Here is a 114,401-nt window from a genome sequence, read left to right as displayed (position 1 = left end):
AGGGTGAGGCTGCGGCCGCCGCGGTCCTCGAAGGTGTACATCTCCTTCTGGACGACGAGGTCGGCCGAGTCGCCGACCGACTTCTCGAACACCTCGGTGTGCTCGAAGATCGGGGTGGTGAGCGCGCCGGCGCCGGCGGCCTCGAGCACTTCCTTGGCCGTGGCGCTCACGCTCAGCCAGGCCGCCTGGTCGCGCGGGAGGATGTCTTGGGTGCCTTTGACTGCCTGGAGTCTCATCCTGGCAGAGTGTACACCTGCGCCCCGACACGCAAGAACGGGGGCGGGCGGCCATGCGCCGCCCGCCCCGGACTCCGGCGAGGAGGGAACCGGACCTTACTTAAGGGATCAGGGGAGGTTGAGCGGCAGCCCGTTGCTCCTGATGCCGCCGGCCACCACGAAGACCCAGCCGTTGCCGGCGGTCTCCGGCGCCACGAGCACGATGCGGGTCGGGGTCCACTCGACGACCTGGGCGGACTGACCGCCGCTGCCTTCGGCGTTGGCGCCGAGGATGACGTGGTTGGCGGCGTCGCCGCCCGTGCGCCCGTCGCCGAAGTAGCGCCCCTGGAGGACGATGTTGCCGCCCTTGGTGGCGGGCGTGGACGCCGAGATGAGGGTGACGGGCACGTTCGTCACCACGGAGGGCCTGGGGGTGCAACTGGTCATGACGGCCGCTATGAGGCCTAGGGCTATGAGAGCGAGACGCTTCACTTGATGTCCTCCTACTGGTAACGAGGGTAATGCCGACCCACTTGGGCGTCAATGGATTGTTTCATACGGATAGGATGGCCTGCGTGACCCGCCTCCACCCCGTCTTCGCCCGCCCAGCCCGCCGGTCGGTGGTAGGGAGGGGCCGTGGCTGAGCTCGACGCGCGCGCCGAACTAGTCGAGGAGCTCACGCGCCTCGTGGCCGACAGGCGGTTCGAGGAGCTGCACCAGCGGCTCGTGACGTTCGCGCCGCCCGACCTGGCCGAGGTGTTCGAGGCCCTGCCGAACGAGACCGAGGCCGTCGTGTTCCGCCTCCTGACGAGGGACAGGGCGCTGGACACGTTCGAGTACCTCGGCCTGGCCTCGCAGGAGCGGCTGATCCAGAGCCTAGGCGACCGCGAGGTCGCCCGCATCCTCAACGAGATGTCAGCCGACGACCGCACCGCGCTGCTCGAGGAGCTGCCCGGCGAGGTCACGCGGCGCCTGATGAACCTGTTGAGCCCGTCCGAGCGTGACGTCGCGACTCGCCTCCTCAACTACCCCGAGGAGTCGATCGGCCGCCTCATGTCGCCCGACTACGTGGCCGTCAAGCGCCACTGGACCGTGGCCGAGGCCCTGCGCCACGTCCGCGTCTACGGGCGCGACTCCGAGACGCTCAACGTCGTGTACGTGACCGGTCCGGGCGGCGTCCTGATAGACGACCTGCGGATGCGCGAGCTGCTGCTCGTCGACCCGGACACGCGCATCGAGACGATGGTCGACGGCCAGTTCGTCGCGTTGCGCGCGACGGACGACCAGGAGACGGCCGTCGCGGTCTTCCGCAAGCACGATCGCTCGGCGCTGCCCGTCGTCGACTCCGCCGGCGTCATCGTCGGCATCGTCACCGTCGACGACGTCCTCGACGTGGCCGAGGAAGAGGCCACAGAGGACATCCAGATGCTGGGTGGCGTGGAGGCTCTCGAGGAGCCCTACTTGAGCATCTCGCTCGCCAGGGTGATCCGCAAGCGCGCCTTCTGGCTCGTCCTGCTCTTCCTGGGGCAGACCCTGACCGCGACGGCCATGGGCTTCTTCGAGGCCGAGATCGCCAGCGCCGTCGTGCTGGCCCTGTTCCTCCCCCTCATCATCTCGTCGGGCGGCAACTCCGGCTCGCAGGCGGCGGCGCTCGTGACGCGCGCCATGGCCCTCGGGGAGATCGGGGTGAAGGACTGGTGGGCCATCGCCAAGCGCGAGGTGCTGGCCGGGCTCGCGCTCGGCGGGCTCCTCGGCGGGCTGGGCTTCGCGCGCGTGGCCATCTGGGGCTTGGTCCTACGCGCTTACGGCGACGACTGGTTCCTCATCGGCGTCACCGTCTTCATCGCGCTCATCGGCGTCGTCCTGTGGGGCTCGTTGACCGGCTCGCTCCTCCCGATAGTCCTCAAGCGCTTCGGGGCCGACCCCGCTGCCTCGTCGACCCCGTTCGTCGCGACCATCGTCGACGTCGTTGGCATCCTCATCTTCTTCGGACTCGCCAAGCTCGTGTTGACAGGGACTCTGCTCTAGCCTCGCCAGCCGTCCATGGCCGCTCTGGTCGCACTGGCCTCCCTGGCGGCGCCGGCGTGAGCTTGACCCTGGTTGCTTTCGGATCGAAAGCGCAAGCCGCCTTTCGGCTAGCGTCGCCTGGTAGTGGGCGGGCCCCGCCTTGCAACCTCGGCCCCCGCGCGCCGACGGCGTTCGATTCGACGTTCGGGCCCATCACCATCGTAAAACACGCGACTTGACACACTCGATAGCCGGGCACTAAGCTACGCCTCGGCCTGCGGGTCGGGGCGCTCGCTTCGGGGCGCCGCTCTTTCGAAACGAAAGCACGGTTCCGTTACCCCGAGCCTCGGAAGCTCGGAGTCACTGAGGCGCGAGCGCGCCCGGTCGGGCGGACCGTGTCCGCGGAAGCCGAGAGTAGCCGCGCGGCGCGTAGCGCGCTCGGCCCGAAGCCGGCGCGAGCGGAATACAGGTTCCAAGGCCAGGAGGATGGCATGCCGATGTTGGACACACCCTACGGACGTTTGGACGTCGACCCCACCGGGCTCATGCTCGGCGAGCTGCTTGTCACCGACGAAGGGGCCGAGCTCGAGGTAGTGGCACTCGACCCGCTGCGTTTCGAGCTGGCGCCGGAGGAAGCCGAGGACTGGGGCGAGTGAGCGCGGCAGCTGCCGCCTCGGTGGTCGAGGAGACGGCGGTCGGCGAGGGGGCCTCAGGGGCAGCGGTTCGGATGAACGGAACGCCCGTCGCCACCGGCGTCGCCCTGGTCTACGACCGCCTGCGGGAGGAGGAGCGGCTCCTCTTCGACGCCTTCGAGCGTCTGCGGATCCCCTTCACCCCGGTCTACGCCTCGACGTTGGCGCTCGAGCTGGGCGCCGGTCCGCAACCGGCGGTGGTGCTGGAACGCTGCGTGTCGCAGTGGCGCGGGCTGAGCCTGGCGCACGCCTACGAGGCGGCCGGCAGCGCCGTGATCAACCGCCCGGACGTCATACGCACCTGCGGCGACAAGCTCGCCACCAGCGCCGCCCTGGTGCGCCACGGCGTGCCGACGCCGCGCACGGGCATCGCCGTCGACAGGGACGCCGCGCTGGCCGAGGCGGAGCGGCTCGGCTACCCGGTCGTCATCAAGCCCCTCGTCGGGAGTTGGGGGCGTCTGGTGGCACGCGCCGAGAACCGGGCGGCGGCCGAGGCGCTCCTCGAGTACAAGGAAGTGCTCGGCGGCCCCGAGCACAAGGTGCACTACCTGCAGGAGTACGTTGAGAAGCCGGGCCGCGACATCCGGGCGTTCGTGGTGGGCGACGAGGTCATCTGCGCGATCTACCGGACCTCTGAGCACTGGATAACGAACACGGCGCGCGGCGGCAAGGCCAGCGACTGCCCGCTGACCGACGACCTCGCCGAACTATGCCTGGGCGCGGCGCGCGCCGTCGGCGGCGGGATCCTCGCCATCGACCTCGTCGAGTCGAGCCGCGGCCTGCTCGTGGTGGAGGTCAACCACACCATGGAGTTCCGCAACTCCATCACCACCACCGGCGTCGACATCCCCGGCCGGATCGCCGGGTACGCCGCCCGGCAGCTGGAGCTCCGGGCGTGACGTACGGAGCCCCTTCCGGAGCTTCGCGAGGAGGCCGTTCGCGGCGCCGTGCGGCGCCGTGCGCGAGCGCTTTGCGCGGCCGGGGGCAGCGCGCGTGAACCCCGTTCGCGTCAGCGTCCTCGGGGCGTCGGGGTACGCGGGTGGTGAGTTCCTCAGACTGGCGCTCGGGCACCCCGGGCTCGAGGTCGGCCAGGTCACGAGCAGGGAGCACGCCGGTCACCCCGTGCACATCGTCCACCCGAACCTGCGCGGCGTCACGGACCTGCGCTTCAGCCACCCCGACGCGCTCGACCCCGCTGACGTGCTCGTGGCGGCGTTGCCGCACGGCGGGCTGGCCGAGCGCGTCGACGCCTACCTGCCCATGGCCCGGCGCGTCCTCGTGGACCTCTCGGAGGACTTCCGCCTCGCGACGCAGGAGGCGTACGGCGCCCACCACGCGCGGCCGCACCCGCGCCCCGACCTCCTCGGCACGTTCGTGTACGCCAACCCGGAGCTGCACCGCGAGGAGCTCACTGGCATGGCCGCCGCGCCCGGCGGTGCGGGGGTTCCGGGCAGGCTCGCCGGAGCCGGCTGCATAGCGACCGCCACGATCCTCGCCCTCCACCCACTGGTGGCAGAAGGGCTGCTGGACGTCGAGCGCGACGTCATCGCCGACGCGAAGATCGGCAGCAGCGCGGCCGGCAAGGAGGTGTCGCTGGCGTCCCATCACCCCGAGCGCGCCGGCGCCGTGCGGACCTACGCGCCGACGGGCCACAGGCACCAGGCGGAGATCGCCCAGGAGCTGGCCGGCGGTCCGACCGTCCACCTGAGCGCGACGGCCGTCGAGCGCGTGCGCGGCGTGCTCGTCGCCGCCCACGCCTTCTTGCGCCAAGGGGTCGGGGAGGCCGACGTGCTGGCCGCTTACCGACGCAGCTACGACGCGGAGCCGTTCGTGCGCCTCGTGAGGGCGCGCCGCGGCGTGCACCGCGTGCCCGACCCGAGGATCCTGGACGGGTCGAACTACTGCGACGTCGGCTTCGCGCTCGACGATGGCACCGGGAGGGTCGTGGCCATGGCGGCCCTCGACAACCTCGTGAAGGGCACCGCCGGCCACGCCATGCAGGCCCTCAACCTCGCGCTCGGCTTCCCGGAGACCGCCGGCCTCGGGTTCACGGGGCTCCACCCATGAGCGCGCCCGTGGTGGTCAAGGTCGGCGGGTCGGACGGGATCGACCTTGACGCGGTATGTGACGACCTCGCCCGCATGTGGCGCGAGGGGCGGCGCGTCGTCCTCGTGCACGGCGGCAGCGCGGAGACCAACCGCGTCTCGGCGCAGCTCGGCGTGCCCCCGCGCTTCGTCACCAGTCCCGGCGGGCACCAGAGCCGCTTCACGGACAGGGCGACGCTCGAGGTCTTCGAGATGGTCTACTGCGGCAAGGTCAACAAGGGGATCGTCGAGCGCTTGCAGGCCTGCGGAGTGAACGCCGTCGGGGTCTCCGGGCTGGATGGCCGGCTCCTCGAGGGCCGCCTCAAGAGCACGGTACGGTCCGTCGAGAACGGGCGCGTGCTCGTGCTTCACGGCGACCATACCGGCACGGTCGAGAAGGTCAACGTCGCCCTCCTCGAGCTGCTCCTCGGCAACGGTTACCTGCCCGTGCTAACCCCGCCCGCCGTCAGCTACGAGGGGGTCGCGATGAACGTCGACGGCGACCGGGCCGCCGCCGCCGTGGCCGTCGCGCTCGGAGCCGAGGCCCTCGTGCTCCTCTCCAACGTTCCGGGCCTGCTGAGCGCGTTCCCGGACGAGGCCACTCTCGTGCCTCGGGTCGACGCCGCCGCACCCGAGGCAGCCATGGAGTTGGCGCAGGGGAGGATGAAGAAGAAGGTTATGGGCGCCGTGGCGGCCGTCACTGGCGGCGTCGGCAGGGTCGTCCTCGGCGACGCGCGGGTGGCCGAGCCCGTGAGCCGGGCGCTGCGGGGGTACGGGACGGTGGTGGCATGAGCGAGGAGGCGAGCCGACCGGCCGAGCAACGGATGGCCCGGCACTTAGGGGAGCCCGGTAGCGGACCTACGGACGTGGGGCCGGTTACCGCCGCGCTCCTGGGGCGCGAGGAGCGCGTCGGCTCAACGCTCTACCGACCCGAGGTCGCGTTCGTGCGCGGCGCGGGCGCGTACCTCTACGACGCCGACGGCCGCGAGTACCTCGACTTCATGGCCGGCATCGGGGTCGCGAGCCTCGGGCACGCGCACCCCGGCCTGTCCGACGCCATCAGGCGGCAGGCCGACCGCCTCGTCGTATGCCCGCAGAGCCAGGGCAACGACGTGCGCACGGAGTTCCTCGAGCGCCTCGTCGCGCTGGCGGGCGCGCCGCTCACGCGGGCGTTCCTGTGCAACTCGGGCAGCGAGGCGAACGAGGCCGCCGTCAAGTGGGCGCGCGCCGCCACGGGACGCAAGAAGGTGGTCGCCGCCAAGCGCGGCTTCGCCGGCCGCACGCTCGGAGCGCTCTCCCTCACCTGGGAGTCCGCCTACCGCCAACCGTTCGAGCCGTTGCCGAACGAGGTGGAGTTCGTGGCCTTCGGCGATGTGCCGGCCCTCGAGGCGGCGCTCGACGCGACGACCGCCGCCTTCGTCGTCGAACCCATCCAGGGCGAGGGCGGCGTGCACGTCGCCCCGCCCGGCTACCTGGAGAGGGCGCGCGAGCTCACCGCCGAGCACGGCGCGCTGCTCGTGCTCGACGAGGTGCAGTGCGGGTCCGGGCGCACGGGCGCCTTCCTCACGGCCCACGCGCTGAACGTCGCGCCGGACGTCGTCACCCTGGCCAAGGGCCTCGCGGGCGGCGTGCCCATCGGGGCAACGCTCATGACCGAGGCGGTGGCGAACGCCATGCCGCGGGGGGGCCACGGCACGACGTTCGGGGGCAACCCGCTCGCTTGCGCAGCGGGTCTCGCCGTCCTGGACGCGCTGGAGAGGGAAGACCTCCTCGCGAACGCCGCGACCATGGGGGAGAGGCTGACCGCCGGCCTGCGCGCCGTCGCCAGCCCCCGCGTGAGGGACGTGCGCGGGCGCGGGCTCATGGTCGGCATGGAGTTGCGCGAGCGGGTCGGGCCGGTGGTCAAGGGCCTGCGCGAGCGCGGGCTGCTGACCGTGGCGGCGGGTGCGACCGTCGTCCGCTTCCTGCCGCCGCTCGTGATCGGCGCGGCGGAAGTCGACTGCGCGGTGGAGTTCGTGGCGGCGGAGCTGCGGGCGTGAGCCGGGGCGATGGGGTCGCCGGGACGGAGCTCGGAGCGTGAGCCGGGGCGCCGAGGTCGTCTCGTCGGAGCCCGGGGAGTGAGCTCGCTAACCGACGTCGCTGGGTCGCGCGCGCGGCCCGCTTCCGCCATGAGCGAAGAGCAGGCCGTCGAGCTGGTCAGGCGCTCGGTGGCCACCGCCAGCCTCTCGGGCGGCGAGCGGCCGCTCGCCGAGTACCTCGTCGGGGCGGTGGCGGGCAGCGCCGCGAGCGCGTTCGTCGACGCCGCCGGCAACGCCGTGGCCACCTGGGGCCGCGGGCCGAAGCTCGTCACGTTCCTGGGCCACCTCGACACGGTGGCGGGCGAGGTACCCGTGCGCGTCGAGGGCGGCGTGTTGCACGGCCGGGGCTCCGTCGACGCCAAGGGCAGCCTGTGCGCCGCCCTCGCCGCAGCCACGCGCATGCCGGAGGCAGTGTGGGACCGCCTCGCCTTCACGTTCATCGGCGCGGTGGAGGAGGAGGCTCCGAGCAGCCGCGGCGCACGGCATGCCGTCGCGGCGTACCCGCTACCCGACCTCCTGATCGTGGGCGAACCCAGCGGCTGGGAACGTTACACGCTCGGCTACAAGGGCAGGTTGGGCGTGACGCTAACGGTGCGGCGCGCGAACGCCCACTCCGCCAGGGAGGACGCGAGCGCGGCCGAGCTGACCGCGGACGCCTACGCGCGGCTGCGGGAGTGGGTCGGGCGGGACAACGAGGGCGTAGCCGGCCTGTTCGAGCGCCTGCAGCTGACGTTACTGAGCCTGGCCTCCGGGGAGGACGGCCTCGAGGCGTGGTGCGTGGCGCGCGCCAGCCTCCGGGTGCCGCCCCGCTGGACGTGCGCGCGCCTGCGCGACGCGGTGGCGGAGCTTCTGCCGACCGTGGCGCTGGAGTTCACGGAAGGCCTCGACGCCCACCGCGCCGACGGCCGGACCGAGCTCGCGAGGGCGTTCCGCGTGGCCGTGCGGGCCGAGGGCGGCAGCCCCGTGCCGTCGCTGAAGACGGGCACGTCCGACATGAACGTCGTCGCGCCGCACTGGCCCGTCCCGATGCTCGCGTACGGCCCCGGCGACTCCAACCTCGATCACACGCCCGAGGAGCGCCTCGACCTCGCGGAGTACCTGCGCGCCGTACGGGTGTTCGAGCGGGCACTGGTCGAGCTGGCGGGCGTCGGCTGAGGGGCCCTGCCTACCCGACCTCCAGCGCCACGGCGATGGTGTCGCCTTCCTGAACGCCTTCCGCGCTCCTGACCTTGGCCTTGAGCGGCACGACGTAGCGCCCCTCCTTCGGCCACAAGGCCGTGCGCCACTCCGTCCGGCCGACGCGCACCGTGGCCGGGATCATGCCCCACCCGTACGTGACGTAGGCCGCCATGGCCTTGATGGTCGCGCAGTGCTCCTCGGGAACCGTGACGAAGTGGAAGGGCGCCGGTCCGCGCCAGTACCAGACCTCGCCCATGAACTCGAACGTCACAGCGCGCCTTCGCCGACCAACGGGTCTAGCGGGTCTTCACCCAGCAGCCGTCCTTCACCCAGCAGCGCGTCCATGACCCGCTGGGTCCTGAGGGCGCTCTCGCCCGTGCTCGGGCAGCCGTCCCCGCCAGTCCCGCGGCCGAGCAGGTCGGCCACCACACGCGTGATGAGGGGTTCCTGGACGTGCGTCGGGTGGGGGATGACGTGCTCCGCCTCGGTGCCATCACCACGCCTTACGCGCACGGGCCCCTCGTCGAACACGGGGACGCGGATCTCGCCTCCCGTCAGCGTCACGGTCAGCTCGTCGCGCTGCTCGGAGCCGGCGAAGTCCCACGCCGCTGCGCCGAGCACCCCGCTCGCGAAGCGGAGGGCGCCGACGACCTGGTCGGGCACCCTTGCCCACGGCTGGCGCGTGGCCAGGAACCCGTGGGCATCCGAGATGGGGCCGAGCCAATGGTCGAGCAGGTCGAGGGCGTGGCTGCCGAGGTCGAGGAGCAGCCCTGCCCCCGCCACGTCGCGGTCCCAACGCCAGGCCGACCGAGCCTCCCCGGCCGGGGCCGCCCTGGTCAGAGTCAGGCGCACCAACGTCGGCGTTCCGAGGCCGCCGCCCTGGATCAGGTCCCGGACGCGCTCGAACCGCGGCAACGCCCTGCGGTAGTAAGCGACGTAGAGCGGGACGCCGGCCGCTCGGCAGGCCGCCACCATCGCCTCGCCCTCCGCCGCCGTCCGGGCCATGGGCTTCTCGACGTAAACGGGCTTGCCGGCCGCGGCCGCCAGCATCACGTACTCGGCGTGACTGGACGGCGGCGTCGCCACGTAGACGGCGTCGACGTCGTCCGCCTCCACGACCGCGCGCGCGTCAGTGGTCCAGCGCGGCACGCCGTGCCGCGCGGCGTAGTCGCGGGCCTTCCCGGCATCGCGGCGCATGATCACGGACACCGAGCTACCGGGCACGCGCCGGAAGGCCGGTCCGGACTTGACCTCCGTGACGTCGCCCGCGCCGATGAAGCCCCAGCGCACCCTGTTCGCTCTCTCGTCCGTCACGAGACGGGCACGCTCAGGACGCCTTCGCCACTTGCGAACCGATCCACTCGGGCAGGTAAGGGGAGGTGCAGCCCTTCGGGACGGGGTAGTCGAGGTAGAGCCCTAGGCGCTCGCCAAGGTCGAGGCAGCGCTGCCTGCGTTCTGGATCGTAGATGCCGATCATGGCCGCGCAGTAGTTCATGACCCATTGCAGGTCTGGGTCCGCGGTGCCCAAGTCCCGCTCGATGAGCTGCAAGAGTCGTTCGGCCTCGGCCGTCGAGCTCTTCTGCTGGCGCATGAGCCGGGCCTTGAACGACCAGAAGAGCCGTCGCCGCATCAGCGACGGGCTCTCGAGCCAAGCGTCCATGGTCGGATGCAGCTTCTTGGCCCCCATGAGCGCGTTGGCGAGCAGCCATTCGCCTACCTTGCCCTGCTCGGCCCGGTCCAGCGCCTCGAGGTCGGCCAGCAGGCCCTCCAGGTAGTCGGGCGTCAGCTGCTGGCGGTCCATGACCAGCACGCCCACCAGCTTGGAGTTGGAGCTCGCCTCCCGCCATAGGCTGGTCGCCAGTTCATGGTCGGTGCCGAGGCGTTTGCCGATCTCGCGCAGCTTGCCCATGAGGGTAGCGGGCGAGTCGAGCGCCTGCCTGTCGGCCGGGCCTAGGGTCCTGGTCGTGGTTCGCGTACCGGTCACGGTCAGCATAGTAGTATCCTTCGCCGCATGATTACGCGCGTAGCGCTCGTCACGGGTGGGGCGAGCGGCATCGGGGCGGCCTGCGCCGAGCGGCTGCTGGCCGACGGTCTCAGCGTCGTCATCGCCGACCGCAACGCCGCGGCCGCGGAGGAGCTCGCTGGGCGCCTCGGTTGCGGAGCGGTCGTCGCCGACCTGGCCACCCGCGCCGGCTGCGCGGCGGCCGTCGCCGAGACCGTGGCGCTGGCCGGAGGGCTCGATGTGCTCGTGGTCAACGCCGGCTACCAACACATCGAGGCGTTGAGCGCCTTCCCGGAGGACACGTGGGACGACATGCTCGCCCTCATGCTCACGGGCCCGTTCCTGCTCACCAAGTACGCCTGGGAGGCCCTGAAGCGGTCCGGCAACGGCCGGCTCGTCTACATGGGCAGCGCGCACAGCCTCGCAGCGAGCCCGTTCAAGGGGGCGTACGTCACGGCCAAGCACGGCCTGGTCGGCCTGGCGCGCGTGGCCGCCCTGGAAGGCGGCCAGTACGGCATCACCGCCAACGTCGTCGCCCCCGCGTACGTGCGCACACCGCTCGTCGCGGGCCAGATCGCCGACCAGGCGCGCACGCGCGGGATAGCGCCGGAGGAGGTCGAGGCCAAGGTCTTCCTCGAGAACACCGCCGTAAAGCGCATGCTCGAGCCGTCCGACGTGGCGGCGCTCGTCGGCTACCTCGCGTCTGAGGCGGCCTGGGGCGTCACCGGGAGCGTGCAGAGCATCGACCTGGGGTGGACGGCGCGGTGAGCCTCGGCGCTCGTGGGCGAGCAGCGAACGGCGTTCACGGCCATCACGCCCGAGCGTACGGCGCCGTCTCCACGTGCAGCTCGAAGCCGGCTATGAGCGGCCGCCCCCGCGCGATCGCGGCTTGCACGGAGGGGAGTCGCAGGGAAGCGGCGTGGCTCTCCCTATCCTCCCAGACCTCGGTGACCCAGAGGACATCAGGGTCGGCTACGTCGCGCGCGACGAGGTACTCGACGCATCCGGGTATCGCTCCCGTGCCGCTCGTGAGGACTTCGGCCAGCTCTTCCGCGAGGCCCGCGCGGGCCCTGATCTTGCCTATCAAGCCGAACATGGCCGCAGTCTAGTTGGTTTGGGCGGTGCGGGGCTCGCGCGTGGGGCCGGCGAGCCCAGGAGCGTTCCCGCCCTCCGGGGTCACCCGCGGCGGCGGTGCCGCCTGCTCACGCAGAGCCTGCCGGAGGCGTTGGTCACCAGGCGGTCGGTGTGGCGCGCCGCTCACCCCAAAGCTCGCGTTTCAGGGCCGCGGCGCGGCGGGAAGAGGTACATTCTCGAAGGTCAGGTGGGCGTGCCGAGGCGCGCCGCCCGGTTCGGAGCTGAGCGAGTTGTCGAGCGACGCCACACTGGAAGACGCCACATTGGAAGACGCCGCCCTGGGAACTGCCGGCCTGGAGGCCGGCGCCACGCTCGCAGCTGACGCCGCGCGCAAGGGTGACGTCGGGGCGCGCGCCGCGGCCGCGGCCACGACGGGCACGGTGTTCACCGTAATCGCCGCGATCAGCTTCTCGCACTTCCTAAACGACTTGATGCAGGCGTTGTTGCCCGCCATCTACCCCATGTTGAAGGACGACCACGCGCTCACGTTCGCGCAGGTCGGCCTGCTGACGTTGACGTTCCAGTTCACGGCCTCGCTGCTCCAACCGGTGGTGGGCATAGTCGCCGACAGGCGGCCGCTGCCCTACTCGATGGCAGTCGGCATGGCGTCGACCTTGGCCGGCTTGTTGCTGCTGGCGAAGGCGACCAGCTTCCCGCTCCTCGTCCTCGCGGCGGCGCTCGTCGGGCTCGGCTCCTCCGTGTTCCACCCTGAGGCGTCGAGGGTCGCCAGGATGGCCGCCGGCGGCCGTCCCGGTCTGGCCCAGTCGCTGTTCCAGGTCGGTGGCAACTTCGGCTCGGCGCTCGGCCCGCTCCTCGCCGCCTTCATCGTCCTGCCTTTCGGCCAGGGCAGCATCGCCTGGTTCTCGGTCGTCGCCGTGCTGGCGATGGTCGTGCTCTTCAGGGTCGGGAAGTGGTACGCGAGCCACGTCGGGTTCCTGTACGGCCAAGGCAGGAGAGCCACGGCCGTGGCGAGCCAGAAGCGTATCGTCGCGGCCGTCCTGATCCTCATCGGGCTGACGTTCTCGAAGGCCGTGTACGGCTCCAGCCTCAGCAGCTACTACACGTTCTTCCTTATCGAGCGGTTCGGCGTCTCGATCCGCGACTCGCAGCTCCTCCTGTTCGTCTACATGGTCGCCGTCGTCATCGGGACGATCATCGGCGGCCCGCTCGGCGACCGCTTCGGGCGCAAGCTCGTCTTGTGGGGGAGCGTCCTCGGCGCCCTGCCCTTCACCCTCCTGTTGCCGTGGGTGAACCTGACCTGGACGCTCATCCTGACGGCGCTCATCGGCATCATCATGGCCTCGGCGTTCCCGGCCATCGTCGTCTACGCCCAAGAGCTCCTGCCGCGCGGTGTCGGCATGGTCGCCGGACTGCTGTACGGCCTCTCCTTCGGCGTGGCGGGTGTCGCGGCGGCGTTCCTCGGGGGCCTGGCGGACACCCACGGCATCGCGTTCGTGTATCAGCTCTGCGGTTGGCTGCCCGTAGTCGGGCTGCTCGTGGTCTTCCTGCCGGACGCGAGGACCGTCAGGGAGACCTAGCCAGGCCTACCGCCTCCTGAACAGCACCTCGGCGAGCATGGCGGCGAACGCGAGGCTCGCCAGCCACGCCAGGCCGCCGAAGACGACGAACCAAGCCGTGCCGAGCAAGAACCCGAACCCGATGACCATGCCGAGCATGCCCGCCGTGGCCGCCACGACCTGGCCGAGCGCCAGGCGTGGGCGCCGGAACGGCACACCCCGGAAGCGCGGGACCGCGTGGTAGGCGACGCCGTAGATCATCGACGTCACGAAGCCGAGCAGGTTCAGGTGCGCGTGCGCCGGCCGCCAGTGGTAAGGCAGCAGCCCTGTGCCGACCGCCAGACCGAGCGTGTTGGCCACCACGAACGAGACGAGCGACACGGCCAGGGCGATCTTGCTGGCGGCTATCACCTCACGGCCGCGGGGTGATGACGCCGAGGACGAGGAACCGGCCCGAACCGGCGCGGGCGCCGTGCTCCTCGCCGGCGAGGCAGGCGAGCAGCGTTCCGGCGCGGGCGGTTACGTGCACGTCGCCAGCCCACAACTCGCCCTCCCCCTCGATGGCGACGAGGCTGACACGGGGCTCGCCCCGACCGCGCACCTGCTGGCCGTCCTGCAGCGAGAACAGCACGATGCGCGCCTCGGGCGAGTCGGCCACGACGCGCGCCCCGCGTTGCGGCCCGTACTGCGCGAGCGACGGCAGGTCGAACGCTTCAGGCAAGCTCACGCAGCCCGAGCGCCCAGGTCCGCGAGCTGCCCGAGCACAGACGCCAAGTCCAGGCCGGCGTCGCCGCACGCTTCCTGCAGGCTGAGGCCACCCCCGCAACACGTGTCGAGCCCCAGGTCGTTGAGGAGGCCCGAGGCTTCGGGCAGGGCGTCGAGTACGTCGTTCACGGTCGTCGACGGACCGATGGTCTTGGCGGTGAGTGTGCTCATGACCGAAGTCTCGCCAGCAGCGCGACGTCGGGGCTATGACCTGGGTCTCGGCGGCGCCCCGGCCTTGGCGGGTCGCGTCAGCGCGTCCTTGTGAACGTGACGTTGCCGACCGGAACCACGCCCGCAATCGAGACGGTGCCGACCAGCCGCTCGCCGGCGAAACTGCCGTCGAACGCCAGGACGTTGGAGCCGCTGCGGAGCTCGAGGTGGTCGTCGAGGCCGATCCTGCCCGTGAGGTCGACGAGGCCGCCCGTCTGCAGGCGGAAGATGCCCGTGTCGTACTGCAAGGTGGCCTTGGCGGTCACGTCCTGTAGGCGCTGGCTGAAGGTCAGCGCGAGGTCGACCGGTAGGCGGATGGTGGTGCCGGCCACTTGCACGTCGACCTGGAAGCGCGCCGACCACGTCTGGCCATCGACGTTCCGCAGGAACGGCACGGCCGGGATGCAGGCGGCGAGCGTCATGACGAGCAGAACGCCGGTGAGGATGAGGGTGCGCGAGCGGTTCATGGTGCGGCCGTCCTTTCCGTGCTCGAGATGGCGCCCGGAGCTTCCGGGCCGCCTTCCCGCCTACCTTACCCGGTGGGTGAGTTGGGGTTAGGCGCGCTTGACCCCGCCGAAGGCCGCGAAGCCCGTGTTGACGTGCAACACCTCGACGGCGAGCCCGTAGCGGCGGAGCAGGTCGAGCTGGTACGTGAGCGAGCGCGGGGAGTCCTCGCGGGCGATGTAGGCGAACACGTCGTCGCGGTACTCCGCCCCGCGCAGGCTAGCGAGGTACTCGCCGTAGCGTCGCCACGTCAGCTCCTGCACGGCGGGCAGGTCGGCCTCCACCATGTCGAACACCCAGATGGCCCCGCCGGGAGCGAGGCTGTCTGCGAGCTTGCCGATCACGGCCTCCCAGTCGGCGTCGTCGCGGAGGTGGTGGAGGACGGCGGCAGCGATGATGACGTCGAAGCTCCCGGCCGTCAGGTCGACGCTGCGGACGTCGCCCTGGACGGTCCGCACCGCGCTCGCCGAGCTCGCGCTGAGACGCTCCCTGGCCCTGGCGAGCATGGGCTCGCTCAGGTCGATGAGGGTGACGTCGAGGCCGGGTAGCCCCTGCAGCGTCCGCAACGTGAAGTTACCGGCGCCGCAACCGACGTCCAGCAAGCGCCTGGCGCCGGGCGTCACGCGCGCGGCGGCCTCGGCCACCAGCCCGAGCGCCAACGCCGCGTCGACCGTGGCGGTCTGGCCCGTCTCCAGGTTGGAGAAGCGCTCGACATCCGCGTCGAAGCGCCGGCGGATGTCCTCCACGGACGACTTGCCGGCGAAGGGCTCGGCCTGCGCTGCGCGTTCCCAGACGGGCCGAGTGGCGCCGGCCCCACCGCGCAGGTCGTACCGCAACTCGACCAGCCCGGCGCCGAGCCGCCTCACCTCCGTGAGGCGCATGGCCGGCCCTGCCAGGCGCCGCGGGAAGAGCGGCTTGCCTCGCGCCAGGGTCACGGGAGCGACCTGGACGATGACCTCGTCGAGCAGACCGGCGTCGTGGAACTGGCCGGCGAGGTCGCCGCCACCCACTACCCAGACGTTCTTGGAGCCCGCTGCCGCCCGCAACTGGGCGTGCGCTTGGCGCACGTCGCCTTGCACGAAGCGGATGTCCGCGCCTGCGAGCGTTGGTAGGACGCGCCGCGTGAACACCCAGGCGGGCTGCGTGTATGGCCACGCGGACCCCAGCTCGGCGATCATCTCCGCCGAGTGAGCGAGGAGCCACTCGTAGGTCGCCGAGCCCATCGCCAAGGCCCCCACCCCGGCGATGAACTCGGGATAGCTCGTCTCGCCCGGGCTGCCGAGGCTCGTCAGCCAGTCGAGGGAGCCGTCCTCCGTGGCGATGAAACCGTCGAGGCTGGTGGCCGTGTAGTACTGCGTCTTCATCTGGTCGTCCTCACGAGCGGCCCGCTAGCTGGGGAGCGCACGTGGAACGATAACCGGTCGGTTGGTGGCATGATTCGCCTATGGCTCACCACGTCTTCAAGCCGACCGTCTACCACAACACCTTCGCGGAGCACTCCGTCGCGCTGAGCGTGGCGCCGGGCGACACGGTCGAGACGACCACCGTCGACGCCGCGGGCCGGGACGCGACCGACGAGCAGATCACCCCGAGGGGCAACCCCATGACCGGCCCCTTCGCGGTTGTCGGCGCCGAGCCCGGCGACGCCATCACCGTGCGCGTCTCTAAGCTCGAACCTAACCGCCGCACCGGTTGGGCTAGCACGAGGCTCGCGCCAAACACGCTCGATCCCGAGTTCGTCGCCGAGTTCCGAGACGAGGAAGGTGCGGCGCGGGTGACGTGGCGCATCGACCGCGAGCACGGGCGCGTCGTCCTGGACGGGGGCGTGGCCGGGATCGAGGGCTACAGCCTGCCGTTGGCGCCCATGCTCGGCTGCCTCGGCGTGGCGCCGCAGGGTCATCAGGCGATCTCGACCGCCACGTCCGCCGAGCACGGCGGCAACATGGACTACCGCGGCATCGGTGCCGGCGTGACCATGCGCTTCCCCGTGTTCGCTCCCGGCGGCCTCTTCTTCCTAGGCGACGGACACGCAGTGCAAGGGGCGGGGGAGATGGCCGGCACCGGCGTCGAGACCTCGTTCGACGTGGCCTTCGAGGTCGGTCTCATAAAGTACGACGGCCGAGATCAGGTCAGGTGGCCACGCGGGGAGGACGAGCACGACCTGTTCACCCTCGGCAACGCCCGCCCGCTCGACCAGGCGGCGCAGAACGCCACCACGGAGATGACGCGCTGGCTCATGAACGGGTACGGCCTGTCGTTCGAAGCGGCCTCCGTGATCATCGGTCAGGCCGCGGAGTACAAGGTCGGCAACATGTTCGACCCGGCCTACACCGTGGTCTGCCTCGTGCCCAAGGCCGTGCTGCCGGGCGGGCGCTGAAGGGGACGTCGGCGCATGTCTTTGGAGATAGACCACCTGCTGTTCGCCGGAGACGACCTGGCGGAGCTGGAGAGCGAGCTCTCGGCGAGCTCAGGAGTGCGGGCCACGCGCGGGGGCAGGCACGTCGGCCAGGGGACTCACAACGCCCTCGTAGGGCTGGGCCCCGGCCGCTACCTGGAGCTCATGGCCCGTGACCCTCGCGGCGACGAGGGCGGGAACGGCGCGTACCGTCGCTCCATCGCGTACTTGCGGGGACCGGCGCTGCACACCTGGTGCGTTCGCGTCGACGACATGGCCGGACTCGTCGACCGGGTGCGCGCGCTGGGCCTGGGCTCCGAGCGCATGGAGAGCGGCAGGCTGACGCCGGACGGCGTGCAGCTCAAGTGGACGGTGCTCGCCGTGACGGGGCACGCCTACGGTGGCCTGGTGCCGTTCTTCATCGACTGGCAAGGCTCGCCCCACCCGTCGCGAAGCCTCGGCCGCGAGCTCGGCCTGACGGGCCTCACGGTGGCGCACCCGGACGGCGAAGGGCTGAGGGCGTTGCTCGATGCGCTCGGTGGACCCGTGCCGGATGTCACCGTCGCTAGCGCCCCGCACCCGCGGATCCAGGCCGATCTCTCCGGGCCGACCGGCGCGTTCACGTTGGCGGGTGAGGGTGGGCAGATGCGCTTCGCCTGACCGGGCGCCCCGGCAGGAGCCGCCGTGCCGAACGCACCCGAGCCATATGCCTCTCCTGAAGCACGCTGCTGTTCGCGCTCTCGCGCTGCGCGCCCAGTTGCTGGGCTACGCGCCTAGCGCTAGGTCATCGCCATCCCCAGTTCCGTTTGCCACGTGACCGCTTGAGCAACGGTAAGACCCGTTCCTGCGCACGTCTCGCGAAGGCGAGCACGTGGCCGTCCGGGTCGAGCGAGTACCCGGCGTCATCGCCCCAGCCCCGCCGGGCCACCGGGCTGAGCTCTGTGGCCCCGGCCGCCAGAGCGCGGCGGTGGCACTCGGCCGGATCGGGTACCGACAAGTAGAGCTCGCTCCTGGGTACTCCGTTCGCGCGAGCAGGATCCGGGAGGGCGTCGCCGAGGAGCTGACGGATTCCGGCCTCGGGCATCAACCCGAGGCGAGCCTGATCGCCTAGGCCGAACTCGGTCATGCCCGGCACGTCCAGCCGGGGCGGTCGTCCAAGGACGGCGCGGTAGAACGCGGTGCTGGCCGCTTGGTCCTTGACGTACAGGATGAAGAGCGCGGACACGGTCTTGCCCGCCTCCACGGTGGGCCCGGGGCTAGTAGGCTGTTCGGCCAAGGGTGCGGCGCCCCCGCTCTCGCCGGCGCGCTTCATCTTCGAGCCTCCCGGGTGCAGCCAGTGCTTCGCACATGCCGCGACTCCACCGTGTCTAGGTCCACGAGCCACCTGCGCTCGATCTCCAACAGCGGGTATCTTGGTCGCTCTTCGGGGCTGGCATCTTTTCACTCCCTGATCTGCGGTCTCGGCCCCGGCGGCTCCGGGCGGGGAGGCGAGGTGCGACCTGTGTCGTGACGTGAGTCTAAGTCGGCCTGATCGACCAAGGGCTGTCAGGTCTTCTTGTACAGCGCGTTGAGCGTCACCCGCTGGCCACCCGCCGTCTCGACCCTTACCCGCTCGGTCGGCAGTACCGGCTCGAGGCCATGGCGGAGGAAGTGCCCGTCGAGCCGCTCGAGGTCCGGCAGTGTCATGCGCCTGTCGGACGAGCCGAAGCCGACCCAGACGTCCTGCGTTTCGCGGTCGCGCGTGAGCGGCCTTCCGTCTGGAGCCGAGTCCGGAGCTAAGTTCGCCACCAATGCGAGTCCGCCCCGGTGCAGGCTGCGCGCCAACTCGGATAGGGCCTGGTACCACTCAGCGTCGCTCTGGGCGTCCTGCAGCACCCCAAGAGCGACGACCAGATCGAACTCATCGCTCCCGAACTCGCTCAGGTCGTGCATGTAGCTGCGGGTCACGCGCCAAGTCGCCTCACGTGCGCCTAACACCGCTGCCAGCCGCCTGCGGGTCTCGGCCACCATCGCTCGCGAGGCGTCAACGGCCCGGACGTCCGCGCCCTGCTCGGCCAACCAGACGGTGTTGCGCCCGCCAGCGCAGCCGAGGTCGAGGACCCGAGGCTTCGGCCCGGTGTTCCAGGCCGTCTTGACCGGAGCGTACTCGTCCTCACCAAGGAACAGCTTGACGAGCCGGTGGTCGGGCGGTCGCTCGGCGAAGCGCGCCGCTACCTCGGGCCGCTCCCACATGCTCGTTGGCGCGGTGGGCAGCTGGGCAGCGGCAGTGTCACTGCCCGCAGTGGTTCCCGTATCGGTCTCCGAATCGGCCCGTTCGGCCAACACGGCCAGCGTCAAGGGGTCGGGCACACCGTCGTAGTAGCGATCCAGCACTCGCGAGAACTGGCCGCCCACGGTGTCCACCGCCTCGAACAACGTCATGCTCGAACGCAGCTTGACGTCGTCGATCGGGCCCAGCATCTGCCGCGCGCTCACGCCCGGGTGGCTCAGGATGGCTGCGGCGCACTCGCGCAGTCGGGCACCCAGCAGCGGGTGGTCAAGGTACGCCCGCGCCTCCGCCAAGGAGCGGATGGCGTAGCGCACCGCCATGTCGCTATGACCCAGCCCGACGACCTGGGGGAAGACGAACCACATCCAATGGCTCGTCTTCCGGCCCGCCGTCAACTCCGACAAGGCGGTGGCGTAGGTGTCCTTCTGGGCGGCGACGAAGCGGGTAAGGTCGTGTGGGTCTCGCGCGGCCATTGGAACCAGCGTACCGTCTCGACCGTCGGCGTCGCGGCCTGGACCCGATGACGCAAGCCAGGCGCGAACATGGAAGAAGTACAGTTGGCGGCGGTGGACCATGACCGGTAGGAACCAGATCGAGGCTGCCGTCCGCGTGGTGGCGCGTTGCACTCGCCTACCGGCGCAGCCGGATAAGTACAAGGTGCTCGGGTGACGCTCGGGCGCGCTGCGGGCCCGGAGCGCTCCGCCGTCGGCCCCATCGAGCTCTTCTTCGACCTCGTCTACGTCTTCGCCATCGTCCAGATCTCGCACCTCCTGATCTCCGACCTGTCCTGGCGCGGTTTCGCCCAGACGGCCGTCGTGTTCGCCGCGATCTGGTGGGGCTGGAACTACACGGCCTGGATGATGAACTGGCTCGACCCGGCCCGAGGCGCCGTGCAGTTGCTGAACGCGGTGCTCATGCTGCTGGCGCTCGGCATGGCCGCGGCCATCCCGCTGGCGTTCGACGGAGGCGGCGTCCTGTTCGTCGCCTGTTACGTGGCCATGGGGCTCATCAGACCGCTCTTCATGATGATCGCGTTCCGGGGGCCCCTGGCGCGGAACTACCGGTTCTTGGGCGCCTGGTCGGCGTCGGCGGGCGTCCTGTGGCTCGTCGGGGCCTTCCTGCCGGCCGACCTGCGGCTCGCCGTTTGGCTCCTGGCTGTGATCGTCGACTACTTGGGTCCGCGGGTCGACTTCAGGTTCCCTGGCCTCGGCAGCGCTCCGATGTCCGGTTGGGACACTGACGCCGAGCACCTCGCCGAGCGTAACCGGCTGGTGTTCATCATCGCCCTGGGCGAATCGGTCCTGCTGATGGGCGGCTCGTTGGCGGCGGCCGGCAGCGTCGATACCCGACTCGTCGTCGGCTTCATCGTAGGTTTCGCCGCCCTCGTGTCGCTATGGTTCAACTACTTCGCGTTGGCCGGTCACGACGTGCTCGGTGGGGAAGAGGGGACGGCCGCGCTGCGCTCGGCGTACGCGTACGCCCACGCGCTGATGGTGGGTGGCGCGATCCTGGTGGCCGTCTCGATCGAGCTGCGCCTGACGCACCCGCACCTGAGCACGCCGATGGTCCTGGTCACGATCGCCGGCCCGCTGGTCTACCTGCTCGGGAACGTGCTGTTCCTGAGCTCGCGGTTCGGGCGCGTCGCGCGCACGCGCTATGTGGCCATCGTCGCTCTCGTCCCCATCGGCGCGGCCGCTACGATCTGGCGGCACGAACTGCCCGTGATCGGCTTGAGCCTCGCCGTGCTCGCCGTCGTCGGAGGCCTCGCCATTAGGACGGTGCTGGCGCGGCCGCGGGGTGCGTCGCACCCGTCGTCCACGCTGTAGCGGTCGCGGCCTCTCGCGGCGCAGGCCGGTCGACTTCGGATCGCCCTAATGCAGAATTCGCCCGAGTTGAACCTTGGCCCGGTTCTTCTTTGACGAGGTCTGGTATGCGAGGCGGCGATCGATGCTCGACGCTTTCAGTACCAGGCATTGCACGCTGAAACCCGCTTGTCCGATACTTCGACATGCAGCTAACCGAGATGGTGGTGACGCGCCGAGAGCAAGCGCTCGCGTTGCGGGACACGGCATTTCTGGGAAGGTTCCTGCAGCCGGCTTCGCCCAGTGACGCTGCCCGAGCGCTTGGGATACGAGCCAACCTGGCTCATCACCACGCCAAGCGCCACGTGACGCTCGGCCTGCTCATGGAAGTCAAGCGTGAGCTCGGCAGGGGGTACTACCAACTCGCCGCCCGCACCTTCAAGTACCGCAGCTCCCTGTTACCAACTGGCGATCCGGGCGAACACGCGGCGGTCACGTCGGGGTTGCTTCACGACGCTTTCTTGGCGGAGCACGCAGCTTGCGATCGGCTCAATGATGGACAGGACGCGGAGTGGAACGGTTGCGCCGCTCGGCCGAGGCGGCAGGAGCCCTTCCACTGATCGAGGAGCTGCCCGAAGGGTGGGAGCAGTCGCTCGGCACCGGCGACGACCACGGCATCGCGCTCATCCTGCTCGTCTCAGGCATCGCCCGCGTGATCGCCGCCGCCATCGACCTTCGCACCCCGCAGTACAGTCTTCTCTCACGCCGGTACGCGCACGCGGCCGATGGGGAGCTCACCTCCACCCGAGAAGGAACGAACTCATGACCGAGCATCGCACCGCAGGCCGCCGCGTCGTCGCCAACATCGGCCTCAGCATGGACGGCTACTACCGCCGCGCGGGTAACGAGGGGATCGGCCACCTCGCCGACGCCGAAGTCGGGTACGACCAGATCGTCCGGACCATCGAGACCGCCACGACCGCGGTCCTAGGCCGGGTCAACGCTGAGGAGTTCCTGGTGTGGTGGCCGAGCGTGATCGGCACCGGGAAGGTCGACCCGCGGGATGAGGCGTTCGCCAGATGGCTGGTGGCCGCCGAGAAGGTCGTGCTGTCCTCGACCCTGACCGCATCGCCGTGGCAGGGCGTACAGATTGTCAACGCCCCGGCTATCGACGTGATCAACGCGCTGAGATCGGACGGCGAAGGCGACATCCTGATCGCCTGGAGCGCCAGCGTCATCAAGGCACTCCTCGCCGAGGACGCGATCGACCGCCTCAACCTCGTCGTGGCTCCCGTCCTGGGAGGCAACGGACACCGACTCTTCGACGACGACAATCCGCTCACCGACTGGGAACGCGTCCATCACGCCACCAGCAGTCCCGGCGTCATCGCGCTGACCTACGACCGCCGCCGCTGATCGCGTGGGCCGTTGCGCAAGTCCGTGGACGCGAGCTCCTAGCCGGTGGCAGCAGCGAGGATCTTCTTCAGAGTATGGAAGAACCGCGTGGTGTTCCGCGGCGGGAGCACGTCGTCGGGGAACTTCCCGGAGACGCGACCGCCGATGAGCCGCCAGACCACGTAGGCCTCGCGCTCGTTGACCGCCACCAGCTCCATGTCGTTCTTCGACGACGAGACGGGCAGCTCGAGCCCTTGGTTCAACTGCTCGGCGGTGAACACGACGCAGAAGCGGAGGTCGTCGGCGTCGGTCCTGACGATGTCGACGAAGGGATCTCTGGCCAGGATCGCCTCGAGCTCCTCGGGGGTGCGCAGGAACGTCGGCACCTGGTAGCCCAGGGCCTCGTGAAGCGCCGTCTCTATAGTCTCGGTGAGCGAGGGGCGGTCGGTCTCGGCCGTGTCGAAGAAGACGTTCCCGCTGTTGATGTAGGTGCGGACGTTGGCGAGACCGAGGCCGGCGAACACGCTGCGTAGCCGCTCCATCTTGACCACGCGTCCGCCGACGTTGATCCCGCGTAGGAGCGCTATGTACCTGTTGGTCATGTCTGGACTCACGATATCTCTGGTGGCTGTTTCCATGCACCACGCTCGGAGTCAGGGTGGTAGGCGGCGGGCAAGATACTCATTAGGCTGAGTGATTCTACTCAACGTAACGAGCAAGACGCGGGCGCGTGCCCCGTTCGGGGCAAGCGCTCAGGTGATCTCCCCGTACAACACCGGCAGCCGCACGCAGGAAGGCCACTCCGACCCGTGATGCACCCGTTGCGTCGCCACCACCGGCTCCGGATCGGTGAACGGGTCGACGCCCGTGTTCGTGTTGGGGAAGAAGGTCAGGTAGTCGGCCGAACAGATGTCCACCCGGATCTTGTGGCCGGCCTTGAACACGTGCCCGGCGAAGTGCAGGTAGAGCTCGTACTCCTCGACGCTGCCCGGCGTGAGCAGAGCCGAAGCGACCGCCGGCCACTTCCTGAACTCCGCCCGGATGCCGTTCGTCGAGACCTTGCGCGCCACGCCCTGCTCGTCGACGTCGGACACGGTGACGAAGAAGTCGGTGTCTACCGCGCTCGAGGCCGCGAAGAAGCGCGCCGACAGGTTGCCGGCCACGGCGACGTTCTCCTTCAGCACGCCGGTCTCGTAGACGAGGTAGTCCTGGCGCGACTGTTGCTCGTTGAGCACCGACGGCGTGAACTGCGCGTCGCCCGAGGCCACGTTGTTCGGGTCGTACACGTACGAATCGAACCTGCCGCCCGTAGTGGGCGTCCTCGACAACCGGCCGTCACCGTGCATGGAGTTCGCGCGGCCGCCGCTGTCGAGGTAGAGCTCGACGAGCCTGGCCTCGCGCGGGTTCCAGTCGTCGGATGTGCGCCACTCGTTCGCTCCGTCGCCGCCCAGGTAGTAGGTGGCGCGGGGCTGCTCGTCCTCGCCGTTGGCCACGCCCTTGAGGTAGCGGTCGAACCAGCGGATGGTGCGGGTGTCGAAGTCGTAGTCGATGGCGTTGTCGCCGTACTCCAGGTCCATGCAGTCGCGGAACGCGTTCAGCCCGTGAGGCCACGGGCCGATGATGATGCGGCGGCCGGGCACGTCGTGCTCCGTGAGGAAGCGCCACGTCTCCTGCACGCCGAGGGCGTCGCCGTCGTGCCACCCGGAGAGGATGAGCATCGGGACCTTGATGTCTTGCGCATGCATCCCGTTGTCGCAGTGGCGCCAGAACTCGTCGTACTGGTAATGCCCGGCCCACATGTCCCATGGGCCGGAGCGCTTGCCGATGGCCTGGCTGGGGATGTCCAGCAGCGGCCGCATGCGCACGACCTTCTCCGGGTCGACGGACTTGCCGCCGAACACGTCGAAATCGGTCCTGTTCGACACGGACTGCCCGAGCGTCCAGCACAGCAGCGGCCACGAGCACACGGCGCCGCCACGGCGCACTGTGTCGTAGTAGAACGGCGAGCCCACGTTCACCTCGCTGATGGCCGTCTTGAGGTTCGGGTGGCCCGTGGTGGCGGCCGCGGTCGTGGTGTAGCCGAGGTAGCTGGCGCCCCACATGCCGATGTTGCCGTCGCTCCACTCCTGCGCGGCGATCCAGTCGAACAGGTCGCGGGCGTCCTCGCGCTCGTGATAGAAGGGCACGAGCTCGCCGTCCGAGTCGGAACGACCCCGCACGTCCTGGATGACGAACGCGTAGCCGCGGTTCACCCAGTGAGTACACCGGTGCAGGTCGCGCGCCTTGCCGTAGCACGTGCGCACGACGATCGCCGGGAACCGCTGGCCCGGCCGACCGCCGGCCGGGAGGAAGACCTCGGTGGCCAGGTCGACGCCGTCGCGCGTTCGCACCGCCTGGTTGCCCAAGGGGCGGATGCCGTACTCGGCCTTCGAGAGCATCGGGTCGGTGTACTTCGCGAACGGGGTCACGCTCTCGTGACCCTCGAGTACGAGCATCTCGCTCGAGATGCGGCCCGGCATGATGAAGGCGACGACCTTGCCCGCCACGGTGACGACGTCCATGATGGGCGGCTCGCCGCGCCGCGCCCAGAGCTGGCCCGTCGTCGCCTCACCGTTCACCGTGCCGGCGAACTCGAGGTAGCGGTTGTAGCGGGCGCCGTCATCGAGCGTGACCGTGTCGCCGCTCCACGTCGCCGACTCGAACGTGCCGAGGCCGGCGTGCAACGCGGGTAGGTCGAACAGCGACTCCTGCATGCCCTTCTCGAAGGGGATGCGCTTGAGCTGCATGCGCGTCTGCGGGTCGACGCCGAGCCAGAGTAGCTCGCTGCCACCGAACGCGAACTTGCCCTCGTAGACGCCTGAGCGGTAGTGGTTGAACGTGAGCGTAGGCGGGGCTTCTGCTTCCATGCGTGTGGCCTCCGTACGTGCGGCTGTGGCGCTTCCTGCCGCGGGCTTGCTCGATGCGCCGCTCGTGGCGGCAACGGTCGGCGGGTTCAACGGTCGGACATCCGCGAGTCGATGGCGTCCCTCAGCCCGTCGCCGACCAGGGTCAGGGCGATGATCGTCAGGACGATCGCGAGGCCCGGCAGGGTCGTTATGTGCCAAGCGTCCCTGATGTAGGCGCGCCCGCTCGCGAGCATGGCGCCCCACTCCGGGGTAGGGGGTTGGATGCCGAGGCCGATGAAACCTAGGCCGCTGATGGTCATGATCCCGCCCGGGATGTACATGACGAAGCTGGCTATCACGGGCCCCATGGCGTTGGGCAGCACGTGCGCGACGAGCACGCGCGCGGTGCTCGCACCCTGGGCCCTGACGGCCGCCACGTACTCGAGGTCCTTGACGGAGAGCACCTGCGCCCGCACCAGGCGGGCCATCCCAGGCACGAAGCTCAGGCCGATGGCGAGCATGAGGTTCGTCTGGGTAGGCGCCATGATGGTCACGAACGTGATCATCAGCAGCATGGCCGGGATCGCCAGCAGCACGTCGAGGGCGCGCATGAGCAGGCTGTCGGTGCGGCCGCCGTAGGAGGCCGCGGTGGTACCGATCAGGGTGGCGGCGAGACCGGCCAGCACTACCGCCCCGATGCCGATCGTGAGCGAGATGCGGCCGCCCCACAGGATGCGCGCGAGCAGGTTCCGCCCAAGCTCGTCCGTGCCGAGCGGTCTGCCCTCGGCCGGGATCCGCAGGCGCTGGGAGACGTTCACGCCCACCACGTCGCGCTGGTAGTCGAACCAGAGCGGCGCGCTGAGGCACGCGAGGATGATCGCGGCCAGGAGGAACAGCCCCACCACGGCCGTGCGGTTGCGGCTGAGGCGCCTCCACGCCGTCCGCCACGGGTTCCGGCTCAGGTTCGTCCGCGTCAAGCGGTCGGCTCCCCGTACATGGACTCGAGCCGCGGGTCGATGACCGCGTACGAGAGGTCCGTGAGCAGGTTCGCCACCGCGATCACGACCGCGGCGATTAGCACGCCGCCCATGATCGTGGGTACGTCCTGCTGCCGCACGGCGTCGACCATCATCTTCCCGATGCCGTTGATGCCGAAGAGGATCTCGATGACCACCGCGCCGCCCACGGACTGCCCGACTAGGAGGCCGACGGAAGTGACGACGGGCAGCAGGGCGTTGCGCAGCGCGTGCTTGCGCATCACCACGCCCTGCGGGAGCCCCTTGGCGCGCGCGGTCCGGATGTAGTCCTGCCGCACCACGTCGAGCATGGACGCCCGCGTGAGGCGCGATGTCACCGTCCAACCCGCGACGGCCAGGCAGATGAGCGGCATGATGGCGGCCCGCGCGTTGTCGAGCCCGCTCGATGGGAGCCAACCGAGCTTCACCGAGAAGAGGAGGATGAGCATCAGCCCGAGCCAGAAGCTGGGCATGGCGGCGGTGAGGAGCGTCAACACCCGCATCACGTTGTCGAAGAGCGAGTTCTGCCGCACCGCCAGGGCGACGCCGAGCGGGATCGCCACGACCAGGATCAGCGTGAGCGAGCCGAACGCCAGCACGAGCGTGTTGGGCAGGCGAACGCCGATCATCTCGAGCACGGGCCGCTTGGTGGAGTACGACGTTCCGAAGTCGCCCGTGAGGACGCCGCCCATGTAGCGCGCGTACCTTACGAGCAACGGGTCGTTCAGCCCCAACTGCTCCCGCATCATCGCCAGCTCCTCCGGCTTGGCGCCCAGCCCGAGGATCAGCTGCGCCGGGTCGCTAGGGCTCAAGGAGAGGAGGGCGAAGACGAGCAGGGTGGTCGCGATGAGCACCGGGATGATGTGCGTCAAGCGCTTCAGCGCGTAGCTGGTCATGAGCTTCCCTCTACCGGGCGACCTGGGCGAGAGTCGGGGCGGGCCCCGTTGCGCGAGCCCCGCTCACCGCCTCGGGCGTCGGCGGAGCCGCGCGGCGCGCGACCCTACCGACGCCAGGCGCGTTATGCATGGGCCTTACTCGAACCGAGCGTTCCGGAACGAGTAGAGCGAGCTCGGGTACGTCTCGACTCCGACGAGCCGGGCGTCGAACGCGAACATGGCGAGCGTGCTGAACGTCGGGATGATGGGCATCTCGGCGGCCGCGATCTCTTGCACCTCGCGGGCGGCGTCGATCAGCACGGACTCGTCGACGGTGCCCTTGGCCAGCTCGTACAGCTCGTCGGCGCGCGCGTTCTGGAAGAAGGAGATGTTCTGCGAGCCGAAGCTCCCGCTCCAGTAGTTCTCGAGCGCGCTCATCGGGTCGCCCGTGATGTTGTTCCACGAGCCCGACAGCATCTGGTACTCGCCGCGCGCCATCCCCTCGAGGAAGACGCCGAACTCGAAGTTCTTGATGCTCATCTCGACCCCGATGGCGCTGAGCAGCGCCTGGTACGTCTCGGCCACGGACGTGTTGCCGCCGTACGTCCACATGTCGAACCTGAGCGGGTTGGACGGCCCGTAGCCTTCGGCCTCGAGCAGCTGCCTGGCCTTCTCCAGGTCGAAGGTCGGCAGGTTAGGGGAGGCGTAGTAGGTGGAGAACATGGGGGGAGTCATGCTGTAGATCACGGTCGAGCCGCCCTGGACGACCGCCAGGCCTTCCTTGTCGGTGGCGTACGCCATGGCGAGCCTGACGTTGGTGTTGTCGAACGGCGCCTTCTGGGTGTTCATGGAGATGAAGGCGGTGTTGGTGGTCTTCTGCTGGATGACGTTCAGGCGCGGGTTGCTCTCGGCGCGCGCCAGGTCGTGGTACGTGATGGCGGCGAACTGCGCCTCACCCGTCTCGGCGGCGATGTACCGGTTGGCGTCCTCGGGGATGGTCCTGAACACGATGCGGGGGATGGCGGGCGCGGCGAACGGGTAGTCGGCCCATGCCGTCAGTTCGAGCCTGTCGCCCGGCACGAAGTTGCTGACGACGTACGGACCGGTGCCGATGGGCTTGTTGGCGAAGTCCACGCCCGGCGTCTTGCTGTACGCCTCGTTGAGGACGTGCGCGGCGGCCATCAGCGCGCGGATGGTGGAGCTGTTCGGTGCCACCAGCTTGATGGTGACCTCGGACTCGCCCGTCACCTCGGTCGAGGCGATGTTGTTCATCACCGAGGCGAGCCGCGGTACGTCGCGCAGGCGCTCGATCGAGAACACGACGTCCTGGACGGTGAGAGGCACGCCGTTGTGGAAGACGAAGCCGTCCCCGACGGTCAGCTTGAACGTCGTGGCGTCCACGAACTCCCAGCTCGTCGCCACGGCGGGAGCGAACTCGAAGTTCGCGTCGATGCCTATGATCCGGTCGTAGACGTGGCCCATGGCGGTCGTGGTGTTGGCGAAGTTCGCGACGGCCGGGTCGAGCGTGTTGCCGATGGCGGTGACGGCGACCACCAGCTCCGTAGGCGTGGCGTTCTGCGCGGTCGCGCTCGTGAAGGCGAGCAGGACGGCGAAGAGGGCCGGCAGAGCGAAGGTGGGCCGCCTGCGAGGTGCATGGTGGGGCGTAGGGGCTGTCGTCATGTTCTCGTTGCTCCGTTTCACTTGGGACTCCTCCTGGACCTCGTTCGCTATCTTCGGTCGTAAGCTTCTTGCCGGGCAGGACCGGCTACCGCCGGCACAGGCGTGGGTTCGGGCGCGGCTCGCGGGTCCGCCGCCATCGAGGATGGGGCGGCCGCCCTCGTCTCGAGCGGGTTCCGAACATCAGCCGCACACCTCCCGCAGTACCCTCAGCCAGTTGCCGCCCAGGACCTTGGCGGCGTCCTCATCGCCGTACCCGCGGGCAAGCAGGCCGGCGGTGACGTTGGGGAACTCGCGGTAGTCCTTCAGGCCGTGGATCCACTCCGTCGAGGGCCCGTCACCCGGAGCGAAGCCGATCGTCGGCGCTATCAGGCGCTTGAACTCCAAAGCCATCCACTTCGTCTGCGGCATGGGCCAGTCGGTGCCGATGCCGACGCTGTCGATGCCGACGAGGTCGACGATGTGATCGACGTGGTCGAGCACGTGGTCGAGGGTGGAGTTATGTGGGTCCGGTGCCACGAACCACGGCATGGCGAAGACGCCGATGACGCCGCCCGTCTCCGCGATGGCACGTATCTCGGCGTCGCTCTTGCAGCGGTCGTGCGCGTAAACGGCGGAGGCGCCCGTGTGCGTGGCCACCACGGGTCGCTCCGAGCGGGCGCACGCGTCGAGCGTCGTCTGCCGCCCGCAGTGCGACGTGTCGACGACGACGCCGAGCTCGTCGCACTTGGCCACGAACTTCATCCCGAAGCGGCTGAGGCCGGCGTCGTTCGGCTCCATGCAGCCGGCGCCGATCAGGTTGTGGTTGTTGTACGTGAGCTGCTGGACCCGCAGACCGAAGTCGTAGGCGAGCTCGAGGAGCCCCAGGTCCTTGCCGTACCCTTCCGCCTCCTGGCTGGTGACGATCCCCGCGCGCTGGCCGTTCGCGTGCGCCCGCTCGATCTCTGCGGCCGTGCGCGCCTTGACGAGCCAGGGCTTGTGGTCGAACTCCTCCTGGACGCTGACGATGCTGAGCATGAGCGAGTCCTGCGTCCGGATGGAGAGCTGGCGGCACGCGGCCGTGATGCCGCTCTTGGTCCAGCACTCCTCGTACAGGTCCGCGAGCTTGCCGTTCGTGTACCAGCGGCGGACCAGCTCGCCGGCGTAGCGCACCTGCTCGGCCTCGTCGCCCGGGCGCGCGCCTTGCGCGAGCGCCAGGAGCTCGCCCTCGAGCTCCTCCGGCAGGGAGTAGGTGCCGATCGGGCCCTGGAAGAGCATGTCGATGACGATGCTGTTCTCGTGCAGGGCGCGGGCGTGGTCGAGTTGGGCGTCGGTGAGCGCCGGATGCTTCATGCGGACGGCTCCCTTCCAGAGCCGCTCTGCAGCGCGGCGAACACGTGATCGGCGGCCAGCAGGTCCTGCACCGCCTGGCCGAGCGACTCGAAGACGGTTATCTCGGTCGGGCCCGTCCTGCCGGGCAGGTCCCCGGCCAGGACGCTCCCGACCTCGCCGAGCACGTGGCGCTCCGTGACCGCGCCATCCGCGATGGCGAGCAGGAGGTCGCCCGCCTCCTCGAGGGCTGCCGGCAGCCAGTCCACGAAGACCCTGCCGGCGGCGACCAGGTCGCTCGCCAGCTCGCGCGCCTTGGGGGTGCACGAGCCGACGGCGTTGACGTGGGCGCCAGGTTTCACGTCGGAGGCGAAGAGGATCGGCTCCGTGGCGGCAGTGACGGTGCAGATGATGTCGGCCGCTGCCGTCGCGTCTGCCACGCGTGCGCAGGCCGTCACCGGGAGTCCGGTCTGCTCGCGCGCGTACTGGGCGAAGGCCTCGACGCGCTCGGAGCGGCGGTCCCATACGGTCAGCGCGCTCAGCTCCCTGACGCGCGCCATGGCCTTCAGGTGCTGGCGCGCCTGCACGCCGGTGCCGAGGATGGCGAGTCGGGTCGCGTCGGTCCTAGCCAGCGCGTCGGTCGCCGCGGCCGAAGCGGCGGCGGTCCGTACGGCGGTGACCTCCTCGGCATCGACGATGGCCTTGACTGCGCCAGTCCTCGCGTCGAACAGCAGGATCAGCCCTTGGTGCGACGGCCGCCCCCGCTGGTAGTTCTCGGGGAAGACGCTCAGGACCTTGACGCCCGCGACCCCGGCTTCCGGGTCGTAGGCGGGCATCATCCCTAGGACGTTGCGTTCGTCGAGGCGCAAGACTGGGCGGACCATCTGCCGCGCCTGGCCCGTGCCGAGCGCGATGAGGGCGGTCCGCATGAGGCCGATGCAGGTGCCCATGTCTAGCAGCGCCGCGACCTGCTCGCCGGTGACGAACTGGGGCGTAGCGACGGACTCGGCGCTCGAGCCGTTCCGGCCCACGCTGGGCGAATGCGTGGTTAGCGCTGTCAGTAACTCTTCTGGCATCGCGTCTCCTACCGGGAGGAAGGGTAAGCGCGGATGTGGCTGTCTGTATACTGACCGGAAGGTGTCCCGAAGTGGCGCCGCAGCGCCGGGCCTACCCCTCCGGATGGATAGATCCGGCAGAGCGCGGCAGCTTCGGCGGCCGCACGCCCACGGGGCCCCGCGGTCCGCACCCTTGGGCAAGGGGAGAGGCTAGAGATGTTCAAGCTGGGCGTGGTCGGTCACCGCGACACCCTGCAAGTCGTACGCGGCATCGTGGAGGAGTACTTCGACGACGTCGTCGTCGTGCCCGAGGAGTTCGGCAACGACGACGACATCGCCGACGCGGTCGAGCGCATCGCCAACCTGCAGGCCCGGTGCGACGGGATCCTCTACTCCCGCAGGGATCCGTACCTGTTGGTAGCGGGACGCCTCCACCATGCCGTGCCCGTCCGCTACGTGGACGTGGACAGCTCCGACCTCCTGATCAGCGTCCTGGCCGCCACGGTGCAGTTCGGCTCGGTGCCGGACTGCATCAGCGTCGACTCGTTCGATACCCCGGCCGTCGCGGCCGCGCTGGGCAGCGTCGGCATCGCGGAGGAGCGCATCACGATCCGCTGCGTCAGCGTGGCGGCCGGCCGTGACGGGTTCGTGAACGCGACCTTGCAACAGCACCTCGACAACCATGCCGCCGGCGCCCGGCTCTGTATCACGAACATCACGGACGTGCACCACTCGCTGCTCGGCCTCGGGGTTCCCAGCACCCTGATCAGCCCGGCGGTCGAGTCGTTCGTCCACGAGATACGCAACCTGATGCTGCGCCACCAGGTCCGCGTGCAGGACGCGACGGGACTCGCGATAATGCACATCCACCTGCAGTACAAGGAGAGGTACCGCTATCATGGCACCATGCCCATCCGGGAAGTCGACGACCTCAGCAAGGTGGCCAAGCTGATCGCCGTCTTCGCGGAGGAGGTGGACAGCGCCATGTTCCAGCTGAGCCGGTGGGAGTACCTGATCCTGTGCAGCCGCTCGCTGCTCGAGAACGCCACGGACCGCTTCGCGAACATCGGCATCATGCGCGACATCACCATGGAGACGACGTTCGACGCCGCGATCAGCATCGGCTGCGGGCAGACCGTGAAGCAGGCCGAGGCGAACGCGTTCAACGCTTTGAACGAGGGGCTGACGCTGACGGGCACGCGCGCGTTGGTCGTCGTCGACTCGGGCGAGCTGCTCGGCCCGATCAAGCCGAAGAGCGAGCGGCACCCGGACCAGAGCAGCGTGGAGGTGAACCTGACCAGGATAGCGGGGGAGACCGGTGTCGGCACGCAGGTCCTGAACCGCCTCTACGAGCTCACGGTGTCGCGCAACACCAGCCTGTTCACCTCGGCGGAGCTGGCCGGGCTCCTGGGCGTGAGCACCCGCACCGTGAACCGCGTCGTCGGGCGGCTCTTGCGGCACGGGTACGCTGCGGTCGAGGGCAAGGACCTGACGCAGGGTTTCGGCCGGCCGGCCCGGGTGTTGCGGGTCAGGTTATGAGCGAGCTACGGCGCGCGCCACAACTCGAACCTGCCCGTCGCCAAGGCTTCCTCGGCGACTATCTCGTCCATGGACCCGTGCCAGGCGCTCGAGTACTGCCAGGCCCTCAGGTACCACGGACGGTCCCGTAGCTCGAGGCGCAGCCCGGCCGGTTGCGGGACGCCGTACTGCGGCTGCAGGTAGCGTTGGCTGTCGGAGCCGTCGACGATCCCGGAGACCTCGATGCCGGCGCCACCGTCGATGCTCAGCGTCCCCGAGACGGCGTACTTGCGGGCGTTCACGTACTGGGCGGTGGCTGCTAGCTCCAAGGCGTAGTACTGACCGACGGCGTAGTCGCGTACGACACTAAAGTCGTTCGCCCCGACCAGCTGGGAGCCGGCGATGAGGAAACGGCCGTCGGTGCTCCAGAGCGAGGTTCCACTGCGCGTGTGGGGGAACCGTGCCAACGGACCGCCGGTGGCCGCGTCGACTACGGTCACGGTGTAGAGGTCGTGCTGGGGAGTGAGCGACGCGAGCCCGACCTGGGTCCCGTCGGGGCTGAGGCTTTGCAACCAGGTCTCCTCCGGCGCGCCCAGGGGCAGTTCGGTGGCTCCGCCCGCTATGTCGAACAGCTCGACCTTGTCTGCCGACCCGACCGCCAGCCGCCGTCCGTCCGCGCTGAAGGCGAACTGCGGTCCGCGGCTCCAGCCGAGCGGTCCTTCGCGCTCGAATACGACCTCGTAGGTGGTGGTGTCCCAGACCCTCAACGCGTAGCCGGCGGCCGAGACGCTGGAGGCGGACACCAGGAGCGTGCCGTCGGCGCTGAAGGCGATCGGCCCGGCCTCGTCACCACCCGTCTCCAGCTCGCGCACGAGCGCGCCGGTCGTCGTGTCGAGGACGAGGACGTAGGGGGTCCGGCCGCCGACCGCCAGGGTCTCGCCCGCGGGGCTGAGAGCCAGTCGCTCGAGTACGCATTCATCGCATGCCGCCGGACGCTCCGCGAGGTCGAAGGTCCTGATCAGCCTGCCGTCACGGCCGCTCCAGAGGCCCACGGCGCCGTTAACGATGCCAGCGACGAGCGTTCCGAGGCCGTCGACGCTCAGGGCGACCTGCCAGATCTCCTCGTCCCAGATCGGGTCCAGGGTCGCGATCGGCTCGGCGGTCTCCGGGTGCCACAGGTCGACCGCGTCCGGCCAGCCGGTGGCGAGCAAGGAAGCGTCGCCCGCGAGAGCCGTGGCAGTCGGCACGCTGCGGGTGTCCACGAAGCCCAGGTAGGCGCCGCGTAGGATCCGCGGATCCGTGTCGAAGTCCAGACGGTCGGGGCGTAGGGGCCTCGGGCAGCCGGTGAGCGCAAGGGTCAACATAGCGACGAGGACGCCCGCCAATGAGCGGCGGACACGCCTGTCGGGGGTCGTCCGCCTTGCGCTTGCCGGTCGTGCGACTCGAGGTGCCATGGCTGATCCTAAGGCCGCTATAGGCCGTTTTGGGCGGCCGTTCACGGCATGGTTGACAATGCGAGATGGACTGTCGTGGTTGACGTGTTATCAAATGTTTTTGGGAGCTTTCGCACGAGTCGGCGATGAGCCAAGCGCAGTCGGCTCGCAACGGACGTTCCCGGAACGGAGTGGGCCGGCCGAACGACGACATGCGCGGGACGACTCGGTAGGTGACCTCATAGAGCTGGGACAAGGCCTCACCGGGCACGGCGGGCGGTGCGGAGCCTGTCCCGCGCTCTAGAAGCTCTTGAACGCCAAGCCGTGCTCGGCCAAGGACTCTCGCAGCAAGCGGACGGCCTTAGGGCCGACGCCGTGCAGGCCAAGCAACTCCGACTCCGATCTCCGTGCCACATCGTTAAGAGAGCCGATGCCGGCCGCCAGCAGGGCCCGCGTCGCCGGTCTCCCTATGCTCTTAGGCAAGGCACGCGCACCCGTCCCGGCCGCGCCGCCATGCGCGGCCAGTCGTGCCTTCACGAGCGCCGCGGGCGCCTTGCTCAGCCACGACTTCTCCACGAGCGAGTTCAGCTCCATGCCGTTGACGGCGGCCAGTGGGACCCGCACGCCGATCGCCTTGCCCGAGCGCGTGATCCTCTCGGCGCTGGGGAAGCGCGTCAGGGCCTGCTCGGTGAGCTCGTCCGTCAGCGCGAGTTGCACGAACCCATCGTTGGTCAGCGACACGAACCCCTTGCCTCGCACCTTGAACGCGAGCGCGCCGAAGTGCGTGCCCTCTTCGACCTCCGGCAGTGAGAGGGCGGTCTTGCGGAGTTGCGCTTTGGTCGTCATGTTGCCGAGACCTCCTTGGCGATGACGTTGGTCGCTACGCGGCCGGTAGTGGTGTCATCTTGGGCCTGTGTCCCGGTCGTCCACGCCCGTGCGACCGCCGACGCTGCTGCCCTCGTCGCTGGCGCCGACGGCGATCCAGGAAGCCGACATCAGGATGACCTGCGAGATGAGGTTGAACCAGATCATCAGGCCGATGATGGCCGCGAAGGACGCGAGCAGCGGGTTGCTCCCGGAGGCGACCAGCAGACGGCTCCCCAGCACTTTGAGGACCCCGAGGCCGGTGGCGCCCATCAGCACGCCGCCGAGCAGGCGTCTGGCTGGGATGGGGATGCCCGCCAGCACGCGGAACAGGCTCGCCAGCGCAACGGTGTCGAAGAGGAACATCACGACGAGGCCGAGTCCGCGGGCGGCGAGGTCCGTGGCCGACCAATGGAAGTAGGCGCCGAAGGTCCCGAGCGCCCGGGTGCCCACGAGCGTGAGCCCTGCGGAGACGAGCACAGCCAGGCCGAACGCGAAGGCGTGTCCGACGTCCTGTAGGCGCAGGATCAGGGGGTTGGTCCTTGGCCCGGGCAGTCCGAAGATCGTGCGGATGGCGGCGCGGGTCGCGGCCAGCCAGCCGAGGGCGGTGAGGAGGAGGCCGACGGAGGCGACCGCGCCCGTCCAGCTCAGCACCGGCGCCGCGAGGAGGGCGCTGGCCTTGACGAGCCCGTCGCCGTCGCCGATGTCTATCAGGCCGGGGACCGCGCTGTTGATGAACTCGAAGACAGCGTTGCTGAGCCTCGGCTGCGCCTGGAGCACGAGGCCGCCGATGGAGAAGCCCAGCCACAACGCGGCGAACGCCGCGAAGATCGAGTGGAACGACAGCCCGGCGGCCAGCAGCGGTCCGCGGTTCAGGCTGTAGTTGTGCAGGACGCGCATCGGCCGCAGCCGGTATAACGCCGCGACCGCCCCGCTCGCGCGGGTGGCCAAGCGGCTGCGGCTTGCGGCGCCCGTGAGGGCGGTACCGACGGTGGCGACGCCATCCTTGCCGGCCGCGGTCCCCGGACCGGTCGCCGGCTCTGCAGGTTGGTGGTCTCGAGGCTCCCGAGCCATGGGGCAGGGTACACGGTCGGGCCCGGAGCGACCGGACCCGCGCAGGTCGGCCGGCCCCGGACCGCCGGGTCGGACCGCGCCTAGCGCCTCGCTGCAAAGCCGGTTCCTCGACACGCGCCTCCGGGTCGCGCCCTGGTGGGCCTATCATGGCGCCCATGAACGAGTTCCTCGACGTAGCCATCGCGGCGGCGCAGGCGGCGGGGCGCATCCACCGCTTCTACGCCGCCGACGCCGACAAGCAGGTCGACACCAAGGCGAACTTCGCCGACATCGTCACCAAGGTGGACAAGCTCAGCGAGGCGCGCATCCGCGAGGTCCTGAGCGGGGCCTTCCCCGACCACGCGATCCTCGGCGAGGAGGGGGGAGAGAAGGGCGCCGCCGGAGCCACTCACCGCTGGATAGTCGACCCGCTGGACGGCACCACCAACTACGCGGCGCGCTTCCCGTTCTACTGCGTCTCGGTCGCCCTCGAGATCGAGGGCACGGTAGAGGTCGGGGTCGTGCTCGACAGCGTGCGCGACCGGCTCTACACGGCCGTGCGGGGCCAGGGCGCGCGCGTCGACGGCGGCCCGATCGCCGTCACGGGCACGACGGAGCTCCGACAGGCCGTCGTCTCGACTGGCTTCAACGCCGTCGAGGACGACATCCGCGAGAACCTGGGCGCCTTCGCCCTTGGCCTGAGGGAGGCGCGGGCGGTGAGGCGCGCCGGTGCGGGCGCGCTCGACCTCTGCCTGGTGGCATGCGGCAGCGCCGACGCCTTCTGGGAGCTGACGCTCAACCCGTGGGACGTGGCGGCCGGCACCCTCATCGTGCGGGAGGCGGGCGGCAAGGTCACGGACGAAAACGGCGCGGAGTACGACATCCGCCACCCCGCGCTCGTGGCCAGCAACGGCCACCTGCACGGGCAGCTGCTCGACCTGCTCAAGCGGGGAGGGGTTAGGGAGCGATGAACGAAGTGAACGCGAGCAAGGCGGGCCGCTTCATGCTGGGCGGCGAGGTGGGGGTGAACCGCCTCGGGTTCGGAGCCATGCGCGTCACGGGTCCGGGCGTCTGGGGCCCGCCCGAGGACCCCGAGGAGTGCCTGGCGACTCTGCGCGACGTGCCGGAGCTGGGTATCGACCTGATCGACACCGCGGACTCCTATGGGCCACTCGTCTCAGAGCCCATGATCGCCGAGGCGTTGTATCCGTACCCCGACGGGCTCGTGATCGCCACGAAGGGCGGCCAGGCACGCCCGGGCCCGAACCGGTGGGTGCCGCTGGGGCGACCCGAGTACCTCATCCAGCAGGTCCAGATGAGCCTGAGGCTCCTGCGTGTCGAGCAGATCGCGTTGTGGCAGCTCCACCGCATCGACCCCAAGGTGCCCCGTGACGAGCAGTTCGGCGCCATCAGGCAGATGCTCGACGAGGGCTTGATCCGCCTCGCCGGCCTGAGTGAGGTCGGGATAGAGGAGATCGAAGCCGCGCGCAAAGTCTTCCCGGTGGCCTCCGTGCAGAACCGTTACAGCTTCACGTACCGGCAGCACGAGGCCGTCCTCGACCACTGCGAGGCGCACGGCATCGCCTTCATCCCGTGGCGCCCCATCGAGGGCGGCGGGCCGACGAACGACGACTCCCCACTAGCCGCGGCCGCTCGGCGCCACCACGCGACCCCCGCGCAGGTCGCCATCGCGTGGCTGCTCAAGCGCAGCCCCGTCGTGCTGCCCATCCCCGGCACGTCCAAGCGGGCGCACCTCGTGGAGAACGTGGCTGCGGCGGGCATCGAGCTGAGCCAGGAGGAGTTCGAGGCCATCGGGCGGGCGGGTGGTCGCGGCTAGGCTGGAAGGTAAACAGGCCGGTGAAACGTTGCTCAGACCGTGGCGGTCTGCCACTTGATCTTGCGAAACGTTACTTCCGGTGCGTCTGCGAGCGATGCCCCAGCTTGATTGCCACGATGACTAGCCGTTCATCCTCGATGGACGTGATGACCCGGTAGTCGCCGATGCGGTACCTCCATAGACCTGACTCGTTGCCACGGAGGGGCTTGCCGCGAACACGAGGATCCTCTAGGCGGCACAAATCGTTCAGGTAGTCGCGTACTCGGCGTTGAACGTCGGGGCTGAGCCTCTGGGCGGAGCGTTCGAAGGCCGGTGTCGTGACCAGCCTCCAGCGGATCATTCGTCGAGCTTAAGTTCGGCCCAGAACTCTGCCGCTGGCCTGCTGGGCCGTCCTTGAGCTATCCATTCCTTGACGGCCTCCTCGGCCCAATAGATCTCCTCGAGTTCATCGAGATGCGCACGGATAGCTTCGCGCACGTAGTACGTCTTGGAGCGACCGGTTCTCGCTGCGAGAGCGGTCAGCCGGGCCTCGCTATCGGCGTCCAGGCGGATGGAGAGCGGCATAGGGCTACCTCCTGCGATACAAGTATCGCACACTCGCGGGCGTGACTCGATCTGCTTGGACCTCTGCTTGTCCATGAGCAAAGATGGCGGCATGCGTTTAGTGTCTCCAGCGAGGAGTCGCACCGGCCATTCGAACTAGGCGGTTGCCAAGCGAACGTCGGTTCGCCGCACTGGTGATCTGCTCGGGCGCGGCGTGACGGTGTCCACGCACGGCCTGCGGCTTGCACCGCCGCTATCCTTAACCATGGCATCAGCCGAAACGCTGGTCAGGAGCATCTGCCGGTCGTTCCCCGAGGTCGAGGAGCGCCCCAGCCACGGCCATCCGGCCTGGTTCGTGCGCGGTAAGAAGCAGTTCGCGGCCTTCCACGCGACCCATCACGACGTCCTCCGCCCGCACCTGTGGTGCGCGGCGCCTCGAGGAGCGCAGGAGGCCCTGGTCGCCGCCTATCCAGAGCGGTACTTCCGCCCACCGTACGTAGGCCATCGGGGCTGGCTCGGGCTTTACCTGGATGGTGGGATAGACCAGCACGAACTCCAAGGAGTGTTGACCGAAGCCTACCGGGCCGTATGCCCTCCCGGCCTGCTCGCCCGGTTCGACGAAGACGCGAGAGCATGAACCTCGCAGAGGCCGAACGCCTGATCGTGCGGGGCGTGGTCGGCCGGGCTGGTGGAGTCTGGGCCGACCTCGGGGCCGGCAGCGGGACGTTCACGCGAGCGCTGGCGAGCCTCCTCGGACCGGGCTCTACCGTGCACGCCGTCGACCGCGACGTCCGTGCCCTGTCCGAGCTCGTCGGTGATGAGCCCCGCAGCGCTGGGGCGAACGTGGTGCCGTTGGAGGCCGACTTCCGGGAGCCGCTTCCGGTTGGAGACTTGGACGGCATCGTGATGGCGAACTCCCTGCACTTCGTCGAGCGCGGCTCACAAGGCGAGGTGCTCGCGCGCGTCGCGGGCCACCTCAAGGGCGGCGGGGTGCTGATCCTCGTGGAGTACGACCAGACCCAGGGCTCGGCCTGGGTGCCGTTCCCCGTGCCGCCCGGTCGCTTCGCAGACATCGCCGTGTCTGCCGAGCTCAGTGTGCCGACCGAGATCGGCCGGCGCAGGTCGCGGTACGGCCCGACGGACATCTACGCCGCGGTGGCGTCGAAGGTGGGCCTGCACTAGCCGAAGCATGATTCCAGCGCCGCGGAGCCCCGCACGCACGCCGACAGCGGCGAACTGGCCCGCCACTGACGCCGTGAGCCTAGAAGGCGCCCGATCGACGGCCTCATGAACCCGATACTATGCGGACTAGGCAGACAGCCTACGACCGCGGCGCCCGGGATCCGGGGGCCTCACGTTGGGAAGGAGCAGCAATGGACGGCTTCGGCCTCCTGACCGTCGTTCTGGTGATAGTCGCTCTCGCCATCCTGTTCTCTGGTATCAAGACGGTACCCCAAGGCGAGCAGTGGACCGTGCAGCGCTTCGGCCGTTACGTGCAGACGCTCACCCCGGGGCTCAGGTTCATCGTCCCCCTCATGGACCGCATCGGCAAGCGGCTTAGTGTCATGGAGCAGGTGCTGGACGTGCCGGCCCAGACGGTGATCACGCGCGACAACGCGGCTGTCGTCACGGACGGCGTGGTGTTCTTCCGCATCGACGATGCCGCCAAGGCCGCGTACCAGGTGCAGCAGCTCCAGAACGCCATCATCAACCTGACGACCACGAACCTACGGAGCGTGATCGGGGCCATGGACTTAGACGAGACGCTCTCCAACCGCCAACGCATCAACGAGACCCTCATGGGCGTCGTGGACGAGGCGACCAAGCCGTGGGGCGTGAAGATCATCCGCATCGAGATCCGCGACATCCGCATGTCCACCGAGTTGCAGGATGCGATGAACCTCCAGATGACGGCCGAGCGGCGGCGGCGCGCCACGGTGACGGAAGCCAACGGTCGGCGCGAGGCGGCGGTCCTGGAAGCTGAAGGGGAGAAGCAGGCCCAGATCCTCCGTGCGCAGGGTCTCCGCGAGGCCTCGTTCCTCGAGGCCGAGGCCCGGGAGCGGGCCGCCGAGGCCGAGGCGAAGGCGACGGCCACGGTCTCCGAGGCCATTCGGGACGGTGACGTGCGGGCGGTGCAGTACTTCGTCGCCAAGGAGTACGTGGCGGCGCTGCAGGCGGTCGGCTCCGCGCCCAACAGCAAGGTCGTGCTCCTCCCGGTGGAGGCGACGGGCATCACGGGCGCCGTCGCTGGCGTGACCGAGCTCCTCCAGGGCGTGAAGTCGGGATGAGCTGGCTGTTCGACACGCCGTGGCTCTGGTGGATAGCCGGCGCCGTCCTGGTCGGCCTCGAGCTTGCGGCCCCCGGCGTCTTCCTCCTCTGGATCGGGCTGGGCGCGGCCGCCACCGGCGTGGTCCTGGCGCTGTGGCCTGCGCTGCCGTTGACGTGGCAGCTCCTGCTGTTCGCTGCGCTCATGTTCGCTTCGCTCGCGGCCGGCGTCGCCGTGCAGAGGCGGGCCAACCGCGCGGGGCCGCAGCTCAACCAGGAGCTCCAGGGACTGGTCGGACAGCGCCTACAGAGCCTGGTGACGTTCGAGCACGGACGGGGGAGGGTACGGGTCGGCGACTCCAGCTACGCGGCCGAGGCGCGAGAGCCGGTGGCGGCGGGGGAGGTCGTCGAGGTCGTAGGAGTGGACGGGACGACGCTGCGCGTGAGGCCGGCCGGCCGTTCTTGAGCTCTGGATGTAGCGCCGGGCACAGCGTGGCCTACCTAACCTAATGAGCGCGGCTCGCGCTAAGCCTAGATTCGCGGCTAGAGCCGGTCTGCCGATGTCGAATGGGCGGGCTCTACGTCGGTGCGGCTGAAGTCCGAGCCAACGTATTGTCCTTGGCGCTGCTCCCAGTCACCACCGGTCCCTTGTAGGTGCCCACGCCATCGTTGATAACAATCATGCCTCGACCTGAATCGGGGTAATCGTTTAGAAGGCGGCTCGATTTCAGAGTCGGCCGTGCCGCCAATACCCGGGCGCACGTGCGAGATGTGCGACAGCGTAGACGAGGATGCCGTCTTCGACCGGGCGATAGACGACCGCATAGGGAAAGCCCCTGACGAGAACCCTCCGTACTCCGAGACTCATCGCGACTTCCTCACTTCGTAGATCGGCGCGCTTCAGCAATTACGTTCTCAGCAGAGTAGGTGGCGAGCTCACCGCGATCGAAAGCGTCGACTCTACGCTCGATCTCGGCGCTCCACTCCTTCTCGACAGCCGGATCCATCGGGTGTAGGGATTCCAGGATGGCTTGGACTAGGCTCGCGCGGTCTTCGCTACTTAGAGACCTGGCGTCCGCCTCGACATTCTTTAACGATACTGGCACTCTTGGCCTCCCTTAGCGGTGAGCTCAGTAGACAGGATTCGCACCACTTCCCTCAATAGGTAGAAGCCTAGTGTGCGCTCACGCCGCCACCCATGCTGCAGACAACACTGCATCCTGTGCAAGTCGTCGGGGTCGACGTGATACTTGAATGAGGGGGTGAGCGATGCTAGTAGGTGGGTGTTCTTGCGATGTCTTGCTATGTCGATCGGTCGCTCGCGTTGCACATTCCGCATGGACCTGAACGCGCCAAGCCCTATTCGCTTCGCTCGCGGCTGGCGTCGGCGTGCAGAGGCGAGCCAACCGCGCGGAGCCGCAGCGGTCCATGTAGCGGCCGACCTAGCCGGCGCGGACCGCCAGTTCGCGGCTACAGCGGGTCTGCTGGGGTCGAATAGGCGGGCTCCACGTCGGTGTGGCTGAAGTCCGAGCCGACGAACAGTAGGGGCAAGCTTGTCGCGGCTGCCAACGCGTAAGAGAAGCAGTCGCCGAGGTTGAGCTGGGCGGGGTGCCCGCTGCCTTTACCGTAATCGGCGTACGCGCGACTCGCGATCTTCGACTGCTCCTCGTCGAACGACACGATCTCGACGTTCCAGGCCCGTAGCAGGCGACTTACCAGACGAACTTTCTCCGGTGGCAGGCGGCGCGTGATGACGGCGTTGAGCTCCACCGCGGTGGCCGCGGACATGCGAGGTGCTGCCTGGGCGGCTATGAGCTCTTCCAGGCGCTCAGCGCCAGCCTCGCCTCGGATGATCGCCAAGATCGCCGACGTGTCGAGGATCATCTGGGAAGGCCGGCTTCATCGTAGAGTTCCGACTCCGCGGATCGCAGTTCGCTGCGGGTATCTTCGGAGAGGTCGTCGCGGATCCGGTTCAGCAGGGCAGAAGCGGTTCGGAGCTTCGCCTCCTTGGTCGCAGAGCCGTTCGCATGGTCTGCGTCGAGCGCGGCGAGCCGTTCGATGACGGCGGCCTCCACGGCTTGCGTTTGGGACGTGCCCGTGCGCTCAGCGAGCTCGCGCACCAAGGCTGTGGTCCTGGGGTTCTTGATGTTGAGGCTCATGGTAGAAGTCTACCAAATCTTGGTAGACGGTAAAGAGTGAGACGAGGACAGAGTCTTGTGGAGGCACCTCAAGATGCCCCGGTCTGCTTCTCGGTGACTCGCCGGGAAAGCCGGGCTGGTTGACCCTGCTACGCGGGGCACGTGACCAGCGAGCTACTTGACGGTAGGGGGGTCCGGGCTCTCCGGGCTCACCACCTCGGCCCTCAGTCGGATCCCCAAAGCGATCAGTACCTTCATGACGGTTGCCAGGCTCGGGTTTCCCTTCTCGCTGAGCGCGCGGTAGAGGCTCTCGCGGTTCAGGCCAGCCGCGGCCGCGACCTCGGTCATTCCTTTGGCACGGGCAATGTCTCCGATGACACGCGATAGGCCTCGAATGTCCTCGGGGGACTCTTCGAGCCAGACGTCTAGGTACCCCGCGCGATCCTCCGGCGTCTGCAAGTAATCGATAACGTCGTACGGGAGAAGCCCAAGCTCCTCTATAGCCTTCTTGCTGGGAATCGCCATGCCTACGCCTCCCGAAACAGGCGACTCAACTCCGTCGCCTTTGCGATGTCTCTGGTCTGGGTGCTCTTGTCCCCACCTGCGAGTAGAACCAGGCGGCTCGAACCGTGGAGCGAATAGTAGACGCGGTAGCCGGGGCCAACGTCGATCTTCAACTCGAACAACCCCTTCCCTAAGTACCGATGCGAGCCCGGGTGACCCTCGATGAGCCGGTTGATCCGCCGGAGAATCCTCCACCGACCTTCAACGTCGGCCAGACCCTCTAACCAGGCCCGGTACTCGCGGGTAGACTCAAGGCGCATCCCGCAAACGTAGCCTATAGGCTACATCAGATCTGCGGCGAGCTCGTCAGCTGCCGGGCTTCTTTAGGCTTCTATCCTTGCCCGCACTCCTGCAGACGCGATTGAGACCGGACTGGAGCCGGCGCCGAACGCCCTCTTAGAGAAACCGTGGCGCCGCGCGGTCGCTTGAGGCGGTCAAGGGTCAGTTCACACCAATTCGCCACTCGTCCGGGATTCTTAGCGCTTCGAAGGCATCCAATTCCATGAGGAAGTACTGACGGTCCCCGGGATAGCCTTTGTCCTTAGGCGAAACGCAGTGCACGATGATGTGCTCGTCTGCCAAGCCACGCGCCAGGTCGAACTCGAGGTCGAAGATGTTGAGCCACACCTGTCTCAGATCGCTGTCCTCAAGATCGGATTCCAGCACATCTTGCTCGTCGACTCGAACCGGAAAGGATTCCTTCGGGAGTATCGAAAGCGAAGCTGATGATGACCACTCGTAAGTCGTTGACAGGCCGGAAATAGTCGACGGGTTCCTTGGCCAACTGCCAGAGCGGAGTCTTATGCGAGATGTTACGAGCATTGTTGCTACGGAACAGAGTTGCCGAGAGCGGGTGGCCGTGGCCGTCAGAACCCGCGACCTCACCGTCAAACAATCCCCGGTTCACCGCCTCATGTACGAACTGGCCAAGAGTGTAGATCGCGATAGGCGGTTGATCGCTATCGGCTACGACAGTAAATGCCGAGTCTTCACCATCCTGGACTAGGTAACCAAAGGCTCTAAGAAGGCTCACGAAGCTCTCCACGCTTTCATAGTGCTTATCATCGTATGGATCCCGATCGAAAGGATTCTGGTCATCGTCGTTCGTTGGGTCAGCCATGCTAGACGATAGAACGTTTGCGCATCGAATGCAGATTCCATCCATCGAGTTGCGCCGGCAACAGCGGCAGCTGACGCGGACAGTCGACATCAGCCGACCGGCCTGGATATTCAGTGGTTTCTAGGGAGTCGAGTTCGACTCCCCCGAGGCGGCACATTCGCGTTCGCGCCGAACCAGCGGATGGTGCGGGTGGCGCAATCGTAGTCGATGGCGTAGTTCCCGTACGCCAGGTACTTGCAGTCGCGGAAGGCGTTGGGCGCGTGCGGCCACGATCCCGAACGCTTCCCGACGGCCGGGGGCGTTCCAGCGACGGCTCCCTACATCGAAGTCGCCTACCCATAGATGGACCGGCCGCCACTTTCGTAAGCCGCAAACACGTGCTCGAACACAGCGGCCGACTTCCGAGCGAACAGCGCCCGGTCGTACACGTCTGGTAGGCACTCGTCGAGCGTCTCTACCTTCACGGCAGCCAGGGTCGCCTGCCGCTGCTTCCAGTCGAGCACGGGGAGGTCGCACTTGAGCTTGTAGACGAGGTCCCGGGCGACCTTCTTGACCATCGCCTCCTGCGCCATGGTGAGGGTCGGGTCTGGCTTGATGAGGAGGTCGAACACGGCGAGCTCCTCCTCTGAAAGCTCCTCCCGTACCGCCCGCTGATCCTCTTCGCTCAATGAACCCGCCAGAGCCTTGAGCTCCTCGAAGAACGACTCGATGTTCTTGGAACCCTCGTTGTAGCGGTCGATGACCTCCTGTAGTTTCTCGGCGAACTCGATCCGGCTTGGGCTCTCGCGCACCATCCGTGCGAGGCGCTGCTCGAGCGTGGCCTGTAGGGGTGCTGCCGCGGTGTGCCGCTTGCCCTGTGCGAACAGTTCGGCGAGGGCGTCGAAGTCGACCTCGCTCAGGTCGAACCGTGCCGTTTCTGCTGGGTCGATCACGAACGGCATCGCGTCGACCGATTCCTGGAGCAGCCGTTCGACAGACGCCATGACCCCAGAGATGTCGGGTTTGCCGGTCACCATGCGGATCCGTTGGGCCAGCCTCACGATGACGGACATGAGCGGCTGGGCGTCGGTGGCGGCTGGGTGCGGTTTGACCGCCTTCCACTGGCCGGCGCATAGGTCCGCGCGGGCGAGGAAGCCCCTGCGAACCTCGTCGGAGACGAGGAGCTTTTCGGCGGCTCCTGCCAGCCACGCGACCCAGTCGAACCCGGCTACACCGATGCCCTGCTTGAGGTTCACGCCGTGGGCACTGGCATGATCTTCGACGTCAGCGAGCATCCCTGCTAAGTCCTCTGCCTGCTCCTCCTTGGCCTCCACGGGAAGGTCACCCGGCTCGACGCCCCCGCCAGACCCGGACCCGTACAGTGCCAACGCGTCCTGTAAGTTGCGGAACACGCCGATGTAGTCGATGATCTCGCCAGCCTGCTTACCGGCCATCACGCGGTTGGCGCGTGCGATGGTCTGCATGAGGGTGTGGTTGCGCATCGGCTTGTCGAGGTAGATGGTCGAGGTGGCGGGTGCGTCGAAGCCGGTCAGCCACATGGCGCACAGGAACACGATCCGCAGCGGGTCGCTGGGGTCCTTGAACTTCCCGTCGAGGTCTTCTGCCACCATCCGCCTGCGGTGCGGCTCGATGTCGACGCCCTTGGCCCTCATGTCGGCGATCTCGTTCCGGGAAGGGGAGACCACTACCGCCATGTTGGTGTCGGTCATCTCGAACAGCTTGTCCGTTAGTGCCTGGCGATGTTCACCTGCGGCGGCACTGACGTCGGCACTTAGCGTGTCGATACGGCGCTGCCACTCCGCCTGAACCTTGTCGAACATCTTCACGGCGGTGGCTTTGTCGATGGAGACCACCATCGCCTTGCCATGGTAGCCGCGCGACACGAAGTGGTCGACCAGGTCGGTAGCGATAGTGTCGAGCCGGTCGTCGTCGGTAATCAGGTGGTACTCACGCCCGAACTCCCGGGCCAGGCGCTGCTCTTGGTCTTGGTCGAGTGCGGCCTCCTCGAGGATCCTCTCCATGTCGCGGTTGAAGTCGGGGTTGACGAGCTGCACCTCAGGCGACCGGTTCTCGTAGTAGAGGGGAACGGTGGCCTTGTCCTCGATGGATTGGCGGAAGTTGTAGATCGACACGTAATCGCCGAAGACCTCGCGCGTTCGCTCCTCCCCGGCGATCAGAGACGTCCTTGTCAAACAGTTCCGACAACCAACTCTCAAAACCCATCGTCCCACCTCCGGGGAGCTAACTCCTTACTCGGCTGCAAAATCCTCGGAGATTCACTCGAGGAAGGCGGGGCCGAGGACGTCGTGCTTCTACTGGGCAGTGTCCATGTCGTTGAGCAGGGAGCCAGCGGCAGCCCAGAGCTTGGCGGTGAAGCCTAAGCTGGCCGACGATTCATGCACGACATGTTCTAGTACTCGGTTACTTCACTCCATGTTCTACGACAGTGATAGCCGTCTGGCTGCCGAAACGCGACTTCTCCTTAGTCCCATTCCTACAGGCTCATGGGCGCTCCTTACTGGATTCTCGCAACTGAGTCTTCGAGACTATCGTTGTTGGACTGTACAAGATTGCCGGGCCCTCAGCGTGAAGCCGGCTCCATGAGTGCCACAACGTTGCTATGCGGAACTCGCTTCGTCACTGAAGGTCGGTCAACTGACTGATTAGGCATTGGTTGTAGGCGGCTAGGCCTCGGAGGGACCGTGCGCTGGAGCATTGGCTTTCGATGATGCGGCGTTCTTCTGCGGTGAAGCTTGAGAGGTCGGGGGAGAGGGCAGCCGCAATTGCGGATGGCGACTCCGGCGTAATAGTCGACTCAGCCCCTGCCGCCGATGCAGCGGTCCCTGCGGCAGGTACTCCGCTGCTACTTGCGGCATCTCCAAGAGGAACTGCTTCAGAAGTCCTCGAATCGAGAAGGCTACTGGGAGCAGTCTGGGCGGCCCTTGCACCCACGGGCGGTGATGCGGAGTCACTCGCGGTCCCTGCAATCGGGAGGCCTGCAGGCGGGGACTCAGTGGGCTCACCAAGCGGCGCGACTGTTACACTTGGAGGAGTACTGCTAGCCTGGGGCTCAGCAGGTTGGGACGGCACGGACGGAAGTGCCTCGGTAGCGACCGGAGGACTGGACTCTGTTGCCATTGGCTGCAGACTATTTGGGCTTGATGCGTCTGGTTGACGAACTGCACTGTCACCTGAAGAAGGTTGGAGGGGTACTGACGCTTGTGCCTCACGACTCGGAACGTTCAAGACTTGCCCTGGCACAATGACAGTGCTGGTAAGACCGTTAGCCCGAATGATGTCGTCTACTGCGACACCATTGGCCTGAGCAATCTGCCAAAGCGAGTCTCCGGGAACCACGACTACAGAGTGAGTTTGGGCAGTCGAAGACGACCCGAACGGCGCTGGCTCTGTGGCGAGGGTACTTGAAGACGCCGGTGTGACTTCTGAAGCCGATTGCCCGACGGTGGGCTGAACTCCACTGGTCGATGGGAAGGTAGGCATTGTGGGGACTGTGTTGGTCGGAAACCGAGCCCGCGGCACGGCTGACGGCGTAGTACTTGATCTAGGAGCGGGCTGGTACGTGGTCCCCGAGTTGGATCCACTGCCTGACAGTGCTCGAATCGTAGGGACAGAAATGAGTGCGACAATGAAAAGAATACCGCCGAGGCTTGGTCCTCGCTTCGATGGATGTTTGGACGTTGTGGAGCTCGGCTGGGTTGGCGGGTGATGCGATCCCGGGTATCGAGGTCCCGTCTTAGGTTGTGCTGCATGCGGCTTGCCTGCCCCGGCGTGCGGACCAGAGGTATGGCTTGGTCGCGGTTCCTGAGCCTGAGGTCCCCATTCGCTCAGGTTGTCAAGAAGCCATGCCCGAGCCGCGTTGATTCTGGCCATCTTTCGCTCGGCCGCGGCCCGCAACTGCTCATTGCCAGAGAAGCGGTCGGGATGCCATACGAGTGCCAGCTGCCTAAATGCCCGTTTGATATCGGACACTGTTGCGGTCGGTTCAAGGTCAAGTTCTCGCAGATGCCTAGCAGCAAGATCATTCATTTCAGTCCCAAAGTTATGACTCAGACCTCTATGTGACGTTCAATGGCCAACACTTGCGGGCCGGCGTCGAGCACCTCGCCGAATTCTCCAAGCAGCCTGCCATCAGGTAACCATGAAGAAGGGTGACACTGTAGCGCAATCGTCACTAATGGGTAATCCGTCTGACGGCCGCTTCACGGGAGCGGGGAGGTTCGAACACGAGGGCTTGCGGAGAGCGACCCGAGTAAAAAACCTGATAACTCGTCTTATCAGACTCTGCTAAACTCCCACCATGAGACCGGAGATCGAAGTCGCCCGCAGCACCGACACGCTCGCCCGCGCCGAGTCTTGGGCCGCGCTGCCGCCCGAGGAGCTCAAGCGCAGAGCCGCCAGCGCGGCCGCTAACCGCGACGCCGAGCAGCTCTGGGCCCTGACCGAAGCGTACCTCTTCCTGCACGGTTCGCGTGGCGCCAAGGTCAGCCGGCACACGCTGCGCACGTACCGGCGCGGCGTCCTCGACCTCGTCGAGGCCTGGGCCGGCGAGAACCTCCTGCGCCCGAGCCGGGACGCCGGCGTGGTCTACATGCGGCGCCTCGAGGCCGGGCCGCCGCCGGCCGCTCTGCAGCCCGCCAAGACCAAGCGTGCACCCGACGGCGCCAAGGACGAACCGCTCAGCCCGGCGTCCTTACAGGTGAAGCTCGCCGCGGCTCGCACGCTCTACAAGGCCCTGCGCTGGGCGGGCGCGACGGAAGCGCGCCCGTTCGACGACGTCAGGGTCGCCAAGGACCCGACGCCGGCGTGGGAGAAACGCCGCCCCTATAGCGACGACGAGGTCGAGGCGCTCCTGGAGTTCGCCGACCCGGCCGAGAAGGTCGTCGTGCTCCTCGGCGCCCACGCCGGCCTTCGGATCTCGGAGATGACCGACCTCGGGTGGACCGACCTCGACCTGGAGCGCGGTCAGCTGCGCGTGCGCTCCGGCAAAGGCGGCAAGGCCGCGACCGTCAGCCTCACTAAGCGCCTCAGGGACGCGCTTTCTGACCTCAGGCTCGTCGATATGTCCGGTCACAACGGCAAGAACAGGCAGCGAGACCCGGGCCTGGTGCTGCCTTGGGCGGCTGACCACGCCAGGCGGAGGTTCAAGCGTGTCTGCGCTCTGGCCGGTGTGGAGTACGCGAGCGCGGGCGTGCATGGCCTGCGCCACGGCGCGGGTACCCGCTACTACCGTCAGACCGGCGACCTCGGCAGGGTCGCGGCCCATCTGCGGCACGCGGACATCCAGACCACGCGCATCTACGCCAAGATCAGCGCGCAGTCCATCGGGGAGGACATCGAGGACTGGTGAGGAGGGCCTTCCCCGCTCGCCGCGTGCTCGACGCAGTTCGCGAAGACTTAGGCGGTCTTCCCTGCCGACCCCGTGCTCAACTGAACCGCCGCCTGGTCATCGCCCCCCACTTGCCCCTGCTGCTCTTGATCTTGAACATGGCCAGCACCCGCACGACGGCCAGCCACTGGCGGTAGCCGAGGTTCTCGGTCATCACGGCGATGAACAGCCGGTAGCGGTCGCCGGCGCTCTTGGGCGAGTGTGGCAGCGTCTGGTCGAGTGCGGCGCTGGCGAGGCCGACCAGGGTGCCGTAGCCGACGGAGAGCGCCAGGAAGGCGCCTACGAACGGCCAGTCCAAGGTCCCGAGCACGGCCATGAGGATGATGGTCAGGTAGCCGGAGACCTCGAGGACGGGCGAGAGGCCCTCCACGTACCAGGCGTACGGCAGCGCCATGCTGCCGATCAGACCGTAGCTCCTGCGGAACAGCATGCCGCGGTGCGCCCACAGCGCCTCGAACAGGCCGCGGTGCCACCGGTCGCGCTGCCTGGCAAGCACCTTGGCTTCCTCCGGAACCTGCGTCCAGCACACCGGGTCGAGCATGAACTCGATCCGGTACGGCAGTTTCAGGTCGCGGAAGTGACGGTGAAGCCTGATCGTCAGCTCCAGGTCCTCGCCGACGGTGTCCGTTCGCAGCCCGCCGACGCTCAGCAACGCGCTCCGACGGAAGATCCCGAACGCCCCTGAGACCGAGATCAGGCAGCCGACCTGGCTCATGGCGGCCCGAGCGGTGATGAACGCGCGCAGGTACTCGAGGAGCTGCCACCGAGCGATGAAGTTGCGCGGCGTGCGCGGCCGCACCACCGCCCCGTCGACCACGTCGGCCTCGTTCACGACCCTGATGGTGCCCCCGAGCGCCACGAGCGAGGGTTCGTCCAGGAAACGCGTGCCTGCGCGCTGGAGCGCTTCGGGATCGATGAGGCTGTCCGCGTCCGTGAGCACGACCACGGGATAGCGCGCCTGCTCGAGGGCCGCGTTGAGCGCGTCGGCTCGGCCTCCGTTCACCTTGTCGAGGACGAACAGGTTGGAGCGCGTCCTGCTGCGGTACGCCGTTCGCACGGTCGTATGCGAGGTGAACCGCCGGGGGCTCGGCAGGCACGGGACGAGCTCGAAGGCTTCCGCCATCGCCGCCATGGTGCCGTCCTTGGAGCCGTCGTTGGTCACGATCACCTCGAACTCCGGGTAGTGCATGGCGAGCAGGCTCTGGAGGCTCTCTACGATCGTCGCTTCCTCGTTGTAGGCCGGGATTAGGAAGCTCACGGGCAAGTAGGTCGCGGAGCGCATGAGGACCTTCTCCTCGAGGGTCGAGACGCGCCGCTCCCGCTGCATGCTCGCCCTCGCGGCGAGGACGATGGCGGCCGTGTTGCCGCCGTTGATGACGAGGAAGGTGAGGAGGACGAAGAGCTGTAGTACTTCCGACAGCGACACGGCTCAGTCTCCGCTCGAGGCGTAGGTCGCCGCCGGCTTGGAGGTCTCGAGCGCCGCCGGCGCGCGTCGGGAACGCATGAGGCTGGCGATGTCCATCGCGAACGGGTCGCGGTGTGACGTCGCGCAGCGCTTGAGCAGCGCCTCCCCCGTGGAGCCGCACGCCGTGAGCGCGGTCGCGGCCGCGAGACGCACGTCGAACGCCTTGTCGGCCAACAACTCCCACAAGGCGGGCAGAGCGCGCTCCGGGGTGGCACCCACGAGGGCGTGCGCCGCCTGGACGCGCACGCCTGTACGTTCGTGCCGCGTGGCCTCCACGGCCGCTTCTTCGGCGGCCTCGTCCAGATGCCCTAGACGGGCGAGCGCCTTGAGGGCGGCGGACAGGACCTCGGCCTCGACCGCGCGCCTGGAGCCGCGGTTCGAGCCGAGCCACTGGGACACGACCGCTCCGGCCTCGCTCGTGCGTGTTATCCCGACGGCGTCCAACGTGGCTGCCCTGACGGCCTCGGGCGCCTGACGCCCGAGCAGCGTCGCCGCCAGCCACGCCTGATGGCGGCCGGTCGTCGCCATGGCCGCGGCGAGGAACGCTCGTGAGCCGTACGGTTCACGAGCGGAGGCGGCATGCGCCACGATGGCGGCGACCACGTCGCGGCCGAGCGGCTCGGGAACGCTCTGCGCTCCGAGCACACGACAGGCGCCGAGCAAAGCCGCCTGGGCGACGCGCGGTTCCGGGCTGGTAGCCGCCTTGCGGAAGAGGGGCATGGCGGCGGGCACGGCGGCCCAGGCCAGGCGCTCGAGAGCGGCGGAAGCTCCCGCGGTCGACCCGGTGCCTCCGGCTGCCGCGATGCGTAGGTCGTTCCCGGTCACGCCGGCGGAGTCGAGGGCCGCGCGAAGACGGACCGCCTCGCGCCCCTCGATTTCCTGCATGAGGAGAGAGGCCCCTTCCGAGGCCGCGACCAACTCGCCTTTCGCGACCGCCGGTGGCTCGCCACCGGCCGCTACCGCGCTCCACGTCCTCAACCATGCCTCGGTGCGCTTGGACGTCCGTTCGGCGCCGAGCTGCCTCGCGGCGAACAAGGACAGGTGGGCGATGGTCATGAGGCCGATGGCTGCCCCGACGCCGGTCATGGCCACGACGAGCGAACGCCAGGAGACCGACTGGTCGGCACCCGTAGTGCCGTACCTGAGTAGGAGCGCGCCCATGGTGATGGCGACGGTGGTGGAGGCGGCGAGTATCAGGACGAAGATGACGATCAGCTTCGCCCGGCGCATCAGATGGCTTCGAGGGTCGCTGTTCCGTTCGTTGCCGGCGAGTAGCTTGGGCCGACCGCGTTCCCGTCGCCGAGGCGGTCGGTTCCACTCGCCTGGTCGACGGCCCGTGCCACGCGCGCCACGAGGCTGCGCATGTCGAGCGGCTTGGCGACGATGTCGATCGCACCGGCCGCGAACGCCTGCTCCACTTGCTCGGGTCCAGCGAGGTTGCTGAGCATGATGACGGCAGCCCCGCGCTCGACGAACTCCCTGGCGTGGTGCAGGCCGTTGCCGTCGGGCAGGTAGACGTCCAGGACGACGGCGGCGGGAGCCGGCCCCTCGGCGAGCGCTCCCTGGACAGAATGGAGGTCCTCGAACTCGGTCGGTTGCCAACCGGCCCTCTGGAACGCGCTCCTTGCCAACAGCCGGATGGCGGGGCTGTCGTCGACGATCCAGACCTCTGGACCAGGGATGGTCTCAGGGGCGTGCCGCGCGTGGGCATCGCCGTAGCCGGTCACCGTGCCGTCCGTCGCTAGGAGTATGCGTTTGGCCCCGGCGACGCTGGCCAGCCCGGCGACGTAGGCGTCGTTGCGGGTCGCTACGAGCACGAGCTCCGCCCTCTCGCCACCGTCGCGCAGGCGCCCGAGCACCTGGGCCGGGTGACGTCCGTCGCGCAACCTCGGTAGGTTGGCGTCGACTACCACTAACCTTGGCAGTGTGAGCCGCGCTTGCGCGACTGCCGCCTCGCCGTTGGCTGCCACCACCACGTGCCAGCCCGCGGCGCTTATGGCACCGCATATCCCTTGCTGATCCCGCCCCCTGTGAAGCACTACTAGCGCGGTTGCGCCCCCATCGGCCGCCCGAAGGTCCCGATGCATGCGAAGAAGGATAGCTGTGGCAAAGAACGTCGTGTGGGGCGAAACTCACTTGCCAAGCGCGGGGATGGCGTGTAGGACGGCGTTCATCGGTACGTGCCGATGGTGCCGGCTCTCACGCGGTACGGCTCCTCGTTCTCCCCTACTTGCAGCAGCAGGCTGCCGTCGGCAGCGATGCCGCGGGCCACGCCCGTCAGACTACGGTTGGGCGCGGGACCAGCGACGCCGTCCGCCTGTCCGGCGGAGGCGGAGATCCCGCCGAGGGCGACGGCGTCCTCGACGGTGACGAGCTTGCCGAACAGCCAGTCGCGGGCGGCGAACCGGCGGCGAAGGTCGTCGGGGAGCGACTCCGACGCCTCGGCGATCAGCTCCAGCGCCGTCTCGACGCCTTCGAGCACGAGGTCTTGGACGGCCGCGCGCGTCAACACGCCTGCCAGCGCCACCGAGCCCGGCGGGATGGGGTTGTCGACGTTGATGCCGATCCCGATGAGGAGGTGACCTTTGGCCCGCTCCACAAGGATGCCGCCCAGCTTCTTGCCGCGGTAGTAGAGGTCGTTGGGCCACTTGACTGCGCACGGGGCGCCGGCGCCTGCCAGGGACTCCGCCACGCCGACACCGACCGCCAACGGGAGCAAGGGCGTGGGGCCCACCCCTGGCGGCTCTGGAACGGCGAAGGTCGAGTAGGAGCCGCCCGCGCCGCTACGCCACTCACCTCCCCGCCTGCCTCTGCCGGCCGTTTGGGCTCCGGCGCGGACCACCACCCACGCTACGTCATCGCCCTCCGCGAGGCGGCGTTTGAGGACGTCCTGCGTCGAGTCGACGACATCATGATGCTCGACGCGCCAGTCGATCCGCCGGACCGAACTCATCGGACGGGGAGCGTGCCCGCCAGCTGCCCCGCGCCCGACTCCGGCTCCTTGCGCACGCTGAAGACGCGTGAGACGCCCTGCTCCGTCGTCACGCCCCAGATGGCCTCGGCGATCTCGAAGGTCGCCTTCTGGTGGGTGATGAGGACGAACTGTGTCCCGCGCTGGGCGAGGCGCTCGACGAAGGACCCGTAACGGCGGATGTTCGCCTCGTCGAGTGGGGCGTCGACCTCGTCGAGGACCGCGACCGGGAGGCTCGCCCCGTCCGCCGAGAGCAGCGAGAACAGGAAGGCGAGCGCCCCCATGGTCCGCTCGCCGACGGAGAGCAGGTGCAGCGACTGGGTCTGCTTGCCCGGCGGTTGCAGGCGGATGCGCAGGCCGACGGGCCTTGCTCCGTCCGCCTCGACCTCGATGCCGCCGCGGCCGTCGTCGCCGAACAGCTGGCGCACGTGGCGGCCGAACGACTCCTGGAGCCGCTCCACGGCTCCGCCGAGGCGCACGGTCGTCTCCTTGTCGATCCGCTCAAGGGCCGCTTGGAGCTCGGTCACCGCGAGCGTCGCCTGGACCGCCTCGACCTCCAGGTTCTCCAGGCGCTCCTTCGCCTCGGCCAGGTCGGCTACCGCCCGGTGGTTGACGGCGCCGAGCGCCTCGAGCTCCTCACCGACCTCGCGGAGGCGGGCCCTGGCGGCGCGCTCGCTCGTGTCGAGCGCTACGAGGCCGTCAGGGAAGTCGCGCAGCTCCTCCTGGGCCAGCTCGAGCGCCGTCTCGCGGCGGGCGGACTGGACCTTGGCCTCCTCCAGCTCCTGGGCGCGTGTGGCCTGCGCCTCGGTCGCGCGGGCGAGGGCGGCCTCCGCCGCCGCCAGGCCCTCGCGCGCCGTCTTGAGAGCGCTCTCCTCGGCGTCGAGGTTCGCGGGAACGGCCGCCTCGGCGAGGTCGCGAGCGGCGCGCGCCTCGGTGAGCTCGCGGGCCAGCTCGGCCTCGCGTTCGGCGGTCGTCGCCAGGGCGTCGCGAAGCGCGCGCGCGCGCTGCACGCCGGCGGCGAAGCGCGCCTCTGCGTCGAGGTAAGTGCGCCACCGTTCCTCGACGAGCGCGGCCGCCTGCTTGGCCGAGCTCGCGGCGAGCTTACGCTCCTCCGCGAGCGCCCTGACGGTCTCCAGGTCCGCGGCGGCGGTCGACAGGTCGGCCTCGGCGCTCGCCAGGGCCAGCGCGAGCGCGGCCACCGATCGCCCTTCTTCGTCTCCGACCTCTGTGGCAGCGAGCGCCGCCGCCTCTGAGATCAACCGCTCCTTGCGCGCCTGAAGGTCGGCGGCGAGCCGCTCGTGCCCGGCGTGCTGCTCCCGGGCGGCGGCGAGCGCCTGTGCGGCGGCCCGGTTCTCATCGGCGGCCGCGCGCTGCTCGTCCAGGAGCGACCGCAGGTACGCCTGCGCCGTCGTCAGTCGCGCGGCGCTCGCCTCGCTGGCGGCGGTCGCCGTGGCAGCGGCGGCCTCCGCCTCCTCCAGCTCGGCGGCGGCGCCCAGGACCGTGGCGTGTTGCGAGCGTTTGCCCCCGGACATGGCGCCCGTGGCCTCCACCACGTCGCCCTCCAGCGTGACGAGGCGTGGGCGTTGCGCCTCCTGCCTCGCGATGGCGGTGGCGTCTGCCATCGTCCCGACCACCACGGTCCCCCCGAGGAGGTTCTCGAACAGGACCCGGTACTGCGAGGCCATGCTCACGAGCTCCAAGGCGGGAGCCACCACGCCTCGGCGCGTGGCGAACGAGCCGTAGCCGCGCTCGGGCTGGCGCCGCAGCAGGTCGAGGGGCAGCACGGTCACGAAGCCGCCCGCGCGCCGCACGTGGCCGATGACGGCCTCGCCGGAGTCGGCGTCCGTCACGACGACGTACTCTGCGCGCCTGCCGAGGGCGCCCGCGATCGCCTCCTGATACTCGGGGGCGACCTTGACGAGGTCGGCCACGGCCCCCACCACTCCGGGCAGGCCGGAGCTCAGGGCGTTGCGCGGGCCTTGCGCGAAGCCGCGGCGGGCCTCGAACGCCGCCCGGCTGCGGCCGGCGGCGCGGGTGCGGGAGACGGCCTCCGCGCTCAGGAGCGCATGCTCCTCGTGCGCTCGCGTGAGCGCCGCCCGCTGCGTCTCGACGTGCGCCTCGACGCGCGCCAGCTCGGCCGCGGCCGCGTTTTGGCGTGCGACGGCCGCGGGCAGGTCGGCGAGCTCAGTGTCGGCCGCCAGGCCGGCGAGCTGCTCGTTCACCCTCGCCAGTTGGTCCTCGATGGCCGCGCGCGTCGAGCCAAGCGCCGCGGCCGCCCTCTCGGCCTCGGCGTGCTCGGCGCGCCGCCGTTCGAAGGCCTGCCGCTTCACCCCCTCGAGCTCGACGGCGGAGGCGAACGCGGCCTCCGCTTCGCGTTGTGCCGCGAGGGCGGTCTCGACGCTCCTGCTCGCGGCGTCCGGCGACTCCTCCGGCTCCGTAGGTGGCATGGCCGCCTCGATGCCCGTGAGCTCGGCGCGCGCGCGCTCCGCCTGATCGGTCAGGTCGCCGAGGCGCTCCGTCAGGCGCGCGAGGCGCTCCTCGGCGAGCCTCAGGTTGCCCCGCCGGTACTCGAGCTGGGCCGACGCCTCGCGGTACCGCTCCTCGGCGGCGTCCCGGGAGGTGGCCCCGGACCTGGTCGCCGCCCGCGCCGCCTCGAGCAACTCCCGCCCTTCCAGGATGGCGGCCTCGAGCAGCCCGCGTCGCTCCTCCAGCTCGCGCAGCTCGGAGCGCAAGGTGCTCACGCGAGCGGCGGCGAGCGTATAGCGCAGCGCGAGCTGCTCGGCGCTCAGACCGGCGTGCCTGCCGGCGTCTTTCGCCTCCCTCTCCAGCGCCGCGCCGCGCGCCGCCAGCTCGACGAGTACGTCCTGCAGCCGCGCCAGGTGCTGCGTGGCCGTATCGAGCCGCGCCGAGGTCTGCTCCCTACGGCCGGCCAGCCGGGCCACCCCGGCCGCCTCGGCCACGTACTCCAGGAGCTTGGCCGGGTCGGCCATCAACACCTGGCTGACCTCGCCTTGCCCGATGATCGCCACACCCGAGCGCCCGAGACCGCTCCCAGCCAGCGCGTCCTCCACGTCGAGCAGCCTCGCGTTGCGTCCGTCGAGCTTGAGCCGGGTGGTCCCCTCGCGGTCGAGGCTGCGGTAGACCTTGACGCTCCTAGCGCCGTCCCTCAGCTCGACCTCCACCTCGGCGAGCCCGACCGAGCGCTTGCCGCTGGCACCGTGGAAGATCAGGTCGGTCTTGTCGGTCGCGCGGAACTCGCGCGCGCGGCCGCCGCCGGTCGTCCAGCGCAGCGCGTCGATGACGTTCGACTTGCCCGAACCGTTCGGACCGATGATGGCGGTGACGCCGGGCGCGAACTCGATGCTCACCCGGTTGCCGAAGCTCTTGAAACCTTGCAGCGTCAGGGACGCCAATCGCACGCGCCGGTACCCTCAGCCTTCGTCGTTCTCGTCGGTGGGCTGCTCGCCGCCGGCCTCGTCGTCCGGCATGGCGAGGGCGCGGCTCCTCAGGGCGTCCAGGCGGTCGCGCAACTGCCCTTGGATGTTAGTGATGCGACCCTCCATCGAGGCCTGCAACTCGTCGAGCCGCTGGCGCAACCTGATGATCTCCTCGACGCCGGCGAGGTTGACGCCCAGCTCTTGCGTCAGGCGCCTGATCTCGCGGAGCTGCTCGATGTTGCGCTGCGAGTAGAGGCGCGTCTTGCCGGCGCTGCGGCTCGGCTCTATGAGCCCCTTGCGTTCGTAGAGCCTCAGCGTCTGCGGGTGCATGTCGACCAGCTCGGCGGCCACGCTGATGACGTAGAGCGGCTTGTCCTGGTCCACGGCGTGTGGGTCGTCCTTGCCGTGGCCTCCGCCACCAGAGGCGCTTGCGGCTGCCAGTAGCTCGTGTATGCGTATCCTCACTTGCGCTCGCCTCCTTGCGTCAGCTTACGCAACCAGCGGCCGGCGGCGCGAGCCGCCCCTTCCAGCCAAGCGGTCTCGAGGGTCAGCCTCAGGTCGCCGCTCACGCCTTGGCCGATCAGGCCCTTGCCGCGGACTACGACGGTGTCGCCCGCCCGACTACCCTTCGGGACGGTGACGCTCACGCCGTCGAACTCGGCGTCGGCGCCGCGCGCGGCCTCTATGGGCGTGAGCGTGAGCCGGCCCGTCACGTCCAGGCCGTTCGCGCTCGCGCCTTGCGGCTGAGCCCAGCCCACCTGAACGAGGACGTCACCCGGCGGGTTGCCCGGTTCGCCTGCGCCCGCGAGCCGCAGCTTGCCGCCCAGGCCGGCGCCGGCGGGCACCCTCACGCTCAGCCTCACCCCCGCCCGCCTTACCCTCCGGCCCCCGCAGTCCGGACACACGACCATGGCGCTCTGAGGGGCGCTCGTCGCCTCGAAGGGCCCCGGCGAACGGCCACCGACCTGGCTCGCATCGACCCTCCCGGTGCCCTTGCACGTCTGGCAGACGCTGGGCCCGGGGACGGCGATGGTCGCCTCCGTGCCGTCATGCAAGGCCCCTAGGCTCAGCCCGAGCCGTACCTCGTAAGTGCGTCCGGCCACCATGCCGGCCTGGCGGAGGACGCCGGACATCATCCCGAAGAGCATGTCGAACACCGCGTTGCCCGTCTGGGGTACCCCGCTCTGGCCGCCCCAATCGACATGGATGTCGGCCTCGCGGAACACGTCGCGCCAGTCGACGTTGCTCGTGTCGTGACGGTACGTGGCGGGTTGCTGCGCTCCGTACCTGTCGTAGCGCGCGCGAGCGTCCGGGTCGCGCAGGATGGCGTAGGCCTCCGAGACCTCCTTGAAGCGCTCCTCGGCCTCGCGGTCGCCGGGGTTGCGATCCGGGTGATACCGCAGCGCCTTCTGGCGGTAAGCCGCTTTGAGCGTGTCTGGTGATGCGTCGCGCTGGACGCCGAGGACCTCGTAGGGGTCGCGAAGGGTGCGGCTCACTCCAGGAAGCATACATTGCTTGAGCCTCAAGCACTAAAGTCTGGATGGCGAGCGGGGCGATGCTATCCTGGCGTCGGCCTGATGCGTTCGGGCGCCTGAGCGTCAGGGACCGCTTCGGTCCTTGAGGCCGCGCGTGAGCCGCGCCCTCGGCCAGGAAGGGTGGTGAGGCGTGAAGTTCACCTCTAAGAAGGTCGTGGTGGCCCTGAGCATCCTGCTGCTGGCGCTATGCGCCACGGCGTGCCGTAACGAAGCTCAGAACCGCATCCGCCGCAGCATCCAGGAGTACACCGCCCAGCGGATGTACATAACGGTCTATTCGTACGACGGCAAGGCCGTGTTCACGGGCCTCGTGGACGGTAAGGTCACGCGCTCCGGCAACGCGAGCGAAGGTGGCGTAGGCGATCAGTCCCTCGGCGCATACATCTACTGGTACGACGAGCGCGGACGCTACCACCAGACCGACCTCCCGTACTTGCTCACCTCCTACGATCGCAACGTCTCGAGCCAGCCGTGATCTGGCCGAAGGTACGGTTAAGGCGCTTCGCGCCTGTGCTCACGAGTCCGTTGCTACACTCACTGAAGTGACCACCAGGAGGCCCACATGAGATACAAGACGCTTCGCCTCGCCTTCGTGGCGCTCGCGGTCGCCCTCCTCGCCTCTGCCTGCACGATCTACGTGCGGCCGGGCGGGTTCGTGAGCGACGACATCTCCCTGAGCGGCGTCATCCAGGACTTCAGGCCCACGCGCGGGGCCGGCTCGAGCTACTACCCGGGCGAGAACGTGGAGTTCCGCATCGTCACCACCCAGAGCGGCTACGTGACCCTGACGGCGCTCGACCCAGACGGTCGGATCTACGTCTTCGAACGCAACATCCCCGTCTCGGCCGGGGCGACCTATCTGCCCCTCGCGGGCGCTCGGCACGTTTACACGGTCAACCCGCCGCGTGGCCTGCAGCGCGTGCGCGCCAGCTTCACCTCCACTGCCACCGACGGCAACGTGCGCTACGTGGGGCGCTACGGCGACGGCGAATGGTCGAGCGCCATCTCCCTCGAGATCCGCCCCTCCCCCGTGCGTGACGTAGCGGAGACGGACTTCTACATCCGCTGAGCCTGGCGGCATGGTCCGCCGTGCGCCTGCACAACCCAACCTGCGAACCACGGCCCGCGCCAAGCGGGCCGTGACGCGTGAGCGGGGGATATAGAATGAGAAGGCCGTGGCGGGTTCCCGCTGCGACGTGCGTGAGAGCTCGGCGTCACCGTCGGCGCGCACGCAGCGGCGATGGGCGTTGGCGACGCCCCGCCTTGGAAAGGAAAAACCGTCTTGGCAGGACATAGCAAGTGGGCCCAGATCAAACGCAAGAAGGGCGCCAACGACAAACAGCGTGGCAAGGTCATCAGCAAGCATGTCCGAGCCATCCAGTCTGCCGTGCGGAGCGGCAATAGCGGCGACGCGACCACCAACCTCGCCCTCAAGAACGCGCTGTCCGCCGCCAAGTCGGACAACGTGCCCATAGACAACATCGATCGCGCCATCGAACGCGCGCTCGGTGGCGGCGAGGGTGGGAACTTCGAGCCGGTCTACTACGAGGGCTACGGGCCGGCCGGCGTGGCCATGCTCGTCGAGGCCCTCACCGACAACAAGAACCGCACCGCCGGCGAGGTCAGGCACGTGTTCAGCAAACACGGCGGCAACATGTCCGGCTCGACGGCCTGGCAGTTCGACACGAAGGGGATGATCACCGTCGAGCAGACCGGCGACGCCGTCGAGGAGGCCGCCATCGAGCTCGGCGCCGATGACCTCGAGGCGGACGACGGCACCTCGGTGATCTACACCGCCGCGGCCGACCTCTACGCGGTCGTGGAAGGGCTGCAGTCGCGCGGCCTCCCCGTGGACGTCGTCCAGATCACCAAGCTGCCGCAGACGCAGACGGCGCTCACCCCTCACGAGGCCGAGAAGGTCATGAACTTCCTCGAGAGCCTAGAAGACCTCGACGACGTGCAGAACGTCTACACGACCGCCGACCTCGACAGTATCGGCGAGAGCGTCGACGCCGCCGGCTAAGCCGCAGAAAGGGTGTGCATGAGCTTCCCGCACGTCCGCTGGGACGACCTGCCAGCCATCAACGCGAACCAGATGCAGCAGCTGATCATGTTGGCGACCGGCAAGTTCGGGCTCGACAACCGGGTCCTGGTGGAGCATACGGCGCGCAACCTCGTCGAGCTCGTGGACGCCTACGGCACGGAGGGGCCCGTGCTCGTCGTCGCAGGGCGTGGCAACAACGGTAGCGGCGGCCTGGCGGCCGCCAGACTCCTGGCGGCCCGGGGCAGGCGCGTCTGGGTCGTCCCGACCCACGAGGCCGAGAACTACTCCGGCACGCCGAAGGAGCAGCTCGAGCACCTGCGCCACTTCGAGCGCGTCAAGGTCCGCACCAGCTTGCCGAAGATGAAGTTCGGCTGCATCATAGATGCGGCCATCGGCACGAACCTCGAAGGCCCACCCCGCGGGCGCACGCTCGACGTCATCACGGTCCTCAACCACGCGCAGACGGACTGCATGGTCATCTCGCTCGATACCCCGACCGGGCTCAACGTCGACGACGGCAGCACGCCGGGCGACGTCGTGCACGCGACCATGACCCTTAGCGTCGCTCTCCCCAAGGTGGGCGTGAGGCCGGGTGGGCACGTCGGCAGGCTGTTCGTCGGCGACCTCGCCCTGCCGCCCGGACTGATGGAGGCGCTCAGGCTGCCGCCCGTCGAGCTGCCGGGCTTCATCACCGAGGTAGACGCTTCCTGAGCCGGACCACGACTCGAAGGCCGGTGGCGCGCTTGACGGGGTTGGGCGCCCCGTCACCCTGCGTACCCCTTAGCATCGACTAGCCACGGAACCGACGAAAGGAAACGCCCCCGATAGGGTCGGGGGCGTTCGACTTAGCGTCCGTGACGCTCATCCCTTATTGGTAGGCGCGGACAGGATTGAACTGTCGACCTCTACAGTGTCAGTGTAGCGCTCTCCCACTGAGCTACGCGCCTTCGCTCCAACTTCCCCGCTGTCTCCACTCCTTAGCTGTTCCAACTCCCCGCGGTTCTCGCTCCCGTGCGGTTCCCGCGCCTGCCTGCAGGTCCGGCCTCCCGCTGCCCCTCGTCCGGCGCCCCCTTCGAGGCGAGCGCCGACCGGATGGGAGATGGAGGCGCCGACCGGAATCGAACCGGTGAATCGAGGTTTTGCAGACCTCTGCCTTACCGCTTGGCTACGGCGCCAAGCTCACAGAAGGTACCACGCGCCCGTCGGGGACGTCAACGCGCGTTCGAAGTCGGGGCGGCGGGACCACCGGGGTTATCCTGAACCCCATGTCGCTCCAGGGACCGCAGCGCTTCTCCCACCTGCACCAACACACGGATTACTCTCTCCTGGACGGCGCCGCGCGCATCAAGGACCTCATCTCGTGGGTCAAGGAGGTCTCCCCCGACCGCCCGGCCGTCGCCATGACGGACCACGGCAACATGCACGGCGCCGTGCAGTTCTACAAGACGGCCGTGGGGGCCGGGGTCAAGCCCATCATCGGCTTCGAGGCCTACGTCGCGCCAGGCTCGCGGTTCGAGAAGCGGCGCGGATCGAGCAAACTGGACGGCGGCTACTTCCACCTCACGCTCCTCGCCAAGGACTTCAAGGGGTACCAGAACCTCTGCCGCCTGAGCAGTCGCGCGTTCCTGGAGGGTTTCTACATGAAGCCCCGCATCGACCTCGAGCTGCTGCGCGAGCACTCGGAGGGCGTGATCGCGCTCTCCGGCTGCCTGGGCGCGCAGATCCCCCGCACGATCCTCGACGTCGGCCCCGACGCGGGCGAGCGCGTCCTGCTCGAGCACCTGAGCATCTTCAAGGAGAACTTCTTCGTCGAGCTCCAGGACCACGGGCTCGACGAGCAGCGGCGACTGAACCCGATCCTGAAGGCGTTCGCCGACAAGCACGGTGTCGGCATGGTCGCCACCAACGACGGGCACTACGTACGCAAGACGGACGCGCACGCTCACGACGTCCTCCTCGCCATCGGCACGAAGGCCTTGGTGAGCGAGGAGAACCGGATGCGCTTCCCATGCGACGAGTTCTACGTCAAGAGCCCCGACGAGATGGCCGCCGTGCTGCCGGAGAGCGAGTACCCGGGGGCCATCGGCAACACGAACGTCGTGGCCGACCTCTGCGACGTCCAGCTCCCGGTCGGCTCGAAGCGCGTCTACCAGATGCCGGAGCTGCCGCTGCCGGAGGGCGTGACTCTGGCCGAGCAGCTCCGAGTCGACTCCTACCGCGGCCTCATGCGGCGCTACGCAGGCGTCGACGAGGCCTTCTGGCGGTCTTACGCCGCTGCGGCGGGCGTGCGGGACGTGGCGAGCGCGGACCTCGGTGCCGTCCTGCTCGGCATCGCGCGCGCCGGCGAGGCCAGCGTCCAGCCGCAGGTCGAGGGGGAGAACTTCCCCAGTTACCGCTACGCGCACCTCGAGCGGTTCGTGGCTGCCGGTGGTCTCGACGAGACCGCCCGAACCGTCTTGGAGCGGGTCGAGTACGAGCTCGGCGTCATCGTGGCCATGGGGTTCCCCGACTACTTCCTGATAGTCGCGGACTTCATCAACTGGGCGAAGGACCACGACATCGCGGTTGGTCCAGGGCGCGGCTCGGGCGCCGGCTCCATCGTGGCGTACGCCCTCGGCATCACGAACCTCGACCCGCTCGAGTTCGAGCTCCTCTTCGAGCGCTTCCTCAACCCCGACCGCGTCAGCATGCCGGACTTCGACATCGATTTCTCGGATGTGCGGCGCGGCGAGGTGATCGACTACGTGCGGGAGAAGTACGGCCACGACAAGGTCGCCCTCATCGCCACGTTTGGCACCCTCGCCCCGCGGGCGGCCATCAAGGACGCGGCGCGCGTGATGGAAGTCTCGTTCGCGGAGGCCGACAAGGTCGCCAAGCTCGTTCCCACGAAGTACGGTCGCAGCATCCCCATCGACGAGGCGTTGAAGGAGGTGCCGGAGCTGAAGGAGGCCTACGAGTCCGGCGCCAACGCGTTCGTGGATGTCGCAAGGCAGCTCGAGGGTCTGACCCGCCACGCCTCGGTGCATGCGGCCGGCGTGATCATCGCGCGCCACGACGTGCAGGAGTTGGCCCCCGTCTTCCGCACCGGCGACGGACCCATCGTCTGCCAGTACGACATGGGCTCGATCGAGGAGCTCGGGTTCGTGAAGATGGACTTCCTGGGACTGAGGACCCTGTCGTTCATCGAAGCCGCCGTGCGCATCGTCAAGGAGTCGCGCGGCATCGACCTCGACCCGGCGACCTTCCCACCCGACGACCCGGCCGTCTTCGAGCTCTTGTCCAAGGGCGACTCCGCGGGCGTGTTCCAGTTCGAGGGCTCCGGCATGATCGACACCCTGAAGCGCCTCAAGCCGCGGCGCATCCAGGACCTCATCGCCGTAGGCGCGCTCTTCCGCCCTGGCCCGATGGACAACATCCCCGCCTACATCCGGCGTCACCATGGGCAGGAGCCCATCGACTACACCGACTTCCCCGCCTCCGAGAGACTCCTGGCCCCCATCCTGGCCGAGACTTACGGCATCCCCGTCTACCAGGAGCAGATCATGCAGATCGCCCAGGCGGTGGCGGGCTACACGCTCGGTCAGGCCGACCTGCTGCGGCGGGCGATGGGCAAGAAGAAGCTCGAGGAGATGCTCAAGCAGCGGGCCAGCTTCCAGGCGGGCGCCGCGGCCAACGCCGTGGGTGAGGCCGAGTCGGGGCGGCTCTTCGACCTCCTCGAGCGCTTCGCCAACTACGGCTTCAACAAGTCCCACGCGGCTGCCTACGCCATCCTCTCGTACCAAACGGCCTATCTGAAGGCCCACTACCCTGTGGAGTTCGCGGCCGCCCTGCTCACCGTCGAGCGCGGCGACTCGGACAAGGTGGCGCAGTACGTGGCCGACGCGCGGCACATGGGCGTCGAGGTCTCCGCGCCGGACGTCAACACGTCGCGCGCCGACTTCACGCCTGTCGGTCAGCTCGTGCGTTTCGGCCTGTACGGCATCAAGAACGTCGGCGAGGGGGCCGTGGACCATATCCTGGCCGAACGCGAGCGCGGTGGACGGTTCAAGGACCTGTTCGACTTCTGCAAACGTATCGACACGACCGTGGTCAACCGGAGGGCGATCGAGTACCTGATCAAGTCCGGCGCCATGGACGGCCTCGTGCCGTCGACCGGTGCCGGTGGCGACGCCGCCGTTCGGCACCTCCTGCTCGCCAACCTCGACCTGGCCCTGAAGTGGGGCGTGGCCGAGCGCGAGCAGGCGGCGTCGGGCCAGTTCGGCCTGTTCGGCGCCGACGACATCGCCGCGCCCGTCCTGGCGGAAGCGCCGGCCATCGACGACCTTACCCTCCTGCGCTTCGAGAAGGAGGCCCTCGGCCTGTACCTGAGCGCCCACCCGATGGGTTCGTACCCGGGGCTGGCCGAGGCCGCCTCGGTGCCGGTGGACGGCGTGGAGCGGCACTTCAGGACGTTGAAGAAGGACGGCGTCTTCGGCGGCCGCGTCAAGGTGGTGCTCGCCGGACTACTGCAGAACGTGGTCAAGCGCCCGACCCGTAAGGGCGGCATGATGGCGCGCTTCGAGGTCGCCGACGAGTCGGGCAGCCGCGAGGTGCTGGCGTTCGGTCGCACGTTCGACGCCGTGGCGCCGCTGCTGGCCGAGGATGCGCCCGTCGTGGCGGTCGTGGAGCTGAGCGAAGAGGGCGAGGACGTGCGCGCCGTCGTGGAGCGCCTCATCCGCTGGGACACGCGGGAGGCCTCCCAGGGCGGCGCGCCGGAGATGGTGTTGCTCCAGTTCCCCGTCGCGCAGGTGCCGTGGGACCAGCTCCTCGAGCTCCGGTCGCTCCTCGACGAGTACGCGGGGCGCGTACCGGTGCGGCTCGAGCTGGAGGTCGACGACGACCGCGTGCTTTACGGCCTCGACGGCGCGGCGGTCGCCGGGGAGGCCTTGGACGAGATCAGGCGGTCGTGCCCGTGGCTGCAAGCCAAGCTGACGCTGGACCGGCAGGTGCTCCTGGCCGAGCGCTCTGTCAAGCCGTGGCAGGCGAACCGCTCCGAGGAGCAGGCCGAGGTGCCCTTCTGAGGGAGGGGCCCCGTCCTCGTGCGACCGAGGACTAGACCGCCGCGGCCACCTGGCGCCCGACGTCGATCTGCGTGGCCTTCATCTTGAAGGCCTGCGCGCTCGTCGCGGCGGCGTGGCCCGTCTCGAAGTCGATCACGCCCTCGCCGTAGAGCTCGGCCAGGTGATCGTCGAACGAGCGCATGCCGTCCAACCGCGCCTCGGCGAGCACGTCGTAGAGCTCCGGGGTCCGATCGGGATCGCGCACCAGGTCCTTGACTCGCAGCGTGCCCTTGAGGATCTCCGTCGCCGCGACGCGCCCGCCGCCCTTGCGCGCCAGGAGCCGCTGCGAGACGATGCCGACGAGCGACTCGGCGAACAGGATCCTCGCCGTGTCGCGCTCGTGCGGCGGGAACAGCTCGATCATGCGGTTGATCGTGCGGACGGAGTCCTGGGTGTGCAACGTGCTGAAGACGAGGTGGCCCGTCTGAGCGGCGCTGATGGCCGCCGCCGCGGTCGCGTGGTCCCTGATCTCGCCGATGAGGATGACGTCTGGGTCCTGGCGCATGGCCGCGACGAGCGCCTCGGAGAAGGACGGGGCGTCCATGCCGAGTTCGCGCTGCACGACGACGGAGCGCTTCGAGCGGTGGAGGTACTCGATGGGGTCCTCGACCGTCACGATCATCTTCGGGTGCGTGGCGTTGATCTCGTTGATGATCCTCGCCAGCGTCGTCGACTTGCCTGAGCCCGTCGGGCCCGTGACGAGCACGAGGCCCTTCTCCTGGTCCCTGAAGTGCTCGATGGTCTCGCGCGGCAGGTTGACCACCGCCAGGCCCTTCTCGTCCGAGCTGATGACCCGCAGTACGGCGCTGACGCTGCCGCGCTGCCTGAAGAGGTTGACGCGGAACCGCCCGAGACCGGTGACCGAGTAGGCCAGGTCGACCTGGTGCTTCGCCTCGAACGTGGCCCGTTGCGCCTCGTTGCACAGCGCGTCGACGAGCGCCGCCGTGACCTTGGGGCTCAGTTGCGCCTCGGTGATGGGTACGAGCTTACCGTCGAGGCGCGCCATGGCGGGCAGGCCGACGTGCAGGTGCAGGTCGGAGGCTCCGCGTTCCAGTACTTGTCGCAGCAGGTCGTTGAAGTGCATATGTCTCATACGATACTCACGTGCTCTAACGGGGTTCTTGCGCGGTCGTCGCCACCGACGGTACCCGCTCTCATCCGGCCAACCGTTACACTGCCTGGTCATGAACGGAGCTCCCATCATCCCAACGCGCCGCCTCCAACCGAGGCGGCCATGACGCGCGTAGCCGCGCTGGTAGTCCTGGCGGTCATCATCGTCGGTAGCGGCTTCTGGCTGGCGAGAGAGCGCTCGACCCCGAACGGCTCGGTACCGAGCGACGCCGCCGGCGCATCCGTGAGCGCTTCGCCCACGCCCGCCACGCCGGAGGCGCCCGTCGAGGAGGCCCCCGCCGTCGCCGAGGCCTCCCCCGACTCGCCGGAGGTCGGGGAAGAAGGGCAGGCGTCCGTGCCGGACGGCGCCGAACCTGAGGCCGAAGCCGGTGAGGACCAGGGTGTGGACGGGGACGCCACGGCGGCCGGTCCGCTCGCCCCCGTCGCGCTGCCGGACGGCTACACGCAGGTCGACTACCTGAGCGAGGCTCCTGTCCAGGCCTTCGACGCCCCCCGCCAGGTGCTGGACGCCGGCCTGGAGTACGCGGCCGTGCTGCGCACGAACCGAGGCGACATCACCGTCGACCTCTTCGAGGACGCCGCCCCGCAGACCGTCAACAACTTCGCCTTCCTGGCGCTCAACCACTACTACGACGGCGTGCCGTTCCACCGCGTGCTCGAGGGGTTCATGGCCCAGACCGGCGACCCGACCGGCACCGGCAGGGGTGGGCCTGGCTACGCTTTCGACGACGAGATCGCGCCGGAGCTCTCCTTCGACGCCCGCGGCGTGCTCGCGATGGCCAACGCCGGCAAGGACGCCCAAGGCAACGGCACGAACGGCTCCCAGTTCTTCCTGACGTTCGAGCCCACGCCGTGGCTCGACGGCAACCACACCATCTTCGGCCGCGTCGTAGCCGGCGACCCCGTGCTCGACGAGATCACCAGGATCGATCCGAACACGCCGTCCGCCATCGCGTTCTTCGACGACACGCTCGCGCAGTTGAGAGAACAAGGCGTCGACATCCCCGGAGCGGACGACGAGAAGGTCTCGGACGCGATCGAAGCGCTCCTGGGCGCCCTGCCGCTCGCGGGCCAGACGTTCGCGGTCGCGGGCCAGACCGCCGTCGTCGGAACGGCAGGCGGCAACCAGGCGTTCGGCTTCTGGCCGGCACCTGACGAACTACTCACCGTCGTGATAGCCGCGCGCCAGCGCTGACGCGCCCCCCCCGCTAACGAGCCCGGCTGTTCGTGAGCAACGCTGAACACACCGAGAAGACACCGAAGGGAAGAACGATGTCAGACCCACTCGCAGGTTTCCAACCCGTCGCCCCCCTCTCCACCGAGCGCCAGACGCGATTCCCGGCGGCCCAGCAGGTCCTCGACCAGGCTGGCAAGGAGTACCGCGCCGCCGTCAAGACGAACAAGGGCGACGTCGTCCTCGAGCTCTACGCCGACAAGGCGCCGCGCACGGTCAACAACTTCGTCTTCCTGGCCCTGAACCACTACTACGACGGCGTGGTGTTCCACCGCGTGCTCGAGGACTTCATGGCCCAGACCGGCGACCCGACCGGCACCGGCACGGGCGGCCCCGGCTACACCTTCGCCGACGAGTTCCACCCCGACCTCCGGCACCGCGGCGTGGGCGTCCTGAGCATGGCCAACGCCGGCCCAGGCCCTAGGGGCGAGGGCACGAACGGGTCGCAGTTCTTCATCACGTTCGTCGACACCCCTTGGCTCGACGGCAAGCACAGCGTCTTCGGCAAGGTCGTCAGCGGGGCCGACGTGCTCGACCGCATCCAGCGCATCGACCCGGGCAGGCGCGGCGGCGCGCAGCCGGACGTCATGGAGAAGGTCGAGATCTACGCGCGCTGAGACGTTCCTGCTCCACCGAGTGCATTTCGGGCCGCGGTCACTCACCGCGGCCCGAAGCCGTTACCGTCCGGCGGCCTTGGCGACCCGTCGCCGCTTCCGGCTCAGCCGAGCGGGCTCACCTTCAGGAGCCGCCGCGCGTGGGCGTCCTTCAGGTGCGCGATGAAAGCCTCCGCGCTCACCGCCTGCCGGTCCGGCTCCTGCTTGCTCCGGAACGACACCTCGTCCGCCGCCGCTTCCTTGTCGCCCACCACCACGATGTAAGGCACCTTGTAGAGCTCCGCGTCGCGGATCTTGGCGTTCATGCGCTCGTTGCTGTCGTCGACCCGGCCGCGTAGCCCGGCAGTGGTCAGCCGCTCCTGGAGCCCACGCGCGTACTCGACGTGGCGGTCGGCGATGGGGACGATGCGCACCTGCTCAGGCGCGAGCCATACCGGGAAGTGCCCGGCGAAATGCTCGATCAGGAAGCCGATGAGGCGCTCGTGGGTCGAGAGCGGCGCCCTATGCAGGCACAGGGGGGTCTTGCGCTCGTTGTTCTCGTCGATGTAGGTGAGCTCGAAGCGCGCCGGTTGCGCGAAGTCGACCTGGTTGGTCGCCAGTGTGAACTCCCGACCGATGACGCTCTTGATCTGCACGTCGATCTTCGGCCCGTAGAACGCGGCCTCGTCCTCCTCCTCCACGAACGGCACGCCGGCCTTGACGAGCGCGTCGCGCACCATCGCCTCGGTCTTGACCCATAGCTCGGGCTCGTTCACGTACTTCTTGCCAAGGCCTTCCGGCGCATGCTTGGAGAGGCGCATCTGGTAGTCGTCGATCCCGAAGAGCTCGAAGTAGTGGGTGTAGAGGTCGATGACCTTGAGGAACTCCTCCTCGAACTGCCCTTCCGTGCAGTAGATGTGCGCGTCGTTCATCTGCATGGAGCGCACGCGCATCAGGCCCATGAGGGCGCCGGAGTCCTCGTAGCGGTAGCAGGTCCCGTACTCGGCGAGCCGCAGCGGCAGGTCGCGGTAGCTATGCGGCCTGGCGGCGTAGATCTTGTGGTGGAACGGGCAGTTCATCGGCTTGACGTAGTACTTGTCACCGTCCTCGAAGACCATCGGCGGGTACATGGACTCGGCGTAGTAAGGCAGGTGGCCCGACTTCAGGAAGAGCTGCTCCTTGGTGAGGTGCGGGCTGCGCACGCGCTGGTAGCCGGCCGCCTCCTCGGTCTCCTTGGCGAGGCGCTCGATCTCCTCGACCATGATCGCGCCGCGCGGCAGCCAGAGCGGCAAGCCGGGACCGACGTCCTCGTCGATCACGAAGATGTCGAGTTCGGCGCCCAGCTTGCGGTGGTCGCGCTTCTTCGCCTCCTCGAGCTGCCAGAGGTGGTGGTCCAGCTCCTCCTTGGTCGCGAACGCCACGCCGTAGATGCGTTGCAGCATGGGCCGCGACTCGTCGCCGCGCCAGTAGGCGCCGGCCACGCTCATCAGCTTGAAGTGCGGCGCGATGACGCTGGTCCGGGGCACGTGCGGGCCGCGGCACAGGTCCGTGAAGCCCGCCTGGCCGCCCTGCTCGTAGAAGCTGATCGGCTCGTCGGCCGGCAGGTCGGTGATCAGCTCGACCTTGTACGGGTCGCCCTGCTCCTCGAAGCGCCGCAGTGCGTCGGCGCGCGGCAGCTCGTACTTCGCGAGCGGCAGGTCGGCCTTGACTATCGCCCGCATGCGCTCCTCGATGGCCTCCAGGTCGTCCGGAGTCAGCGAGCGCGGGAGGTCGAAGTCGTAGTAGAAGCCGTTCTCGATGACGGGGCCCACCCCCATCTTCACGGAGGCGGCTGGGAAGCCCTCGGCGACGAACAGCTCGCGGACGGCCTGCGCCATGACGTGGGCGAGCGTATGGCGAGCGAGGAGGACGGCCTCCGGGTCCTTCTTGGTGACGATGGCCACCTTGGCGCCCTCGGGGACCGCGCTCTGGAGGTCGGAGAGCTTGCCGTCGACCTTGATGCCGAGCGCGGCCTTGGCGAGGCCGGGGCCGATGGCGCTCGCCACGTCCGCGCCTGTGGCGCTCGCTGCGTCGGCGCCGACAGGCACGTCTAGGCGTCTACCGTCTGGGAGGAACACGAACATGGTTCACCTGGGTCTCTACGCGGCTGGAGCGGTCCAGCTCCCGCGTGCGAACTCTTGGCTGTGGCGGGTCTAGCTTTGGCTGGTCGAGCGGCCGTCCGAGGAACGGCCTATGGTTGGCATGGGTAGACGTCGCTTCAGCGACGCGTTCGCCTCATGCGCGCTTGCCCGGATCCTTGCCGGAACCGCGGTGCGTCGGCTGATGCTGCGGGCAACATGGTGAGGATGTTAGCACGACCAGCGCGTGCTCTTCGTGGTCTTCCTGGTATCCTCGTCCTCATGCACCTGGTCGCCCTCGTCTCGGATGACGCCACCCTCAAGCACGCGCTCCGCGACTTCCACGACGAGGCGGGCCGGTTCATGCTTCACCCGGTGCCGGACGGCTCGATGAGCGAGCTGGTGCGGGCGCTCCCGCGGCTCGACTTCGCCGGCGCCCTCGTGCTCGACGACGCGAGGCAGGCCGAGGCGAAGGTGCTCGCCAACCGCGCCTCCTTGGACGCGGACGACCTGGGCGTGGCGGACACCCTGACGGTCACGCAAGCCGGCATCATGGCCGACCACACGTTCGGGAGGGCGCTGAGCGCCATGCTCACGGCGCGCCGCTGGCACGCCGCCGGCGCGCACGCCGTCGTGCTCGGGGCCGGCCCCGAAGCGCGCGCCGTCGTGCGCGAGCTCGCGCGCCTCGGGGTCGCCTCGCTGGCCGTGTTGGCCCAGGACCGTGTGGTGGCCGAGCGCACCCGACCGCAGGCGGCCGGGGCCACGTTCTACGCCCGCACCTACCAGGACCCGCTCGGCAACACGCTCCTTGAGCGGGCGGACCTCGTGGTGCGCCTCGACGAGGATGCGCGGGTGCCCGAGGAGTTCGTCGGGCCGCACCTGACGATCATCGACCTCGCCGATCCCCGCGTGTCCCCATTGCGCAGTCGCGCCATCGCCCTCGGAGCCCTCACGTTCAACCGCCGCGACGTGGAGGCCCACCGCTTCGAGTTGGCTCTCAGCCAGATCCTGGGTGGCGGCATCGGGCTCGAGCCGATCCTGACCCTGTTCCACGGCCTTTAAGGTCTGCACGGCCTCCACGAGCCCGCGCGGAGCGCCCTCCGCCCCGCTCATGAACTTCTCGCGTCGGCCTGCGAGACTCTGTGGGATGTCGGCGGTACCCGAAGGCCTGGTGAGGCCGTTCCTCTCGCTCGCTCTCCTCGTTGGCCTCGCGGTCTGCGGCGTCGTCAGGGGTCAGGCCTCCGAGCAGACGGCCTACTACGCGCTCCCGGGCGCCAGCGCCACCGTCAACGGCGACGCCGTGTCGATCGTCTACGGACCCTACCGTGAGACCTACGTGGCCGGCCTCGGCTGGCTGTCGAACCTGACCGCCGACCCGCCCGTGCTGCGCGGCGACGACGTCCTCGTCAACGCGAGCGTCCTGGACGCCTTGGGCGTCTCGGAGCCGCGCCTGGCCGGGATCCGCTACTCCGGCGGCGCCGAGGTGCGCATCGTCCTGGACTTCGTCGGCGTCTCCCCCGCGGCCCTCGCAGGGCTGCGAACGGGCGGGTCGCGCGACGCCGGGGCGTCCCTGGAGCTGCGGTTGCCACGGCTGCTCTTGCCGGCCGGCACGCCGGAGGACGTGGCGGGCCTCGAGCTGGAGCTCGTCCCGGTCGACGAGGGCGTGCGCTTGCGCCTCACCGGCCCCGCCTTCGACTACGCCGCCTTCCCGCTGGAGGACCCGCCGCGCCTGGTGATCGACGTGACGCCGCAACGCGACCTCAGTCAGCTCGTCGAGGTGGAGAGCGAGGTGGCGCCCGGCGTGACGTACAGGCGTTACCGGGTCTTCGCCGACTCGGGCCCGAGCGTCGTGCACCTCGTGAGCGTCGCGCCCGGCAGCGGTGAGTTCCGCGTCGTCGGCGAGAGCCGCGTGGCCATGAGCGTCACCGAGCTAGCCTCTGGCGCCCTGGTCGCCCTCAACGCCGGCTACTTCGATACGAGCGACTACGCCGCCATCGGCCTCCTGAAGATCGACCACGGGCTACTCTCCCTGCCGAGCCGCGGGCGCGCCGGGGTCGCGTTCGGCGTCCAAGGCGGCCCGCTCATCGACCGGCTCGACGCGGACGTCCTCATCACCACGTCGCGCGGCGTGCTGCGCGTCGGCACCGCGAACGGGGACGGGGTGAGCGTCACGACCACCGCGGGCGCGCTCGCCGGCACCCCGAGCCAAGGCGTCCTCGTCATCAAGGGCGGAGTGGTCGAGGAAAACAAGATCGGACCGCGCCTGGTGCCCGAGGACGGCCTCGCCCTCGCCTACCCGGCGACCAACAGGGAGCTCGCCCTGCTCGATACCGGCGACCGCGTGAGCATCGACACGAGCCTGCGGCCGACCGGGTTCCAGGCCGCCGCCTACGCGGTCGAGGCAGGCCCGCTCCTCGTCAGGGACGGCGTGGCCGCTTACGAGCCCAGCTCGGAAGGTTTCGCGAGCGGACAGCGGATCCTGGACGGGCTCACGCAGCAGGCTGCGATCGGGGTGATGCCCGACGGTACGACGCTCCTGGTGGTGGCCGAGACCATGCGCGCGCAGGACCTGGTGCGGCTCTTCCTCGAGCTGGGCGCTGACCGGGCGATGCGCTTCGACAGCGGCAGCAGCACCACGCTCGTCGTCGACGGCAAGGTCGTGAACCGCAAGACGGAGCGCAAGGTCGTGAGCGCCGTCGTGTTCATCCCGGCGCTCGCCGGCCGCTGACCTCGTCCCCTCACCGCCGCCGGCTGGGCGGGGGCCTAGCGTGCGACGCCCCCGGCCCCCGCGCCCGTGTACGCTCGAGACCGGATGCCTGCGACGAGGCCCATGCACCTGATCGTGTCGGCCGGGCGCTCGCGTGCCGCCGCGGTGGCACGCCTGCTCGCGCTCCTCGCCTGCCTGGTCGCCTGCGGCGTAGGGTCGGCGGCGGGCACGGCGGTCGGGTTCACGCTCGGGATCGCCGACGAGGTCGTGATCGGTGCCTGGAACATGCTGCGCGTCGAGACCCGCGACCTGCCGAGGAGCACGCTCGCGCTACTGCTCGACGTCGGCACGCTGCGAGACGGCGAGGTGCCCGTCGAGCTCACCTTCGAGCTGTCGGGCGGCGGCGGGGTGAACGCGTTCGAGACGGAGCTGTTCGTCCCCCCTTTCCGCAGCCTCAGTTGGCGGGTGACCACCGCGGAGCGGGTCGTGGCCAGCGGTAGCCTCGCGGGCCGTGAGACCGACGGGCGTCCGCTCGACCTGGTCCTGGCATCCCGCGGGCCGGCTTCGCGCGCCGCCATCGCCAACGCGGTCGGGGGCGGGGCGCGGGTGGTGGAGGTCTCCCTCTCGGACCTGCCGGTCTCCCCGGCTGCTTTCGATGGCGTCAGGAGCCTCACGGTCGAGGGCTCCGCGCCGGTGGACGCCGTCGTGGCCGCCGCCGTCGCGGGCGCTTCCGTCGTCCTGGCCGGTGGACGCGACGCGTTGGCCGGCCCGCTGGCCGCGCTCGTGCCGCAGACGGGCGTGGCGACGCTCGGCGCCGGCCGCGTCGCCGTCATGGACCTGCCGGTGACCGAAGCCGCGGTCGCGGCCATCGGTGGCGCCGGCAACCTCGGGAGGCCGGGTCAACTGCTGGCCGCGGTGCTGGCGCAACCCCTCGTCGCCACCCCCAGGCAGGCCCCGGTCGGCGCCATCCTGATCGGCTCCGTCGCCTACGCGGTACTGGCGCTCGTAGCCATCAGACTCGGTGGGGCCCCCGGCCTGCTGGCCTCCGTCATCGTGGCGGCCTTCAGCGGTTTCGGCGCCTGGCGGGCCCTGCGCCCACCCCCGCCGCCTTACGTCGGCGCCGTGGCGCTGGCGCAGGTCGGTGGTCCGCTCGCCATCATGCACGAGGCGCTCGAGAGCCTGACGCTGCCGCGCGCGGTGCTCGACTTCCCGGCCGGGGCGGCGCCGGTGCGCCCACAGGCCTACTCCGGCAGCGCCCTGGCGGTGACCGTTCCGTCGCCTGCGTGGCGCTCCGTCACGGTGCGCTTGCCCCCGCGCGCCGTCGGCGCCCCTTTGGCGGTCCTCGGCCGCTCTATACGTAACGACTCGAGCGTGCCACTGACGTCGGTGTACGTCACGGGTCTCGGCGCGCAGCCCGACCTCGCCCCCGGCCAGGTCGCGGACCTCATACCGGGCGAGGTCGGCGCCTACCCCGACCTCTACCTCTCGCTCGTACCGGCGCTCCCCGACGGGACCTTGGTGGCCAGCAGCGGCTGCGTCGGCGACCAGCGGTGCGTCGTGTGGCTCGCGACCGTCGGCACCGGCGCGGCGCCCGAGGCGGGTACGGCCGAGGCGTTGGCCACCGCGCCCCGCGGGAGCGGTAGGGAGCCGGGGTCGCCGTGAGGGCGCTCGGTACGGTAGCGGGCAGGTTGCAACGCGCCGACCTCCTACAGGTCACGGCCCTGACGTTCGCGGTGCTCGTCGTCGCCCTCAACGTCAACTGGCCGGACGGCGGCGCTCGCGTCAACGAGGCCTGGGGTCCGGTGGTCGCGCTACGCAACAGCCTCCTGGCCCTGCTGGCGCTCGCTTACGCCGTCGGCATCTGGGGTCGCGCCGCGCCCGGCAGGCTGGCCGAAGCCAGGGTGACCTTCTTGGCTCTCGTCGCGGTGGCGGTCCTGACGTGGCCTTTCGAGGCGGCGGCGCGCGCGGCCACCTACCCCGCCGTCCCCGGCTACTGGCCCGCGCTCGTGGCCTTCCTCACCTTGGGGGCGTACTTCGGCCTCGGGCTGCTGGTCGGCCGCGCGCTTCGGGGCCGCTACGCGGGTGTGCTCACGTTCATCGCCGTGCCGGTGGTGCTCGCCCTCGTCGTATGGCTGGACGTGAGCGCCGGTGGAGGCCACCTGAACCCGTGGAGCGCCCCGAGCGTCGTCTCGCCCGCCTACCTGGCCTGGTCGCTGCCGTTCGCCCTGGTCGGCGCTTTCATCTTGTGGCGGCCCGGGCGGGGGTCGCCGGGTGGCCCCACCTTGGCGGGGCGGGACGAACCGTGATCTCGCCTAGTCGGCGCCGGCAGGCGAACGCACCCGAGGTCGGCGCTTACACGCTGCATGTCGCCGCGGCCCGGCGCATGGCGCTCGACCGGCGCGTCTGGCGCGCTGCGGTCGGGGCGTTGGGCGGTGCTCTGCTCGGGGCCGTGCTCAGCCGCTTCTTCGAGCTCCCGATGCTCGCGCACCTCGGGTTCACGCTCGTCGCGGCCGCCGTCGGCGCCGCGCTGCCGGTGCCGCCGCTGGCGCGGAAGGCGCTCGACACCATCGCCGATCAGACCGGTCTTGCCTACGAGTCGGGCCTCATCGTGCTCGAACGCGAGGCGGAAGGCGGCGCGCCCGACGAGTTCGGGCTCGCTGACCGTGTCGTGGAGGCGGGTGCGCGCTCGGTGCGCGACTACCGCCGACCGCCGGCGCCTGCGTGGTGGCTGCCCGTCGCCGTGCTCGCCGTGGCCACGCTGGGGCTCACGTACGCCTTCCCGCGTCGCGCGGCTCCTTCGACGACCGCGCGTACGACCGAGGCGGGGCTGCCGGCGGAGCGGGAGGGCGGTGAGGACCAGGCGCTCGAACGCGCCGGCGAGCTCGCGGGCCGACTCGAGGCCGCGAGCCGGGCGGAGGGTGCCGCGGCGCAGGACCAGGTGGGCGGCGGCGCCACGGACGACCGCGACGCGCTGCCTCCCGGCACGGAGGCGGGCAACGAAGCGCTGTCGCGCTTCCTCGAGGCCTTGCGCCAAGGAGAGGCCACCCCGAACTCCGGGGCCGGCTCCGGCGCATCCTCCCCCGTTGGCGGCGGCGAGAGCGCCGAAGGGAACCAGCCGCCTCGGACGAGCGAGCCCAACACTGCGGCCGCCGAAGCCGCTCCGCCTGGCGCTGGCGACGGTGGCGGCGGGACCGGCTCCGACGACGCCTCGGATGACGGCACCCCGGGCGGTACCCAAGCCGCCGGTGCGCGGCCCGAAGAGCAGAACGGGGTGACGGGCGATGCCGGTGCGGCGCGCCCGCCCGATGGGACCGCGCCGCAGGTCGCCGACGGTGAGGCGCCAGAAGGCGATCGCCGGCTCAGCGAGGGCGAAGAGGCCATGGGTGGCGGGGGCGCGCAGCTGCCGCGCGATGACGACAGGGGCGGCGGTGAAGGCGGGGCGTCCGGAGAGGGCGAAGGGGCCGACGAAGCCGGCGCCGTCGGCGTAGGGGGCGTTCCGCTAGATGACAACGCCGAGGGGGCCGAACCCGCGTTCGTGACCGGCGGCGTGGAACTGCTGCCCGGCGTCATCGAGACCGGGCCGACGAACCCCGCCGGTCGGGTCAGACTGCCCGGCACTTCCGAAGTGGAGCTCCCGGTAGGCACGCCCCTCGGCCCGTACGCCGAGGCGGCCGAGGAGGCGGTCGGCGAAGGCGACCTCCCTGCCGGCTATCAGGAGATCATCCGCCGCTACTTCCGATGAGCAGACTGTTAGTCAGGTACGGCAACTCCGCGCTGAGGGCCGCGGCCAACTCCGGGACGGCCTGATCGCGTAGGGCCTGCACCGTTGGGTCCAGGTCGATGGCCACTAGCTCCCCGTCGTTGGCTTCGACGCGGGAACCTTGCAGTGTACGGGTGCGTAGCACTTGCACCACCGCGTCGGTGCGCGGGTCGACGACCTGTGCCTCCAGGGCCACCGCCACGTCCACTCTCCGGCTCCGACCGTCGCGCGACGCCGTGACGTTGCGCTCGAGCACGGGCGCGCCGATCATCACTGCCAGGTCCGCCCCTTGCGTACGCGCGATCCGAGCAGCGCTCGGCGCGGCCCGACTATGGAACAGGTCGTTGTGCGTCTCGAGGAAGCGCATCGTGAACGACGAGACGTAGTTGAGGCCGGGCGCCGTCTCCCGTTCCAGCACGTCCTGGACCCCCTCTGCCGCCCCCCCGAGCACGGACTGCGCCGGGGCGTTGAGCACGGCGACGAGCGCCGCGCCGCCTTGCGTGCGCGCCGGCGCGCACGCTCCGAGGAGCGCGCCGAGCAGTATGACGATCGGCCAGGTCTTGGTGCGCTGTCTCATCATGGCTCTATCGTGCCACCTTCGGGCCACGGGCGCGGTGAGGCGGGCTTCATGGCCGGCTAAGGACGTTTTCCGGGAAGGGCCGACGTCGATCATGCTCCCATGGGTGAGCGACCCGTGTCTCGACCGCCCTCCACCTTAGCCGCGCCGTTCGTGGCCTCCTGCAGGCGAGCCTCCAACTCGGCCAGGGCGGAGGCCGGCACGCTGACCTCCACGTTCATCCCGCGCTCGTCGAAGCCGGGCGCGCCCCTGACCAGCGGGTTGAAAGCCTCCGCCCTCCCGAGCTCGTCGAGGAGCCGCAGCGCCACGTCGGTGCCCGCGAAGGGCACCCACACCCGCACGCTGACTACGTCGACCACCTCTCGCACCCCGGCCAGGTCGAATGCCTTCGCCAGCGTGCCGGAGTACGCCCTCACGAGGCCGCCCGCACCGAGCTTCTTGCCGCCGTAGTAGCGGACGACGACGCCTCCGACGTGATCGAGGCCCCGCTTGAGGACGACCTCCAGCATCGGTCGGCCCGCGGTGCCGCCGGGCTCGCCGTCGTCCGAGAAGCGCTGGATGGGCCCGACGCGGAACGCCCAACAGTGGTGCGTGGCGTCCGGGTGGTCGCCCCGCACGCTTGCCAGCCTGCCGAGGACGGACTCGGGGGAGTCGGCCTCGAACACGAACGCTATGAAGCGCGAGCCCTGGATGCTCTGCTCGAGGCTCGCCTCCCCCGCGACCGTGACGTGCGCCATGCCGGACTGTACCCCGAGGCCGTCCCGACCCCGTCCGGCACGTGCTAGACTCCCGAGGCATGAGCGCGCACGCGTACTTCACGGCCTCGGTCGGCCGCATGCCTGCGCCTCGCGCCTGGCGCAAGGGCGAGGCGGCGGTCGCCGCTCACACGCCGCGATGTCGCGCGTCACTGTTCTGAAGCGTCGAACCGTGCCAACGGCACGCGGACCGTATCTTCACAAGCACCCCGTCCACCTTCGCCGGCTCGTCTGAGAGCCGTTCGATGCGTTGCTCGAAGGAGTAAGCGTTATGGCGCTCGAGTTCTACAACACTCTCACGCGCGAGAAACAGCCGTTCGAACCCGTCGTACCGGGTCACGTCGGCATCTATATGTGCGGTCCCACCGTCTACTCCGACCCGCACCTCGGTCACGCCCGCGGCCCCGTCGTCTTCGACGTGCTGCGCAACTGGCTGGAGCACGAGGGGTTCGTAGTCAGGCTCGTGACGAACGTGACGGACGTCGGTCACCTCGTCGACGACGCCGATGACGGCGAGGACAAGCTCGCGCGGCGAGCGCAGATCGAGCGTCTGGAGCCGATGGAGGTCGCGGAGAAGTACTTCTGGGCCTACTTCGAGGCCATGGCCGCCATGCGCGTCAGACGCCCAAGCATCGTGCCGCGCGCGTCGGGCCACATCATCGAGCAGCAGGAGTTGACCCGGGAGCTCGTCGCGCGGGGGTTCGCCTACGAGAAGGACGGGAGCGTCTATTTCGACGTCTCCGCCTGGGACGAGTACGGCAGCCTCTCCGGTCGCGACCCTGCTCACCAGATCGAAGGCACGCGCACACTCGTGCGTTCCGAGAAGGACGACCCTCGCGACTTCGCCCTCTGGAAGCGCGCCGAGGGCGGCCACATCATGCGCTGGCCCAGCCAGTGGGGCGACGGCTTCCCCGGGTGGCACATCGAGTGCTCCGCGATGAGCACCAAGTACCTGGGCGACGAGTTCGACATCCATGGCGGCGGCCTCGACCTCGTGTTCCCCCACCACGAGGCGGAGCTGGCCCAGGCGCGGGCAGCGGGCAAGCCTTTCGCCCGCGTCTGGTTGCACTGGAACATGATCACGCTCCAGGGCGAGAAGATGGCGAAGTCGAAGGGGCACTTCGTCACCTTGGCGGGCCTGTTCGAGGCGTATGACCCGCTCGTCATCCGCTTCCATCTGCTCCGGTCCCACTACCGGAGCACGTCGGACTTCAGCGAGGAGGGGATCCGGTCGTCCGCTCAAGGGCTGAAGCGCCTGCGCGAGACCTACAAGGCGTTGCTAGCGGGCGCTTCCGAGGCCGAACGCGACGACCGACCCTTCGGCGAGTTCCGCTCCCGTTTCGCCGCCGCCATGAACGACGACCTCAACACCCCGCAGGCCATCGCCGTGCTGTTCGACCTCGCGAAGGCCGCCAACAAGGAGCTGGAGGACGGCGCCGCCGGCGCCTACCGTCTGGGCGCGGCGGCCGTGCTGGAGGAGCTGCTCGCCGGCGTGCTCGGCGTACCCCTGGAGGAACAGGACGCCTCGGCCGCCGGCCGCGTCCTGGACGGCGCCATGGAGCTCCTGTTGGAGGAGCGCCAGCGCTCGCGTGACCGTCGCGATTTCGCGCGAGCCGATACGTTGCGTGATCGGCTCGCCGAGCTGGGCGTCAACATCGAGGACACGGCAGAAGGGAGCAGGTGGCGCCTGGAGTGAGTCCGTGGCCGGTCTGATCTCGTCACGGACCCATCCTTAGCTAGGCGCTGAACCCGAGACCCCGTCCATCGGCCGCGCACCGTGAACCATGCTGGGCTCATGGACGCGCCGGCGCAACCAGTTGACGAGCTCGCAGCCCACTACTTGGCGGCGTTGGCCACGCCCGGCGTCGGTCCGGCGCGCCTCCGAGACCTCGTCGAGGCCTACGGTGGCCTCGCGGGGGTCCTGGGTGGCGAGCCGGTCGTCCTCGAGCGGCCGGATGCGCAACTCACACGGCTCGCCCGTGAGGTCGCCGCCGCGCTGCCCGCTGCCTTGCGCCGCGCGCGTCGCGAGGTCGACGAGGCCAGGGCGGCCGGGCTCCGGGTCGTGTGCTGGGAGGATGCCGCTTACCCGCCGGCCCTGCTGGAGGACGACCGTGCGGCGCCGCCGGTGGTCTTCGTGGCCGGCGACCTACCGCCTCAGGTCATGCGGCCCTTCGCCCAACTGGCGAGTTGCGCGTTGGTAGGCGCGCGCAGGGCGTCGCAGCCGGCGCTTGCGTTTGCCCGCGACCTGGCGCGCGCAGCGGCGCACCACGGGCTCGTCGTCGTCTCCGGCCTGGCGCTCGGGGTGGACTCCGCTGCCCACGAGGGCGCGTTGGAGGCGCCCGCCGGTTCTGGTGCCACGGTGGCGGTGCTCGGTGGCGGTCACGGTCGGCTCCATCCCGCAGCCAATCGCGGCTTGGCGGAACGCATCCTTCGCCACGGCGGCGCAGTCCTGTCCGAGTGGCCTCCGGCGGTCAACCCGCAGCCGCATCACTTCCTGCGGCGCAACCGTCTGATCGCCTGCCTCGCGCGGGTAGTCGGTGTCGTGGAGGCGGGCGCCCGGTCCGGGGCGCTCAACACTGCCAGCCATGCGGCGGAGCTCGGCAGGACCGTGCTCGCAGTCCCCGGCCGCCCTCAGGACGTGCGCAACCGCGGAGCGCTCGAGCTGCTCCGCGATGGCGCCGCCCCACTAATCGACGCGGGCGACCTCCTGCACCATTTCGGCCTTTCCATGATCGAGACGCCGAAGGCCGATCAGCGCGGGCGCGGCGGGGGCAGTGCCGTCGTGCCCGCTCCGGCGGCGCGTGCGGCGGCCGCCCCGACGGGGTCGCCCGACCTGGAGGGCATCGCCGCGGTCGGTCTGGAGTACGCCTTCCGAGGCGGCGAGGCTTCGCTGGACCAGCTCAGCCGCGTGACCGGTCTCCCGGCGTCCGAGCTACTCGCGTCGCTGGCGCTTCTCGAGCTCGACGGGCGCGTCGCGGCTACGGCCGGCGGCCGGTACCGCTGGCGCGGTTGAGGAGAGCCTCGCTCCGGGCCGGGCCTTGGGTCGCCCGCAGCCGGCGCTCCGCCGACGCCGGGCGGGACGGGGTTCTGTGGACACGGGAGCGGCGGATAGCTATCCTGATGCCGCGTATGTCACGAGACGGGGGTCGAAGCCCCATCGTCTCTCAGGTGGTTTGGCCGCTGCGGCCGGAAGGAGTAAGCGTGAAGAAGTACATGGTGTTCCTGGGGATCGTAGCCCTGAGCCTCGGGATGGCTAGTGCCCAGACCCTCAAGGTCTGGACGACCTGGCAGGATCAGACCCTGGACTGGCTTCGTTCGGAAGCTGCCAGCTTCACGGCGGCCTTCGGGGTCGATGTGGAGCTCGTGCGGCTGGACGTCAACGAGCTGAAGCAGCAGGCCCTTCTCGCCGCCCCGCAGGGCGAGGCAGGCGACGTCTTCGCCGGCGTCCCCCACGACCAGATCGGTGAGATGGCCGTCGGCGGCATCCTGCTCGACATGAGCAGCTTCGCCACCGCCGCCTACCTCTCCGACCTCAGCGAGCAGGCCCGCCTCGGTTACACGTTCGCCGGCAAGCTGTTCGGCCTGCCCATGTACGTCGAGGGTCCGGCGCTCATCGTCAACGACGACCTCGTCCCGAGCGTCCCCGCCACCTACGAGGAGACGATGGCGCTCGCCCAGCAGCTCACCACGGCCGACACGTTCGGCTTCATGTTCGACATCCCCAACTTCTACTTCAGCTACGGCTGGCTGCATACGTACGGCGGTTACGTGTTCGGGCGCGACGCCAGCGGCTCGCTCGACGCGAACGACATCGGCCTCGCCAACGAGGGCGCGATCAAGGGTGGCGAGGCGCTCGCCGCGCTGCGTTACGACCTCGGCCTGATCCCGTCCGGTACGAACTACGACGTCGCCAACGGCCTGTTCGTCGACGGCGCGCTCGCCATGATCTACACGGGCCCGTGGGCCATCAGCCAGTACCAGGACGCGGGCCTGAACGTGAGCGTCCACCCCGTGCCGCCGCTCGCCGACGGCACGCCGTTCTCCGGCTTCATGGGCGTGCAGGGCGTGCTCGTGAACTCGTTCACGAACCTCAAGGTCGAGGCCGCCAACTTCGCCAAATGGCTCTCCCGCAAGGACGCCCAGGTGTCGATGGCCAAGCTCTCCGGCCGCATCCCGGCCAGCGTCTCCGCGCTCGACGAGGTCATGGACGATCCGATCATCGCGGGCTTCGGCGCCGCGCTCCTCAACTCCGAGCCGATGCCGAACATCCCCGCCATGGGCTCCGTGTGGGCCCCGATGGGCAACGCCCTCACCGTCCTGACGGAAGACGCCTCCGCGGACGTGGCCGCCGTAATGCAGCAGGCGGTCGACGAGATCCAGGGCCAGTGAGCTACGGAGCCTGCATGTCCGGCGCACGGTCCGGTCGCGAGACCGACCGCGAGCCGGACATGCAGGCCCGCAATCGGTGACGACCTCGGCTAGGAGCCGCTCGACTCCTAGCCGCCTGCTCGGGGTGAGCCTCAAACCATGGATATCTCGCGCTCGGTCAAGGACCATCTGCCTCGCAGCCGCACCACGGTCGGCGGCCTGGCCAAGTCGCTCGGCCTCCTGACGGCGGCGCTGTTCCTCGCGACCCTGATCGGCTTCCTCGGAGCCACGCTCCTCCGGCTCCTGGTCCCGGAGGCCCCCGCCTACGCCGGCATCCCGATCGCGGCGGCGGCCCTGGTGCTCATGCTGCGCTACCTGGCGCGGCGGTTCGACTGGCTGATCCCCTGGTACTACCTGCTCCCCGCGATCGTCTTCCTCCTGACCTTCACCGTCTTCCCCGTCGTCCTGACGGTGTTCCTCGCCTTCACCGACTACGCGGGCATCAGGAACGGCGAGCTGAACATCAGCAGCGAGACGCCTATCCTCGCGGTCGACGGCGTGAACGTGACCGTCGCGGACCCGGCGACCCTGGATTGCGCCGACCTGCGCGACGGCTGTAACGGCGTGCGAGCCGTCGTGTACGCGAGCGGCATGGATACCGTCGCTGCCGAGTCCATCGAAGGCACGCGGTTGGTCATCGCCGGCCCGCTCCCGGCCGGGCGGGATGTCATCGGCGTAGAGCTCGACCTGCCCGATCTCGGCATCGCCTTCAGCTTTCGGGTGACGAGCGTCGACGGCAACGTGCTCACCCTCGAGCGGGCGCCGCCTTCGCCTCCCGACCTTACGGACGTACGCGTCCAGCTGGACCGCGCCGCCATCTCGCGCAGGATCGTCGCGGAGGCGGGCGCCCACCTGACGCTCGACGAGCCCTTGCCCGAGGGCGTCGAGCCTACCGCCATCGCCCGTTACAACGACTTCGGGTTCGTGGGCCTGCGCAACTTCAGCCGCGTCATCGCCTCCGCGCCGCGCGCCCTCATCCCCGTCTTCCTATGGAACGTATCTTTCGGCTTCCTCACCGTGTTCATCAACACCGCCGTCGGCGTGCTCATCGCCGTCCTGCTCAACAACAAGGCCCTGCGGTTCAGGAACCTGTACCGGACGCTCCTGATCGTGCCGTGGGCGCTACCTAGCGTCATCACCATCCAGGTATGGCGCGGCTTCCTCAACCAGAACTTCGGCGCCATCAACCGTGTCCTCGCGCTCCTCGACATCTCCTCGGAGCCGATCAACTGGCTGGCCGGCGACCCGGCCGCGGCTCGCGCCGCCATCCTGGTAGTCAACCTCTGGCTGGGGCTGCCGTTCATCATGACGGCGACGCTCGGCGCGCTCTCGGCGATCCCCGACGAGATCTACGAGGCGGCGCGCATCGACGGCGCGAACGTCTGGCAGGGGTTCTGGAACGTCACCGGTCCGCTGCTGCGCACGGCCCTCATCCCGATCACCCTGAGCAGCTTCGCGTTCAACTTCAACAACTTCAACGTCGTCTTCCTCCTGACGGACGGCGGTCCGCCAGTGAGCTGGGGCACGGCCACCGCGAGGGGCACCGACATCCTCATCAGCTGGGCCTACAACGAGGCGTTCCGTAGTCAGGGCGGCTACGCCTACGGGTTCGGCTCGGCCATCTCGCTGCTGATCTTCGTCATAACCTTGGCCGTCAGCCTGATGAACTTCAAGGTCACGGGCGCGCTCAAGGAAGAGGGGGCGCGGGCATGACGCGTGGCACCCGGCTCCACTACCTGAGCATGGTCGCTCTCGTGGTCGTGGTGGCCGGCGGCATCGCGCTCCTCTTCGCGACCGCCCCCGAGGCGATCACCCGGAACCGCATGCTCGTGGTGCCCGGCGCTTGGCAACGCTTCCTCGCCGCGTTCGTGCTCGCGGTCGCGGGTGTAGCCGGCACCGCATACCTCTACGGCCTGGCGACGCGGCCGCTGCGGGCGCCGAGGTACGCGGTCACGGCCGGCACCCACGTCTTCGTCTGGCTCGTGATCGGCGCCGTGTTCTACCCGGTCGTCTACCTGCTCTCCGTCTCGCTCAACCGCAACGACACGCTGGCGGGCTCCCTGCCGAGCACGGGCAACCTCCTCGTGCGCGCAGGGGTGATGCCGAACCCTGCCGACTTCTCCACGTCGCAGTTCGCGAAGATCGTCTCGCAGACGCACGTGTTCGGCTACCAGTGGCTGCTCGTCGGCATCATGCTGCTGGCCGTAGTCGTGCTCGTCGCGAGCTTCGCCCTGCCGCGCCTCGGCGTCACCAGCGCGCGCGCCGAGCGGCTCAGGGGTTACGCGGGCTGGGCCGTCTTCGTCAGCGCTGCCGTGCTCGTTCTCTCCGTCCAACCGGGGCAGTTCTACGGCGTGCGCGAGAGCGACGGCGCCCGGCTCCCCGCGAGCATCGGCGGCATGGTGCCCCTGTACATCCGCAACACGCTCCTCGTCTCCGGGGTGACGGGCGTCATGGCCGTGCTGCTCTCGACCACGGCCGGCTACGCCTTCTCGCGGCTGCGCTTCCAGGGGCGCTACGGCACGCTGCTCGCCTTCGTCTTCGTGCAGATGTTCCCCACGTTCATGGCGCTGGTCGCCATCTTCTACCTGATGAGCAGGCTCGACCTACTCAACACGTTCACCGGCCTCATCCTCGCCTACTCCGGCGGCGCGATCGCGTTCTCGTCCTGGATCTTCAAGGGCTACCTCGACTCGCTCAGCCCCAGCCTGGAAGAGGCGGCGATGGTGGACGGCGCCACGCGCTGGGGGTCGTTCTGGCGCGTGATACTGCCCATCAGCGTCCCCATGCTCCTGTTCATCTTCTTGCAGCAGTTCATAGGCACCTACAGCGAGTTCATCCTCGCCAACACCATCCTCGTCGGCCAGGACCTGTGGACGGTCGGGGTGGGCCTGCGCAACTTCTCCACGAACCAGTTCGCCACCCAGTGGGGCGCCATGGCAGCGGCCGCCGTGCTGGGCAGCGTCCCCATCCTGGTCATCTTCTACTCGTTCCAGAACGCCCTGACCGGCCAGTTCACGGCCGGGAGCGTGAAAGGCTGAATGGTAGACTCGCACATGGTTAGCGCTAACGAGAGCTTCGGCTACGGGACGCAGGTCTGTCTCGACGGCGCTTCGGCAGACCCGGGCGCGATCGCGAACGTCGAGGGTGCCAGGCGGTTCGTGAGCGAGCTCGTCTCCGCGGTCGAGAACACGTGCCACGACCTGACCGACGCCTCGGTGGTCACGGTGGACGCCGGACCCGACGGCTACAGCCTGGCGCTCGTCGCGGGCGAGACGTCCGCCACCCTGCACGTGTTCCTCGAGCTCAGGGGCGTGGCGCTACAGCTCTTCTCCCCCCATCACGTCCCCGCCGGCAACGTCACGGACCTCTTCCTGGCCGCCTTCGGCATCGGCCGCTACCAGAGCGGCGTGCGCGGCAGGGGGCTGATCTTCCCCTCTGAGCGCGCGCTCCTTGCCCGCATGCTGAGTGGCCAGCGCTCGTACACGAGGCTCAGGCTGCTCCCCGCCGAGCCCGTCACCCTCTAGCGCGTGACCGCCTCCCCGCTCGTCCTCGCTCTCGACCAGGGCACGACGAGCTCGCGCGCCATCCTTTTCGACGTGCAAGGGCGCGTACTGGCGTCGGCCCAGAAGGAGTTCCCGCAGAGCTACCCGCGGCCGGGTTGGGTCGAGCACGACCCGCTCGACCTCTGGTCCAGCCAGGTCGGCGTGGCCGGCGAGGCGTTGGCCCGCGCCGGTGTCCCCGCGGCGCGGCTGGCCGCCGTCGCCATCACCAACCAGCGGGAAACGGCCGTCGTCTACGACCGCTCTACCCTACGGCCGATCGCCAACGCCGTCGTGTGGCAGGACCGGCGCACGGCGGCCGAGGTCGCGAGGCTGCGCGCTGACGGCGTGGAGGAGCTCGTCCGCGCGAAGACGGGACTGCTCCTCGACCCGTACTTCTCCGCCACCAAGGTCGCCTGGCTCCTCGACAACGTTCCGGGCGCGCGCGAGCGCGCCGAGGCCGGTGAGCTGGCGTTCGGCACCGTCGACACCTGGCTGAGCGCGAAGCTGACGGGCGGGCGCGAGCACGTGACCGACGTCAGCAACGCGTCCAGGACCCAGCTCTTCGACATCCACCGCGCCGACTGGGACGACGACCTGCTCGCGCTCTTCCGGGTGCCGCGCGCGCTCATGCCCCGAGTGGTGCCTACGAGTGGGGTCGTCGCCGAGATCACCGAGGGGCCGCTGGCCGGAGCGCCGATCGCTGCCCTCGTCGGCGACCAGCAGGCGGCCACGTTCGGACAGGCGTGTTTCGCGCCGGGGCAGGCGAAGGCCACCTACGGCACGGGCGCCTTCCTCGTCCTCAACACCGGCGCGGAAGCGCAGGCGTCGCGCAGCCGGTTGCTCACGACCGTCGCCTGGTCCGAGGGCGGTCGGCTCGAGTACGCGCTCGAAGGCAGCATCTTCATGGCCGGCGCCGTCGTGCAGTGGCTGCGCGACGGTCTGGGGATCATCCGCGAGGCGAGCGACGTTGGCAAGCTGGCCGCCGGCGTGCCCGACTCCGGTGGGGTCATGTTCGTCCCAGCCATGACCGGCCTCGGAGCGCCGCACTGGGACTCGGGCGCGAGGGGCACCGTCGTAGGCCTAACTAGGGGCACCACCGCCGCCCACCTCGCGCGCGCCGCCCTCGAGGGGATCGCCCTGCAAGTGGCCGACGTGGTCGCTGCCATGCAGGCGGACGCTGGTCCGGTAGGCGAGTTGCGAGTGGACGGGGGCGCCTCCCGGTCGGACGAGCTGATGCAGCTCCAAGCCGACGTCCTCGGGGTGGACGTGCTGCGCGCCGAGCAGAGCGAGACCACCGCCCTCGGCGCCGCTTACCTCGCCGGCCTGGCAGTCGGCGCCTGGCCGGACCGCGACGCGCTCGCCGCGCAGTGGCGCGCCGGGCGCCGGTTCCAGCCCCGGATAGCCCCGCGGCGCCGGGCCGCCCTCAAGGAGCGGTGGGCGGAGGCGGTGGAGCGCTCCAAGGGGTGGGTGGACGGTCGGGGCCTGGAGTAAGCGATACTTGGTTGCGCGCGTGTCCTTGGGAACGCGGCCGCACCGCGCCGGAATGGCGGAACCGGTAGACGCAGCAGACTTAAAATCTGCCGCCCCCACGGGCATGCGGGTTCGAGCCCCGCTTCCGGCACCAAGGGATGGCGTCCAGGACGCAAGTCGAATGGGCGGCTTTCGAGTCGCCCTTCCTCTTGCCCGTCTCTGGCGCACCGACCGCGCAGTGCGTCACGGCTCGCCCAGCGCATAAGAACGGCGTAAGAGCGTGCGCGGTACACCATGGGACGTCGTGCCCTCCGCCGCTCCCCACACCGACGAACCCGAACCCGCTCCGGCCCCCCTCTGCCCTAGTTGCGGCAGCCCGGTGGTTCACATCGATACGTCCGTCGAGGTCAAGTACCTCGTGCAGTACGCGCTGATGGTGCGAGACCTCGAGGTCCTCGCGGAGCAACTCGGCGACGCAGGCTGGGACGATCACACGCCCGCGGCTTGCGACGCCTGCGGTTGGAGCGGCGAGGTCGGGGCCTTGAAGCATCGGAAGCGGTGAACGTCGGCTAGGTAGGTTGGGTATCGGGACTGGCGCGAGGCTGGTTACCCGGTATAATCTATGCGTCCGCTGGCAGGGCGCCTCCCTCGGCGCTTGGCGGGCGATCGACTCGGTAGCGTGGCGATGTAGCTCAGCTGGTGAGAGCGCACGACTCATAATCGTGAGGTCGACGGTTCGATCCCGTCCATCGCTACCACGTTCAAGGGCGCGGCTTCTCAGGGAGGCCGCGCCCTTGCCTTTTGACAGGGGTGCCGCCCGTACGGCGCGACGCCCCTATTGACGCCCCCGCGCTCCCATGCTACTTTGCTGAAAAGGTTTTCAGATAACGTTTTCACACGAAGGGCTCAGATGGCCACCATCCGTGAGGTCTCCCGGCTTGCCGGGGTATCAAACGCCACCGTCTCCAGGGTCTTGAACGGCACCGTCCCGGTGTCCCCCGAGGTCACGGAGCGCGTGCTCGCGGCCGTCGAGCAGCTCGGTTACCGCCCCAACGCCTTCGCCAGAGGCCTAGTCACCAACCGCTCAGGCGGCCTCGGCGTGTGCGTCAACGACGTCGCCAGCCCCTACTTCGGCCTGCTCATCCGCGGCGTGGAGGCGGAGGCCGAGGCCGCGGGCATGCACCTCCTCGTCTCCAGCGGCCACGCCGTGGCCGAGCAGGAGCGCGCCGGCCTCGAGTTCCTCGCCGACCGTCGCTCCGACGCGCTCGTCGCACATATCGAGGCCATGCCGGACGACGCCCTGGCGGAGTACCTCGCGCGCCCTACCCCGCTCATCCTCGTGGGACGCAAGCTGGAAGGCCACGAGGAGCGCTGCGTGTACCTCGACAACGAGGCGGGCGGCGTCCTGGCCACCCGACACCTGTTGGAGCACGGCCACACGCGCATCGGCCACATCACGGGCCCGGAGCGCTTCCCCGACAGCCGCGCGCGGCGCAGGGGCTTCGAGGGCGCCATGCGGGCGGTAGGGCTCGAACCCGACGGGCGGCTCGTCATCGAGGCCGACTTCGAGGAGGCGGGCGGCTTCCGCGCCATGCGCGAGCTCCTGGAACGCGACCCCGGCCTGACCGCGGTCTTCGCGGGCAACGACCAGATGGCCGCGGGCGCCTTCGCCGCGTTGCGCGAGTCGGGGCGCAACATCCCGGACGACGTCTCTGTCGTGGGTTACGACGACGTGCTGCTCGCGCGCTACCTCCACCCGACACTCACGACCATCCGCCAGCCACTCGAGGAGATGGGCCGCGCCGCGGCTCGGGCCGCGCTCGCGCTGTTGGCGAACGAGGGAACGGAGGTGAGGAACCGCTTCGATCCGCAGCTCGTGAGCCGGCAGTCGGTCGCACGGCCGCGCTGACACAGGTTCGAGACGCCGGCACGCCTCCCCGAGAGGTGTCGGCACCCCCGGAAAGGAAGGCGTGATGCAAGCGAAAGCAAGACTGTTCCTCCTGGCGGCAGCGCTGCTGCTCCCCACCGCGTTCGCGCAGACTCAGATCTCCATCGGACTGTTCCCCGACCTCGACTCACACGTCAACGCGGTCATCGAGCAGTTCCAGGCCGAGAACCCCGACATCCAGGTCGAGGTGCGCGTCCTCCAGCACGGCGATCACCACACGGCCCTCGTAACGAACCTGGCCACCGGCTCGGGCGCGGCCGATGTCGTCGCCATCGACGTCGGCTTCATCGCCCGCTTCGTCGCGGACGGCGGTCTCGTCGACCTGAACGCCGCGCCCTACAACGCGTCGCAGTACCAAGACCTCTTCGCCGAGTACGCCTGGTTGCAGTCGAGCACCACGGACGGCAGGCTCATCGCCATGCCGACCGACCTCGGCCCCGGCGTGATGTTCTACCGCCGCGACCGCTTCGAGCAGGTCGGGGCGAACATCGACGACGTCATCGAGGACTGGGACGCCTACGTCGAGTTCGGTCGCCAGGTGACGCGCGACACGGACGGCGACGGCAAGGTCGACGTCTTCCTGATTGCCGACGCCTCGGACGTAGCCCGCGCCATCATGCGCGCCAACATCGCCGCCGGAGACGGTGTCTTCTTCGACGCCGCCGGCAACGCCCTCGTCGAGTCCGACCGCTTCAAGGAAGCCTTCCGGGTCGCCAAGGAGATCCGCGACGCCGGCTTGGATGCCCGCATCGGCTCCTGGACGAACGAGTGGTACGAGGCGTTCAAGCGCGGCACCGTCGCGACGCAGCTCACGGGCGCATGGCTCCTCGGTCACCTGCAGAACTGGATGGCCCCGGACACGGCGGGCCTCTGGGGTGCCTCGAACCTGCCCAACGGCATCTACGGCTCGTGGGGCGGCTCGTTCTACGGCATCCCCGAGCAGTCGCAGAACAAGGAGGCGGCCTGGAAGCTCGTGCAGTTCCTGACCACCCGGCCCGACATCCAGCTCGCCGCGTTCGCGCGCATCGGGGCCTTCCCGGCCGTGACGAGCACGTACGGCGACGCCCTGTTCGACGAGGAGATCCCGTTCCTCGCCGGTCAGAAGGCCAGGCTCCTCTTCGCCGAGGTGGCGCAGAACATCGAAGGCCGCGCCACCAACCCCGGTGACCAGATCGCCGAGGAGATCGTGAACTCCGCCCTCTCGCAGGTGCTCGACGAGGGTAGGAGCATAGACGAGGCACTCGCGGAAGCCCAGCGGCTCATCAGCCGCCGCGCCAGGTAGAGCGCCCGAGACCCGGCGCGAAACGTGTCTGGTCGTCCTGCTTGTGAGGACGACCAGACACGCCGGGTGCCAGGACCGTAGCCATGGCCGTCGACTCCGGAGCCACCACCGGCAAGCCGCCCGTCGCGGTCGGCAAACCAGCGCGCACGTTCCGCTGGCACCGCTGGCAACGCCGCTGGGCGCCGTACCTGTTCGTCAGCCCCTTCTTCGTCCTCTTCGCCGTCTTCGGGCTCTTCCCCACCCTCTTCTCCATCTATCTCTCCTTCCAGTCCTGGAACCCCGTTCAGGGCCTCGGGTCCATGAGCTGGGTCGGGATCGAGAACTACCAGTTCCTCCTCACCGACCCGTGGTTCTGGAAGTCGCTGCGCAACACCGTCTGGATCGCCCTTGCGTCCGGCATCCCCCAGCACGTCATCGCGATCCCGCTCGCGTTCGTCCTCGTTAGCGGCGTGCGCTACGGCCTGCGCCACCCGCTGACGGCCGCCTATTTCCTGCCGTACATCACGTCGACGGTGGCCGTCGCCATCGTCTTCAACACCATCTTCGGCACCCAGTTCGGCCTCCTCAACTGGACCATCGACGGCCTCGCCTCGTGGCCGGTCACGAGCTGGCTCTTCGCGGGCATCAAGGAGTCGCTGCCCATCAACTGGCTCGGGCGCGCGCCCTACATCAAACCGGCCATCAGCATCCTGGTGGCCTGGAAGTACTTCGGCTTCAACGTGGTGCTCTACAGCGCCGGTCTCGCCACGATCCCGCGCGAGTACCACGAGGCTGCCATGATGGACGGCGCCGGCCCCGCGCAGCGCTTCCGGCACATCACGCTGCCGCTGCTGCGGCCCATGATGTTCTTCGCCGTCACGCTCACCATCATCGGCAACCTGCAACTCTTCGACGAGCCGTTCATCCTCACGAACCGCACGGGCGGGCCGAGCGAGTCGGGGCTCACGCTGGCCATGTACCTCTACCGCACGGGCTTCGAGTGGCTCGACATGGGCACGGCGGCCGCCATGGCCTGGGTGCTCTTCCTCGTGATCGGGACGGCCACCATCGCGCACTTCCTGCTCTCGGGCCGCCGTGGCCTGGAACGGAGGGAGTAGGTGATCACGCCACGCCCGGTCGCCAACAAGGCGCTGCCACGCGCCGGACGCCTGCTCACCCTGCTCGTGTTGGCGGCGCTCGCCGTCCTCACCGTCTTCCCCTTCTACTGGATGTTCGTGCTGGCCACCCACACGCGCGAGACGATCTTCGCCGCCCCGCCGCCGCTGCTCTTCGGCGACGCGCTCCAACGCAACTACGAGGGGCTCGTCGCCACCCTCCCCTTCTGGCGCAACATGTGGAACAGCGTCTACGTCGCCGGCATGGCGACGCTCACCACGCTCTTCTTCTGCTCGCTCGCCGGCTTCGCGTTCGCCCTCTACGAGTTCCGCGGGCGCAACCTGCTCTTCGGCTTCCTGGTGGCGTCGCTGACCTTCCCGCAGCTGCTCAACATCATCCCCTACTACCTCATCATCGACTTCATCGGCTGGCTCGACACGCCGCGTGCCCTCTGGTTCCCCGGCATGGCGAGCGCCTTCGGCATCTTCCTCATGCGCCAGTACATCGCGTCGGCCATCAACCGCGACCTGCTCGACGCCGCCAGGATCGACGGCGCCACCGAGTTCCGCATCTACTGGAGCGTCGCCCTCCCCCTCATCAGGCCGGCCCTCGCCACGCTCGCCCTCCTCACGTTCATAGGGCAGTGGAACAACTTCCTCGGGCCGCTCGTCATCCTGCGCAGCCGCACGACGTTCACGCTCCCGCTCGCGCTGCGCTCGCTGCAAGGGCTCATCAACACGGACTGGGGCGTCGTCATCCTCGGCACCGCCCTGGCGGTCGTTCCGCTCCTCGTGCTCTTCTTCTTCGCCTCGCGCCAGGTGATCGAGGGCCTGACGGCCGGGGCGGTGAAAGGGTGACGGGCCGCCCGCCCGCGGGGCACGTGCCTGCCGGACGCGCACCGCTTGGGTACGCCGGCGTGAGCCCGGTCCTTGCTCCGCGGCCCGGCGCGCCCCGCGGCGCGGCTGCGCGGCTGGCCGCGGTCCTCCTCGCGGCGCTAGCCCTCGGCGCGGTCGCTCACTCCCAGGCCACCGTGCGCGTCGGGGGCGGCAAGGGCCTCCGGCTCGCCGAAGACGCGCTCAGCGGCTTCAACTACGGCAACTCCATGCGCGTCGTCGGGTGGGAGGACCGGTTCGCGGCCCTCGGCTTGACCTCCTTGCGCTTCCCGCCCGGCAACGTGGCGGACGAGCAGCCGCTCAACGCCGCGGCCGTCGCGGCGCTCAAGGTGAACTGGGAGCTGCTCGGCCAGCCGGAGCTCACGTTCGTCGCGAACCTCTTCACGGGCAGCCCGGCCGAGACGGCCGCGTCCGCCCGCCTCCTCCTGGAGGCCGGCATCGACGTCACGCTCTGGGAGATCGGCAACGAGCCCGACCTCTACGCGGCCAACCGACTGGACCCGTCGTGGACGCCAGAGCGGTACTGCGCCGCCTTCCGCGAGCACGGCGCCGCCCTGCGAGACGTCGTGCCGGGCGCGCGCCTGGCCGGCCCCGGCGTATCGGGCGCACGGCCGGGCGGCCTGACCTACCTCGCCGAGGTCCTGCGCCTCTGCGGCGACGCCATCGACATCCTCACCTTCCACGTCTACCCGACCGACGGCACGTGGAGCGACGCAACCGCGCTGGCCACCGCCGACCTCGTCACGGGCGAGCTCGAACGCATAGGGGGCTGGCTCGCCGACCCGGAGGCCAACCCGCTCGGCCACGAACGCTCCATCGGGGTCGGCGTCACCGAGTTCGGGCTGTCGTGGCGCACGAACAACTTCCGCCACCTGGAGGACATGCCGGCCGCCCTCTGGCTCGCCGACACGCTCGGCCGCCTGGCGGAGGGCGGCGTGGCGATCAGCCACTACTTCGCCCTGCAGGCGATGGGGGGCCACGGCCTGATCGACTCGAGCGGCTGGGTGCGGCCGACCTACCACGTCTACGCGCTCCTTGCCGGCTTCCGCGGCGAGGTCCTCGAGACGGCGGTCGCGGGCGCTGCCGGACTCACGGCCTACGCCGTCACCGACGGTGGCGCCATGAGCGCACTGCTGGTGAACCGGTCCGAGGACGCCATCAGCGTCGGGCTCGAGCTACCGGCGGGCGCGCCGACCGAGTTCGAGGTACGCGTGCTGAACGACGCCACTTTCGACCTGCTCGACGGGCCGAGCGTCGCCGCCTACACCGTCGGCGCCGAGCTGGAGGCGCCGGCCAAGTCCATCGTCGTGTTACGAAGCGAGCCTTCCCGCGCGCCCAACGAGGAGTGACGCATGATCGACCGCACCGCCTTCCCTGAGGACTTCACCTGGGGCGTCGCCACCTCGTCCTACCAGATCGAGGGCTCGACCGACGCCGACGGCGCCGGGCCGTCCATCTGGAGCACGTTCTGCGCCGAACCCGGGCGGATCGTCGACGGCTCGGACGGCGCGGTGGCCTGCGACCACTACCGCCGCTGGCAGGCCGACCTAGACCTGATCGAGGACTTGGGCGTCGGCGCGTACCGCTTCTCCCTGAGCTGGCCCCGCATCCTGCCGGAGGGCACGGGCCGGGTGGAGCAGCGCGGGCTCGACTTCTACGACCGCCTCGTCGACGGCCTGTTGGAGCGCGGCATCGAGCCTTGGGCCACCCTCTACCACTGGGACCTGCCGCAAGCCCTGCAGGACGCCGGCGGCTGGCCGGAGCGCGCCGTCGCCCACGCCTTCGCCGACTACGCCGACGTCGTCACGGCCAGGCTAGGCGACCGCGTGCGCGCCTGGACCACCCTCAACGAGCCCTGGTGCAGCGCCTTCCTCGGCTACGAGAGCGGCGAGCACGCCCCCGGCCTGCGGAGCCGCCGCCAACACCTGCAGGCGTCGCACAACCTGCTCCTCGCCCACGGGCTCGCGTTGCCCCGCATGCGGCGCAACGCCCCCGGATCGCTGCACGGCATCGTCCTCAACCTCAACCCCGCCTACCCGGCGAGCGCCGCCCCCGCCGACGTGGAGGCAGCGCGCCGCTTCGACGGCTTCTTCAACCGCTGGTACCTCGACCCCGTCCTGCGCGGCGCGTACCCGGCCGACGTCTGGGAGGGGTACGGGCAGCACGTCCCGCGCGTCGAGCCGGGCGACCTGGAGCTCATCGGCGCCCCCATCGACTTCCTCGGCGTGAACTACTACAGCAGGACCGTGGTGACCGACGCGCCCGGTGACCCCTGGCCCGCCACGCGCGACGTCGGGCTGCCGGTCCCGCGCACGGCCATGGGTTGGGAGGTCAGGCCGCAGGCCCTCACCGAGCTGCTGCTGAGGCTGAGGCGCGACTATCGGCTGCCGCCCGTCCACATCACGGAGAACGGCGCGGCTTACGACGACGTCGAGGAGGACGGCGTCGTCTCCGACCCCGAACGCGTCGACTACCTGCGGGCGCATGTGGCGGCCGTGGCGGACGCCGCCGCCGCCGGAGCGCCCGTAGCCGGCTACTTCGCGTGGAGCCTCCTCGACAACTTCGAGTGGGCGCAAGGCTACACGCGCCGCTTCGGCCTGGTGCACGTGGACTTCGCGAACCAGCGGCGCAGCCTCAAGGGGAGCGCTCGTTGGTACCAGCGCTTCCTCGCCGGGGGTTGACCGGGCCGAAGTGTATTGTTCTACCCCGGCGCGAAGCTCACGGCTGTTACAGTGACGTCCATGCTCGAGCCGTCCCTCGACCTCTACGGCACCACCTTCGATACGGTCGACGGCATCCTGCGCGAGCTGCTCGCCAAGAGCAGGGCTCGTTACGCCCTCATCATCGACCACAAGGGCTTCGTGCTCATGCACGCGCGCGCCTTGTGGGCGCCCAAGCCGCCTTCGCTCGACTCGTTCGCGACCCTCGTGGCCTCCAACTACGCGGCGAACCGCGCCATCGCCAACCTCTTCGGCGAGGCCGGGTTCCGGGAGACGGTCCAGCAGGGCGCGGAGGTCGGAACCTACCTCGAGGAGCTCGGCAGCGAGGCCCTCCTCGCGACCGTGTTCGACTCGAGCGCCCAGCTCGGGCGCGTGAAGCTCGCGGCCAAGCACGCCGCGGACGCCATCCGGGTCGCCCTGGAAGGCGCGACGGAGGCGCCGCCGAGCATGCGCTTCGACGCGGAGTTCCAGCAGGATGCCACGGCGCTCCTCGACGGTCTCTTCGGTGCGAGGGACAGATGAGCACGATCAACTTCTCCGCGCGCGAGATCAACTTCAAGATCGTCTACTACGGCCCGGGCCTCTCCGGCAAGACGACGAACCTCAAGCAGATCTACCAACAGGTGCCGGCCGAGGCCAAGGGCGAGATGGTGTCGTTGGCCACGGAGGACGAGCGCACGCTCTTCTTCGACTTCCTGCCCCTTGACCTCGGCAAGGTCAACGGCTTCAAGACGCGCTTCCACCTCTACACGGTGCCGGGCCAGGTCTTCTACAACTCCTCGCGCAAGCTGATCCTGCGCGGTGTCGACGGCGTCGTGTTCGTGGCCGATTCGTCGATGGCCCGCTTGCGAGCGAACGCCGAGAGCCTGCGCAACCTGCGCGAGAACCTCCAGGAGTACAACCTGCGCCTCGCCGACGTGCCCTACGTCATCCAGGCGAACAAGCGCGACGTGCCCGACGCGATAGGCATGGACGCGCTGAAGGCCGTGCTCGACCGCGAGGGCAAGGTGCAGTTCTACGAGGCCGTCGCCGCCAAGTTCGAGGGCGTGTTCGAGCCCCTCAGGGGCGTCGCGACCATGGTCCTCGAGAAGCTGGCCCAGAAGGCCTGAGCGTTAGTCGGAACCACGCCTGGACGGCCGGAACGGCGTCGAGGTGCGTGCTATGTTCGACCCGATGAAGCGCACCCCACTGTTCGAAGCACACGAGGAGCTCGGTGCCCGCATGGTCGAGTTCGCGGGTTACTCGATGCCCTTGCACTACCAGGCCGGCATCAACCAGGAGCATCTGACGGTAAGGCAGGGCGTCGGCCTGTTCGACGTCTCGCACATGGGCGAGGTGCGGGTCGTCGGCCCGGCCGCGACGCGGTTCCTGCAGTACGCCACGCTGAACGACCCGGGGCGCCTCAAACCCGGCCGCGGCCAGTACAGCATGCTCCCGAACGCCACCGGCGGTCTCATCGACGACCTGTTCGTCTACCGCGAGGGCGAGGACGATTTCCTGGTCGTGGCCAACGCTTCCAACACTGCGGCCGTCGTGCGGCACCTGCAGGACCTCGCCGCCGGCTACGAATGCCACGTGATCGACGAGTCCGACACGGTCGCCCTGCTCGCCCTGCAAGGCCCCGGCGCCCCGCTGCTGCTCGGCCAGCTCGTCGACGACGACCTCGGTCAGGTCAAGCGCAACGCCACGCTCGACGTGATCCTCTCCGGCATCCCCGTCCGGCTGAGCCGCACGGGCTACACGGGCGAGGACGGCTTCGAGATCTTCCTCAGGCCGACGGACGCCGTCTCGGTGTGGAACATGCTCCTGGCGGCCAGCGCCAGCCCGTGCGGTCTGGGCGCTCGCGACACCCTGCGCCTCGAGGCGGGCTTCCCCCTCTACGGCCACGAGCTGACCGAACGCTCCAACCCCCTATGCACCCCGTTCGCCTGGGTGGTCAAGGACAAGGAGTTCTTCGGCCGCGAGGCCATGTGGGACCCGGGCTGCGCCACCCGGCTCGTCGGCCTGCGGCTGACTGAGCGCGGTATACCCCGGCAGGGGTACCGGCTCCTGGACGCCTCCGGCGCGCCCGTCGGCGAGGTCACGTCCGGCGCCCTCTCCCCCCTCACCCGCGACGGCATCGGCTTCGCGTGGGTGAGCCGTGAGCTGGCCGAGCCCGGCACCGAGTTGGCCGTCGAGATCAGGGGTCAGGCCGTCGCGGCGAGAGTGGTCCAGCCGCCTTTCCACCTGACATGATGCTTGGCAGTACACGTGCGGCCGCGCGCCGCTTCACCTAGGAGCCCGACATGAAGACACCGACAGAACTGCGTTACGCCGAGTCACACGAGTGGGCCGCCCCGGACGGCGGCTCCGCCACGGTCGGCATCACGGACTTCGCTCAGGACCAGCTCGGGGACGTGGTCTTCGTCGAGCTCCCCGACGTCGGACGCCGCGTGGCGAAGGGCGAGCAGATGGCCGTCATCGAGTCCGTCAAGACGGCGTCCGACATCTACGCCCCCGTCTCGGGCGTGATCGAGGCCGTCAACGACGCGCTGGACGCTCGGCCAGAGCTGATCAACTCCGACCCGTACGGCGACGGTTGGCTGGTGCGCATCGGCCTGGCGGACGCGAGCGAGTTGGCCGGCCTGCTAGACGCCGCGGCCTACACGGCGAGCGCCTCAGAGGAGCATTGAGTTGCGCTACATCCCGCACACGCGGGAGGACGTCGAGCGCGCGCTGGCCAAGGTCGGCGCGCCTTCTATCGACGCCCTCTTCGCGGACCTGCCGCAGGCGCTGCAGGACCCGGACATCCAGGTCCCGACCGGCATGGACGAGGCCGGCCTGCTCGCGCACCTGCGGGCGTTGGCGGCCAAGAACCGGCCTGAGGGCCCCAACTTCCTCGGCGGCGGCGCGCGCAGGCACTTCACGCCCTCAGTCACCGCCCACCTCGCCATGCAGAGCGAGTTCGTCACCGCCTACACGCCTTATCAGCCCGAGGTGGCCCAGGGCATCCTGCAGGCCACCTTCGAGTACCAGACGATCATGTCCGAGCTGACCGGCCTGCCCGTCAGCAACGCGAGCATGTACGACGGCGCCAGCGCCGTGGCCGAGGGCGTGCTCCTCGCCATGCGCCAGACGGGCCGCGACCGCGTGCTCGTCAGCCGTGGCGTGCACCCCGAGACGCGCGCCGTCATCGCTACGTACCTTGCGGCCCTCGACCTGGAGCTGGAGCTCCTCGACCTCGACCCCTACACGACGCCGACGCCCGGCGTGACGGACGACGTAGCCTGCGTCGTCGCCCAGCAGCCCAACTACCTGGGCTACGTCGAGGATATGCCTGCGCTCACCGGCGCCGCCCACGCGTCCGGCGCACTGCTCGTCGCCGCGGTCGACCCCCTGAGCCTGGCGGTCCTGGCCCCTCCGGGCGAGTACGGCGCCGACATCGCGGCCGGTGACGGTCAGACGCTCGGCAACCCCCTCAACTTCGGCGGCCCGGCGTTCGGGTTCATGGTCGTCGGCGAGGAGCTCATCCGGCAGTTCCCCGGTCGGCTCGTCGGCGAGACGGTTGACGTCGACGGCAAGCGGGCCTTCGTGCTCACTCTACAGGCGCGCGAGCAGCACATCCGTCGGTCGAAGGCCAAGTCGAACATCTGCTCGAACCACCAACTGACGGCCATCATGGCCGCCATCAACGTCGCCGCCCTCGGCCCGGCGGGCCTGCGCGACCTGGCCGTCGGCTCCGTCGTCAACGCCCACAAGCTCGCCGACGCGCTGAAGGCTGCCGGCTTCGCGCCGCGCGTCGAGGCGCGCTTCTTCAACGAGTTCGTCCTGCCCGTCGGTCAGCCCCCGGCCAAGCTCCGCTCGGCGCTGGCGCGCTCGGGCGTGCACGCGGGGGTGGAGGCGCCGGCCGAGTACGGCTTCGGCGACGCGATCATCCTCAGCGCGACCGAGAGCACCACGGCGGCGGACATCGACGCCCTGGTTACGGCGCTCGTCGCCTGCGGCGAGGGGCGCGTGCGCGCGCTGGAGGCCGGGAATGCCTGAGCGGTTCCAGGCGCACGCGCAACTCCCCCTCATCTTCGAGCGCTCCAAGGCCGGGCGCCGGGCCTCGCAACCCCCCGCGCCCGAGCAGGCCGACCTCTCCGCGCTCCTGGGCGCCGAGAACCTCCGCCAGGCCCCGCCGCGCCTGCCGGAGGTCAGCGAGCTCGACCTGGTCAGGCACTACACGCAGCTCGCCCACCGGCAGATGAGCATCGACGCCAACATCTATCCGCTGGGTAGCTGCACCATGAAGTACAACCCGAAGGTCAACGAGGAGGCGGCCAAGCTCTTCCAGGACCTCCACCCGTACCAGGCCGAGGAGACGGTGCAGGGCGCGCTGCAGCTCCTCTTCGAACTGCAGGGCGACCTCGCGACCATCACGGGCATGGACGCCGTCAGCCTCCAGCCGGCGGCGGGCGCGCACGGCGAGCTGGCCGGAATCCTGATGATCAGGGCGTACCACCGCGCCCGCGGCGAGGGCGAGCAGCGGCGCATAGTCCTCGTCCCTGACGGCGCTCACGGCACCAACCCCGCCACCGCCGCCATGGCCGGTTACGCCGTCGTCGAGGTGCCGACGGGCCCCGACGGCGAGGTCGACCTCGCCGCCCTGAAGGCGCGCCTGACGCCCGAGGTCGCGGCCGTCATGCTGACGAACCCCAACACGTTGGGGCTCTTCGAGCGGCGCATAGTCCAGATCGCCGAGGCCGCCCACGCCGTCGGCGCCCAGCTCTACTACGACGGCGCCAACCTGAACGCCATCGTCGGCCGGGCGCGGCCCGGCGACATGGGCTTCGACGTCGTGCACCTCAACCTGCACAAGACGTTCACCACGCCCCACGGCGGGGGTGGGCCGGGCACCGGACCGGTGGGCGTCAAGGCGCACCTGCGCGAGTTCCTGCCCGTGCCGGTCGTCGCCAAGGACGGCGAGCGTTACTTCCTGGACGAGGACGCGCCGAACACGATCGGCCGCATGCGCTCGTTCTACGGCAACTTCGGCAACCTCGTGCGCGCCTACACGTACATCCGCTCCCTCGGGCGCGAGGGGCTGCGCGAGGTCAGCGGCTACGCGGTCCTCAACGCCAACTACCTGCGCATGCGCTTCAAGGAGCTCGGTTTCACCGTGCCCTTCGACCGCGTGAACATGCACGAGTTCGTCGCGCAGCCGCCGGCCGGCCTCAGGACGCTCGACATCGCCAAGGCGCAGCTCGACCACGGCATGCACCCGGCTACCGTCTACTTCCCCCTGATCGTCAAGGAGGCGCTCATGGTGGAGCCTACGGAGACGGAGTCGCTCGAGTCGCTCGACGCCTACGTCGACACGCTGGCCGAGATCCTCGAGCGCGCGGCCGCCGAACCGGAGTACTTGCGCGGGGCGCCCTACTCCACGCCGGTGCGGCGCCTCGACGAGGTGCGCGCCGCGCGCCAGCCGGTCTTGCGGTACGACTTCGAGGACTAGACCGAGCCCGCCACGCTAGAGCGGCGCCCCCCGACCGTCGGGATCGGGGGCGCCGTAGTCTTTGAGGGTTTCGCGCGCCGCATGGCGCGCCGAGAGGAGCGGGCGGTCCTGGTTACGCAGAGGTTACGCAGAGCGCCTGCCAAGGAGGGGTCATGCGGAGCAGCCGCTCGAGCCGTCGCCGCTAGGGGCGGCCGCGCCGTCTGTGCGGAAGCTGTGACCGCAGCCGCACTCGCTCGAGGCGTTCGGGTTCTTGACGCTGAAACCGCCCCCGAGCAGGCTCTCGACGTAGTCGACGCTCGAGCCGCGCAGCAAGGGCCAGCTCCGCTCGTCGACGACGAGCCTGACGTCGCCTTGTTGGAAGACCCGGTCGCCGTCCAGGCGCTGCTCGTCGACGCGCATGCCGTACTGGTAACCGCTGCAGCCGCCGGACTTGACGAACACCCGGATGGCGGCGTTCTCGTTGCCTTTGAGCAACTGACCGGCCTTCTCGGCGCCGGCCGGGGTCAGGCTCAGGCTGTCGGTGTCGGGCGTGGGCAGTGACATGGTGCAGAGGATACGCCATCGATGCCCCGGAGGATGACGCCTGTGAACGTTCCGCGACCGCCGAGGCCACCCACCGAGCCTGGACGCCCGCCCGGCTGCCGGGTATACTTCTTCGGCCGGCGCGATGAGTGTCGCTCATGCGGCGCGGTCACCTCGCCGGACGGCATGCGAAGCGCCCAGGGGGGTATAGCTCAGTCGGTAGAGCGGCGGTCTCCAAAACCGTAGGTCGCGAGTTCGAGTCTTGCTGCCCCCGCCAGGTCGCCACGGCACCCCAGCGTACTGGGGTGCCGTCATGCTTCGAGAGCGCGCAACCCCCCGTGGTATCCTCCAGCGTGTGAACCAGCACGCTCATCGCGCCGCTAGGCCGGCCAGGTTCCTGGTAGCGCTCCTCGCCGCGTTGGTCTTGGGCGCGCCCGCGTCGGCGGCGACCAACGAAGTGTGGGTCGTGCCGATCGATGGCGAGATCAGCGCCGCCACCACCGCGTTCGTGCGCAACCGCGTCAACCAGGCCAACGAGGACCAGCCGCTCGCCCTCGTCCTGTACCTCGACACGCCGGGCGGGGCCGTTGCGGCCATGCAGGACATCGTCGGCATCGTCCTGCACGATGCGCGCGTCCCTACCATCGCCGTGGTCCAGAACGCGTTCAGCGCCGGCGCCCTCGTCGCCATGAGCGCCGAGCACCTCGCCATGTTGCCCGGCTCGAGCATCGGCGCCGCCCTCCCCATCCTCTCCACCCCCACCGGTATCCAGACGGTCGACGAGAAGTTCTCCTCCGCCCTGCGCGGCGAGTTCCGCAGCGTCGCCGAGGCGCGCGGTCGCAACCCCGTCGTCGCGGAAGGCATGGTCGATCCCAAGGTCGAGGTCCCCGGCCTCTCGACGGCCACGGAGCTGATCACCCTCACCGCGCGCCAGGCCGTCGAGTACGGCATCGCCGACGCGGAGGCCGCCACGCTCGACGCCGCGCTCGCCACCTTCGGCTTCGCCGGCGCCCGCGTGGTGCGATTGGAGCCCGGCCTGGCCGAGCGGCTCGCCGCCCTCCTCGCGCGGCCGCTCGTCGCGGCCGCCCTCATCGTCCTCGGCGTCGGCGGGCTCCTAATCGAGGCCTTCACGCCCGGCTTCGGCATCCCCGGCGCCATCGGGCTCAGCGCGCTCGCCGTGTTCGCCGCGGCCGCCTACTTCGCCGACCCGCTCGGGCTGTTCGACGTGGCCATCCTGGTGGTCGGCATCGTGCTCCTGGCCGTGGAGGTCTTCCTCCTCCCTGGCTTCGGCGTCCCAGGCGTCCTCGGCCTCGCCGCCATCGTCATCGCCCTCGTCAGGATCTTCGAGGAGGGGACCATCCCCGTGCTCGGCTACACCGTCCTCTTCGGTGGCGTGCTCCTCGGCGTCCTGCTCTGGCTCCTGCCCAACAGCCGGCTCGCCGCCGCGTTCCGCCTGACGACGCGCATAGCGACGCCCGACGGCGGCGGGCTCGAGTTCCGCAGCGAGAGCAGGGACCTGGTTGGTCAGACGGGCGTCGCCATGTCCGACTTGAGGCCGGCGGGCGTGGCCCGCTTCGGCCAGGAGCGCGTCGACGTCGTCAGCGAAGGCGAGTTCGTCAACGCGGGCGCCACCATCAAGGTCCTGCGCGTCGAGGGCAACCGCGTCACGGTGCGCGCCGTCGACGGGCGCTCCATCGCCGCCCGGGGCGACGAGTAGAACCGGAATCACGCTAGCCAGCGCCGCCAACGAGCGCAGCAGCCACAAGGAGAGCACATGGACATCCCGCTACTGATCCTCGCCGGCGCAGTAATCCTCTTCTTCATCATCCTCTTCAACTTCATACCCGTCGGCTTGTGGATCTCCGCCGTCGCGGCGGGAGTCAAGGTCTCGCTCTTCTCGCTGCTCGCCATGCGCCTGCGGCGCGTGCCGCCCAACCAGATCATCCTGCCGCTCATCAAGGCGGACAAGGCGGGCATCGAGGTCAACCAGAACCAGTTGGAGGCCCACTTCCTGGCGGGCGGCAACGTCAACCGCGTCGTCGACGCGCTCATCGCCGCCGACAAGGCGCGCATCGCCCTCCCGTTCGACAGGGCCGCCGCCATCGACCTGGCCGGCCGCGACGTCCTGGACGCCGTGAAGGTCTCCGTCAACCCGCGCGTCATCCAGACGCCCAACGTGAGCGCCGTCGCCAAGGACGGCATCGAGCTCATCGCCACGGCCCGCATCACCGTGCGCGCCAACCTCGAACGCCTCGTCGGCGGCGCCGGCGAGGAGACGATCATCGCGCGCGTCGGCGAGGGCATCGTCTCCTCCATCGGCTCCACGGACAGCCACAAGCACACCCTCGAGAACCCCGACATCATCTCCAAGACGGTCCTCGCGAAGGGCCTCGACTCCGGCACGGCCTTCGAGATCCTCTCCATCGACATCGCCGACGTCAACGTCGGCCGCAACATCGGAGCCCAGCTCCAGACGGACCAGGCCGAGGCCGACAAGCGCGTCGCCCAGGCGAAGGCGGAAGAGCGCCGCGCCATGGCCGTGGCCGCCGAGCAGGAGAACCGCGCGCACGTCGAGGCCATGCGCGCGAAGGTCGTCGAGGCGGAGGCCGAGGTCCCGCAGGCCATCGCCCAGGCGTTCCGCGACGGCAACCTCGGCATCATGGACTACTACTCCTTGCAGAACATCCAGTCGGACACCACCATGCGCGGCAGCATCGGCAGGGCCGCCGAGGAGGGTAGCGACCGAGGGTGAACATCGGCTTCGAGGAGATCATCGGCCTGATCTTCTTCGTCTTCTTCTTCGTCATGCCGCTGTTCACGAAGAAGAAAGGCCAGCAGGGCGGTCAGGCGCCGCGCAAGCCGAACGCTCCCGCGACCGGGGGCGCCGGGCAAGGCGTGCCCGGCACGCGCCCCTCGGCGACTACCGCCCCACAGGCCCGGGGAGCCAAGGCCGACGCCGGCGCGTCCGGACGGCAGCCGCAGTCCTTCCGCGAGATGCTCGAGGAGATCCAGCGGCGGGTGGCGGAGGCCGAGCAGGCGACGCAGAGAGGCCCCGCCGGTCAGGTTCCGGCGGGTCGGCAGGCCACGCCCGCGCGGCCCGTCGCGACGCCTACCACGCTGCCTCCCGCGCACCAGGGCGGTCTGGTCAGCGGGCAGCAGAGCGGTCGGCTCGTCACGGGCGGTCCTGCTGGGGGCCAGCTCGTCTCCGGCAACGCGCCCTCCGGCGGGCTCGGGCGCGAAGGCGCCTCGGCACCCCTGCCCGAGTCCGAGCCGCTCCAAGTGACGAGGCGGCGGGTCGACTCGCGCCGCGCCGTCGACGCCCACGAGCAGGTCGTGCGGCCGAGCGTGCGCACGCCGGGCGGGAGACAGGGCGCGAGGCCGGGAGCAGCTACACTGGGCGCGCCAGGCGCGCGAAGGGAACCGGGTGGAAGGGGTTCCCATGACGAGCGGCACGGTGGCGTGGGGGGACCGGCGTTCCTCGGCGCCGGACGAGACGACCTCTTGCGCGGCATGATCTGGCATGAGGTGCTCTCCGAACCGGCAGCCCTCAAGCGCCTCAGGAGGACGAGATCGCGACTTCGTTGACGCTAAAGCTCCGCAGTCCGGCCGAAGCTCTATCGCTCTACGGCCACAACGACGAGAACCTCAAGCTCATGCGCGCTCGCCTGCGCGCCAAGGTCGTGGCGCGTGGCGACGAGTTGCGCCTCAGCGGCGAGCCTGCCGAGGTAGCTCGCGCCGAGCGGGCTTTCCGCAACCTCCTGCAGACCATCAGGCAAGGGGGTGAGGTGAGCCTCGCCGAGATCACCTTCGGTGAGCTCGACGACCCCGCCGACGCCGGTCAGGCGCTCGGCGGCGGTGACGAGCGGTCGGGCACGGAAGGCTCGGCCGGCGACGGGACCGCCACGCAGGCGCAAGGCGTCGACGCGCGCCTGCCCGGCCGCACCCGCCCGAAGACCGCCGGCCAGCGGCGTTACGTCAACGCCATCGCCCGCAGCCCGATCACGTTCGGCCTCGGCCCGGCCGGCACCGGCAAGACGTACCTCGCCGTCGCGATGGCGGTCGAGGCGCTCCTCGCCAACCGCGTGAAGCGCATCATCCTCACGCGCCCCGCCGTCGAGGCGGGCGAGCGGCTCGGCTTCCTGCCTGGCGACCTGCAGGCCAAGATCGACCCGTACCTGCGGCCGCTCTACGACGCCTTGCACGACATGCTCCCGGCCGACAAGGTCGAGCGGCTGCTCGAGCAGGGCACGATCGAGGTCGCGCCGCTCGCGTTCATGCGCGGCCGCACCCTGAACGACGCGTTCATCATCCTCGACGAGGCCCAGAACACGACCCCGGAGCAGATGAAGATGTTCCTGACCCGCATGGGCTTCAACAGCAAGGTCGTCGTGACGGGCGACACCACCCAGACGGACCTGCCCACGTCCGTCCAGAGCGGCCTGAGCACCGCCAGCGCCATCCTGAGGGACATCGAGGGCATCGAGTTCCAGCACTTCACGAAGGCCGACGTGGTGCGCCACCCCTTGGTGGCCCAGATCGTCCTCGCGTATGAGCAGCACGCCTAGACGCCTGAGGATGGCGGCGGCCGGTCGTTACTGGCTGCTGGCACTACTGGCGGCCATCGCCTTCGGGCTCATCCTCTACAGCGTCTACGGAACGCGCCAACGCACGCCCCTGCGCGTCGGGCAGCCCAGCCCGCAGACCTTCGTCGCGCCCGTAGCGACCCAGGTCGTCGACCTCATCGCCACGCAACGCGAGCGGCAGTCCGCCAGGGCCCAGATCGAGCCCGTCTACACGTCCGACCTGCAGGTCACGACGCTCGTGCTCGCCGCCGTTACGAGCTCCGGTCTACCTGCGCCAGTCATCGACGAGGTGATCAGTCGCTATCAGGCGCCGCGCGGTGTCCGTGCCGCCGACCTGGCCGGCCTGATCGGTGAGGTAACGCGACTGGCGCCGGCCGACAGGCAGCGCGAGACGCGCCTCGTGCTCGAGCGGCGGCTGGCCGCGAACTCCGTGCCCAACGATCGCCTCACGCAGGTGGCGCGGGACGCCGCTGCGGCGGCGGTCGCGCCCGTGATGCAGTCCGTCGAGGCCGGTCAGGTCCTCGTGCGCGCCGGCGAGCCGCTCACGGACGACGAGCTGCGCGTCCTCGACCAGCTCGGGCTCTACAACGCCCGCGACGAGGCGGCGTCGCAGACGACCTGGATCGTCGTAGGCATCGTCCTGCTCACGATCATGCTCGTCGCGCCGCTCGTGACGACCAGGGCCATGCTGCGCTCCACCATGTCGTTCCGCAAGGTCGCGTTCCTCGTCGCCCTGTCGTTGGCCGTCCTGGCCCTACAACGCCTCGTGGTGGGCGCCTCGCCGAACTTCCTGTTCGCCTTCCTCGTGCCGCTCGTGGTCGCCGCGCTCCTCGGCCCGCGCGCCGCCATGCCGTGGGCGGCGTGGATGGCGCTGGCGGTCGGCCTCATCGTGCAGGCCTCCCCCCTGTTCGCCGTCGCCGCGACCCTCGTCGGGAGCGCCGTCGCCGCGCACCTGGCGCGGAGCCTCACCAACCGCCTCAGCCTCCTCTTCGCCGGGACCCTCGGCGGCCTGGCCGCGTCGGTGTCGCTCGTCGGCCTCGTCCTGCTGGGTGGAGGCATGACGCCGGGCGGCATGGCGGCCGGGGCCGGCCTGCTCTTCGCGGGGGGCGTCCTGGCCGGCGTGCTGGCGCTCGGGCTCCTGCCCATCGCCGAGAGCGGGTTCGGCTTCCTGACGGACTTCCGGCTGGTGGAGCTGTCGAGCCCCAACCACCCGCTCCTCCAGCGGCTGATTACGGAGGCGCCCGGCACCTACCAGCACAGCCTCATCATCTCCAACCTGGTCGACCAGGCCGTCAAGAACGTCGGTGGCAACGCGCTGCTCGCCCGCGTCGGCGCTCTGTACCACGACGTCGGCAAGATCAAACGGCCCGGGTTCTTCGTCGAGAACCAGTTCTCCGGCGACAACCCCCACGACCGCGTCAGCCCGCACCTCTCCTATCTCATCATCACGAACCACGTGCGCGAGGGGGTCGAACTGCTCGAGGAGTACCGCATGCCGGAGGAGCTCACTGCCTTCGCGGCCGAGCACCACGGCACCACGGTCCTCAGCTACTTCTACAAGCGCGCCCTCGACGAGGGGCAGGTGGAGGAGCTGAACTTCCGCTACCCGGGTCCGAAGCCGCGCTCCAAGGAGACGGGCATCCTCATGCTCGCCGACGCCGTCGAGTCGGCTTCGCGGACCCTGTCCGACCCGACCCCGACGAGCATCCGCTCGCTCATCGACCGGATCGTCAAGCAGCGCCTTCAGGACGGCCAGTTGGACGAGACGCCCCTCAACTTCCATGACCTGGATGTCGTCGCCGCGACCTTCCAGCGCATGCTGACGGCCATCCTCCACCGTCGTATCAACTACCCGAGCGCAGAAGAGGTACGCGGCCTCAAGCGCTCCAAAGCGGAGGCACCGGCGAAGGAGGGCGGTCAGGGTGGCGCACGTAGAGGTGTTGGACGAGACGGAACGCTTCCCTCGCGTTGAGCGCCTCGAGGCGGTCCTCACCGCCTACCTCGACGCTGAAGGGTGGCGGGAGCGCGAGCTGACGGTCGTCCTCGTGGACGACGAGGCCATGGCGGAGCGCAACGAGCGCGACCGGGGGGTGACGGGCCCCACCGACGTGCTCTCCTACCCGACCTTCGAGCCGGACGGGAAGTGGTTCCCCGGCGTGGCGCATCTGGGCGACGTCTTCATCAGCCTGGACACCGCTCGGCGCCAGGCCCTCGAGCACGGCCACGACCTGGAGACCGAGGTGCTCGTGCTCGCCGGCCACGCGATCACCCACCTCGTCGGCTTCGATCACGTCGACGAGGCGGCCTGGCGTCCGTTCCTGGAGGCGCAGGCCAAGATGGTCGCGTTGGCCGGAGAGGCGGACGGCGCGTGAGCCACGGGCGCGTGGGCGACCGTGGGCTGGCGCGCGCCTTCGGCTTCGCGTACGCGGGCCTCAGCAAGGCCTGGCGCACTCAACGGAACTTCCGGATCGAGGTCGCGATCGGCGCCGCGGCCGGCCTGCTCTGCTGGTGGTCGGGGGCACCGTACACGCCCGTGCTCGTTATGGCCGGCCTGGTCCTTGGCCTCGAGCTCCTCAACAGCGCCATCGAGGCGCTCGTCGACCTCGTCGAGCCGAGCGTCCACCCGACGGCCGCCGCGGCCAAGGACCTCGCCGCCGCCGCCGTGCTCGTGGCGGCCGGCGTGGCGCTGCTGGTCGGCATACTCGTGATCGGGCCGCCGCTCGTGTCCAAGCTGGCCGGCGTGCTGGGAGGCGGGGCGTGACGAGCTTGCACATGGCGGACGCGCCGGCCGGCGTGCCGCAGGACCTCTGGCTGGCGGCGCGGAGGGCGCAGGCGAACGCCTACGTGCCTTACTCGCGCTTCCCCGTCGGGGCGGCCTTGCGCGCGGCGTCCGGCACGATCTACGCGGGGGCGAACGTGGAGAACGCGAGCTTCGGCCTGACGCGCTGTGCGGAGCAGTCGGCCGTCCAGGCGTTGGCCACCGCCGGCGAGCGCACGTTCACCGAGGTGGTGGTCGTCTCGTCCGCTGACGAACCGGCCACACCTTGCGGCGCCTGTAGGCAGGTGCTCTTCGAGTTCGCGCCCGAAGCGCGCGTGTACCTGGTGAACACTGCCGGTGCGGTCAGGGAGACGACCGTGGGCGCGCTCCTCCCGGCCGGCTTCCGCCTCTAACGTCCGGCCCCGCTTCCGGACTCCGGCCTCCGCGATGGGCGCAGGCGGCCCACCACGGCCCTTCGTGGGCAGGTAGCGCCGCTCGCAACAGGCGGTTCTCACGAGCAGCTGGGTATACTCCGCCGTGATGCGACGATCCTCGACCCTCTTCTCGGTGCTGGCGCTCTCCCTGGCGCTTACCTTCGCGGCCGCGCAGGGCACCACGGCCGTGAAGCGCGTGGTGATCCTGCCGTTCGACACGGACGCCGCCGTGTCGCCGTACCAACTGGGGCTGCCGACGGCCCTGCAACACGCCCTCAACCAACTGCCGGGCACGTACGTCCCCCCCGTCGGCGACGCCGCCCTCGTGGCCAACAAGGCCGCCGCCGCGCAGGTCGACGTCGGCGCGACCGTCGGCAGGCTGTTCGACGCCAGCGCCGTCGTGACGGGCAGCGTCACCACGGGTGGCGGCGGCGTGAGGGCGGCGCTCAACGTCGTCGTCGGTGGGGGTGTTCAGGCGCTCCAGGTGCAGGGCAGCGATCCCGCCTCCCTCGCCGCGAACGCGGCCGAGGCGGTCGCCAAGGTCGTCTCGCCAGACGTCTCGAGCGCTGCGCTTGCCAAGGTCAAGGCCGCCGCCGCGCAGACCCCGAGCGTGGCCAGCCTCGGCCCCACGGGCCTGGCGGCGTCGGGTCTGCCCGGCGCGCGCTTGGACGACCTCGCCGTGGCGGCCGAGCTGGACGCCGGCTCGGCATGGGTGGTGGTCGAGTACGCGCGCACCGCAGCCTTGGAAGGCGACCTCGAGACGGCCGTCGCGGCCGCGAAACGCGCGGTCGCGCTCGCGCCTGACGATGCCGAGGTCCAGGCGACCGCCGGCGTAGTGCTCGACGCGGCAGGCGACGAGACTGCCGCCGCCGCGTTCGAGGCGGCTCTCGCCGCCAACCCCGCCCACGCCGTCGCCCTCGTCGGCCGGGCCGCACTGCCGGGTGGCACGGACGCGAGCGCCGCCGACCTGCAGGCGGCCATCGCGGCCTACCCGCGCTTCGTGGACGCCTACGTGCGCCTCGCCGGACTGCAGAGCGACTCCCAGCGTGCCCTCCAGACCCTCAGGCGGGCCGAGAGCTACACCCCCGAGTCCGTCCTCCTGCGCGGCTCCGTCATGCAGCGCCTCGTGAGCGCCGGCGCCGGCGGCGACGCGCTCGCCTACCTCCAGCAGGCGCTCACGGACCCGCTGGCCCGCTCCGCCGGTCTCTACGCCCTGGCGCGGTTGCTGCCTTCCGCTTACGCGGATCAGGCGCTGCGCATCGTCGGCGACGGGCAGGAGGCCTACCCGGACAGCGTCGACCTGCGGGTCGCGCAAGCCGACCTCCTGTTGCAGGCCGGCAGAGCCGAGGAGGCGGAGGCGCTCCTCGGACCCCTGTTCACGCAGTACCCCACGGACACCTCGGTCGGCAACCTGTTGGCCGTCGCACAGGCGCGCCGCGGCGACCTCGCGGGCGCGAAGCGCACTTTCGAGTCCCTGCGCGGCACCGGCGCGGACGTCGACCGGAGCCTCGCCGAGCTGTACCTCGCCGCGGGCCGCGCTTCCGGGGCGCTCGGTCTCATCGAACCGCTCGTCGCGGCCGATCCGGAGGACGCCGAGCTGCAGGCGCTGTACGGGACCGCGCTCGTACGCGTCGGCCGCCTCACGGATGGCCGCCAGGCGCTCGAGAAGGCTCTCGCCGTCGACCCGAACCAGGCCGTCGCGCGCCGCAGCCTCGACCTCCTCGACCAGCAGAGCCAGCTGACGGGCGGCGCGGAAGTGGTGTTCTCCGAGGAGGCCGGCGTGGCGTTCCAGCAGGGTCTCTACGCCCTGGACGTCAGCGATTACGCCGCCGCCGTCGCCGCCTTCTCGCGCTCGACCGAGGCGCAGGCCAACGGGCTCGCGTCCTTCTATCTGGGCTACTCCAAGCAGCTGAACGGCGACACGCGCGGCGCCGTCTCGGACTACGAGGTCGCGTTGCAGACCTACCCGAGCTCGGACACCGTCCTGAACAACCTGGGCTACGCCCAGATCGAGCTCGGCCGCTTCGATCTCGCCCTGGACTACCTCCGCAGGGCGGTCGCCGCCAACCCGCAGAACGCTCAGGCGCACCTGAACCTCGGCATCGTCTACTACGCGATCCAGCGCTTAGACGACTCCATCACCGAGTTCACCGAGGCGGGGCGGCTCGATCCGGGCCTGCAGGCCACCACCGACGGCCTGATCGCCGACGTCCGCAAGCGCATGGGGCAGTAAGCCGGGGGTCGACCCCAGCGAAGCGCGCTCCCCGAAGCGCGCTAGCATGTCACGCATGACGATAAGGACCGCCGTCAAGGCCCTGGCGCCGTACCGCTTCACCCCGCGGCCCGAGCCCATCAAGCTCGACCAGAACGAGAGCCCGGACGACGTACCCGAGGTCGTCAAGGAGCGGGTCGCGCGCGCGCTCGCGAACGTGGCATGGAACCGCTACCCCGACCTGGGGCCGCGGACGCTCGAGGCCCGCTTGGCGGACCGCCACGGCTTGCCCGCCGAGGCGGTGGTGGTCGCCAACGGCTCGAACACGCTCATCCAGGCCATCACCATCGTCTCGGGGATAGGGCGCAGCGTGATAACGGTCGCGCCGACGTTCGCCGTGTACTCCGCGCAGGCGCGCCTGTTGGGGACCGAGCTCGTGGAGGTCCCCCTCCTGCCGGGCTTCGCCCTGCCCGAGCACGACCTGGCGTCTGCAGTCGCGGGTCGCGCGGGCGTGCTCTTCCTCGCCAACCCGGCAGCCCCGACGGGCAACCTCTTCGAGGAGAGCGCGATCGAGCGCCTGGTCGAGGCGGCCGGTCCCGAGCTCCTCGTCGTGGTGGACGAGGCCTACGCCGAGTTCGCCGGCAAGAACCTCGAGGGCTTGGCGGCGCGTCACGAGAACGTCGTCATCCTGCGCACGTTCAGCAAGGCGCTCGGGCTCGCCGGCGCGCGCGTCGGCTACGCGCTGGCGCACCCGGACGTCGCGGAGGAAGTGCGCAAGGCGCTCCTGCCGTTCAGCATCGGCGCCTGGCAGACGACCGTTGCCACGGCTTTGCTGGACGAGCAGGGCCTCGTGGCCGAGCGGGTGCGTCATGTGCTGGCCGAACGCCGCCGCCTCAGTGCCGCCCTCGCGGCGCTCCCGGGCGTGGAGCCGTTCCCGTCCGAGGCGAACTTCATCCTCTTCCGGGTCGCGGACCCGGAGGCCTGGTACCGCCGCCTGCTCGAGGCCGGGGTAGTGATCAGGCGCCAGGACCACCTGCCCGGCGCCGAGGGCTGCCTCAGGGTCTCCGTCGGCACTAGTTCCGAGAACGACGCGTTCTTGGCCGCTTGCGAGGCGGCCGCCGCGACCGCCGTGCCCTTGGAGGGACGAGATGGACCTGACACGCAGCGCTGAGGTCGTTCGCGAGACGCGCGAGACGCGCATCCGCGTGACCGTCGACCTGGACGCATCGCCGACGGACGCCTCGGCGTCGGGAGCCGGCAGCGTCACGACGGGGCACGGTTTCCTCGATCACCTCCTCGAGCAGCTCGTGCGCCACGGGCGCCTCGCGCTCTCGCTCGCCGGCAGCGGCGACCTGCACGTCGACGTACACCACCTGGCCGAGGACTGCGGCATCGTCATCGGCCAGGCGTTCTCGGAGGCGCTCGGGAGCCGTCAAGGCATCGAGCGTTACGGGAGCGCGTTCGTTCCGATGGACGAGACCCTGGCTCACGCCGTCGTCGACCTGTCGGGGCGCCCGCACATCACTTTCGACCCGGGCACGCTGCATGGCGACTCGGGGGGCTTCACGGCGTACCACCTCCGCGAACTCCTGAGGGGCTTCGCCAACCACGCCGGCGCGACGTTGCACGTCCGTCTCATCAGCGCCGACGACACTCACCATGCGTGCGAGGCGGTGATGAAGGCCTTCGCCAGGGCGTTGCGCGACGCCGTGAAGGTCACCCATGCCGACCTGCCCTCGACCAAGGGCGTGCTGTGAGCTTCACCAGCGTCGTCATCGACTACGGCGCGGGCAACTTAAGGAGCATC

The 114,401-nt window shown here is 69.6% G+C and carries 109 protein-coding genes and 5 tRNA genes (2 of these 114 cut by a window edge); 69 read left to right on the top strand and 45 right to left on the bottom strand.

Annotation, left to right across the window (positions count from 1 at the left end):
* A protein-coding gene (hisS, locus tag M9914_09740; GenBank protein MCO5174457.1) for a histidine--tRNA ligase crosses the window boundary here: on the bottom strand, positions 1-236 show its beginning. Its footprint begins 1,042 nt before the window's first position; 236 of the gene's 1,278 nt are visible here — the first part of the coding sequence; it begins with the start codon at positions 234-236; its stop codon lies off the left edge, out of view.
* Positions 237-344: 108 nt separating this feature from the next.
* The gene (locus tag M9914_09735; GenBank protein MCO5174456.1) at positions 345-707 is read right to left on the bottom strand and encodes a hypothetical protein; all 363 of its coding nucleotides are present in this window, start codon (positions 705-707) and stop codon (positions 345-347) included.
* 144 nt (positions 708-851) lie between these two features.
* Between M9914_09735 and mgtE the strand changes: the two genes are divergently transcribed.
* The 7 genes from mgtE to M9914_09700 all read left to right on the top strand — a co-directional run bounded on the left by mgtE (position 852) and on the right by M9914_09700 (position 8,231).
* Positions 852-2,243 carry a magnesium transporter gene (gene mgtE / locus M9914_09730; GenBank protein MCO5174455.1) on the top strand — a complete coding sequence of 464 codons (1,392 nt, stop codon included), beginning with the start codon at positions 852-854 and terminating at the stop codon, positions 2,241-2,243.
* A 476-nt stretch (positions 2,244-2,719) separates the two neighbouring features.
* Positions 2,720-2,878, top strand: coding sequence for a hypothetical protein (locus M9914_09725; GenBank protein MCO5174454.1), 159 nt, complete (start codon positions 2,720-2,722; stop codon positions 2,876-2,878).
* Entirely contained in the window at positions 2,875-3,813 is a 939-nt protein-coding gene (lysX, locus tag M9914_09720; protein MCO5174453.1) for a lysine biosynthesis protein LysX, read from the top strand. Before M9914_09725 ends, lysX begins: the two co-directional genes overlap by 4 nt.
* Positions 3,814-3,907: 94 nt before the next feature.
* The gene (argC, locus tag M9914_09715; GenBank protein ID MCO5174452.1) at positions 3,908-4,981 is read left to right on the top strand and encodes an N-acetyl-gamma-glutamyl-phosphate reductase; all 1,074 of its coding nucleotides are present in this window, start codon (positions 3,908-3,910) and stop codon (positions 4,979-4,981) included.
* Positions 4,978-5,790 carry a [LysW]-aminoadipate kinase gene (locus M9914_09710; protein MCO5174451.1) on the top strand — a complete coding sequence of 271 codons (813 nt, stop codon included), beginning with the start codon at positions 4,978-4,980 and terminating at the stop codon, positions 5,788-5,790. The genes argC and M9914_09710 overlap by 4 nt, the downstream gene beginning before the upstream one ends.
* Positions 5,791-5,864: 74 nt before the next feature.
* Positions 5,865-7,037: an acetylornithine/succinylornithine family transaminase gene (locus M9914_09705; protein ID MCO5174450.1), complete on the top strand. Its 1,173-nt coding sequence runs from the start codon at positions 5,865-5,867 to the stop codon at positions 7,035-7,037.
* 129 nt (positions 7,038-7,166) lie between these two features.
* Complete coding sequence (locus M9914_09700; GenBank protein MCO5174449.1) at positions 7,167-8,231, top strand: [LysW]-lysine hydrolase; 1,065 nt, start codon at positions 7,167-7,169, stop codon at positions 8,229-8,231.
* A gap of 10 nt (positions 8,232-8,241) precedes the next feature.
* Here M9914_09700 and M9914_09695 read toward each other — a convergent pair whose 3' ends face one another.
* Genes M9914_09695 through M9914_09685 form a run of 3 tightly spaced genes read right to left on the bottom strand, consistent with a single transcriptional unit; the run spans position 8,242 to position 10,239 of the window.
* Positions 8,242-8,526 (bottom strand): DUF1905 domain-containing protein, encoded by a 285-nt coding sequence (locus M9914_09695; protein ID MCO5174448.1) that lies wholly within the window; start codon positions 8,524-8,526, stop codon positions 8,242-8,244.
* Entirely contained in the window at positions 8,523-9,569 is a 1,047-nt protein-coding gene (locus tag M9914_09690; GenBank protein MCO5174447.1) for a Gfo/Idh/MocA family oxidoreductase, read from the bottom strand. Before M9914_09690 ends, M9914_09695 begins: the two co-directional genes overlap by 4 nt.
* 13 nt (positions 9,570-9,582) lie before the next feature.
* On the bottom strand, positions 9,583-10,239 hold the full coding sequence (locus tag M9914_09685; protein MCO5174446.1) for a DNA alkylation repair protein: 657 nt from the start codon (positions 10,237-10,239) through the stop codon (positions 9,583-9,585).
* Positions 10,240-10,266: 27 nt separating this feature from the next.
* Between M9914_09685 and M9914_09680 the strand changes: the two genes are divergently transcribed.
* On the top strand, positions 10,267-11,025 hold the full coding sequence (locus tag M9914_09680) for a 3-hydroxybutyrate dehydrogenase (GenBank protein MCO5174445.1): 759 nt from the start codon (positions 10,267-10,269) through the stop codon (positions 11,023-11,025).
* A 43-nt stretch (positions 11,026-11,068) separates the two neighbouring features.
* Here M9914_09680 and M9914_09675 read toward each other — a convergent pair whose 3' ends face one another.
* A complete protein-coding gene (locus tag M9914_09675) occupies positions 11,069-11,353 on the bottom strand; it encodes an antibiotic biosynthesis monooxygenase (GenBank protein MCO5174444.1) in 285 nt (94 codons plus the stop codon).
* 301 nt (positions 11,354-11,654) lie between these two features.
* Here M9914_09675 and M9914_09670 point away from each other — a divergent pair, with 301 nt between their 5' ends.
* Positions 11,655-12,929: an MFS transporter gene (locus tag M9914_09670; GenBank protein ID MCO5174443.1), complete on the top strand. Its 1,275-nt coding sequence runs from the start codon at positions 11,655-11,657 to the stop codon at positions 12,927-12,929.
* A 6-nt stretch (positions 12,930-12,935) separates the two neighbouring features.
* On the opposite strand, the gene M9914_09665 is transcribed toward M9914_09670, so the two are convergent.
* The 5 genes from M9914_09665 to M9914_09645 form a co-directional block, all read right to left on the bottom strand.
* Positions 12,936-13,319 carry a hypothetical protein gene (locus M9914_09665; protein MCO5174442.1) on the bottom strand — a complete coding sequence of 128 codons (384 nt, stop codon included), beginning with the start codon at positions 13,317-13,319 and terminating at the stop codon, positions 12,936-12,938.
* A gap of 1 nt (position 13,320) precedes the next feature.
* Positions 13,321-13,635 carry a hypothetical protein gene (locus M9914_09660; GenBank protein MCO5174441.1) on the bottom strand — a complete coding sequence of 105 codons (315 nt, stop codon included), beginning with the start codon at positions 13,633-13,635 and terminating at the stop codon, positions 13,321-13,323.
* Positions 13,632-13,844: a DUF542 domain-containing protein gene (locus M9914_09655; GenBank protein ID MCO5174440.1), complete on the bottom strand. Its 213-nt coding sequence runs from the start codon at positions 13,842-13,844 to the stop codon at positions 13,632-13,634. The genes M9914_09660 and M9914_09655 overlap by 4 nt, the downstream gene beginning before the upstream one ends.
* Positions 13,845-13,921: 77 nt before the next feature.
* On the bottom strand, positions 13,922-14,350 hold the full coding sequence (locus M9914_09650) for a hypothetical protein (protein MCO5174439.1): 429 nt from the start codon (positions 14,348-14,350) through the stop codon (positions 13,922-13,924).
* Between the two features lie 87 nt (positions 14,351-14,437).
* Entirely contained in the window at positions 14,438-15,751 is a 1,314-nt protein-coding gene (locus tag M9914_09645; protein MCO5174438.1) for a methyltransferase domain-containing protein, read from the bottom strand.
* An 80-nt stretch (positions 15,752-15,831) separates the two neighbouring features.
* Here M9914_09645 and M9914_09640 point away from each other — a divergent pair, with 80 nt between their 5' ends.
* A complete protein-coding gene (locus tag M9914_09640) occupies positions 15,832-16,764 on the top strand; it encodes an acetamidase/formamidase family protein (protein ID MCO5174437.1) in 933 nt (310 codons plus the stop codon).
* 15 nt (positions 16,765-16,779) lie between these two features.
* A complete protein-coding gene (locus M9914_09635; GenBank protein MCO5174436.1) occupies positions 16,780-17,442 on the top strand; it encodes a VOC family protein in 663 nt (220 codons plus the stop codon).
* 124 nt (positions 17,443-17,566) lie between these two features.
* On the opposite strand, the gene M9914_09630 is transcribed toward M9914_09635, so the two are convergent.
* Positions 17,567-18,094, bottom strand: a complete 528-nt coding sequence (locus tag M9914_09630; protein MCO5174435.1) for a hypothetical protein — start codon at positions 18,092-18,094, stop codon at positions 17,567-17,569.
* 233 nt (positions 18,095-18,327) lie between these two features.
* Positions 18,328-19,524: a DUF1810 family protein gene (locus tag M9914_09625; GenBank protein MCO5174434.1), complete on the bottom strand. Its 1,197-nt coding sequence runs from the start codon at positions 19,522-19,524 to the stop codon at positions 18,328-18,330.
* A gap of 192 nt (positions 19,525-19,716) precedes the next feature.
* Between M9914_09625 and M9914_09620 the strand changes: the two genes are divergently transcribed.
* The 3 genes from M9914_09620 (at position 19,717) to M9914_09610 (ending at position 22,269) form a co-directional block, all read left to right on the top strand.
* A complete protein-coding gene (locus M9914_09620) occupies positions 19,717-20,877 on the top strand; it encodes a low temperature requirement protein A (protein MCO5174433.1) in 1,161 nt (386 codons plus the stop codon).
* 547 nt (positions 20,878-21,424) lie between these two features.
* Positions 21,425-21,679: a hypothetical protein gene (locus tag M9914_09615; GenBank protein MCO5174432.1), complete on the top strand. Its 255-nt coding sequence runs from the start codon at positions 21,425-21,427 to the stop codon at positions 21,677-21,679.
* Positions 21,676-22,269: a dihydrofolate reductase family protein gene (locus tag M9914_09610; GenBank protein ID MCO5174431.1), complete on the top strand. Its 594-nt coding sequence runs from the start codon at positions 21,676-21,678 to the stop codon at positions 22,267-22,269. The genes M9914_09615 and M9914_09610 overlap by 4 nt, the downstream gene beginning before the upstream one ends.
* Before the next feature lie 38 nt (positions 22,270-22,307).
* On the opposite strand, the gene M9914_09605 is transcribed toward M9914_09610, so the two are convergent.
* From M9914_09605 to M9914_09575, 7 genes are all read right to left on the bottom strand, one after another.
* On the bottom strand, positions 22,308-22,850 hold the full coding sequence (locus tag M9914_09605) for a DUF1697 domain-containing protein (protein MCO5174430.1): 543 nt from the start codon (positions 22,848-22,850) through the stop codon (positions 22,308-22,310).
* 150 nt (positions 22,851-23,000) lie between these two features.
* The gene (locus M9914_09600; GenBank protein MCO5174429.1) at positions 23,001-25,154 is read right to left on the bottom strand and encodes a CocE/NonD family hydrolase; all 2,154 of its coding nucleotides are present in this window, start codon (positions 25,152-25,154) and stop codon (positions 23,001-23,003) included.
* Positions 25,155-25,240: 86 nt separating this feature from the next.
* Positions 25,241-26,110, bottom strand: a complete 870-nt coding sequence (locus tag M9914_09595; protein MCO5174428.1) for an ABC transporter permease — start codon at positions 26,108-26,110, stop codon at positions 25,241-25,243.
* Positions 26,107-27,045 (bottom strand): ABC transporter permease, encoded by a 939-nt coding sequence (locus M9914_09590; GenBank protein ID MCO5174427.1) that lies wholly within the window; start codon positions 27,043-27,045, stop codon positions 26,107-26,109. The genes M9914_09595 and M9914_09590 overlap by 4 nt, the downstream gene beginning before the upstream one ends.
* Before the next feature lie 135 nt (positions 27,046-27,180).
* Positions 27,181-28,725, bottom strand: a complete 1,545-nt coding sequence (locus tag M9914_09585) for an ABC transporter substrate-binding protein (protein MCO5174426.1) — start codon at positions 28,723-28,725, stop codon at positions 27,181-27,183.
* Between the two features lie 159 nt (positions 28,726-28,884).
* Entirely contained in the window at positions 28,885-30,033 is a 1,149-nt protein-coding gene (locus M9914_09580) for a dipeptidase (protein ID MCO5174425.1), read from the bottom strand.
* A complete protein-coding gene (locus M9914_09575) occupies positions 30,030-31,085 on the bottom strand; it encodes an ornithine cyclodeaminase family protein (GenBank protein MCO5174424.1) in 1,056 nt (351 codons plus the stop codon). The genes M9914_09580 and M9914_09575 overlap by 4 nt, the downstream gene beginning before the upstream one ends.
* 195 nt (positions 31,086-31,280) lie before the next feature.
* On the opposite strand from M9914_09575, the gene M9914_09570 reads away from it, so the two are divergent.
* Positions 31,281-32,603 (top strand): hypothetical protein, encoded by a 1,323-nt coding sequence (locus tag M9914_09570; protein MCO5174423.1) that lies wholly within the window; start codon positions 31,281-31,283, stop codon positions 32,601-32,603.
* A gap of 5 nt (positions 32,604-32,608) precedes the next feature.
* Here M9914_09570 and M9914_09565 read toward each other — a convergent pair whose 3' ends face one another.
* From M9914_09565 to M9914_09555, 3 genes are all read right to left on the bottom strand, one after another.
* The gene (locus M9914_09565) at positions 32,609-33,946 is read right to left on the bottom strand and encodes a hypothetical protein (GenBank protein ID MCO5174422.1); all 1,338 of its coding nucleotides are present in this window, start codon (positions 33,944-33,946) and stop codon (positions 32,609-32,611) included.
* A gap of 369 nt (positions 33,947-34,315) precedes the next feature.
* Complete coding sequence (locus M9914_09560) at positions 34,316-34,861, bottom strand: MmcQ/YjbR family DNA-binding protein (protein ID MCO5174421.1); 546 nt, start codon at positions 34,859-34,861, stop codon at positions 34,316-34,318.
* A 54-nt stretch (positions 34,862-34,915) separates the two neighbouring features.
* Complete coding sequence (locus M9914_09555) at positions 34,916-35,779, bottom strand: YihY/virulence factor BrkB family protein (protein MCO5174420.1); 864 nt, start codon at positions 35,777-35,779, stop codon at positions 34,916-34,918.
* A 329-nt stretch (positions 35,780-36,108) separates the two neighbouring features.
* Between M9914_09555 and M9914_09550 the strand changes: the two genes are divergently transcribed.
* Both M9914_09550 and M9914_09545 read left to right on the top strand, forming a co-directional pair.
* The gene (locus M9914_09550; GenBank protein ID MCO5174419.1) at positions 36,109-36,903 is read left to right on the top strand and encodes an inositol monophosphatase; all 795 of its coding nucleotides are present in this window, start codon (positions 36,109-36,111) and stop codon (positions 36,901-36,903) included.
* On the top strand, positions 36,900-37,769 hold the full coding sequence (locus M9914_09545) for an aldo/keto reductase (GenBank protein ID MCO5174418.1): 870 nt from the start codon (positions 36,900-36,902) through the stop codon (positions 37,767-37,769). Before M9914_09550 ends, M9914_09545 begins: the two co-directional genes overlap by 4 nt.
* A gap of 70 nt (positions 37,770-37,839) precedes the next feature.
* On the opposite strand, the gene M9914_09540 is transcribed toward M9914_09545, so the two are convergent.
* Together M9914_09540 and M9914_09535 are read right to left on the bottom strand one after the other, a co-directional pair.
* Positions 37,840-38,109 carry a type II toxin-antitoxin system RelE/ParE family toxin gene (locus tag M9914_09540; protein ID MCO5174417.1) on the bottom strand — a complete coding sequence of 90 codons (270 nt, stop codon included), beginning with the start codon at positions 38,107-38,109 and terminating at the stop codon, positions 37,840-37,842.
* Entirely contained in the window at positions 38,106-38,333 is a 228-nt protein-coding gene (locus tag M9914_09535; GenBank protein MCO5174416.1) for a ribbon-helix-helix protein, CopG family, read from the bottom strand. Before M9914_09535 ends, M9914_09540 begins: the two co-directional genes overlap by 4 nt.
* Positions 38,334-38,577: 244 nt before the next feature.
* Between M9914_09535 and M9914_09530 the strand changes: the two genes are divergently transcribed.
* From M9914_09530 to M9914_09515, 4 genes are all read left to right on the top strand, one after another.
* Positions 38,578-38,949 carry an MmcQ/YjbR family DNA-binding protein gene (locus M9914_09530; protein ID MCO5174415.1) on the top strand — a complete coding sequence of 124 codons (372 nt, stop codon included), beginning with the start codon at positions 38,578-38,580 and terminating at the stop codon, positions 38,947-38,949.
* Positions 38,946-39,494, top strand: a complete 549-nt coding sequence (locus M9914_09525) for a class I SAM-dependent methyltransferase (GenBank protein ID MCO5174414.1) — start codon at positions 38,946-38,948, stop codon at positions 39,492-39,494. The genes M9914_09530 and M9914_09525 overlap by 4 nt, the downstream gene beginning before the upstream one ends.
* A gap of 191 nt (positions 39,495-39,685) precedes the next feature.
* Entirely contained in the window at positions 39,686-40,600 is a 915-nt protein-coding gene (locus tag M9914_09520; GenBank protein MCO5174413.1) for an SPFH/Band 7/PHB domain protein, read from the top strand.
* Positions 40,597-41,043 carry an NfeD family protein gene (locus M9914_09515; protein ID MCO5174412.1) on the top strand — a complete coding sequence of 149 codons (447 nt, stop codon included), beginning with the start codon at positions 40,597-40,599 and terminating at the stop codon, positions 41,041-41,043. Before M9914_09520 ends, M9914_09515 begins: the two co-directional genes overlap by 4 nt.
* A 1,004-nt stretch (positions 41,044-42,047) precedes the next feature.
* On the opposite strand, the gene M9914_09510 is transcribed toward M9914_09515, so the two are convergent.
* The 6 genes from M9914_09510 to M9914_09485 all read right to left on the bottom strand — a co-directional run bounded on the left by M9914_09510 (position 42,048) and on the right by M9914_09485 (position 46,591).
* Positions 42,048-42,461: a type II toxin-antitoxin system VapC family toxin gene (locus M9914_09510; protein MCO5174411.1), complete on the bottom strand. Its 414-nt coding sequence runs from the start codon at positions 42,459-42,461 to the stop codon at positions 42,048-42,050.
* The gene (locus M9914_09505) at positions 42,458-42,736 is read right to left on the bottom strand and encodes a type II toxin-antitoxin system VapB family antitoxin (GenBank protein ID MCO5174410.1); all 279 of its coding nucleotides are present in this window, start codon (positions 42,734-42,736) and stop codon (positions 42,458-42,460) included. Before M9914_09505 ends, M9914_09510 begins: the two co-directional genes overlap by 4 nt.
* 153 nt (positions 42,737-42,889) lie before the next feature.
* On the bottom strand, positions 42,890-43,240 hold the full coding sequence (locus M9914_09500; GenBank protein ID MCO5174409.1) for a putative addiction module antidote protein: 351 nt from the start codon (positions 43,238-43,240) through the stop codon (positions 42,890-42,892).
* 480 nt (positions 43,241-43,720) lie between these two features.
* Positions 43,721-43,945 (bottom strand): hypothetical protein, encoded by a 225-nt coding sequence (locus tag M9914_09495; protein MCO5174408.1) that lies wholly within the window; start codon positions 43,943-43,945, stop codon positions 43,721-43,723.
* Entirely contained in the window at positions 43,926-44,399 is a 474-nt protein-coding gene (locus M9914_09490; protein ID MCO5174407.1) for a hypothetical protein, read from the bottom strand. The genes M9914_09495 and M9914_09490 overlap by 20 nt, the downstream gene beginning before the upstream one ends.
* A gap of 332 nt (positions 44,400-44,731) precedes the next feature.
* On the bottom strand, positions 44,732-46,591 hold the full coding sequence (locus tag M9914_09485; protein ID MCO5174406.1) for a DUF3387 domain-containing protein: 1,860 nt from the start codon (positions 46,589-46,591) through the stop codon (positions 44,732-44,734).
* Between the two features lie 2,126 nt (positions 46,592-48,717).
* Here M9914_09485 and M9914_09480 point away from each other — a divergent pair.
* Positions 48,718-49,767 carry a tyrosine-type recombinase/integrase gene (locus M9914_09480; protein MCO5174405.1) on the top strand — a complete coding sequence of 350 codons (1,050 nt, stop codon included), beginning with the start codon at positions 48,718-48,720 and terminating at the stop codon, positions 49,765-49,767.
* A gap of 76 nt (positions 49,768-49,843) precedes the next feature.
* Here the strand turns inward: M9914_09480 and M9914_09475 are convergent, their stop codons facing one another.
* The 7 genes from M9914_09475 to M9914_09445 form a co-directional block, all read right to left on the bottom strand.
* Positions 49,844-51,232 carry a glycosyltransferase gene (locus M9914_09475; GenBank protein ID MCO5174404.1) on the bottom strand — a complete coding sequence of 463 codons (1,389 nt, stop codon included), beginning with the start codon at positions 51,230-51,232 and terminating at the stop codon, positions 49,844-49,846.
* Between the two features lie 3 nt (positions 51,233-51,235).
* Positions 51,236-52,501, bottom strand: coding sequence for a HEAT repeat domain-containing protein (locus tag M9914_09470; protein MCO5174403.1), 1,266 nt, complete (start codon positions 52,499-52,501; stop codon positions 51,236-51,238).
* The gene (locus M9914_09465; GenBank protein ID MCO5174402.1) at positions 52,501-53,157 is read right to left on the bottom strand and encodes a response regulator; all 657 of its coding nucleotides are present in this window, start codon (positions 53,155-53,157) and stop codon (positions 52,501-52,503) included. The genes M9914_09470 and M9914_09465 overlap by 1 nt, the downstream gene beginning before the upstream one ends.
* 284 nt (positions 53,158-53,441) lie before the next feature.
* A complete protein-coding gene (locus M9914_09460) occupies positions 53,442-54,224 on the bottom strand; it encodes a biotin--[acetyl-CoA-carboxylase] ligase (protein ID MCO5174401.1) in 783 nt (260 codons plus the stop codon).
* Complete coding sequence (gene smc, locus M9914_09455) at positions 54,221-57,661, bottom strand: chromosome segregation protein SMC (protein MCO5174400.1); 3,441 nt, start codon at positions 57,659-57,661, stop codon at positions 54,221-54,223. Before smc ends, M9914_09460 begins: the two co-directional genes overlap by 4 nt.
* A gap of 12 nt (positions 57,662-57,673) precedes the next feature.
* A complete protein-coding gene (locus M9914_09450) occupies positions 57,674-58,144 on the bottom strand; it encodes a helix-turn-helix transcriptional regulator (protein ID MCO5174399.1) in 471 nt (156 codons plus the stop codon).
* Positions 58,141-59,175 (bottom strand): DnaJ domain-containing protein, encoded by a 1,035-nt coding sequence (locus M9914_09445; protein MCO5174398.1) that lies wholly within the window; start codon positions 59,173-59,175, stop codon positions 58,141-58,143. The genes M9914_09450 and M9914_09445 overlap by 4 nt, the downstream gene beginning before the upstream one ends.
* A gap of 169 nt (positions 59,176-59,344) precedes the next feature.
* On the opposite strand from M9914_09445, the gene M9914_09440 reads away from it, so the two are divergent.
* From M9914_09440 to M9914_09425, 4 genes are all read left to right on the top strand, one after another.
* On the top strand, positions 59,345-59,689 hold the full coding sequence (locus M9914_09440) for a hypothetical protein (GenBank protein MCO5174397.1): 345 nt from the start codon (positions 59,345-59,347) through the stop codon (positions 59,687-59,689).
* A gap of 87 nt (positions 59,690-59,776) precedes the next feature.
* Positions 59,777-60,283, top strand: coding sequence for a DUF4384 domain-containing protein (locus M9914_09435; protein MCO5174396.1), 507 nt, complete (start codon positions 59,777-59,779; stop codon positions 60,281-60,283).
* 213 nt (positions 60,284-60,496) lie between these two features.
* Entirely contained in the window at positions 60,497-61,237 is a 741-nt protein-coding gene (locus M9914_09430; GenBank protein ID MCO5174395.1) for a YebC/PmpR family DNA-binding transcriptional regulator, read from the top strand.
* 18 nt (positions 61,238-61,255) lie between these two features.
* Positions 61,256-61,969: an NAD(P)H-hydrate epimerase gene (locus tag M9914_09425; GenBank protein MCO5174394.1), complete on the top strand. Its 714-nt coding sequence runs from the start codon at positions 61,256-61,258 to the stop codon at positions 61,967-61,969.
* A 161-nt stretch (positions 61,970-62,130) separates the two neighbouring features.
* Here the strand turns inward: M9914_09425 and M9914_09420 are convergent.
* Both M9914_09420 and M9914_09415 read right to left on the bottom strand, forming a co-directional pair.
* A tRNA-Val gene (locus tag M9914_09420) sits at positions 62,131-62,205 on the bottom strand.
* Positions 62,206-62,358: 153 nt separating this feature from the next.
* Positions 62,359-62,433 (bottom strand) — tRNA-Cys (locus M9914_09415).
* A 90-nt stretch (positions 62,434-62,523) separates the two neighbouring features.
* Here M9914_09415 and dnaE point away from each other — a divergent pair.
* Positions 62,524-66,318 carry a DNA polymerase III subunit alpha gene (dnaE, locus tag M9914_09410; GenBank protein ID MCO5174393.1) on the top strand — a complete coding sequence of 1,265 codons (3,795 nt, stop codon included), beginning with the start codon at positions 62,524-62,526 and terminating at the stop codon, positions 66,316-66,318.
* A 31-nt stretch (positions 66,319-66,349) separates the two neighbouring features.
* On the opposite strand, the gene M9914_09405 is transcribed toward dnaE, so the two are convergent.
* The gene (locus M9914_09405) at positions 66,350-67,441 is read right to left on the bottom strand and encodes a PilT/PilU family type 4a pilus ATPase (protein MCO5174392.1); all 1,092 of its coding nucleotides are present in this window, start codon (positions 67,439-67,441) and stop codon (positions 66,350-66,352) included.
* Positions 67,442-67,591: 150 nt separating this feature from the next.
* Between M9914_09405 and M9914_09400 the strand changes: the two genes are divergently transcribed.
* Positions 67,592-68,683, top strand: a complete 1,092-nt coding sequence (locus tag M9914_09400) for a peptidylprolyl isomerase (GenBank protein MCO5174391.1) — start codon at positions 67,592-67,594, stop codon at positions 68,681-68,683.
* 77 nt (positions 68,684-68,760) lie between these two features.
* The gene (locus M9914_09395) at positions 68,761-69,339 is read left to right on the top strand and encodes a peptidylprolyl isomerase (GenBank protein ID MCO5174390.1); all 579 of its coding nucleotides are present in this window, start codon (positions 68,761-68,763) and stop codon (positions 69,337-69,339) included.
* A 101-nt stretch (positions 69,340-69,440) separates the two neighbouring features.
* Here M9914_09395 and thrS read toward each other — a convergent pair whose 3' ends face one another.
* The gene (thrS, locus tag M9914_09390; protein ID MCO5174389.1) at positions 69,441-71,438 is read right to left on the bottom strand and encodes a threonine--tRNA ligase; all 1,998 of its coding nucleotides are present in this window, start codon (positions 71,436-71,438) and stop codon (positions 69,441-69,443) included.
* A gap of 276 nt (positions 71,439-71,714) precedes the next feature.
* Here thrS and M9914_09385 point away from each other — a divergent pair, with 276 nt between their 5' ends.
* The 5 genes from M9914_09385 to M9914_09365 all read left to right on the top strand — a co-directional run bounded on the left by M9914_09385 (position 71,715) and on the right by M9914_09365 (position 77,881).
* Positions 71,715-72,494, top strand: a complete 780-nt coding sequence (locus M9914_09385; protein MCO5174388.1) for a hypothetical protein — start codon at positions 71,715-71,717, stop codon at positions 72,492-72,494.
* Positions 72,495-72,579: 85 nt separating this feature from the next.
* Complete coding sequence (locus M9914_09380; GenBank protein MCO5174387.1) at positions 72,580-74,160, top strand: phosphodiester glycosidase family protein; 1,581 nt, start codon at positions 72,580-72,582, stop codon at positions 74,158-74,160.
* A gap of 84 nt (positions 74,161-74,244) precedes the next feature.
* Positions 74,245-75,801, top strand: coding sequence for a hypothetical protein (locus M9914_09375; GenBank protein ID MCO5174386.1), 1,557 nt, complete (start codon positions 74,245-74,247; stop codon positions 75,799-75,801).
* The gene (locus M9914_09370) at positions 75,798-76,445 is read left to right on the top strand and encodes a hypothetical protein (GenBank protein MCO5174385.1); all 648 of its coding nucleotides are present in this window, start codon (positions 75,798-75,800) and stop codon (positions 76,443-76,445) included. The genes M9914_09375 and M9914_09370 overlap by 4 nt, the downstream gene beginning before the upstream one ends.
* Positions 76,442-77,881, top strand: a complete 1,440-nt coding sequence (locus tag M9914_09365) for a hypothetical protein (protein MCO5174384.1) — start codon at positions 76,442-76,444, stop codon at positions 77,879-77,881. The genes M9914_09370 and M9914_09365 overlap by 4 nt, the downstream gene beginning before the upstream one ends.
* On the opposite strand, the gene M9914_09360 is transcribed toward M9914_09365, so the two are convergent.
* Positions 77,859-78,479 (bottom strand): hypothetical protein, encoded by a 621-nt coding sequence (locus tag M9914_09360; GenBank protein ID MCO5174383.1) that lies wholly within the window; start codon positions 78,477-78,479, stop codon positions 77,859-77,861. The genes M9914_09365 and M9914_09360 overlap by 23 nt on opposite strands.
* 89 nt (positions 78,480-78,568) lie before the next feature.
* On the bottom strand, positions 78,569-79,213 hold the full coding sequence (locus M9914_09355) for a YigZ family protein (GenBank protein MCO5174382.1): 645 nt from the start codon (positions 79,211-79,213) through the stop codon (positions 78,569-78,571).
* A gap of 289 nt (positions 79,214-79,502) precedes the next feature.
* On the opposite strand from M9914_09355, the gene cysS reads away from it, so the two are divergent.
* The 22 genes from cysS to gcvPB all read left to right on the top strand — a co-directional run bounded on the left by cysS (position 79,503) and on the right by gcvPB (position 102,085).
* Positions 79,503-80,927 (top strand): cysteine--tRNA ligase, encoded by a 1,425-nt coding sequence (gene cysS / locus M9914_09350; protein MCO5174381.1) that lies wholly within the window; start codon positions 79,503-79,505, stop codon positions 80,925-80,927.
* A 99-nt stretch (positions 80,928-81,026) separates the two neighbouring features.
* Positions 81,027-82,244 (top strand): DNA-protecting protein DprA, encoded by a 1,218-nt coding sequence (locus M9914_09345; GenBank protein MCO5174380.1) that lies wholly within the window; start codon positions 81,027-81,029, stop codon positions 82,242-82,244.
* A 188-nt stretch (positions 82,245-82,432) separates the two neighbouring features.
* Complete coding sequence (locus M9914_09340) at positions 82,433-83,620, top strand: maltose ABC transporter substrate-binding protein (protein ID MCO5174379.1); 1,188 nt, start codon at positions 82,433-82,435, stop codon at positions 83,618-83,620.
* A 138-nt stretch (positions 83,621-83,758) separates the two neighbouring features.
* The gene (locus tag M9914_09335) at positions 83,759-85,372 is read left to right on the top strand and encodes an ABC transporter permease subunit (protein MCO5174378.1); all 1,614 of its coding nucleotides are present in this window, start codon (positions 83,759-83,761) and stop codon (positions 85,370-85,372) included.
* Positions 85,369-86,697, top strand: a complete 1,329-nt coding sequence (locus tag M9914_09330; GenBank protein ID MCO5174377.1) for a sugar ABC transporter permease — start codon at positions 85,369-85,371, stop codon at positions 86,695-86,697. Before M9914_09335 ends, M9914_09330 begins: the two co-directional genes overlap by 4 nt.
* 15 nt (positions 86,698-86,712) lie before the next feature.
* Complete coding sequence (locus tag M9914_09325; GenBank protein MCO5174376.1) at positions 86,713-87,183, top strand: S-adenosylmethionine decarboxylase; 471 nt, start codon at positions 86,713-86,715, stop codon at positions 87,181-87,183.
* A 3-nt stretch (positions 87,184-87,186) separates the two neighbouring features.
* Entirely contained in the window at positions 87,187-88,692 is a 1,506-nt protein-coding gene (glpK, locus tag M9914_09320) for a glycerol kinase GlpK (GenBank protein ID MCO5174375.1), read from the top strand.
* A gap of 46 nt (positions 88,693-88,738) precedes the next feature.
* A tRNA-Leu gene (locus M9914_09315) sits at positions 88,739-88,825 on the top strand.
* A gap of 225 nt (positions 88,826-89,050) precedes the next feature.
* Entirely contained in the window at positions 89,051-89,233 is a 183-nt protein-coding gene (locus M9914_09310; GenBank protein MCO5174374.1) for a hypothetical protein, read from the top strand.
* Positions 89,234-89,352: 119 nt separating this feature from the next.
* A tRNA-Met gene (locus M9914_09305) sits at positions 89,353-89,429 on the top strand.
* A gap of 152 nt (positions 89,430-89,581) precedes the next feature.
* A complete protein-coding gene (locus M9914_09300; protein MCO5174373.1) occupies positions 89,582-90,580 on the top strand; it encodes a LacI family transcriptional regulator in 999 nt (332 codons plus the stop codon).
* A 64-nt stretch (positions 90,581-90,644) separates the two neighbouring features.
* Positions 90,645-91,901: an extracellular solute-binding protein gene (locus M9914_09295; protein MCO5174372.1), complete on the top strand. Its 1,257-nt coding sequence runs from the start codon at positions 90,645-90,647 to the stop codon at positions 91,899-91,901.
* Positions 91,902-91,984: 83 nt separating this feature from the next.
* Entirely contained in the window at positions 91,985-92,998 is a 1,014-nt protein-coding gene (locus M9914_09290) for a sugar ABC transporter permease (protein MCO5174371.1), read from the top strand.
* The gene (locus M9914_09285; GenBank protein ID MCO5174370.1) at positions 92,999-93,853 is read left to right on the top strand and encodes a carbohydrate ABC transporter permease; all 855 of its coding nucleotides are present in this window, start codon (positions 92,999-93,001) and stop codon (positions 93,851-93,853) included.
* Between the two features lie 59 nt (positions 93,854-93,912).
* The gene (locus M9914_09280; protein ID MCO5174369.1) at positions 93,913-95,238 is read left to right on the top strand and encodes a hypothetical protein; all 1,326 of its coding nucleotides are present in this window, start codon (positions 93,913-93,915) and stop codon (positions 95,236-95,238) included.
* 3 nt (positions 95,239-95,241) lie between these two features.
* Positions 95,242-96,570: a GH1 family beta-glucosidase gene (locus M9914_09275; GenBank protein MCO5174368.1), complete on the top strand. Its 1,329-nt coding sequence runs from the start codon at positions 95,242-95,244 to the stop codon at positions 96,568-96,570.
* A gap of 60 nt (positions 96,571-96,630) precedes the next feature.
* Positions 96,631-97,131 carry a roadblock/LC7 domain-containing protein gene (locus tag M9914_09270; protein MCO5174367.1) on the top strand — a complete coding sequence of 167 codons (501 nt, stop codon included), beginning with the start codon at positions 96,631-96,633 and terminating at the stop codon, positions 97,129-97,131.
* Entirely contained in the window at positions 97,128-97,718 is a 591-nt protein-coding gene (locus M9914_09265) for an ADP-ribosylation factor-like protein (protein ID MCO5174366.1), read from the top strand. The genes M9914_09270 and M9914_09265 overlap by 4 nt, the downstream gene beginning before the upstream one ends.
* Before the next feature lie 64 nt (positions 97,719-97,782).
* Positions 97,783-98,844, top strand: coding sequence for a glycine cleavage system aminomethyltransferase GcvT (gene gcvT, locus M9914_09260; GenBank protein MCO5174365.1), 1,062 nt, complete (start codon positions 97,783-97,785; stop codon positions 98,842-98,844).
* Between the two features lie 50 nt (positions 98,845-98,894).
* A complete protein-coding gene (gene gcvH / locus M9914_09255; protein MCO5174364.1) occupies positions 98,895-99,281 on the top strand; it encodes a glycine cleavage system protein GcvH in 387 nt (128 codons plus the stop codon).
* Between the two features lies 1 nt (position 99,282).
* Positions 99,283-100,632, top strand: a complete 1,350-nt coding sequence (gcvPA, locus tag M9914_09250) for an aminomethyl-transferring glycine dehydrogenase subunit GcvPA (protein ID MCO5174363.1) — start codon at positions 99,283-99,285, stop codon at positions 100,630-100,632.
* The gene (gene gcvPB, locus M9914_09245) at positions 100,625-102,085 is read left to right on the top strand and encodes an aminomethyl-transferring glycine dehydrogenase subunit GcvPB (protein ID MCO5174362.1); all 1,461 of its coding nucleotides are present in this window, start codon (positions 100,625-100,627) and stop codon (positions 102,083-102,085) included. The genes gcvPA and gcvPB overlap by 8 nt, the downstream gene beginning before the upstream one ends.
* 150 nt (positions 102,086-102,235) lie before the next feature.
* Here gcvPB and M9914_09240 read toward each other — a convergent pair whose 3' ends face one another.
* Positions 102,236-102,628: an iron-sulfur cluster assembly accessory protein gene (locus M9914_09240; GenBank protein MCO5174361.1), complete on the bottom strand. Its 393-nt coding sequence runs from the start codon at positions 102,626-102,628 to the stop codon at positions 102,236-102,238.
* Positions 102,629-102,808: 180 nt separating this feature from the next.
* Here M9914_09240 and M9914_09235 point away from each other — a divergent pair.
* The 13 genes from M9914_09235 to hisH form a co-directional block, all read left to right on the top strand.
* Positions 102,809-102,884, top strand: a tRNA-Trp gene (locus M9914_09235).
* 78 nt (positions 102,885-102,962) lie between these two features.
* A complete protein-coding gene (locus tag M9914_09230; protein ID MCO5174360.1) occupies positions 102,963-104,324 on the top strand; it encodes an ATP-dependent Clp protease proteolytic subunit in 1,362 nt (453 codons plus the stop codon).
* Positions 104,325-104,381: 57 nt separating this feature from the next.
* Entirely contained in the window at positions 104,382-105,359 is a 978-nt protein-coding gene (floA, locus tag M9914_09225; GenBank protein MCO5174359.1) for a flotillin-like protein FloA, read from the top strand.
* Positions 105,356-106,192, top strand: coding sequence for a hypothetical protein (locus M9914_09220; protein MCO5174358.1), 837 nt, complete (start codon positions 105,356-105,358; stop codon positions 106,190-106,192). Before floA ends, M9914_09220 begins: the two co-directional genes overlap by 4 nt.
* A complete protein-coding gene (locus tag M9914_09215; protein ID MCO5174357.1) occupies positions 106,189-107,172 on the top strand; it encodes a PhoH family protein in 984 nt (327 codons plus the stop codon). Before M9914_09220 ends, M9914_09215 begins: the two co-directional genes overlap by 4 nt.
* A complete protein-coding gene (locus tag M9914_09210) occupies positions 107,156-109,162 on the top strand; it encodes an HDIG domain-containing protein (protein MCO5174356.1) in 2,007 nt (668 codons plus the stop codon). The genes M9914_09215 and M9914_09210 overlap by 17 nt, the downstream gene beginning before the upstream one ends.
* The gene (gene ybeY / locus M9914_09205) at positions 109,113-109,562 is read left to right on the top strand and encodes an rRNA maturation RNase YbeY (protein MCO5174355.1); all 450 of its coding nucleotides are present in this window, start codon (positions 109,113-109,115) and stop codon (positions 109,560-109,562) included. The genes M9914_09210 and ybeY overlap by 50 nt, the downstream gene beginning before the upstream one ends.
* Positions 109,559-109,951, top strand: a complete 393-nt coding sequence (locus M9914_09200) for a diacylglycerol kinase (protein MCO5174354.1) — start codon at positions 109,559-109,561, stop codon at positions 109,949-109,951. Before ybeY ends, M9914_09200 begins: the two co-directional genes overlap by 4 nt.
* Positions 109,948-110,361 (top strand): cytidine deaminase, encoded by a 414-nt coding sequence (gene cdd / locus M9914_09195; GenBank protein MCO5174353.1) that lies wholly within the window; start codon positions 109,948-109,950, stop codon positions 110,359-110,361. The genes M9914_09200 and cdd overlap by 4 nt, the downstream gene beginning before the upstream one ends.
* A 127-nt stretch (positions 110,362-110,488) precedes the next feature.
* Positions 110,489-112,615 carry a tetratricopeptide repeat protein gene (locus M9914_09190; GenBank protein ID MCO5174352.1) on the top strand — a complete coding sequence of 709 codons (2,127 nt, stop codon included), beginning with the start codon at positions 110,489-110,491 and terminating at the stop codon, positions 112,613-112,615.
* Positions 112,616-112,670: 55 nt separating this feature from the next.
* Positions 112,671-113,765, top strand: a complete 1,095-nt coding sequence (gene hisC / locus M9914_09185; GenBank protein MCO5174351.1) for a histidinol-phosphate transaminase — start codon at positions 112,671-112,673, stop codon at positions 113,763-113,765.
* The gene (gene hisB / locus M9914_09180; GenBank protein ID MCO5174350.1) at positions 113,743-114,351 is read left to right on the top strand and encodes an imidazoleglycerol-phosphate dehydratase HisB; all 609 of its coding nucleotides are present in this window, start codon (positions 113,743-113,745) and stop codon (positions 114,349-114,351) included. The genes hisC and hisB overlap by 23 nt, the downstream gene beginning before the upstream one ends.
* Positions 114,348-114,401 carry the start of an imidazole glycerol phosphate synthase subunit HisH gene (hisH, locus tag M9914_09175; GenBank protein MCO5174349.1) on the top strand. It continues 585 nt past the right edge of the window, so only the first 54 of its 639 coding nucleotides appear in the window; it begins with the start codon at positions 114,348-114,350; its stop codon lies off the right edge, out of view. Before hisB ends, hisH begins: the two co-directional genes overlap by 4 nt.

The sequence above is a fragment of the Trueperaceae bacterium genome (assembly GCA_023954415.1).
Taxonomy (GTDB): Bacteria; Deinococcota; Deinococci; order Deinococcales; family Trueperaceae; genus JAAYYF01.
This window is presented reverse-complemented; position numbering and strand designations above follow the sequence as displayed.

Coding starts and splice junctions, on each gene's coding strand:
- M9914_09240 (MCO5174361.1), bottom strand. CDS start 102,628: ATGTCACTGCCCACGCCCGACACCGACAGCCTGAGCCTGACCCCGGCC.
- M9914_09400 (MCO5174391.1), top strand. CDS start 67,592: ATGACGCGCGTAGCCGCGCTGGTAGTCCTGGCGGTCATCATCGTCGGT.
- floA (MCO5174359.1), top strand. CDS start 104,382: ATGGACATCCCGCTACTGATCCTCGCCGGCGCAGTAATCCTCTTCTTC.
- dnaE (MCO5174393.1), top strand. CDS start 62,524: ATGTCGCTCCAGGGACCGCAGCGCTTCTCCCACCTGCACCAACACACG.
- M9914_09275 (MCO5174368.1), top strand. CDS start 95,242: ATGATCGACCGCACCGCCTTCCCTGAGGACTTCACCTGGGGCGTCGCC.
- M9914_09520 (MCO5174413.1), top strand. CDS start 39,686: ATGGACGGCTTCGGCCTCCTGACCGTCGTTCTGGTGATAGTCGCTCTC.
- M9914_09355 (MCO5174382.1), bottom strand. CDS start 79,213: ATGGCGCACGTCACGGTCGCGGGGGAGGCGAGCCTCGAGCAGAGCATC.
- M9914_09405 (MCO5174392.1), bottom strand. CDS start 67,441: ATGCACTTCAACGACCTGCTGCGACAAGTACTGGAACGCGGAGCCTCC.
- M9914_09625 (MCO5174434.1), bottom strand. CDS start 19,524: ATGGCCGCGCGAGACCCACACGACCTTACCCGCTTCGTCGCCGCCCAG.
- M9914_09550 (MCO5174419.1), top strand. CDS start 36,109: ATGAACGAGTTCCTCGACGTAGCCATCGCGGCGGCGCAGGCGGCGGGG.
- M9914_09490 (MCO5174407.1), bottom strand. CDS start 44,399: ATGGCTGACCCAACGAACGACGATGACCAGAATCCTTTCGATCGGGAT.
- M9914_09610 (MCO5174431.1), top strand. CDS start 21,676: ATGACCGAGCATCGCACCGCAGGCCGCCGCGTCGTCGCCAACATCGGC.
- M9914_09645 (MCO5174438.1), bottom strand. CDS start 15,751: ATGAAGACGCAGTACTACACGGCCACCAGCCTCGACGGTTTCATCGCC.
- M9914_09385 (MCO5174388.1), top strand. CDS start 71,715: ATGCACCTGGTCGCCCTCGTCTCGGATGACGCCACCCTCAAGCACGCG.
- M9914_09395 (MCO5174390.1), top strand. CDS start 68,761: ATGTCAGACCCACTCGCAGGTTTCCAACCCGTCGCCCCCCTCTCCACC.
- M9914_09325 (MCO5174376.1), top strand. CDS start 86,713: ATGGTTAGCGCTAACGAGAGCTTCGGCTACGGGACGCAGGTCTGTCTC.
- M9914_09470 (MCO5174403.1), bottom strand. CDS start 52,501: ATGCGCCGGGCGAAGCTGATCGTCATCTTCGTCCTGATACTCGCCGCC.
- M9914_09290 (MCO5174371.1), top strand. CDS start 91,985: ATGGCCGTCGACTCCGGAGCCACCACCGGCAAGCCGCCCGTCGCGGTC.
- M9914_09265 (MCO5174366.1), top strand. CDS start 97,128: ATGAGCACGATCAACTTCTCCGCGCGCGAGATCAACTTCAAGATCGTC.
- M9914_09360 (MCO5174383.1), bottom strand. CDS start 78,479: ATGATGAGACAGCGCACCAAGACCTGGCCGATCGTCATACTGCTCGGC.
- M9914_09525 (MCO5174414.1), top strand. CDS start 38,946: ATGAACCTCGCAGAGGCCGAACGCCTGATCGTGCGGGGCGTGGTCGGC.
- M9914_09655 (MCO5174440.1), bottom strand. CDS start 13,844: ATGAGCACACTCACCGCCAAGACCATCGGTCCGTCGACGACCGTGAAC.
- hisB (MCO5174350.1), top strand. CDS start 113,743: ATGGACCTGACACGCAGCGCTGAGGTCGTTCGCGAGACGCGCGAGACG.
- M9914_09375 (MCO5174386.1), top strand. CDS start 74,245: ATGCCTGCGACGAGGCCCATGCACCTGATCGTGTCGGCCGGGCGCTCG.
- M9914_09650 (MCO5174439.1), bottom strand. CDS start 14,350: ATGAACCGCTCGCGCACCCTCATCCTCACCGGCGTTCTGCTCGTCATG.
- M9914_09425 (MCO5174394.1), top strand. CDS start 61,256: ATGAGCTTCCCGCACGTCCGCTGGGACGACCTGCCAGCCATCAACGCG.
- gcvPB (MCO5174362.1), top strand. CDS start 100,625: ATGCCTGAGCGGTTCCAGGCGCACGCGCAACTCCCCCTCATCTTCGAG.
- M9914_09515 (MCO5174412.1), top strand. CDS start 40,597: ATGAGCTGGCTGTTCGACACGCCGTGGCTCTGGTGGATAGCCGGCGCC.
- M9914_09675 (MCO5174444.1), bottom strand. CDS start 11,353: ATGTTCGGCTTGATAGGCAAGATCAGGGCCCGCGCGGGCCTCGCGGAA.
- M9914_09210 (MCO5174356.1), top strand. CDS start 107,156: ATGAGCAGCACGCCTAGACGCCTGAGGATGGCGGCGGCCGGTCGTTAC.
- M9914_09555 (MCO5174420.1), bottom strand. CDS start 35,779: ATGCGCGTCCTGCACAACTACAGCCTGAACCGCGGACCGCTGCTGGCC.
- M9914_09580 (MCO5174425.1), bottom strand. CDS start 30,033: ATGAAGCATCCGGCGCTCACCGACGCCCAACTCGACCACGCCCGCGCC.
- M9914_09270 (MCO5174367.1), top strand. CDS start 96,631: ATGCTCGAGCCGTCCCTCGACCTCTACGGCACCACCTTCGATACGGTC.
- M9914_09575 (MCO5174424.1), bottom strand. CDS start 31,085: ATGCCAGAAGAGTTACTGACAGCGCTAACCACGCATTCGCCCAGCGTG.
- M9914_09500 (MCO5174409.1), bottom strand. CDS start 43,240: ATGGCGATTCCCAGCAAGAAGGCTATAGAGGAGCTTGGGCTTCTCCCG.
- hisC (MCO5174351.1), top strand. CDS start 112,671: ATGACGATAAGGACCGCCGTCAAGGCCCTGGCGCCGTACCGCTTCACC.
- M9914_09480 (MCO5174405.1), top strand. CDS start 48,718: ATGAGACCGGAGATCGAAGTCGCCCGCAGCACCGACACGCTCGCCCGC.
- M9914_09605 (MCO5174430.1), bottom strand. CDS start 22,850: ATGACCAACAGGTACATAGCGCTCCTACGCGGGATCAACGTCGGCGGA.
- M9914_09505 (MCO5174410.1), bottom strand. CDS start 42,736: ATGAGCCTCAACATCAAGAACCCCAGGACCACAGCCTTGGTGCGCGAG.
- M9914_09630 (MCO5174435.1), bottom strand. CDS start 18,094: ATGAAGCGCGCCGGCGAGAGCGGGGGCGCCGCACCCTTGGCCGAACAG.
- thrS (MCO5174389.1), bottom strand. CDS start 71,438: ATGTTCGTGTTCCTCCCAGACGGTAGACGCCTAGACGTGCCTGTCGGC.
- M9914_09190 (MCO5174352.1), top strand. CDS start 110,489: ATGCGACGATCCTCGACCCTCTTCTCGGTGCTGGCGCTCTCCCTGGCG.
- M9914_09530 (MCO5174415.1), top strand. CDS start 38,578: ATGGCATCAGCCGAAACGCTGGTCAGGAGCATCTGCCGGTCGTTCCCC.
- M9914_09545 (MCO5174418.1), top strand. CDS start 36,900: ATGAACGAAGTGAACGCGAGCAAGGCGGGCCGCTTCATGCTGGGCGGC.
- M9914_09725 (MCO5174454.1), top strand. CDS start 2,720: ATGTTGGACACACCCTACGGACGTTTGGACGTCGACCCCACCGGGCTC.
- M9914_09435 (MCO5174396.1), top strand. CDS start 59,777: ATGAGATACAAGACGCTTCGCCTCGCCTTCGTGGCGCTCGCGGTCGCC.
- M9914_09330 (MCO5174377.1), top strand. CDS start 85,369: ATGACGCGTGGCACCCGGCTCCACTACCTGAGCATGGTCGCTCTCGTG.
- cysS (MCO5174381.1), top strand. CDS start 79,503: ATGGCGCTCGAGTTCTACAACACTCTCACGCGCGAGAAACAGCCGTTC.
- M9914_09570 (MCO5174423.1), top strand. CDS start 31,281: ATGTTCAAGCTGGGCGTGGTCGGTCACCGCGACACCCTGCAAGTCGTA.
- M9914_09680 (MCO5174445.1), top strand. CDS start 10,267: ATGATTACGCGCGTAGCGCTCGTCACGGGTGGGGCGAGCGGCATCGGG.
- M9914_09510 (MCO5174411.1), bottom strand. CDS start 42,461: ATGATCCTCGACACGTCGGCGATCTTGGCGATCATCCGAGGCGAGGCT.
- M9914_09700 (MCO5174449.1), top strand. CDS start 7,167: ATGAGCGAAGAGCAGGCCGTCGAGCTGGTCAGGCGCTCGGTGGCCACC.
- gcvH (MCO5174364.1), top strand. CDS start 98,895: ATGAAGACACCGACAGAACTGCGTTACGCCGAGTCACACGAGTGGGCC.
- gcvT (MCO5174365.1), top strand. CDS start 97,783: ATGAAGCGCACCCCACTGTTCGAAGCACACGAGGAGCTCGGTGCCCGC.
- M9914_09560 (MCO5174421.1), bottom strand. CDS start 34,861: ATGACGACCAAAGCGCAACTCCGCAAGACCGCCCTCTCACTGCCGGAG.
- M9914_09295 (MCO5174372.1), top strand. CDS start 90,645: ATGCAAGCGAAAGCAAGACTGTTCCTCCTGGCGGCAGCGCTGCTGCTC.
- M9914_09300 (MCO5174373.1), top strand. CDS start 89,582: ATGGCCACCATCCGTGAGGTCTCCCGGCTTGCCGGGGTATCAAACGCC.
- M9914_09635 (MCO5174436.1), top strand. CDS start 16,780: ATGTCTTTGGAGATAGACCACCTGCTGTTCGCCGGAGACGACCTGGCG.
- M9914_09640 (MCO5174437.1), top strand. CDS start 15,832: ATGGCTCACCACGTCTTCAAGCCGACCGTCTACCACAACACCTTCGCG.
- M9914_09335 (MCO5174378.1), top strand. CDS start 83,759: ATGGATATCTCGCGCTCGGTCAAGGACCATCTGCCTCGCAGCCGCACC.
- M9914_09710 (MCO5174451.1), top strand. CDS start 4,978: ATGAGCGCGCCCGTGGTGGTCAAGGTCGGCGGGTCGGACGGGATCGAC.
- M9914_09535 (MCO5174416.1), bottom strand. CDS start 38,333: ATGCCGCTCTCCATCCGCCTGGACGCCGATAGCGAGGCCCGGCTGACC.
- M9914_09380 (MCO5174387.1), top strand. CDS start 72,580: ATGTCGGCGGTACCCGAAGGCCTGGTGAGGCCGTTCCTCTCGCTCGCT.
- M9914_09540 (MCO5174417.1), bottom strand. CDS start 38,109: ATGATCCGCTGGAGGCTGGTCACGACACCGGCCTTCGAACGCTCCGCC.
- M9914_09590 (MCO5174427.1), bottom strand. CDS start 27,045: ATGACCAGCTACGCGCTGAAGCGCTTGACGCACATCATCCCGGTGCTC.
- M9914_09460 (MCO5174401.1), bottom strand. CDS start 54,224: ATGAGTTCGGTCCGGCGGATCGACTGGCGCGTCGAGCATCATGATGTC.
- M9914_09565 (MCO5174422.1), bottom strand. CDS start 33,946: ATGTTGACCCTTGCGCTCACCGGCTGCCCGAGGCCCCTACGCCCCGAC.
- M9914_09600 (MCO5174429.1), bottom strand. CDS start 25,154: ATGGAAGCAGAAGCCCCGCCTACGCTCACGTTCAACCACTACCGCTCA.
- M9914_09345 (MCO5174380.1), top strand. CDS start 81,027: ATGGACGCGCCGGCGCAACCAGTTGACGAGCTCGCAGCCCACTACTTG.